The organism is Mesorhizobium sp. M2D.F.Ca.ET.226.01.1.1 (assembly GCF_004022705.2).
Classification (GTDB): domain Bacteria; phylum Pseudomonadota; class Alphaproteobacteria; order Rhizobiales; family Rhizobiaceae; genus Mesorhizobium.
In genome coordinates this window covers 55640-170982 of record NZ_RZOY02000008.1, presented here as the reverse complement: position 1 = coordinate 170982, position 115343 = coordinate 55640, and the positions used below count along the sequence as shown (strand labels likewise).

At 64.1% G+C, this 115343-nt stretch carries 100 protein-coding genes and 1 tRNA gene (2 of these 101 running past the window's edge); 52 read left to right on the top strand and 49 right to left on the bottom strand.

Going from position 1 to position 115343, the window contains the following annotated elements:
• Positions 1-509 carry the 5' portion of an elongation factor P gene (gene efp, locus EN869_RS19785; protein WP_127227403.1) on the bottom strand. 61 nt of this gene lie to the left of the window's left edge, so the window shows 509 of its 570 coding nt (coding positions 1-509); its start codon is at positions 507-509; the stop codon falls past the left edge of the window.
• 129 nt (positions 510-638) lie between these two features.
• On the opposite strand from efp, the gene epmA reads away from it, so the two are divergent.
• From epmA to lpxK, 7 genes are all read left to right on the top strand, one after another.
• On the top strand, positions 639-1682 hold the full coding sequence (epmA, locus tag EN869_RS19780; RefSeq protein WP_127227404.1) for an EF-P lysine aminoacylase EpmA: 1044 nt from the start codon (positions 639-641) through the stop codon (positions 1680-1682).
• Positions 1683-1872: 190 nt separating this feature from the next.
• Positions 1873-3216, top strand: coding sequence for a TldD/PmbA family protein (locus tag EN869_RS19775; protein WP_127227405.1), 1344 nt, complete (start codon positions 1873-1875; stop codon positions 3214-3216).
• Positions 3203-4012, top strand: coding sequence for a 3'(2'),5'-bisphosphate nucleotidase CysQ (locus EN869_RS19770; protein ID WP_127227406.1), 810 nt, complete (start codon positions 3203-3205; stop codon positions 4010-4012). The genes EN869_RS19775 and EN869_RS19770 overlap by 14 nt, the downstream gene beginning before the upstream one ends.
• Before the next feature lie 75 nt (positions 4013-4087).
• Positions 4088-4333, top strand: a complete 246-nt coding sequence (locus EN869_RS19765) for a DUF4170 domain-containing protein (RefSeq protein ID WP_127227407.1) — start codon at positions 4088-4090, stop codon at positions 4331-4333.
• 5 nt (positions 4334-4338) lie between these two features.
• On the top strand, positions 4339-5118 hold the full coding sequence (locus EN869_RS19760) for a lysophospholipid acyltransferase family protein (protein WP_127227408.1): 780 nt from the start codon (positions 4339-4341) through the stop codon (positions 5116-5118).
• Positions 5115-6431 carry a lipid IV(A) 3-deoxy-D-manno-octulosonic acid transferase gene (waaA, locus tag EN869_RS19755; RefSeq protein ID WP_127227409.1) on the top strand — a complete coding sequence of 439 codons (1317 nt, stop codon included), beginning with the start codon at positions 5115-5117 and terminating at the stop codon, positions 6429-6431. Before EN869_RS19760 ends, waaA begins: the two co-directional genes overlap by 4 nt.
• A gap of 138 nt (positions 6432-6569) precedes the next feature.
• The gene (lpxK, locus tag EN869_RS19750) at positions 6570-7598 is read left to right on the top strand and encodes a tetraacyldisaccharide 4'-kinase (protein WP_127227556.1); all 1029 of its coding nucleotides are present in this window, start codon (positions 6570-6572) and stop codon (positions 7596-7598) included.
• On the opposite strand, the gene EN869_RS19745 is transcribed toward lpxK, so the two are convergent.
• Positions 7577-8455, bottom strand: coding sequence for a glycosyltransferase family 92 protein (locus tag EN869_RS19745; protein WP_127227410.1), 879 nt, complete (start codon positions 8453-8455; stop codon positions 7577-7579). The genes lpxK and EN869_RS19745 overlap by 22 nt on opposite strands.
• A gap of 55 nt (positions 8456-8510) precedes the next feature.
• Positions 8511-8744 (bottom strand): DUF2093 domain-containing protein, encoded by a 234-nt coding sequence (locus EN869_RS19740; RefSeq protein WP_040986608.1) that lies wholly within the window; start codon positions 8742-8744, stop codon positions 8511-8513.
• Positions 8745-8857: 113 nt separating this feature from the next.
• Between EN869_RS19740 and EN869_RS19735 the strand changes: the two genes are divergently transcribed.
• The gene (locus EN869_RS19735; protein WP_127227411.1) at positions 8858-9454 is read left to right on the top strand and encodes a hypothetical protein; all 597 of its coding nucleotides are present in this window, start codon (positions 8858-8860) and stop codon (positions 9452-9454) included.
• A 39-nt stretch (positions 9455-9493) separates the two neighbouring features.
• Here the strand turns inward: EN869_RS19735 and EN869_RS19730 are convergent, their stop codons facing one another.
• On the bottom strand, positions 9494-10420 hold the full coding sequence (locus EN869_RS19730) for a LysR substrate-binding domain-containing protein (protein ID WP_127227412.1): 927 nt from the start codon (positions 10418-10420) through the stop codon (positions 9494-9496).
• A 90-nt stretch (positions 10421-10510) separates the two neighbouring features.
• Here EN869_RS19730 and EN869_RS19725 point away from each other — a divergent pair, with 90 nt between their 5' ends.
• Positions 10511-11404, top strand: a complete 894-nt coding sequence (locus EN869_RS19725; RefSeq protein ID WP_127227413.1) for an EamA family transporter — start codon at positions 10511-10513, stop codon at positions 11402-11404.
• Between the two features lie 196 nt (positions 11405-11600).
• Here the strand turns inward: EN869_RS19725 and mutL are convergent, their stop codons facing one another.
• Positions 11601-13475: a DNA mismatch repair endonuclease MutL gene (mutL, locus tag EN869_RS19720; RefSeq protein ID WP_127227414.1), complete on the bottom strand. Its 1875-nt coding sequence runs from the start codon at positions 13473-13475 to the stop codon at positions 11601-11603.
• Between the two features lie 45 nt (positions 13476-13520).
• Positions 13521-14423, bottom strand: a complete 903-nt coding sequence (locus tag EN869_RS19715; protein WP_127227415.1) for a LysR substrate-binding domain-containing protein — start codon at positions 14421-14423, stop codon at positions 13521-13523.
• A 90-nt stretch (positions 14424-14513) separates the two neighbouring features.
• Between EN869_RS19715 and EN869_RS19710 the strand changes: the two genes are divergently transcribed.
• The 5 genes from EN869_RS19710 (at position 14514) to EN869_RS19690 (ending at position 19832) form a co-directional block, all read left to right on the top strand.
• Positions 14514-16064, top strand: coding sequence for a trimethylamine methyltransferase family protein (locus EN869_RS19710; protein WP_127227416.1), 1551 nt, complete (start codon positions 14514-14516; stop codon positions 16062-16064).
• A 56-nt stretch (positions 16065-16120) separates the two neighbouring features.
• Positions 16121-17770: an ABC transporter substrate-binding protein gene (locus EN869_RS19705; protein WP_127227417.1), complete on the top strand. Its 1650-nt coding sequence runs from the start codon at positions 16121-16123 to the stop codon at positions 17768-17770.
• A gap of 93 nt (positions 17771-17863) precedes the next feature.
• Complete coding sequence (locus tag EN869_RS19700; RefSeq protein ID WP_127227418.1) at positions 17864-18337, top strand: DUF3828 domain-containing protein; 474 nt, start codon at positions 17864-17866, stop codon at positions 18335-18337.
• A gap of 4 nt (positions 18338-18341) precedes the next feature.
• On the top strand, positions 18342-18929 hold the full coding sequence (locus EN869_RS19695; protein WP_127227419.1) for a hypothetical protein: 588 nt from the start codon (positions 18342-18344) through the stop codon (positions 18927-18929).
• Positions 18930-18962: 33 nt separating this feature from the next.
• A complete protein-coding gene (locus EN869_RS19690) occupies positions 18963-19832 on the top strand; it encodes an alpha/beta fold hydrolase (protein WP_127227420.1) in 870 nt (289 codons plus the stop codon).
• 4 nt (positions 19833-19836) lie between these two features.
• Here the strand turns inward: EN869_RS19690 and queF are convergent, their stop codons facing one another.
• Together queF and EN869_RS19680 are read right to left on the bottom strand one after the other, a co-directional pair.
• Positions 19837-20298, bottom strand: a complete 462-nt coding sequence (gene queF, locus EN869_RS19685; RefSeq protein ID WP_127227421.1) for a preQ(1) synthase — start codon at positions 20296-20298, stop codon at positions 19837-19839.
• Positions 20295-20636, bottom strand: coding sequence for a hypothetical protein (locus tag EN869_RS19680; RefSeq protein WP_127850869.1), 342 nt, complete (start codon positions 20634-20636; stop codon positions 20295-20297). The genes queF and EN869_RS19680 overlap by 4 nt, the downstream gene beginning before the upstream one ends.
• On the opposite strand from EN869_RS19680, the gene EN869_RS19675 reads away from it, so the two are divergent.
• On the top strand, positions 20626-22671 hold the full coding sequence (locus EN869_RS19675; RefSeq protein ID WP_127227423.1) for an NADH:flavin oxidoreductase: 2046 nt from the start codon (positions 20626-20628) through the stop codon (positions 22669-22671). The genes EN869_RS19680 and EN869_RS19675 overlap by 11 nt on opposite strands.
• A 100-nt stretch (positions 22672-22771) precedes the next feature.
• Here the strand turns inward: EN869_RS19675 and EN869_RS19670 are convergent, their stop codons facing one another.
• Positions 22772-23179, bottom strand: coding sequence for a hypothetical protein (locus tag EN869_RS19670; protein WP_127227424.1), 408 nt, complete (start codon positions 23177-23179; stop codon positions 22772-22774).
• Between the two features lie 139 nt (positions 23180-23318).
• Between EN869_RS19670 and EN869_RS19665 the strand changes: the two genes are divergently transcribed.
• Complete coding sequence (locus EN869_RS19665; RefSeq protein ID WP_127227425.1) at positions 23319-23756, top strand: MarR family winged helix-turn-helix transcriptional regulator; 438 nt, start codon at positions 23319-23321, stop codon at positions 23754-23756.
• Here the strand turns inward: EN869_RS19665 and EN869_RS19660 are convergent.
• Together EN869_RS19660 and EN869_RS19655 are read right to left on the bottom strand one after the other, a co-directional pair.
• Entirely contained in the window at positions 23747-24481 is a 735-nt protein-coding gene (locus EN869_RS19660) for a polysaccharide deacetylase family protein (protein WP_127227426.1), read from the bottom strand. The two genes, EN869_RS19665 and EN869_RS19660, sit on opposite strands and share 10 nt — an antisense overlap.
• A 168-nt stretch (positions 24482-24649) precedes the next feature.
• Positions 24650-26719 carry an EAL domain-containing protein gene (locus EN869_RS19655; protein ID WP_127227427.1) on the bottom strand — a complete coding sequence of 690 codons (2070 nt, stop codon included), beginning with the start codon at positions 26717-26719 and terminating at the stop codon, positions 24650-24652.
• A gap of 299 nt (positions 26720-27018) precedes the next feature.
• Between EN869_RS19655 and EN869_RS19650 the strand changes: the two genes are divergently transcribed.
• The 3 genes from EN869_RS19650 to tdh are packed head-to-tail and all read left to right on the top strand — an operon-like array spanning position 27019 to position 29491.
• Positions 27019-28206, top strand: coding sequence for a glycine C-acetyltransferase (locus tag EN869_RS19650; RefSeq protein WP_127227428.1), 1188 nt, complete (start codon positions 27019-27021; stop codon positions 28204-28206).
• Positions 28203-28415, top strand: a complete 213-nt coding sequence (locus EN869_RS19645) for a hypothetical protein (protein WP_127227429.1) — start codon at positions 28203-28205, stop codon at positions 28413-28415. Before EN869_RS19650 ends, EN869_RS19645 begins: the two co-directional genes overlap by 4 nt.
• A 41-nt stretch (positions 28416-28456) precedes the next feature.
• Entirely contained in the window at positions 28457-29491 is a 1035-nt protein-coding gene (tdh, locus tag EN869_RS19640) for an L-threonine 3-dehydrogenase (protein WP_127227430.1), read from the top strand.
• An 80-nt stretch (positions 29492-29571) separates the two neighbouring features.
• On the opposite strand, the gene EN869_RS19635 is transcribed toward tdh, so the two are convergent.
• Positions 29572-30018 (bottom strand): MarR family transcriptional regulator, encoded by a 447-nt coding sequence (locus tag EN869_RS19635; protein WP_127227431.1) that lies wholly within the window; start codon positions 30016-30018, stop codon positions 29572-29574.
• A 130-nt stretch (positions 30019-30148) separates the two neighbouring features.
• Here EN869_RS19635 and hmgA point away from each other — a divergent pair, with 130 nt between their 5' ends.
• The 4 genes from hmgA to EN869_RS19615 are packed head-to-tail and all read left to right on the top strand — an operon-like array spanning position 30149 to position 33954.
• Positions 30149-31462, top strand: a complete 1314-nt coding sequence (hmgA, locus tag EN869_RS19630; RefSeq protein WP_127227432.1) for a homogentisate 1,2-dioxygenase — start codon at positions 30149-30151, stop codon at positions 31460-31462.
• A complete protein-coding gene (locus EN869_RS19625) occupies positions 31459-32358 on the top strand; it encodes an MBL fold metallo-hydrolase (protein WP_127227433.1) in 900 nt (299 codons plus the stop codon). Before hmgA ends, EN869_RS19625 begins: the two co-directional genes overlap by 4 nt.
• Positions 32355-33368, top strand: a complete 1014-nt coding sequence (locus EN869_RS19620; RefSeq protein ID WP_127227434.1) for a fumarylacetoacetate hydrolase family protein — start codon at positions 32355-32357, stop codon at positions 33366-33368. Before EN869_RS19625 ends, EN869_RS19620 begins: the two co-directional genes overlap by 4 nt.
• Before the next feature lie 22 nt (positions 33369-33390).
• Complete coding sequence (locus EN869_RS19615) at positions 33391-33954, top strand: DinB family protein (RefSeq protein WP_127227435.1); 564 nt, start codon at positions 33391-33393, stop codon at positions 33952-33954.
• Between the two features lie 60 nt (positions 33955-34014).
• Here the strand turns inward: EN869_RS19615 and EN869_RS19610 are convergent, their stop codons facing one another.
• Together EN869_RS19610 and hppD are read right to left on the bottom strand one after the other, a co-directional pair.
• A complete protein-coding gene (locus tag EN869_RS19610; RefSeq protein WP_127227436.1) occupies positions 34015-34116 on the bottom strand; it encodes a type II toxin-antitoxin system prevent-host-death family antitoxin in 102 nt (33 codons plus the stop codon).
• A gap of 63 nt (positions 34117-34179) precedes the next feature.
• On the bottom strand, positions 34180-35295 hold the full coding sequence (gene hppD / locus EN869_RS19605) for a 4-hydroxyphenylpyruvate dioxygenase (RefSeq protein WP_127227437.1): 1116 nt from the start codon (positions 35293-35295) through the stop codon (positions 34180-34182).
• A 137-nt stretch (positions 35296-35432) separates the two neighbouring features.
• Between hppD and EN869_RS19600 the strand changes: the two genes are divergently transcribed.
• Complete coding sequence (locus EN869_RS19600) at positions 35433-35900, top strand: Lrp/AsnC family transcriptional regulator (RefSeq protein ID WP_127227438.1); 468 nt, start codon at positions 35433-35435, stop codon at positions 35898-35900.
• Positions 35901-35920: 20 nt separating this feature from the next.
• Here the strand turns inward: EN869_RS19600 and EN869_RS19595 are convergent, their stop codons facing one another.
• From EN869_RS19595 to aztA, 4 genes are all read right to left on the bottom strand, one after another.
• Positions 35921-36259: a TIGR01244 family sulfur transferase gene (locus tag EN869_RS19595; RefSeq protein ID WP_127227439.1), complete on the bottom strand. Its 339-nt coding sequence runs from the start codon at positions 36257-36259 to the stop codon at positions 35921-35923.
• Between the two features lie 204 nt (positions 36260-36463).
• Positions 36464-37405, bottom strand: a complete 942-nt coding sequence (aztC, locus tag EN869_RS19590) for a zinc ABC transporter substrate-binding protein AztC (protein ID WP_127227440.1) — start codon at positions 37403-37405, stop codon at positions 36464-36466.
• A 25-nt stretch (positions 37406-37430) separates the two neighbouring features.
• Positions 37431-38306 (bottom strand): zinc ABC transporter permease AztB, encoded by an 876-nt coding sequence (gene aztB, locus EN869_RS19585; protein WP_127227557.1) that lies wholly within the window; start codon positions 38304-38306, stop codon positions 37431-37433.
• The gene (gene aztA, locus EN869_RS19580) at positions 38306-39130 is read right to left on the bottom strand and encodes a zinc ABC transporter ATP-binding protein AztA (RefSeq protein WP_127227441.1); all 825 of its coding nucleotides are present in this window, start codon (positions 39128-39130) and stop codon (positions 38306-38308) included. Before aztA ends, aztB begins: the two co-directional genes overlap by 1 nt.
• A gap of 225 nt (positions 39131-39355) precedes the next feature.
• Between aztA and EN869_RS19575 the strand changes: the two genes are divergently transcribed.
• Positions 39356-39700: a RidA family protein gene (locus EN869_RS19575; protein WP_127227442.1), complete on the top strand. Its 345-nt coding sequence runs from the start codon at positions 39356-39358 to the stop codon at positions 39698-39700.
• 207 nt (positions 39701-39907) lie between these two features.
• On the opposite strand, the gene hutC is transcribed toward EN869_RS19575, so the two are convergent.
• Entirely contained in the window at positions 39908-40654 is a 747-nt protein-coding gene (gene hutC, locus EN869_RS19570; RefSeq protein WP_127227443.1) for a histidine utilization repressor, read from the bottom strand.
• A gap of 13 nt (positions 40655-40667) precedes the next feature.
• The gene (locus tag EN869_RS19565; protein WP_127227444.1) at positions 40668-42023 is read right to left on the bottom strand and encodes a formimidoylglutamate deiminase; all 1356 of its coding nucleotides are present in this window, start codon (positions 42021-42023) and stop codon (positions 40668-40670) included.
• A 97-nt stretch (positions 42024-42120) separates the two neighbouring features.
• On the opposite strand from EN869_RS19565, the gene hutI reads away from it, so the two are divergent.
• From hutI to EN869_RS19525, 8 genes are all read left to right on the top strand, one after another.
• Entirely contained in the window at positions 42121-43350 is a 1230-nt protein-coding gene (gene hutI / locus EN869_RS19560; RefSeq protein WP_167507052.1) for an imidazolonepropionase, read from the top strand.
• Positions 43347-44888 carry a histidine ammonia-lyase gene (hutH, locus tag EN869_RS19555; protein ID WP_127227446.1) on the top strand — a complete coding sequence of 514 codons (1542 nt, stop codon included), beginning with the start codon at positions 43347-43349 and terminating at the stop codon, positions 44886-44888. Before hutI ends, hutH begins: the two co-directional genes overlap by 4 nt.
• Positions 44888-45706, top strand: a complete 819-nt coding sequence (gene hutG / locus EN869_RS19550) for an N-formylglutamate deformylase (RefSeq protein WP_127227447.1) — start codon at positions 44888-44890, stop codon at positions 45704-45706. The genes hutH and hutG overlap by 1 nt, the downstream gene beginning before the upstream one ends.
• A gap of 28 nt (positions 45707-45734) precedes the next feature.
• The gene (gene hutU / locus EN869_RS19545; RefSeq protein WP_127227558.1) at positions 45735-47405 is read left to right on the top strand and encodes a urocanate hydratase; all 1671 of its coding nucleotides are present in this window, start codon (positions 45735-45737) and stop codon (positions 47403-47405) included.
• Between the two features lie 115 nt (positions 47406-47520).
• Positions 47521-48108, top strand: a complete 588-nt coding sequence (locus tag EN869_RS19540; RefSeq protein WP_127227448.1) for a HutD family protein — start codon at positions 47521-47523, stop codon at positions 48106-48108.
• A 270-nt stretch (positions 48109-48378) separates the two neighbouring features.
• Complete coding sequence (locus EN869_RS19535) at positions 48379-56958, top strand: glucoamylase family protein (protein WP_127227449.1); 8580 nt, start codon at positions 48379-48381, stop codon at positions 56956-56958.
• A 375-nt stretch (positions 56959-57333) separates the two neighbouring features.
• Positions 57334-59103: a glucan ABC transporter ATP-binding protein/ permease gene (locus EN869_RS19530; RefSeq protein ID WP_127227450.1), complete on the top strand. Its 1770-nt coding sequence runs from the start codon at positions 57334-57336 to the stop codon at positions 59101-59103.
• 76 nt (positions 59104-59179) lie between these two features.
• Positions 59180-59983, top strand: coding sequence for a heme ABC transporter permease (locus tag EN869_RS19525; RefSeq protein WP_127227451.1), 804 nt, complete (start codon positions 59180-59182; stop codon positions 59981-59983).
• Between the two features lie 112 nt (positions 59984-60095).
• Here EN869_RS19525 and EN869_RS19520 read toward each other — a convergent pair whose 3' ends face one another.
• The gene (locus tag EN869_RS19520) at positions 60096-61154 is read right to left on the bottom strand and encodes a D-TA family PLP-dependent enzyme (RefSeq protein WP_127227452.1); all 1059 of its coding nucleotides are present in this window, start codon (positions 61152-61154) and stop codon (positions 60096-60098) included.
• A gap of 205 nt (positions 61155-61359) precedes the next feature.
• Between EN869_RS19520 and EN869_RS19515 the strand changes: the two genes are divergently transcribed.
• A complete protein-coding gene (locus tag EN869_RS19515; protein ID WP_127227453.1) occupies positions 61360-62046 on the top strand; it encodes a D-lyxose/D-mannose family sugar isomerase in 687 nt (228 codons plus the stop codon).
• A gap of 60 nt (positions 62047-62106) precedes the next feature.
• Here the strand turns inward: EN869_RS19515 and EN869_RS19510 are convergent, their stop codons facing one another.
• The 7 genes from EN869_RS19510 to EN869_RS19480 are packed head-to-tail and all read right to left on the bottom strand — an operon-like array spanning position 62107 to position 68625.
• A complete protein-coding gene (locus EN869_RS19510) occupies positions 62107-62640 on the bottom strand; it encodes a hypothetical protein (protein WP_127227454.1) in 534 nt (177 codons plus the stop codon).
• A gap of 31 nt (positions 62641-62671) precedes the next feature.
• On the bottom strand, positions 62672-63553 hold the full coding sequence (locus EN869_RS19505; RefSeq protein ID WP_127227455.1) for an RDD family protein: 882 nt from the start codon (positions 63551-63553) through the stop codon (positions 62672-62674).
• Entirely contained in the window at positions 63540-64556 is a 1017-nt protein-coding gene (locus EN869_RS19500) for a stage II sporulation protein M (protein ID WP_127227456.1), read from the bottom strand. The genes EN869_RS19505 and EN869_RS19500 overlap by 14 nt, the downstream gene beginning before the upstream one ends.
• On the bottom strand, positions 64553-65857 hold the full coding sequence (locus EN869_RS19495) for a DUF58 domain-containing protein (RefSeq protein WP_127227457.1): 1305 nt from the start codon (positions 65855-65857) through the stop codon (positions 64553-64555). The genes EN869_RS19500 and EN869_RS19495 overlap by 4 nt, the downstream gene beginning before the upstream one ends.
• On the bottom strand, positions 65854-66810 hold the full coding sequence (locus EN869_RS19490; RefSeq protein WP_127227458.1) for a MoxR family ATPase: 957 nt from the start codon (positions 66808-66810) through the stop codon (positions 65854-65856). Before EN869_RS19490 ends, EN869_RS19495 begins: the two co-directional genes overlap by 4 nt.
• A complete protein-coding gene (locus tag EN869_RS19485; RefSeq protein WP_127227459.1) occupies positions 66797-68011 on the bottom strand; it encodes a DUF4350 domain-containing protein in 1215 nt (404 codons plus the stop codon). Before EN869_RS19485 ends, EN869_RS19490 begins: the two co-directional genes overlap by 14 nt.
• Positions 68008-68625, bottom strand: a complete 618-nt coding sequence (locus EN869_RS19480) for a DUF4129 domain-containing protein (RefSeq protein WP_245489445.1) — start codon at positions 68623-68625, stop codon at positions 68008-68010. Before EN869_RS19480 ends, EN869_RS19485 begins: the two co-directional genes overlap by 4 nt.
• Before the next feature lie 128 nt (positions 68626-68753).
• On the opposite strand from EN869_RS19480, the gene EN869_RS19475 reads away from it, so the two are divergent.
• Both EN869_RS19475 and EN869_RS19470 read left to right on the top strand, forming a co-directional pair.
• Complete coding sequence (locus EN869_RS19475) at positions 68754-69569, top strand: hypothetical protein (RefSeq protein WP_245489446.1); 816 nt, start codon at positions 68754-68756, stop codon at positions 69567-69569.
• A 24-nt stretch (positions 69570-69593) separates the two neighbouring features.
• Complete coding sequence (locus tag EN869_RS19470; protein WP_127227460.1) at positions 69594-70355, top strand: glycerophosphoryl diester phosphodiesterase membrane domain-containing protein; 762 nt, start codon at positions 69594-69596, stop codon at positions 70353-70355.
• Between the two features lie 30 nt (positions 70356-70385).
• Here EN869_RS19470 and EN869_RS19465 read toward each other — a convergent pair whose 3' ends face one another.
• From EN869_RS19465 to EN869_RS19450, 4 genes are all read right to left on the bottom strand, one after another.
• Positions 70386-72065: a tetratricopeptide repeat protein gene (locus EN869_RS19465; RefSeq protein ID WP_127227461.1), complete on the bottom strand. Its 1680-nt coding sequence runs from the start codon at positions 72063-72065 to the stop codon at positions 70386-70388.
• An 84-nt stretch (positions 72066-72149) separates the two neighbouring features.
• Positions 72150-73274 carry an FAD-binding oxidoreductase gene (locus EN869_RS19460; RefSeq protein WP_127227462.1) on the bottom strand — a complete coding sequence of 375 codons (1125 nt, stop codon included), beginning with the start codon at positions 73272-73274 and terminating at the stop codon, positions 72150-72152.
• A 55-nt stretch (positions 73275-73329) separates the two neighbouring features.
• Complete coding sequence (locus EN869_RS35515) at positions 73330-74853, bottom strand: amino acid ABC transporter permease/ATP-binding protein (RefSeq protein ID WP_127227463.1); 1524 nt, start codon at positions 74851-74853, stop codon at positions 73330-73332.
• 100 nt (positions 74854-74953) lie between these two features.
• Positions 74954-75790 carry an ABC transporter substrate-binding protein gene (locus EN869_RS19450; RefSeq protein WP_127227464.1) on the bottom strand — a complete coding sequence of 279 codons (837 nt, stop codon included), beginning with the start codon at positions 75788-75790 and terminating at the stop codon, positions 74954-74956.
• Between the two features lie 203 nt (positions 75791-75993).
• Here EN869_RS19450 and EN869_RS19445 point away from each other — a divergent pair, with 203 nt between their 5' ends.
• Positions 75994-77052: a LacI family DNA-binding transcriptional regulator gene (locus EN869_RS19445; RefSeq protein ID WP_127227465.1), complete on the top strand. Its 1059-nt coding sequence runs from the start codon at positions 75994-75996 to the stop codon at positions 77050-77052.
• A 65-nt stretch (positions 77053-77117) separates the two neighbouring features.
• On the opposite strand, the gene EN869_RS19440 is transcribed toward EN869_RS19445, so the two are convergent.
• The 5 genes from EN869_RS19440 to EN869_RS19420 all read right to left on the bottom strand — a co-directional run bounded on the left by EN869_RS19440 (position 77118) and on the right by EN869_RS19420 (position 83348).
• The gene (locus EN869_RS19440; RefSeq protein WP_127227466.1) at positions 77118-78758 is read right to left on the bottom strand and encodes an ABC transporter substrate-binding protein; all 1641 of its coding nucleotides are present in this window, start codon (positions 78756-78758) and stop codon (positions 77118-77120) included.
• A 350-nt stretch (positions 78759-79108) separates the two neighbouring features.
• A complete protein-coding gene (locus EN869_RS19435; RefSeq protein ID WP_127227467.1) occupies positions 79109-80116 on the bottom strand; it encodes an alpha/beta hydrolase in 1008 nt (335 codons plus the stop codon).
• A 6-nt stretch (positions 80117-80122) separates the two neighbouring features.
• Complete coding sequence (locus tag EN869_RS19430) at positions 80123-80800, bottom strand: isochorismatase family protein (RefSeq protein WP_127227468.1); 678 nt, start codon at positions 80798-80800, stop codon at positions 80123-80125.
• A gap of 27 nt (positions 80801-80827) precedes the next feature.
• Positions 80828-82126: a Xaa-Pro peptidase family protein gene (locus tag EN869_RS19425; protein WP_127227469.1), complete on the bottom strand. Its 1299-nt coding sequence runs from the start codon at positions 82124-82126 to the stop codon at positions 80828-80830.
• Positions 82127-82451: 325 nt separating this feature from the next.
• Positions 82452-83348, bottom strand: coding sequence for a GlxA family transcriptional regulator (locus tag EN869_RS19420; protein WP_245489451.1), 897 nt, complete (start codon positions 83346-83348; stop codon positions 82452-82454).
• Between the two features lie 188 nt (positions 83349-83536).
• On the opposite strand from EN869_RS19420, the gene EN869_RS19415 reads away from it, so the two are divergent.
• Complete coding sequence (locus EN869_RS19415) at positions 83537-84046, top strand: GAF domain-containing protein (protein WP_127227470.1); 510 nt, start codon at positions 83537-83539, stop codon at positions 84044-84046.
• A 41-nt stretch (positions 84047-84087) separates the two neighbouring features.
• Here the strand turns inward: EN869_RS19415 and EN869_RS19410 are convergent, their stop codons facing one another.
• Positions 84088-85071 carry a YeiH family protein gene (locus EN869_RS19410; RefSeq protein WP_281015726.1) on the bottom strand — a complete coding sequence of 328 codons (984 nt, stop codon included), beginning with the start codon at positions 85069-85071 and terminating at the stop codon, positions 84088-84090.
• Between the two features lie 298 nt (positions 85072-85369).
• Here EN869_RS19410 and EN869_RS19405 point away from each other — a divergent pair, with 298 nt between their 5' ends.
• Positions 85370-86803 (top strand): aldehyde dehydrogenase family protein, encoded by a 1434-nt coding sequence (locus tag EN869_RS19405; RefSeq protein WP_127227471.1) that lies wholly within the window; start codon positions 85370-85372, stop codon positions 86801-86803.
• Between the two features lie 1019 nt (positions 86804-87822).
• On the opposite strand, the gene EN869_RS34460 is transcribed toward EN869_RS19405, so the two are convergent.
• Positions 87823-87999: a hypothetical protein gene (locus EN869_RS34460; RefSeq protein ID WP_167507051.1), complete on the bottom strand. Its 177-nt coding sequence runs from the start codon at positions 87997-87999 to the stop codon at positions 87823-87825.
• 298 nt (positions 88000-88297) lie between these two features.
• On the opposite strand from EN869_RS34460, the gene EN869_RS19390 reads away from it, so the two are divergent.
• Positions 88298-88492, top strand: coding sequence for a hypothetical protein (locus tag EN869_RS19390; protein ID WP_127227473.1), 195 nt, complete (start codon positions 88298-88300; stop codon positions 88490-88492).
• Positions 88493-88588: 96 nt separating this feature from the next.
• On the opposite strand, the gene EN869_RS19385 is transcribed toward EN869_RS19390, so the two are convergent.
• The 3 genes from EN869_RS19385 to EN869_RS19375 form a co-directional block, all read right to left on the bottom strand.
• Positions 88589-88822, bottom strand: coding sequence for a hypothetical protein (locus EN869_RS19385; RefSeq protein ID WP_127227474.1), 234 nt, complete (start codon positions 88820-88822; stop codon positions 88589-88591).
• Between the two features lie 246 nt (positions 88823-89068).
• A complete protein-coding gene (locus tag EN869_RS19380) occupies positions 89069-90094 on the bottom strand; it encodes a hypothetical protein (protein ID WP_127227475.1) in 1026 nt (341 codons plus the stop codon).
• 347 nt (positions 90095-90441) lie between these two features.
• Positions 90442-92088, bottom strand: coding sequence for a caspase domain-containing protein (locus tag EN869_RS19375; RefSeq protein WP_127227476.1), 1647 nt, complete (start codon positions 92086-92088; stop codon positions 90442-90444).
• 252 nt (positions 92089-92340) lie between these two features.
• On the opposite strand from EN869_RS19375, the gene EN869_RS19370 reads away from it, so the two are divergent.
• From EN869_RS19370 to EN869_RS19360, 3 genes are all read left to right on the top strand, one after another.
• Positions 92341-94263, top strand: a complete 1923-nt coding sequence (locus EN869_RS19370) for an adenylate/guanylate cyclase domain-containing protein (protein ID WP_167498630.1) — start codon at positions 92341-92343, stop codon at positions 94261-94263.
• 12 nt (positions 94264-94275) lie between these two features.
• The gene (locus tag EN869_RS19365; protein ID WP_127227478.1) at positions 94276-95061 is read left to right on the top strand and encodes a hypothetical protein; all 786 of its coding nucleotides are present in this window, start codon (positions 94276-94278) and stop codon (positions 95059-95061) included.
• 125 nt (positions 95062-95186) lie between these two features.
• On the top strand, positions 95187-95996 hold the full coding sequence (locus tag EN869_RS19360) for a hypothetical protein (RefSeq protein WP_127227479.1): 810 nt from the start codon (positions 95187-95189) through the stop codon (positions 95994-95996).
• Positions 95997-96130: 134 nt separating this feature from the next.
• On the opposite strand, the gene EN869_RS19355 is transcribed toward EN869_RS19360, so the two are convergent.
• The 3 genes from EN869_RS19355 to EN869_RS19345 all read right to left on the bottom strand — a co-directional run bounded on the left by EN869_RS19355 (position 96131) and on the right by EN869_RS19345 (position 97936).
• Positions 96131-96397 carry a hypothetical protein gene (locus EN869_RS19355; RefSeq protein ID WP_127227480.1) on the bottom strand — a complete coding sequence of 89 codons (267 nt, stop codon included), beginning with the start codon at positions 96395-96397 and terminating at the stop codon, positions 96131-96133.
• A 386-nt stretch (positions 96398-96783) separates the two neighbouring features.
• Positions 96784-96857 (bottom strand) — tRNA-Gln (locus EN869_RS19350).
• Between the two features lie 146 nt (positions 96858-97003).
• On the bottom strand, positions 97004-97936 hold the full coding sequence (locus tag EN869_RS19345) for a YbhN family protein (RefSeq protein WP_127227481.1): 933 nt from the start codon (positions 97934-97936) through the stop codon (positions 97004-97006).
• A 268-nt stretch (positions 97937-98204) separates the two neighbouring features.
• Here EN869_RS19345 and EN869_RS19340 point away from each other — a divergent pair, with 268 nt between their 5' ends.
• Both EN869_RS19340 and EN869_RS19335 read left to right on the top strand, forming a co-directional pair.
• A complete protein-coding gene (locus tag EN869_RS19340; RefSeq protein WP_127227482.1) occupies positions 98205-99560 on the top strand; it encodes a Ppx/GppA phosphatase family protein in 1356 nt (451 codons plus the stop codon).
• Between the two features lie 55 nt (positions 99561-99615).
• A complete protein-coding gene (locus EN869_RS19335) occupies positions 99616-100362 on the top strand; it encodes an RlmE family RNA methyltransferase (protein ID WP_127227483.1) in 747 nt (248 codons plus the stop codon).
• Positions 100363-100473: 111 nt separating this feature from the next.
• Here EN869_RS19335 and EN869_RS19325 read toward each other — a convergent pair whose 3' ends face one another.
• Positions 100474-101895, bottom strand: coding sequence for an MFS transporter (locus EN869_RS19325; RefSeq protein WP_127227484.1), 1422 nt, complete (start codon positions 101893-101895; stop codon positions 100474-100476).
• A gap of 295 nt (positions 101896-102190) precedes the next feature.
• Here EN869_RS19325 and guaB point away from each other — a divergent pair, with 295 nt between their 5' ends.
• The 3 genes from guaB to EN869_RS19310 are packed head-to-tail and all read left to right on the top strand — an operon-like array spanning position 102191 to position 104724.
• On the top strand, positions 102191-103693 hold the full coding sequence (gene guaB / locus EN869_RS19320; RefSeq protein WP_127227485.1) for an IMP dehydrogenase: 1503 nt from the start codon (positions 102191-102193) through the stop codon (positions 103691-103693).
• Positions 103644-104285 (top strand): hypothetical protein, encoded by a 642-nt coding sequence (locus tag EN869_RS19315; RefSeq protein WP_348630824.1) that lies wholly within the window; start codon positions 103644-103646, stop codon positions 104283-104285. The genes guaB and EN869_RS19315 overlap by 50 nt, the downstream gene beginning before the upstream one ends.
• A 19-nt stretch (positions 104286-104304) precedes the next feature.
• A complete protein-coding gene (locus EN869_RS19310) occupies positions 104305-104724 on the top strand; it encodes an MAPEG family protein (protein WP_127227486.1) in 420 nt (139 codons plus the stop codon).
• A gap of 36 nt (positions 104725-104760) precedes the next feature.
• On the opposite strand, the gene rnd is transcribed toward EN869_RS19310, so the two are convergent.
• A complete protein-coding gene (gene rnd, locus EN869_RS19305; RefSeq protein WP_127227487.1) occupies positions 104761-105912 on the bottom strand; it encodes a ribonuclease D in 1152 nt (383 codons plus the stop codon).
• A gap of 139 nt (positions 105913-106051) precedes the next feature.
• Complete coding sequence (locus EN869_RS19300) at positions 106052-107266, bottom strand: MFS transporter (protein WP_127227488.1); 1215 nt, start codon at positions 107264-107266, stop codon at positions 106052-106054.
• Positions 107267-107380: 114 nt separating this feature from the next.
• Between EN869_RS19300 and EN869_RS19295 the strand changes: the two genes are divergently transcribed.
• The gene (locus EN869_RS19295) at positions 107381-108139 is read left to right on the top strand and encodes a DeoR/GlpR family DNA-binding transcription regulator (protein ID WP_127227489.1); all 759 of its coding nucleotides are present in this window, start codon (positions 107381-107383) and stop codon (positions 108137-108139) included.
• Positions 108140-108251: 112 nt separating this feature from the next.
• Positions 108252-110048 carry an aspartate--tRNA ligase gene (gene aspS / locus EN869_RS19290; protein ID WP_127227490.1) on the top strand — a complete coding sequence of 599 codons (1797 nt, stop codon included), beginning with the start codon at positions 108252-108254 and terminating at the stop codon, positions 110046-110048.
• 96 nt (positions 110049-110144) lie between these two features.
• On the opposite strand, the gene EN869_RS19285 is transcribed toward aspS, so the two are convergent.
• Positions 110145-111335: a hypothetical protein gene (locus tag EN869_RS19285; RefSeq protein ID WP_127227491.1), complete on the bottom strand. Its 1191-nt coding sequence runs from the start codon at positions 111333-111335 to the stop codon at positions 110145-110147.
• 402 nt (positions 111336-111737) lie between these two features.
• Here EN869_RS19285 and parC point away from each other — a divergent pair, with 402 nt between their 5' ends.
• Positions 111738-113993, top strand: coding sequence for a DNA topoisomerase IV subunit A (gene parC / locus EN869_RS19280; RefSeq protein ID WP_127227492.1), 2256 nt, complete (start codon positions 111738-111740; stop codon positions 113991-113993).
• A 291-nt stretch (positions 113994-114284) separates the two neighbouring features.
• Positions 114285-115343, top strand: the 5' portion of a protein-coding gene (locus EN869_RS19275) for an AI-2E family transporter (RefSeq protein ID WP_127227493.1). Its footprint extends 138 nt past the window's final position; only the first 1059 of its 1197 coding nucleotides appear in the window; it begins with the start codon at positions 114285-114287; its stop codon lies off the right edge, out of view.

The window sequence follows — 115343 nt, the reverse complement described above, 5'->3', positions numbered from 1 at the left end:
GCGGAGATGTGCGGCGGCACGGCGGTGCGCACGCCGTTGGAGAGCACGGCCGGCTTGTAGGAGGAAGACGCCGTCTGGCCCTTGGTGACCGGCTCGGTCTCGACCACTTCGAAGGTGGCGCGCTGCGGCAGCGTCAGCGAGATCGGCACGCCGTTGAACTGGGCGAGCTGCACGGCCATGCCTTCCTGCAGATAGGGCGCGAAGTCGCCGACCACGCCTTCCGAAGCCACCACCTGGTCGTAGCTTTCCGGATTCATGAAGTGAAAGCCTTCGCCGTCGGAATAGAGGAAGGTGTGCTCGCGCTCCTCGACATAGGCACGCTCGACCATTTCGGTCGTGCGGTAGCGTTCCGACACCTTCACCCCGTCGCCGATGCGGCGCATGTCGAGCTGGGTCACCGGCGTGCCCTTGCCAGGGTGAATGTTTTCGGCAAAGAGGATGACATAGAGCTTGCCGTCCTTATCGACGACGTTGCCTTTGCGTAAGGAGCTGGCGATGACCTTGACCACGATATTCGATCCCGTTCGAGTTTTTCGGCCTGCGAACGTCGATTTCCGCGAAGCGGCGACGGCGGCCATCGCGTGCGCCCTAGCGCATCTTGCGCCGAACCGCCAGCCTTCCGCGCGATTTTCCTGCCCATGACCGCCGCTTCGCCCTGGTGGACGCCTGATATCCATGCCGACCGCCGGCCACGCCTGATGGCGCGCAATGCCATCGCCGCGGCGCTGCGCGGCTGGTTTTCGACACGCGATTTCGTCGAGGTGACGACCTCGGCGATGCAGGTTTCGCCGGGCAATGAGGCGCATCTCGCCGCCTTCGCCACCGAGGCGATCGGGCCCGACGCATCGCGCCGGCCGCTCTATCTCCACACCTCGCCGGAATTCGCCTGCAAGAAGCTGCTTGCCGCCGGCGAGGAGCGCATCTTCAGCCTTGGCCCGGTCTGGCGCAACCGCGAGCGCGGGCCGCTGCATCATCCCGAGTTCACCATGCTCGAATGGTATCGTGTCGGCGAGACCTACGAGACGCTTATGGCCGACTGCGCCGAATTCCTCGCGCTCGCGGCGGAAAAGGCCGGCGCCAAAAGCTTCCGGTTTCGCGGCCGCGAGGCCGATCCGTTCGCGGAGCCGGAGCGGCTCAGCGTGGCCGAAGCCTTTGCCCGCCATGCCGGCATCGACCTGCTCGCGACCGTTTCAGTCGACGGCAGCACCGACCGCGACGCGCTTCACGGAGCGCTGGTCCGGGCCGGCCTGCGCACCGCGCCCGACGACAATTGGGCCGACCTGTTCAGCCGTGTGATGGTCGAAAAGATCGAACCCGTGCTGGGGCAGGGGCGCGCTACCATCCTTTACGGTTATCCCATTTCGGAGGCGGCGCTCGCCCGCCCGAGCGCCGAGGACCCGCGCGTCGCCGAGCGCTTCGAGCTCTATTGCTGCGGCGTTGAGCTTGCCAACGCCTTCGGCGAGCTCACCGATGCGGCCGAACAGCGGCGCCGCTTTGCCGCCGAGATGGACGAGAAGGAGCGCGTCTATGGCGAGCGCTACCCGCTGGACGAGGATTTCCTCGCGGCCTTGGCCATCATGCCGCAGGCAAGCGGCTCGGCGTTGGGCTTCGACCGGCTGGTCATGCTGGCGACGGGCGCCGCAAGGATCGACGACGTCATCTGGGCGCCGGTGGCCGACTGACGTCCCCCAAGTGCCGCTGCGGCAAAGCATCCCGCGCGAAGCTCGGCGATTGCCTTGAGATTGCCGCAACCGCCATTGCACAAGCGTCAGTGGAACAATAGATGGTGCGAAGCATCCATGATGGTGCGTCAGCATCCACAGCCGGCCGGGTTCGCCCTGACGGACTGCTTGAACAAACAGGACCAACCGCATGACCGATAAGCTCGACGCAGCGAAATTGACTGATCGCGTCGCGGCCCTCGTCGAGGCCGCCAGGCGCGCCGGCGCCGACGCGGCCGACGCCGTGGCGGTGCGCGGCCGCTCCACCGGCGTGTCGGTGCGGCTGGGCAAGGTCGAAGGCACCGAATCCTCGGAAAGCGAGGACGTTTCGCTGCGCGTCTTCGTCGGCCAGCGCGTGGCGAGCGTCTCGGCCACCGCCGCTTCCGATCCAAACGCGCTTGCCGAGCGCGCCGTCGCCATGGCCAGGGTCTCGCCCGAAGATCCGTTCCAGGGCCTCGCCGATCCGGCGCTGCTTGCCCGCAATTTGCGCGATCTCGATCTCTTCGACCCGACCGAGGTTTCGGCCGACCAACTGAAAGAGGCCGCCCTTGCCGCCGAAGCGGCGGCATTGGCTGTCAAGGGCGTCACCAATTCCTCGGGCAGCAGCGCCGGCGCCGGCTTGGGCGGCCTGGTTCTTGCCACCTCGCACGGCTTTGTCGGCCAGTATGTCGCCTCGCGCTTCTCGCGCTCGACCAGCGTCATTGCCGGCGAGGGCACGGGAATGGAGCGCGACTATGAATTCTCCTCGCGCCAGCATTTCGCCGATCTCGACGCACCGGAAGACATCGGCCGCAAGGCCGGCGAACGCGCCGTGCGACGCCTCGGCGCCCGCAAGGCCGCGACCGGGCCGGTCGACGTCGTGTTCGATCCGCGCGTTGCCCGCGGCATTGCCGGCCATCTCGCCGGCGCCATCAACGGCGCGTCGGTCGCGCGCAAGACCAGCTTCCTGCGCGACATGATGGGCAAGCAAGTAGCGTCGGCCGCGATCACCGTCACTGACGAGCCTTTGCGGCGGCGCGGCCAGGCCTCGCGGCCCTTCGATGGCGAAGGCGTCGAGGGCGACAAGCTCCTGATGGTCGAGAAGGGCGTGCTCAATCACTGGTTCCTGTCGACCTCGGCCGCGCGGGAGCTCGGCCTTGTGACCAATGGGCGCGGCTCGCGCAGCGGCTCGTCCGTCTCGCCGTCCTCGACCAATCTTGCCATCGAGCCCGGCGAGCGTTCGCCGGAAGAGCTGATAGCGTCGCTGAAAAGCGGCTTCTATGTCACCGAAGTGTTCGGCCAGGGCGTCGACATGGTGACCGGCGAATACAGCCGCGGCGCCTCCGGCTACTGGATCGAGAACGGCGCGCTGGCCTATCCGGTGGCTGAGGTGACGATTGCTTCCAACCTGAAGACGATGTTCCTCAACATGGTGCCGGCGAGCGATCTCGACCGCAATTTCGGCACGGCCGCGCCGACGCTCCTGATCGAAGGAATGACCCTTGCCGGTGCTTGACCAACTGACATCGAGCGCGGCCGCGGAAGATCTCGCTCTGCTGCGCGAGGCGGCCCGCGAGGCCGGTCTCATCGCCATGCGCTATTTCGGCAACAACCCGCAGGTGTGGATGAAGGGCGGCACCTCGCCGGTGAGCGAGGCCGACCATGCGGCGGACGCCTATCTGCGCGAGACCTTGCTCAAAGCGCGCCCGGATTATGGCTGGCTGTCGGAAGAGACCGCCGACGATCATGCCCGGCTGTCGGCCCGCCGCACCTTCGTCGTCGACCCGATCGATGGCACGCGTGGCTTTCTCGATGGCCTGCATTCCTGGTGCGTCAGTGTCGCCGTCGTCGAGGACGGCCGCTCGCTCGCCGGCGTGCTCGAATGCCCGGCCAAGCACGAGACCTATTGGGCGCTGCCGGGCGAGGGCGCCTATCTCAATGACAGGCGCATCCATGTGCGCCCGCTCGGGCAGGACGTCGATATCGGCGGACCCAAGCCGCTGGTCGACTTGATGCCGGAAGTCTGGCACGACCGGCTGCGGCGCACGGCCTACATTCCGTCGCTCGCCTACCGGCTGGCGATGATTGCCGCCGGCAAGCTCGACGCGACCTTCGTCAAGCCGAGCGCGCATGACTGGGACATCGCCGCCGCCGATCTCATCCTCACCGAAGCTGGCGGGGCCTTGCTCGACCGCCACGGCAAGCCGCCGCGCTATGCCGGCGAGGTGATCAATCACGGCGCACTCGCCGCCGGCAGCGGCGACCTGCTCGGCGTGCTCACCGGCGTCATTGCCGGACTTGACCAAGGGTGAGGCGGTCGGCGGTTCCAAAACCGCCCGCTTTGGTCTAGACCTGTCACAATTCATGAATGCGCGAAAAGGATCGGCATGACCGTGGAAGACGGAAAGAAGCAGCTTTTGCACCTGGTGTTCGGCGGCGAGCTGAAAAAGCTGGGTGGAACCGAGTTCCGTGATCTCGACTCCCTCGACATTGTCGGCATCTATCCCGACTATCAATCCGCGCTTGGCGCCTGGAAGGCCAAGGCGCAGGCCAGTGTCGACAATGCCCATATGCGTTATTTCGTTGTGCATCTGCACCGTTTGCTCGATCCAGAATCGAAGGTCGGCGGTTGACGTCGATGGAGCATGAAGCGGTGAAAGGGGCGACCGGGCGGCGCTCCGCCCGAAGCGGCGGAACGCGCACGCTGTGGCGGCGCATCCGCGAGCCTTTGGCGCAGTCGAATTTCGTCAAGAATTTCATCGCCAGCCTGTTCGCCTGGTTCATACGCCTGATTCGCCTCACCAGCCCGCTTGTCGAAGGCTCGACCCAGGTTGCCGGCGGCGCCTACGCGCATCTCGAGCCCGGCATCATCGCGCTGTGGCACGGCCAGCATATTCTGACCCCCGCCTATTACCCCAAGGGCCGGCCGCTGGTCGCCATGGTTTCGCGCAGCGCCGACGCCGAGCTGCAGGCGCTGATGATCGAGAAATTCGGCATCGAGGCGGTGCGCGGCTCCGGCGGCCGCGACAGTTCGAGGCACCTCGACAAAGGCGGCGCCAAGGCCTTGATCGCGCTCAAGAAAGCCCTCGTCGCCGGCAAGAACGTCGCCATGATCGCCGACATTCCGCACGGCACGCCGCGCGATGCCGGCATGGGCATCGTGCTTCTGGCAAGGCTTTCGGGCCGGCCGATCCTGCCCTCGGCCATCGCCACCAGCCGCCGCAAGGTGCTGGAAAAGAGCTGGGACAAGACCACCGTCAATCTGCCTTTCGGCCGCTCCGCGGTGATCGTCGGCGCGCCGGTCTTCGTGCCGGCCGATGCCGACGATGACGAGATGGAGCGCAAGCGCCAGGAGGTCACAGCCTCCCTCAATGCCGCCATAGCCGAGGCCTATCGCCTTGTGGACGGCACCAAATGAGCGAGCGCTGGGCGCGTGCGGCGCTGACCGCCTATCGCTATGCGGGGGCGGTCGCCTATCCGCTCGTCGGTCCCTATGTCGCCTGGCGCGCCTCGCGCGGCAAGGAGGATCGCGCCCGCCGCCGCGAGCGTTACGGCGTCGCCGGCCGTCCCCGGCCGGAAGGGCCGGTGATCTGGATCCATGCCGCGAGCGTCGGCGAGACGATCGCGGTGGTGCCGCTGGTCGAGAGCATCCTCGGCTATGGCGTCAATGTCGTCCTGACCACCGGCACCGTGACCTCGGCCAAGGTGGCCGACGAGCGCCTCGGCAACCGCATCATCCACCAGTATGTGCCGCTCGACCTGAAACCGGCGGTGAGCCGCTTCCTCGATCACTGGCGGCCCGAACTGGCGATCATCGCCGAATCGGAAATCTGGCCGATGACCATCCTGGAGCTTGGCGCCCGCAACGTGCCGCAGGTTCTGGTCAATGGCAGGTTGTCCGATCGCTCCTTCATGTCCTGGAAGAAGCGCGCCAGCGTTGCCGAGGCGCTGTTCGAGAACCTCGCACATGTCATCGCACAGTCGGATGTCGACGGCGAGCGGTTCCGCGCGCTCGGCGCCCGGCCGGTCACCGTTTCCGGCAATCTCAAGGTCGACACCAATCCGCCGCCGGTCGACGAGCGGGCCTTGGCCACTCTGCAGCGCCAGATCGGCGCCCGCCCGACCTGGGCGGCGATCTCGACCCATGACGGCGAGGAGGTCGTGGCCGCCGAGGTCCATGCCAGCCTGCACAGGCGCCATCCGGGGCTCCTGACCATCATCGTGCCGCGCCATCCCGATCGCGCCGATGCGCTTGCCGCGCAGATTTCCGGCATGGGACTGACGGTCGCAAGGCGCAGCAAGGGCGACCGCATTTCGTCCGACACCGATATTCTGCTGGGCGATACGATCGGTGAGATGGGCCTTTACCTGAGGCTTACTGAGATCGCCTTCGTCGGCCGCTCGCTGACGTCGCAAGGTGGCCAGAACCCGCTCGAGCCTGCGATGCTCGAAACCGCGGTGCTTGCCGGCCGCAACGTGCAGAATTTCCGCGAGGCCTATCAGCGTCTGCTCGACAGCGGCGGCGCCAAGCTGGTGCGCGACCGCGACATGCTGGCCGGCGCCGTCAATTTCCTTTTGACCAACGAGGCGGCGCGCCACGAAATGATCGCGGCGGGCGCGGCCACGGTCGACGAGATGCGCGGCGCGCTTGCCCGCACACTAAAATCGCTGGAGCCCTATATCCAGCCGCTGGTTGTCAAGGCGCGTCTGAAAGGCGCGAACGGGCGCTAAAGCAAATTCCAGGAAAAGCGCTTAACGGTTTTCCGTCCGGAATTGCGTAAACAAAGGGATGAAGCGAATGACGCCAAAAATCGGAGCCGGTTTTTGGGAAAGCTCATGCGCGAAGCCAAGCCGCACGGGACAGTCGCGATGACCAGCGAAGCGCCGCCCTTCTGGTGGGAAAAGCCGGACTGGCGCGTCTTCGCGCTGTCGCCGGCCTCGGCGGTTTACGGCCTGGTCGCCGGCCGCCGCATGCGCCATGCTCCGCGGGAGAAGGTCGCGGCGCCCGTGCTTTGTGTCGGCAATCTTACCGTCGGCGGCAGCGGCAAGACGCCGGTCGCCGTTGCGCTCGCCAAAGAGGCCAGGCGCATGCAGCTCACGCCCGGCTTCCTGTCGCGCGGCCATGGCGGCTCGTTTGCCCAGCCGCATGTCGTCGATGCATCTCACGACGCCGCCAAGCATGTCGGTGACGAGCCGCTGCTTCTGGCCGAACATGCGCCGGTCGCGGTGACGCCGAACCGCGCCGCCGGCGCGAAGCTGCTCATTGAGCAACATGGCTGCGATTTCCTGATCATGGATGACGGTTTCCAGTCGGCGCGCGTCCATATCGACTACGCGCTGGTCGTGGTCGATGCCCGCTTCGGCGTCGGCAACGGCCGCGTCATCCCGGGCGGACCGCTGCGTGCCAAAATCGTCGATCAGCTGGTCTTCACCAGCGGCTTGCTGAAGATGGGCGAGGGGGCCGCAGCGGACGGCGTCGTGCGCCAGGCGGCGCGCGCTGGCCGGCCGATCTTCCTGGCGCATGTCGAGCCGGCTGATCCCTCGCGCTTTGCCGGCGGCCGCTTCCTTGCCTTCGCCGGCATCGGCCATCCGGAGAAATTCTTCGACACAGTGCGCGGTGCGGGCGGCGAGGTCGCGCTGTCGCGCGCCTTTCCGGACCATCATTTTTACGCTCAGGACGAGCTTGCCGATCTTCTGACGCTCGCCCGGCAGGAGGGGCTGCGCCTCGTCACCACGGCAAAGGACGCCGCGCGGCTGCGCCACGGCCAGACGCCCGCCGGCTTCCTCGATCACCTGGACGTGCTCGACATCGAGGCGGTGTTCGAGCTCGATCACGTGCCCGGGCGCATCATCGACGAGACGCTCGACGCCTGGCGTCAGCGCAAGATGCGAGGCTGAGCGGGGCGCCGCACTGCCTCGGCCCGCCGCACCGCCTCCAGGATCGTCTTGTCACGCTCGACATTGAGCTTGCTTTCGAAAGCGAAATACCAATCCCTGTCATTCTGGACGGCGAACGCCGCGTCGCCGCGCCGATATTTCCGGTCGAGGTCGGCCAGCGATCGTGACCAGTAATGATTGATCCTCAAGACATCGAATTGGGGAGCCATATCGGGCACGATGGTCCGTCGATGGGTATCCTTCCCTTCGCCTGACCAGAATTTGCAAAGATGAACACCCACCTTGTAGACCATGCGCGGGTTGACGATTGTCTTGGCGGTCGTGACGTCAGGTCCGGCTCGCATCGTGTAGGCTTCAATCACCGGCCCCTGTGGCCGCTCGACATGGCCGGAAGAGCCATAATACGCATGCCAGACGCAGACGCCGGGCAGGTCGCGGTAGGCCTCGAGCACTGAGGGAACGTCACGCCCGTCCGGTGCGAAGAGGAATTCGTCGATGTCGATCAGCGCGATCCACAGTGCTTCGTGCCAGCGCCTGCAGATACAGTCTTGATAGGCCGACAATTGCCCCTGCGGCCGCGGCCAGTCGATCAGCGTGACGAGCCCTTCCCGGATGAACGGCTCCAGCACCGTTTTGAAGTCGTCGGTCGAGAAGTTGTTGTAGAGATAGAAGTGCTCAAATCCGACATTGCGGTGGAAGGTGATCCATTCGGCCAGGAAAGGTGCTTCCTCACGAAAAATCGCGCAGGCCGCCAGTTTGAATCGGGGGCTCTTCGACACCGACCGATCGCGCAATCTCGCACGAAAGACGAGCGGCAGTCGGATGAGGGCCTTGATAGAATTCTTGAAAGTTTTCAACGCGGTATCCTGCGCAAATTAATGCTAGCCGCAACGGCGCCGCGGGCGCGCACGACTATCCCCGCTTGCGCAATTCCGGATGCATCTCGATCTCGCGGGCGAGCGAGACCGCCGCGTTCACATAGGGCTCCTGCCGGGCGACGCTCCAATATTTGAGCTCGTCGAGGGGGATGTTCTCGCCCGTCACCGCGCAACGCACGAAAGAGCCGGGACTGGTGACCTGGAAGTCGCCGTCGAGATAGCGGATCCGGGCTTCCCTGCCGCCCGGGCCTTCGAAACGGTTCATCATGAAAGGGTACTTGAGTTCATCGGGTTTCAATCGCCACAAATCGCAAGCAACGTCAAGCTTGACGCAATGCTCGTGCACTATGGCTGATCGCAAAATGGTTTTCGGAAGCCGGCATGGACATTACCTCGACCCGCTTGAACACGCTGATCGGCGAAGCGCTCACGCCGCAGCCGGTGCCGTTGCCCAAGGCCGATCCGGCGACGACGGCTTTGATCAAGACGCTTGTCCAGCCACCGGCGCCGCCGAGCGCGCAGGCGGCGCAGTTCGCGGCCCAGGCGCTGACCAGCCCCTTGCAGGTGCCGCCTGCACGGCCCTCGCAGCGTTCATCCTTCAACCCGGTCGAGGACGCCTACCGGGCGATGATGGAACCGGATAGCGACGCCGGGGATACCCCGGCAAGGACGCCGCAGGGTCGGCCGCTCGCCGGTGCCGAGAATGGTCCACGCGCCAATGCCACGGCTCAACCGCTCGCCACGGGCAGCGCGGCCGCGCCTGTCATGCCGCCGCCGTCGGTTGCGGCCGGAGCGCTCTCTTCGCCTGCGCTGGTCGCGGCCAACGCCAACGTGCCGCGACCCCGTGGCGCCGGCGGCCGCCCTGCCGGTCATGCGCCGCGCTCCGAGTCCGCGCCGGTGTCGCTGTGGACGATATCGGTCGTCACCGCCATCGTCTCGGCCGTGACCGCCACGATCATGGTTCTGCTGCTTCGCTGATCCAGCTTAAAGCTGTCTCCCGAAAGCGGGACCTCGCTTTTAGTCGTCGTCCTGCAGGAAGGCTTCGAGCTTTTCCGGGGCAAGCCCGGCCTGCTCGGCAATGCGTCTGGCAAGGTCAGCGGCCGCGGCACGCGGCCGGCCGACCGGGCGGTCCATCCAATAAGACACCGGATTGAGCACGACGCGCTCATCGACGGCAACGATACGGCCGGACCGGAGCTGGTCCGCGGTCAGCGGCGGCCGCGCCAGCGCGATGCCCAACCCATGCGCCGCCGCGTCCAGCACCAGATTATAATCCTCGAAGCGCCGGTCCTGCGGGCGCGGGCGGTAATCGACGTCTTGCGCGGCAAACCAGGCGCGCCAGGCCGAAGCGTCGGAATCGTTGATGAGCGGGAATTTCAGCAGCCGGGCAGGGTCGCCGCCTCCGATCTCCTTGGCGAGCTCCGGCGAGGCGATCGGGAAAATATGCTCCTCGAAAAGCTGCACCGAGACGCGGCCTGGAATGCGTCCGCGCCCGCAGCGCACCGACAGGTCGATGCCTTCGTCGGCAAGATCGGCCTGGCGGTTGTCGACATCGAGCACGATGCGCAGCCTGGTCGGATGGTTCTCCAACGCAGCCATGCGCGGCATCAGCCACAGCCCGCTGACCGAGGGGATCGAGGCCAGCCGCACCACGGCGGTGCCGCGCGGCTCGACCCAGCGGTCGGAGTTGAATGAGATCAGCGCGAAGGCCTCAGCGGTCCTCAAGTGCAGGCGGTTGCCCTCGATCGTCAGCGTCACGCCGCGGGCATTACGCTCGAACACTTTCAAGCCCAGCCAGCCTTCCAGCTTGGCGATCTGCCGGCTCACCGCGCCATGGGTGAGGTTGAGTTTTTCGGCCGCCGCGGAAAAACTTCCCGTGCGCGCCGCCGCGTCGAAGGCGCGCAGGGTTTCGAGCGGCAGTATCTGGTCAGAGCTGTGATCCATGCTCACAGCTGACTCTCGAATTGGTCGTTTGTCAATTGGCCTCCCATAGCGTTTTCTGCCTCCATGACACAGAAAGACGAGGCTACGACAATGAGCGCTTACACCGGCACGTTGAATGAGACACAGCGCGTGGACGGCACGGCGGCCATCGCGGTGGCGCTGACGGTGCTCGGCTGGGCCTCGGCCTTCCCGGCGATCCGCGCCGGCCTTGCCGCCTTCCAGCCGCTGGAGCTCGGCGCGCTGCGCTTTGCCATCGCGGCGGTCCCAGCCGCCATCTTCCTGGCGGTGAAGCGCCCGGCGCTGCCGAGGCTAGACGAGCTGTGGCGCTTCGCCTTTGGCGGCGCGATCTTCGTCGCGCTCTACACCGCCATGCTCAATTTCGGCGAACTGACCGTCTCGGCGGGCGCGGCCGGCTTCATCATCAATGTCAGCCCGATCTTCACGGCAATCATGGCCATGGCACTGCTTGGGGAGCGCTTTTCCAGCATCGCCTGGCTGGGCACCGTCATCTCGTTCACCGGCATCGGCATCATCGCCGTCGCCGACGGACACGGCCTGCATTTCAACACTGGCGCGCTGCTGGTGCTGGGCTCCGCTCTCTGTTCAGCCGTCAACACCATCGTGCAGAAGCCGCTTTTTGCCCGCCATCATCCGCTGACGATCTCCGCCTCCAACATGGTGCTCGGCGCGCTCTGCCTGTCGCCCTTCCTGCCCGAGGCATTTCGGCAGGCCGCCGTCGCCGACAATGCCGGCCTGGGCGCCGTCATCTATCTCGGCATCGTGCCCTCGTTGATCGCCTATGCCGCCTGGGCGACCGCTTTGTCGCGCTTGCCCGCCGCCCGCGCCTCGAACTTCCTCTACTTGGTCTCGCCGACCTCCGCGCTGATCGGCTTCTTCTGGCTGGGCGAAGTGCCGTCGCTGCTCGGCATCCTCGGCGGGGCCCTGGCGCTGGGCGGCGTGATCGTGGTGAATTTGAAGCGGTAGATCAGGGGCTGGGTAGTCCTTAACTCAAGAAAAGGGCCGCTTCGAGCGGCTCTTTTCTTGCCCCCTCATCCGGCCGCTTCGCGGCCACCTTCTCCCCGTCGGGGAGAAGAGGCTGGCGCGGTCGCCGAAAAACTGCTCTCACCATCGCGGAGAGGTCAGCCGAGCGAAGCGGAGGCTGGGTGAGGGGGCTTAGCGCTCACCTTCGTCCAAACAGCCGCTCGATATCGGCGAGCTTGAGCTCGATATAGGTCGGGCGGCCATGGTTGCAGGTGCCGGAGCCGGGCGTCGCCTCCATCTGGCGCAGCAGCGCGTTCATCTCCTCGGCCTTGAGCAGCCGGCCGGAGCGCACTGAGCCGTGGCAGGCCATGGTGGCGGCGATCTTGTCCAGCCGCTCCCTCAGCGTCTCGACCGTGTCGTTGTCGGCGATCTCGTCGGCGAGGTCGCGCACCAGCTGCTGAACATTGGTTTCGCCCAGCATCGACGGCGTCTCGCGCACCGCCACCGCGCCGGGGCCGAAGCGTTCGAGGCCGAGGCCGAATTTGGCGAGCGTGTCGGAATGCATGGCAAGCCGCTCGGCGTCCTCTTCGGGCAAGTCGACGATCTCGGGCAAAAGCAGCATCTGCGACGGGACGGCGCGCGAATGCAGCGCGTTCTTCAGCGCCTCATAGACCAGCCGCTCATGCGCGGCATGCTGGTCGACGATGACGAGCGAATCCCTGGTCTGGGCGACGATATAGTTCTCATGCACCTGCGCGCGCGCTGCGCCCAGCACCATGCCGAGCAGCGCTTCGGCCGGCTCGGCGATGCCCGGGCGGCCGTCGGCACTGGCCAAAGGCCCGGTGTCGAAGGCCGCCTGGTCGTTCTCCGCAAAGCCATTGCGCTGATGCTTCGCCTCGCCATAGCCCATGTCGAGCGGCCGCTGAGCTGAGCGCAACGGATCGAAGCCGCTGGAACCGGAAGCATGATAGGCGGCTTCGTAGCTGCGGTGTCCGGAGGTCGGGCCGGGATGCGAATAGGGCGCAGCGCTCTGCCGGAACGCCGCCATCATGCCGGCGGCGCCCGTGGTCGCCGCGCGGATGCCGGCGCCGGCCAGCGCTTCGCGGATGGCGCCGACAATGAGCCCGCGCACCAGGCCCGGATCGCGGAAGCGCACATCGGCCTTGGCCGGATGCACGTTGACGTCGACGGTCGAAGGATCGAGCGACAGGAAGAGCACCGTCACCGGATGCCGGTCGCGCGGCAGCACATCGGCGAAGGCGCCGCGGATCGCGCCGGCGATCAGCTTGTCGCGAACCGGCCGTCCGTTGACATAGGCATATTGCTGCAGCGCGTTGGCACGGGTGTAGGACGGGATCGAGACGTGGCCGGCCAGATGCACGCCCTCGCGCATGGCGTCGATGGCAATCGCATTGTCGGGGAAATCCTTGCCCATCACCTGCGCGACGCGGGCGAGCCGACCCTCTGGCGTGTCGCTGGTTGCCGGCAATTCCAGTGTCGAGCGGTCGGCGCCGGCAAGCGTGAAACGGACAGCGGGAAAGGCGATCGCGATCCGTCTCACCACGTCGCTGGTGGCCGAGCTTTCGGCCCGCTCGCCCTTCATGAATTTGAGCCTGGCCGGCGTGGCGAAGAAGAGGTCGCGCACCTCGACCGTGGTGCCGCGATTGGCCGCCGCGGGCTTCACCGGCGAGACGCGGCCACCGTCGATGCCGATCTCGGCCGCGCTGTCGCCGCTTGCCGTGCGCGAGCGGATCGACAGCCGCGCGACGGACCCGATCGAGGGCAACGCCTCGCCGCGAAAACCGAGCGAGCGGATGTCGTGGATGTCGTCGGACAGCTTCGAGGTGCAATGCCGCGCGATCGCCAGCGCCAGTTCCCGCTCGGGAATGCCCGAACCGTCGTCGGTGACGCGAATGAGGTTGAGCCCGCCGCCGGCGGTGACGATCTCGACGCGCGACGCACCGGCATCGAGCGCATTCTCGACCAGCTCCTTCACCACGCTCGCCGGACGCTCGATAACCTCGCCGGCGGCGATCTGGTTGATCATCGTTTCGGAAAGCTGGCGGATGGGCATGCGGCGATTATAGGCGGATTCGAACGGCGTGGGGGAGGGGCAAGTTCACGCCTGCGCCACCAGCCAATCCCTGACCCTTCGCGCATTGTCGCTGAGCTCGCGGTTCTTCGGCCAGATGACGTGGAAGCCGATACCGGTCCGCATGACATGATCGGTGACCGGCACCAGCAGCCCTGAGGCCACCAGGCGCTCGACCAGATGCCGCCAGCCGAGCGAGATGCCCTGTCCCTCCATCACCGCCTGGATTACCAGCGCATAATCGTTGATGCGCAAGCCGCGCTCGGCATTGCGCAGGCTGGTGCCGGCCGATGCGAACCATTCGTCCCAGGTCGGCGCCTCACGATAGGGCTCCTCGAGATGGATCAGCCGGTGCGTGGCCAGTTCCTCGACCGTCCTCGGCTTGCCGATTTTGGCGAGATAGCTGGGGCCGGCGACCGGGAAGATTTCTTCGTCGGACAGTGACAGCGAGTGATAGTCCGGCCAGTCGCGCGGCACGCCGCCGCGCACGCCGAGTGGGATGCCCTCGGCGATGATGTCGAGGTCGCGGTCGGCGGTCTGGATGCGCAGGTCGACGCCTGGCAGTTCGTCGCGGAATTGCTGCAGGCGCGGCATCATCCAGAACGAGCCGAAGGCGGTCGAGGCCGCAAGCGTCACATGCCCGCCGGTCGCCTGCAGGCGAAGGTCCTCCGCCGACTTGCGGATATGCGACAGGCCGAGCGAGACGTCGGCATGGAAACGCTCGCCCGCCTCCGTCAAAACCACCTGGCGATGGCGCCGCTGGAAGAGCTTGGCGCCGAGCTGCTCCTCCAGGCCGCGCACCGCATAGGAGACGGCCGCCTGGGTCATGCCGAGCTCGCGTCCGGCGGCGGTGAAGCTCGACAGCCGCCCCGCGGCTTCGAAGACGATCAGGCTGCCGGCGGAGGGCAGGAGGTGGCGCAGGCTTCGCATAAGGTGAGCTTATACAAGAGATCAGGATTTTCCAGCATCACATCCATATTTCGTCTCGCTAACTTGGTTGGGCGGGAAGAAGGAGACCCCATGAACGCACCGGCCGTTGAATTGACCGAACAGACCCACCGCCGCGGCGGCGGCCGGCTTGGCCGCAAGGCGCTGAGAAGCGCGCCGATAGCGTCCTTCCCGACCCTCGTGCGCAAGATCCCCGCCTATGAGATCGTGCCCGACGAGGCGGTGGAACTCATCCACGAGGAATCGCTCAAGATCCTCGAGGAGGTGGGTTGCGAATTCCGCGACGACGGGGCGATCGAGCTCTGGAAGGCCGCCGGCGCCGATGTCAGGCAAACGCGCGTCCGCATCGACCGGGCGCTCTTGATGGAACTGGTCTCGAAGGTTCCGCCGGAGTTCACGCTTCATGCGCGCAATCCCGAGCGCACCGTGCGCGTCGGTGGCAAGAACTCGATCTTCGTGCCGATGTATGGCGCGCCCTATATTCGCGACCTCGACAACCAGCGCCGCTACGGCACGCTCGCAGACCTCAACAATTTCCACAAGATGGCCTATATGGCGCCGGCGCTGCATTCCTCGAGCTCGGTCATCTGCGAGCCGATGGAGATCGCGGTGCCGAAGCGGCATCTGCACATCATCCATTCGGCGCTGAAGCATTCCGACAAGCCGTTCATGGGCATTGTCACGTCCAAGGAACGCGCCGAGGACACGATGGCGATGGCTGCAATCGTCTTCGGCGAGGACTTCGTGCGCGACAATCCCGTGCTGGTGGCGATCACCAACTGCAATTCGCCGCTGGTGTGGGACGCCACCATGATCGACGCCATGCGGGTCTATGCCAGTCACAACCAGCCGCTGATCCTGGCGCCCTTCGCGCTTTGCGGCGCCTCGACCTCGGCTTCCGCGGTCGGCGCGGTGGCGCAGGTCAATGCCGAGGCGCTGGCCGGCGTGGCGCTGACCCAGCTCATCCGTCCCGGCTCGCCGCAGCTCTACGGTCAGTTCATGGTCACCGTCGACATGAAGACCGGCGCGCCGATGGGAGGCACGCCGGAAGCCGCGCAGATGATGTATCTGATGGGCGCGCTGGCCAGGAAGTACAAGCTGCCCTGGCGCACCTCCGGCTTCCATGTCGGCTCCAAGCTCAACGACGCCCAGGCCGGCTATGAGGCGAACATGCTTATGCATGCCGCGATCCTTTCCGGCGCCAATTACATCTGGCATTCCGCCGGCTGGCTGGAAGCGGGGCTGACCTGTGGCTATTCGAAATTCGCCACCGACTGCGAGCAGCTCGTCGGCTGGTATAAATATGCCGGCGGCGTGCCCTTCGACGATTTCAAGGAGGCGATGGCGGCGATCCGGGAGGTCGGTCCGCAAGGGCATTTCCTCGGCACACAGCACACGCTCGAGCATTTCGAGAGCGCCTTCTTCATGCCCAATATCATGGACTTCAATTCCTTCGAGCAATGGAGCGCCGAAGGCGCGAAGGACCATGACACGCGTGGCCGCGAAAAGGCGCGCAGCATGCTGGCCGACTACCAGGAGCCGAAGCTCGATGAGAGCATCGCCGAGGGTCTCGCCGATTTGATCTCGCGGCGTGAGGAAAAGCTGCCTGACAGCGTTAGTTGATAGAGGCAGCCTGAACCAAATACGGGCGAAGACTCGATAAAAATGGGAGAACGACAATGACAATTTTCAGAAGCAACGGCGACCGGGTCCCGGCCGCGATCGAAGCGATGGCCGAGGAGGCGCGCGCCGGCCGTGTCGACCGGCGCGAATTCCTGGCGCTGGCCAGCGCTTTCGGCGCATCGACGGCTTTCGCCTATGGCATGCTGGGCCTCGCCGCGCCGACCAAGGCGCTGGCCGACGAGCCGAAGAAGGGCGGCACGCTGCATGTCGCCATGTCGGTCAAGGCGCAGAAGGATCCGCGCACCTATGACTGGACGGAGATGGCGAACGTCACCCGCTGTTGGCTGGAGCCGCTGGTGCGCTACACCCACCAGTTCACCTTCGAGCCGGTCCTGCTCGAAAGCTGGGACGTCAATGACGACGCTACCGAATACACGCTGCATCTGCGCAAGGGCGTCACCTGGAACAATGGCGATGCCTTCAACGCCGATGACGTGGTCGCCAATTTGAACCGCTGGTGCGAGAAGGGGGCTTCCGGCAATTCCATGGCCGCCCGCGTCGGCGCGCTGATCGATGCCAAGACCGGCAAGCCGAAAGATGGCGCGATCACCAAGGTCGACGATCACACGGTCAAGCTGAAGCTCAACGAAGCCGATATCGCCATCATCCCTGGCCTCACCGATTATCCGGCGCTGGTCGTGCACCGCGACTTCGACAAGGACGGCGCCGATCCGATCAAGAAGCCGATCGGCACCGGAGCGTTCGAGCTCGTGTCCTACGCGGTTGGATCGAAGGCGGTCGTCAAGCGCCGCGAGAACGGCAAATGGTGGGGCGGTGAGGCGCTCCTCGACAGCGTGGAGTTCATCGACTACGGCACCGACTTCAACGCCACGCTCAATGCCTTCGATTCCGGCGAGATCGACCTCGATTTCGAAACGCCGGCCGACTACATCGACCCGTTGGACAAGATGAATCTGGTAAAATCGGAGGTTGCGACGGCGACGACTCTCGTTGCCCGCACCAACATCACCCACAAGCCCTATGACGACAAGCGGGTGCGCAACGCGCTGCAGATGGCGGTCGACAACAATCAGGTCATGCAGCTCGGTTACAATGGGCGCGGCACGGTCGGTGAGAACCACCATGTCGCCCCGATCCATCCTGAATACTACCCGCTGCCCAAGAAGGAGCGCGACGCCGCCGGGGCCAAGAAGCTGATGGCCGAGGCAGGCCAGGCCGACTTCGAGCATGAGTTGATCACCGTCGAGGACGAATGGCAGAAGAACACCGGCGACGCCATCGCCGGCCAGTTGCGCGATGCCGGCATCAAGGTGAAGCGCACCGTGCTGCCGGGCTCGACCTTCTGGAATGATTGGACGAAATATCCTTATTCGATGACGATCTGGTACATGCGCCCGCTCGGCGTGCAGGTGCTGGCGCTGGGTTACCGCTCGGGCGAGGCCTGGAACGAGACGGCCTATTCCAATCCGGATTTCGACGCCAAGCTCAAGGAGGCGCTGTCGCAGATCGATGTCGCCAAGCGCAAGGAGGTGATGAAGGACGTCGAGACGATCCTGCAGGACTCCGGCGTCATTATCCAGCCGTTCTGGCAGAAGCTCTACTGCCACATGAACAAGAAGGTGAAGAACTATTCCATGCACCAGACCTACGAAATGGACTTCCAGAACGTCTGGCTGGATGCCTGAGCGCGGCTGGACTTCATGAGCCGCAAAAAAGGCGATATGCAGGATGCGTGGTGGCAAGCGTGCCGCCACGCCGCCGAACCCCGGAGATCCTGCATGAAGCCGATAGTGCTTGCCGCTGTCTTCTCGATTGCCTTGCCCGGCGCCGTGCTCGCCGGGCCGGCCTCCAACGCCGTGAAATTCTTCTACGTGCCTTCGGTGAAGTTCGAGGGAGACGCCAAATACCGCGACCGTTTCACCGAGCCGGTCACCAAGCTGTTCGAAGCCAACGACAAGGCCCAGAAGGAGAAGCCTGACGAAGTGTCCTGCCTCGACTTCGATCCCGGCCTCGATGCGCAGGATTTCGATCAGAAGACCCTGTCGAAGACGCTGAAGCTCACCGAGACCGTCAAGGGCGACACCGCCGAGGTGACGGCAAACTTCAATCTTTTCCCGGAAGGCGATGACTCCAAACGCGAAATGGTGTGGTCGCTGAAGAAAGTGGACGGCAAGTGGAAGATCGCCGACATCGCCTCCAAGACCAGCAGCTGGACGCTCAGCGCGCTGGAATGTGGCTCCTCGACGGAGTGACGCCGTGCTTCGCCGTCTCGTCCTCGCGCTGTCGGGCTTGTCGATGCTGTCCGGGGGACTGAACGGCGGCGCTTGCGCGCAGGGGTTGTTCGGCGCGCCGCCGCCAAAAGCCTCGTCCGGCGACAAGTCGCCGCCTGCGGTCGACACCCCGCCGCCGGCAGTCACGGAACCGCAGCCGGCGGAACCGGCGCCCGTCGCGCCTGTTTTGCCGGGATCGCCGACGGCGGTGGTGAAGCCGTTCTACGATCATCTCGGGCTGGAACTCGATCCGTCTCAGCGCAAGAACTTCGTCGATCCGGCCAAAACCGTGCTCGACAAGAGCGACGCGCTGCGCGCTTCGGGGCAGGGTGAATGCCTCGATCCCAACATGGCGCTCGACAATGCCGACTATGACAAGCTCGCCATCGACCGGAGTCTGCGCACCATCGAGGCCGTCAATGGCGAGGAGGCCAAGGTGGTCGTCGCCTTCGCCGTCGAGGGTCACCAGCACCGGCTGGAATGGAAGCTGAAGAAGGTCGGTGGCGGCTGGAAGATATCCGACCTTCTGTCGGTGACCGGCGAATGGGCGCTCAGCCAGTACCAGTGCGAGTGAGCTGCCGATGAAGGCGCTTCTGGGTCATTGCCAATGAAGTTTCGCGCTTTGCTCGCCCTGGCGCTGGCCGCGATGTGCATCGTTGGGGGCATCGGCACTTGGCGCGCCGGCACGATGCTGATTGCCCGGGAGCCTCGTCAGACCTTGACGGCGCCCGGCGATTTGCCCGTCGAGCGGATCGCACTCGATCAGCCCGGCACGCCCGAGCTTGTCGGCTGGGTGGCCGAGCACAAGGGTAGCTGCGGCGCGATCGTCCTGCTGCATGGGCGCGGCGCTAACCGGCTGGCGAATGTGCAAAGGGCGAAAATGCTGTTCGACGCCGGCTATTCCGTGCTCCTCTTCGACATGTCGGGTCATGGCGAGAGCGGCGGCACCGTCCAGGGCTTTGGCTACAGCGAAGGGCAGGATGCCGCCCGGATCCTAACCTATGCAAGGCAGCGTTTTCCCGGCCAGAAAATCGGCGCGCTCGGTTCGTCGCTGGGTGCCGCGTCGTTTATCTTTGCGACGCCGCAAGCACTGGCCGACGCCTATGTGCTCGAGCAGCTCTACGCGACCTTGCGCGAGACGACGGCCTGGCGCATGCCGTTCCATGCCTTGCGCAGCTTGCAGGCCGATATCCTGCTGGCACAGATGTCCGTGCGCCTCGGCTTCGGCGCCGACGACGTCAGGCCTGTCGACCGTATCGGCAAGATCGGCAAACCGCTGATCCTGCTGGCTGGCGGTGCCGATCCCTTCATCGATCGCGGGCAGGTAGCGGCCTTGCATGACGCCGCGCCCGCATCGCAGCTCGTCTGGTTCGAAGGCGCTGGCCATGTCGACCTGCTGCGCTACGATACGCCGCGTTATCGCGATGCGGTTCTGCCGTTCCTGTCAACGAATCTCTGCCAGGTCGGCCATGTCTGAGCGCTCAGCCTCTTCCGCGATAGGGCGCAACGCCCGTATCGGGCAGCCATACGTCCTTGGGCGGCGCGCCGGTCTGCCAGAAGACGTCGATCGGGATGCCGCCGCGCGGGAACCAGTAGCCGCCGACGCGCAGCCAGAGCGGCTTGGTCACCTCGACGATGCGGCGGCCGATCATCACCGTGCACTCCTCATGGAAGGCGCCATGGTTGCGGAACGAGGTCATGAACAGCTTCAGCGACTTCGATTCCACCAGCGTCTGGTCGGGTGCGTAGTCGATGACGATATGGGCGAAGTCGGGCTGGCCGGTGACGGGACAGAGCGAGGTGAATTCCGGGCAGGTGAAGCGCACGATCGCCGGCGGCCCGTCGCCGCGCTGGAATGGCACGGCCTCCAGGACCGCCTGTTCGGGGCTCTGTGGCGTCTCGACGTGCTTGCCGAGTTGGGTGAGGTTTTTGGCGTCGGTCATGGGCGGCTCCTTGCTGCCACCCAAAAAGTCCGAGCGGCAGGCAAAACAAAAGCGAAATTGCGCCGCAATCTTTCAGACGCGGCGGGTTCGGGCCGCTCAATAGCATCGGACCGAAAAGTGCGCAGCGGTTTTCGGACGAATCCGATGCGAGAAATGGAAGCAGCATCGGACCGAAAAGTGCGCAGCGGTTTTCGGACGAATCCGATGCGAGAAATGGAAGCAGCATCGGACCGAAAAGTGCGCAGCGGTTTTCGGACGAATCCGATGCGTGAAATGGAAGCGGGAGCGGCACGACGCTCCCGTGCAATTTGAAACGACAGGAAGACGATGACCAGCAACGACCCGCTTCTGCAACCCTACCAGCTCAAGCATCTGACGCTGAAGAACCGGGTGATGTCGACCAGCCATGAGCCGGCCTATTCCGAGGACGGCATGCCGAAGGAGCGCTACCGGCTCTACCATGCCGAAAAGGCCAAGGGCGGCATGGCGCTCACCATGACGGCGGGTTCGGCGATCGTCTCGCGCGACAGCCCGGCCGCCTTCGGCAACCTCCATGTCTATGACGACAGGATCGTGCCGTGGCTCGCCGAGCTGGCGGATGCCTGCCACGAGCATGACTGCAAGGTGATGATCCAGATCACCCATCTTGGCCGCCGCACCGGCTGGAGCAAGGCCGACTGGCTGCCCGTGCTTTCGGCTTCGCCGGTGCGCGAGCCGGCGCACCGCGCCTTCCCGAAGACCATCGAGGACTGGGACATCGAGCGCATTGTCGCCGACTATGCTTCCGCCGCCCAGCGCTGCCAGGCGGCCGGCCTCGACGGCATCGAGTTCGAATCCTACGGGCATCTGATGGATGGCTTCTGGTCGCCCTTGACCAACCACCGCGACGACGAGTTCGGCGGCTCGCTCGACAACCGGCTGCGCTTCACCAACATGGTGCTGGATGCGGTGCGCGCCGCGGTCGGTGAAAAATTCATCGTCGGCGCCCGCATGGTGGCCGACGAGGATTTCGAAAACGGCTTGTCGAAGGAGGAAGGCATCGAGATCGCCAGGCGTCTGGCCAACTCCGGCAAGGTTGATTTTCTCAACATCATCCGCGGCACGATCGAAACCGATGCCTCGCTGACCAAGGTCATCCCGGTGACCGGCATGCGGTCCTCACCGCATCTCGATTTCGCCGGCGAGGTGAGGGCGGCGACGAAATTCCCAACCTTCCACGCGGCGCGCATCTCCGATGTCGCCACGGCGCGCCATGCGATTGCCACCGGCAAGCTCGACATGGTCGGCATGACGCGCGCCCATATCGCCGATCCGCACATCATCCGAAAAGTGATGGAAGGCCGCGAGCACGAGATCAGGCCTTGCGTCGGCGCCACCTATTGCCTCGACCGCATCTATGAAGGCGGCGAGGCGCTGTGCGTCCACAATGCGGCGACCGGTCGTGAGGCCACGATCCCGCACATCATCGTAAAGAGCGAGGGGCCGAGGAAGAAAGTCGTGGTGGTTGGCGCCGGCGCGGGCGGCCTTGAAGCCGCGCGCGTCGCGGCGGAGCGCGGTCATCAAGTCACGGTGCTGGAAGCCTCCAGCCAGGCTGGTGGCCAAGTGCGGCTGGCAACCCAGAACCCGCGCCGCAAGGAACTGATCGGCATTATCGACTGGCGCCTCGCCGAGCTTGAGCGCCTTGGCGTCGAGATCCGCTATGACACTTGGGCCGAGAAGGATGACGTGCTGGCATTGTCCCCGGACGTGGTGATCGTCGCGACCGGTGGCGTGCCGCAGAACCCGCCACTGACGGCGGGCGACAATCTCGTCACCTCGAGTTGGGACATCATGGCCGGCAGCGTCAAGCCGGCCGACAACGTGCTTCTCTACGACGACAATGGCGGCCATCAGGGCATGGGGGCTGCCGAACTCATCGCCAACAGCGGCTCGAAGCTGGAGCTGGTCTCGCCGGAGCGCTTCTTCGCGCCGGAGATGGGCGGCATGAACCACGTGCCCTATATGCGCGCATTCCACGAAAAGGGCGTCACCGTCACCATCAACACGAGGCTGCGTTCGGTGCGGCGCGAAGGCAACCAGCTCATCGCCGAACTCGCCTCGGACTTCGCCGACGGCTGGCGCGGCGAACGGCGCGTCGACCAGGTGGTGGTCGAGCATGGCACGGCACCCCTCGACGACCTTTATCTGTCGCTGAAGCCTTTGTCGAAAAATGGCGGCGCGGTCGACTATGAGCGGCTGGTGAATGGCGGTGACATTTTCCCGTCGCGCAACGCGGAAGGCGGGTTCGTCGTATTCCGCATCGGCGACGCGGTCGCCTCGCGCAACATCCACGCCGCCATCTATGACGGTATCCGGTTCGGGATCAGAATCTGATCGTCGTCAAGTGGCGCGCAACGGGCCTTTGCAAGGAGAGCCACCTGCCGCTTTGGTCCGTTGCGCGCCGCGCCCGGTCGGTTTCGCCGGCCGTGCGATCCTAAAACATCTTGGCGGTTGCCATGCAAAACACGGTGATGACCAAGAGCCCGCCGGCGATGCGTTCGCCCCTGGTCATTTTTGCCCTCAGCTGGCTCTGCGTCGGTTGATCCGCACCGGCCAACTGCCGGCTGGCCGAGGCCACAAGGGCTCCCTGCACCCCGGCGGCGATCACCGCCGTCAAAATGCCGAGCGCCAGCACCTTCTCCATTGAGCCGAACGCGCCCTCGTGGAAGAAATACCAGAGAAGCAAACCGGTCAGGAACGCCAAGCCGGAGGCGCCAAGTTGTGGCCGGATGAAGCGTTCCGCCTTGATCTCCGGATCCCGGGCGACCGCAATGGTCGTGCCGGCCCAGAAGACGCCGGCCATCACGTGCAGGCCGATGACGACGATATAGACGTATTGCATGACCGCATTCCTCTCTGCCGCCCGCCGCGCGTCGCTGCCGTGCGACGTCATCAATAAGACAAAGTTAGATATCTAACGATTAGATGTCAATTCATGAAGCCGAGTTTCACCTTCCCATTGCTTGCTCTACTGTCACGTCATGACACCGTTTGACCGCCCGCCCGTCGGTATGAACCTCGCCCGCACCTCGAAAGTGGTGGCGCAGGCCTTCGACGCCGCGTTGGTTGAGGCCGGCGGAACGCTGCCGGTCTGGCTGACCCTGTTGTCGGTCAAGTCGAAGGAACTTGCCAACCAGCGCGAGCTTGCCGGTATGATCGGGATCCAGGGCGCGACGCTGACGCATCACCTCAACGCCATGGAAGCGCAAGGGTTGCTGACGCGCCGCCGCGATCCGGAAAACCGCAGGGTCCATCAGGTGGCGCTGACCGAAGCCGGCGAAGCGCTGTTCGAAAAGCTCCGCCTTGCTGCCGTCGACTTCGACAAGCGGCTGCGCGCCGGTATTCCCGATGACAGGCTGGCCGAATTCGCCGAGACGCTTGCGATGCTGAGACGGAATGCCGAACAGCTTCAGTCGTAACCCGGTATGGCGCCGAAGGAGTAGTGGCGCAGCCTGAGCGCAGCGATCAAAGCGGTGAGATTCGCCTTGCCGTCAAAAGCATCCTGGAACATCTCGTCATGCATGAGCAGGATCAGCTTGTTCGGCCTGGCGAAATGGCCATAGCCGAACAGATGGTCGATCTCGCTGACCAGATGGTCGACGCTCTGCACCGGCTTGCCGCTGTCCTCATGCACCCATTCGTGGTCCCAGCCGTAAAGCCAGAAGCCCGATGCCGCGACAAATTCGTAATCCGGATCCTCACGCCCAGCCTCAGCCAGTCCGAGCGAGTTGTCATCCTTCGAGTAGTTGGGCAGCCGGAACACGTCGCGCCCCGGCAGCCGCGCATGCACGGCCGGCTTGAGGCCGAGCACCACATTGGCTTTCAGCATATCGGCGACCACGCCTTCGGTGTCGCCGTAAAAATGCCGGTAGTGGTTATAGGCGTGGCTGTAGCTGTGGTTACCGATCGTCACCAGCGGTATCGATTTCGCCCGCTGCAACAGCGCCCGGTTGGTGGCGTTGGCCTCCGCATGCATGCCGACCATGAACAGCGTCGCCGGCACCTGCTCGGCCTGCAGCACGTCGAGAATGTTGCTGGTACCGTTCAGCGGACCGTCGTCGAAGGTGAGATAAATGGTGCGGTCGGCGGCCATAGCCGGCGATGCGATCAATAGCAGCAGCGACAGGACGAAACGAAGCGGCATCCGCGAGAACCGGTTGCGATCAACAGGCGGCCATGCCGATACCGATGTGTCAAGCTTGTCGACGATTGTGCTAGGCCAAGCTGCCCTGCAGCACCTTAAAGTACGTGAGCACCGGAAGCGCAGGAAGCCGCTATTTGCAGACCGGCCTCACCTGAATGTCGACGCATCTCAAGCGAGGCTGCCCTGCAGCACTTTGAGCTTCGCCTTCTTCGGGCTGCGCGACGTCAGCCATTCGCGCGCCTTGTCCTGCGGCATCGGGAAGGCGATCGAATAGCCCTGCACCTGGTCGCAACCGATCGCCATCAGCGAGTCGAGCTCGGCCTCGGTTTCGGCGCCCTCGGCGACGATCGAGATGCCGAGCCCGCGGGCAAGCTCGGTGATGGCGCGCACGATCTTGGTGTTGTCGCCGTTCTCGTTGATGTTCTGGACGAAGCGGCGGTCGATCTTCAGCCGGTCGATCTCGTTGGGATTGACGTGGCTCAGTGAAGCGTAGCCGGTGCCGAAATCGTCAAGCTCGAGATGCACGCCGGCGGCGCGGATGTGGCGGAGCTTGGCGGCGATGCCGGTCTTCTCGTCGTCGAGGATGACGGATTCGACGATTTCCAGCGACAGCTTCTGCGGCGCCAGCCCGGCGCGTTCGAGCGTTCCGAACAGGAAGGCGTCGAAATCGGGCTCGCGCAGCTCGGTGCCCGAGACATTGACGGCGATGCGCCCGAAATCGATGCCGGCGCGGTCCCATTCGGCGGCCTCATCGATCGCCTTGGTGATGACGATGCGGCCGATATCCGGCATGAAGCCGCATTTCTCGGCGACCGGAATGAACTCGCCGGGCGAGATCATGCCGCGCGTCTCGTGCTTCCAGCGAACCAGAGCCTCTATGCCGCTGATCGTGCCGCTGGTTAGCGACACCTGCGGCTGGAAATAGACCTCGAAGCTCTTGTTGGCGATCGCCGTGCGGATGTCCTGCTCGAGCTGCTTGCGATGGTCGAGTTCGCGGCGCAGTTCCTCCGAGAAGAAGGAGAAGTTGCCGCCGCCGAGTTTCTTGGCGGAATAGAGCGCGAGGTCGGCATGGACGAGCAGGTCCTGCGCGTTGTCGGCGTCCACCGGATAGACCGCGATGCCGGCGCTGGCGCCGGGCATGATGGTCGTGCCCTGGAACGTGATCGGCTCGTTGATCTCGCCAAGGATGCGCTCGGCCAGCGCGTGGATGTCCTCGGTGGTGCCGGCGCCGTTGAGGATCATGACGAACTCGTCGCCGCCAAGCCGCGCGCAGAGATCCGATGCCCGGCAGGAATCGCGCATGCGCTGCGCAGTCACCACCAGCACATAGTCGCCGGCGGCATGGCCCAGTGTGTCGTTGATCTGCTTGAAGCGGTCGAGATCGAACTGGATCACCGCCAGGCGCTCGCGGCGGCGGTGCGCCCCCTTGATCAGCGTGTCGAAATGGTCGGTGAGGAAGGTGCGGTTGTGCAGGCCCGTCAGACCGTCATGCACGGCGATGAAGGCCATCGAGTTGCGCGCATCGACCAGCTCGCGCGTCTTGCGCAAAATGGCGTTGGACATCGGCCGGAAGATGAACAGCGCCACCAGCACGATGACACCGAGGGTGGCGAAGAACAGCGTGCGGTGCAGGTCGAGGATGCTTCTGGATTTTTGGTCGGCGAAGGCGCTGATGCGCTGGGCGAGTGCGGCATAGCCGGACATGGTCGCGTTGGCGACAGAGGCGTCGAGGCCGACGCGCTCAGCGCCGCCCTTGTAGCCGTCGCTCTGCATGCCGAGCTGCGACTCGAAGGACGATACCAGCCTGTCGCCGTTGGCGACCAGGCCGACCGAGAAATAATCGAGGTGGAAAGGCTTGCTGAACAGCACGTATTCGATCGACTTCGGATCGTTGCGCGCGGGCGACAGCGGATCGGCGCCGGTCTCCTTGAGCAGCCGGTCGTAGCTGGTCTCGAACTCGCCCGTCGCCTGCTTGAGCGCTGTCACCAGCGCCGGCTGTTTGTCGCGCGAGGCAGCGCTGGTGGCGCTCGCCAGGAAGACGATGCGCTGCGACAGCGCCTTCTGTGTCGAGACGATGTCGAGCAGCGTATCGTTGTGCTGCTGCTGCGCCATCAACTGCTGCAGAAGCACGAACGACGCCACCACCATGGCGGCAATGATCGCGAGCGCCAGCCAGTAGCCGGTCTTGATAAGCAGGATCAGCTTGCGCGATACGCTATGCACTGGCTGCTGCGACATAACTTGAGTGACCCCTCCGGTCGACCGATCCTGCCAAGCTTCGTGGCGGGAAAACGCTTGCCTTGAAAGGGTTAACAGGTCGGCAAGGGCGGCCGGCGGCGCCCCTGGCGACGCGACAAAGCTCGCAAGATGGTTATCACGTCCTTTCCCGCGGACCCTTATTTTGCGCCGATCGCCGCCGCGCCGTCGCAAAGCATCGCGGCCCGGCTTTCGCGACGCCACCGAAGCGGTCGCTTTTGCGATGGATTTTTTGGAGCCATAGCGCGACAGTCCGGCCTCGAACCGAACAGGGCCGGACCATGAGCAAAGCATTCCTTTCCCATATCGACAACGAGCTGCAGGGCCTGAAATCGGCCGGCCTCTATAAATCCGAGCGGGTCATTTCCTCGATGCAGTCCGCCGAGATCGAGGTGGGCGGTGAAAAGGTGCTGAATTTCTGCGCCAACAACTATCTCGGCCTCGCCGACAGTCCGGATCTGCGCGACGCGGCAAAGCACGCGCTTGACCGCTACGGCTATGGCATGGCCTCGGTGCGCTTCATTTGCGGCACGCAGGAAGAGCACAAGGAGCTGGAGGCGACGATCTCGTCCTTCCTTGGCATGGATGACACGATCCTCTACTCGTCCTGCTTCGACGCCAATGGCGGCCTGTTCGAGACGCTGCTCGGCGAGGAGGACGCCATCATCTCCGACGCCTTGAACCACGCCTCGATCATCGACGGGGTGCGGCTCTCCAAGGCGAAGCGTTTCCGCTACGCCAACAACGACATGGCCGATCTCGAAGCACGGCTCAAGGAGGCGAAGGACTGCCGCTTCCGGCTGATCGCCACCGACGGCGTGTTCTCGATGGATGGCATCATCGCCAACCTCAAGGGCGTCTGCGATCTCGCCGAGAGATATGACGCCATGGTCATGGTCGACGACAGCCACGCCGTCGGTTTCGTCGGTAAGCATGGTCGCGGTTCGGCCGAGCATTGCGGTGTCGAGGGCAGGGTGGACATCATCACCGGCACGCTCGGCAAGGCGCTGGGCGGGGCCTCCGGCGGCTACACGTCGGGCAAGAGAGAGGTCGTCGACTGGTTGCGCCAGCGCTCGCGCCCCTATCTCTTCTCCAACACGCTGATGCCGGCCATCGCCGGCGCCTCGATCAAGGTGTTCGACCTGATCCGCAATGGCGACGCTCTGCGCCAGCGCCTATATGCCAATGCGGACCGGTTCAGGTCCAGGATGGGTAAGCTCGGCTTTACGCTTGCCGGCGCCGATCATCCCATCATTCCGGTGATGCTGGGCGACGCCGCGTTGGCGCAGGAGATGGCGGCGCGCATGCTGAAGCGCGGCATCTATGTCATCGGCTTCTCCTTCCCGGTGGTGCCGAAGGGCCAGGCGCGCATCCGCACGCAGATGTCTGCCGCTCATTCCGATGCCGACATCGATCGCGCCGTCGAGGCGTTCGGAGAGGTTGGCAAGGAACTGGGCGTGGTGAAATGACCGACAAGCCCGGCATATCGTGTTGGTTCTGCGATGAACGCATCGAGACAAGTGATCGACAGGCTGTCGAGATTTCGGTCCGCAACCTTTGGTCCGATGAGGACGATGCTCCCATGCAGTATCTCTACCTGCATTCAATTTGCGCTGTTGAGAGGCTGCAGGGAAAAGGCATGAAGTTTCAGTTGGATGTGTTTACCGCTCCGAACTGATCGCGACGTTTGTTTTAATTTAGCTGAATTGAGGATTCTCGATGTCCAACATGATGAAGGCGCTGGTGAAGGCCAAGGCCGAGCCGGGCATCTGGATGGAAAAGGTGCCGGTGCCGGAGATCGGCCCCAACGACGTGCTGATCAAGGTCAGGAAGACCGCGATCTGCGGCACCGACGTCCACATCTACAATTGGGACCAGTGGGCGCAGAAGACCGTGCCGGTGCCGATGGTGACGGGCCATGAATTCGTCGGCACGGTCGCCGATTTCGGCGCCGCGGTCACCGAATACAAGGTCGGCCAGCGCGTCTCGGGCGAGGGTCACATCGTCTGCGGTCATTGCCGCAACTGCCGCGCCGGGCGAGGGCATCTATGCCGCAACACACTGGGCGTCGGCGTCAACCGCCCCGGCGCCTTCGGTGAATACATGGTCATCCCGCAGCACAATGTCGTGCCGATCCCGGACGACGTGCCGGACGAGATCGCTGCCATCTTCGATCCGCTGGGCAATGCCGTGCATACGGCACTGTCCTTCGATCTGGTCGGCGAGGATGTGCTCGTCACCGGCGCAGGCCCGATCGGCATCATGGGCGCGCTGGTCGCGCAATGCGTCGGCGCGCGAAAAGTCGTCATCACCGACATCAATCCGGTTCGGCTGGACCTGGCGCGCAAGCTTGGCGTGCAGCATGTCGTCGATGCCTCGAAGGAGAAGTTGCGCGACGTGATGCCCTCGATCGGCATGACCGAAGGTTTCGACGTCGGCCTGGAAATGTCGGGCGCAGCGCCCGCCTTCCGCGACATGATCGACACCATGAACAATGGCGGCAAGATCGCCATCCTCGGCATCGCGCCTACAGGCTTCGAGATCGACTGGAACAAGGTCATCTTCAAGATGCTGCATCTGAAGGGCATCTACGGCCGCGAGATGTTCGAGACCTGGTACAAGATGATCGCCCTCGTGCAGGGGCCACTGGATGTCTCGGGGCTGATCACGCATCGCATCGGGATCGATGATTTCCAAATTGGGTTCGATGCAATGCGGAGCGGCAGTTCGGGTAAGGTCGTGATGGATTGGTGAGGGACTTCTAAGGAAACGTCGAATTCCTTCGACCCCCTCTCTGTCCTGCCGGACAGAGAGGGGGGCCTCGCGCCAGCCTGTCAGCTCATTTCTCCCAACGCCTCCTCCAGCGCCGCCACACCCCTCACAATCGCCGCCCGTTCTTCCGCACTCAACCTCGCCAGCAACTCGCTTTCAAACGCCTTCGCCAGCGGCACCATTTCCCGATAAGCCGCCAGTCCCGCCTTGGTCAGCGCCAGGTGCTCCACCCGCCGATCACTCTCGTCCGGCGTGCGCGTCAGCCAGCGCCGCCGCTCCAGTTCGGCCACCGCCCGCGACACCTTGGTCTTGTGCATGGCTGACTGCTCTCTGAGTTCCGTCGCCGTCATCGTGCCGCGCTCGCCAAGCCCGGAAAGCGTGCGCCATTCCGGCCGCGTCAGGCCGTGGCGCTCCTTGTAGATCTTTGAGAATTCGCGGCTGACGGTATCCGCCAATCGATAGAGCCGATAGGGCAGGAAGCTTTCCAGCTCGAGGATATCCGGTTCCATGAGCGCTCCCGGGATGCGCGGTTTCCGTTGATAGTTACATTTTCGATGGTTACAAATGCAACCAGTTTGGTCAACATCGCCGGCAAGCCTCGCCTAGCAAGGCCGACAAACAGGGATCAGGGAGGATCGGATGGGCTTTTCCTACATGCCGGGCTTCGGCAACGACTTTGAGACCGAGACGCTGCCCGGTTCGCTGCCGCAGGGCCGCAACTCGCCGCAGAGGCCGGCCTACGGCCTCTATGCCGAGCAGCTTTCGGGCTCGCCCTTCACCGCGCCGCGCGGCACCAATGAGCGTTCCTGGCTTTACCGCATCCGCCCGAGCGTAAAGCACACCGGCCGCTTCAAAGGCGCGAGCCATCCTCTGTGGAAGACGGGCCCCAACATCGGCGATCATGAGCTGGCGCTCGGCCAATACCGCTGGAACCCGACGCCCATGCCTTCCGAGCCGACGGACTTCATCGCCGGCATGCGCACGTTCACCACGGCCGGCGATGCTGTCGGGCAATCCGGCATGGCCGCGCATGTCTATGTCGCCAACCGCTCGATGGTGGACGACCATTTCTTCAACGCCGATGGCGAATTGCTGGTCGTGCCGCAGGTCGGCGCGCTGCGCTTCGTCACCGAGATGGGCGTCATCGAGCTTCGCCCCGGCGAGATCGCGGTGTTGCCGCGCGGCCTCGTCTTCAAGGTCGAGCTCGCCGACAAGGAGGCGCGCGGCTATGTCTGTGAGAATTACGGCGCCAAATTCACCATGCCCGATCGCGGGCCGATCGGCGCCAATTGCCTGGCCAATCCGCGCGATTTCAAGACGCCCTGCGCCTGGTTCGAGGAGAAGGAGACGCCCTGCCGGTTGATCGTCAAATGGTGCGGCTCCTTCCACGTCACCGAGCTTGGCCATTCGCCGCTCGACGTCGTCGCCTGGCACGGCAACTACGCACCCTATAAATATGATCTGGCAACGTTTTCGCCGGTCGGCGCCATCCTGTTCGACCACCCCGATCCGTCGATCTTCACGGTGCTGACGGCGCCGAGCGGCGAGGAGGGCACGGCCAATGTCGACTTCGTCATCTTCCCGCCGCGCTGGCTGGTGGCGGAAAACACGTTCCGGCCGCCCTGGTACCATCGCAACATCATGAGCGAGTTCATGGGCCTGATCCACGGCCAGTACGACGCCAAGGAAGAAGGCTTTGTTCCCGGCGGCATCAGCCTGCACAACCAGATGCTGGCGCATGGACCGGACGCTTCCGGATTCGAGAAGGCGACACGGGCCGAGCTGAAGGCGGTCAAGCTCGACAACACCATGGCCTTCATGTTCGAGACGCGCTTCCCGCAGATGCTGACACGCTACGCCGCCGAGCTCGGCACCTTGCAAGAGAACTACATCGATTGCTGGGCCGACCTGAAGAAGCGTTTTAACGGCACGCCGGAAGGCGACTGGTCTTGAGCACCGAAGTAGCGGACCGACTGGTCCTGCTTGGCTCCAAGGGCGGTCCGGCGTTGCGCCCGGGCGGTCCATGGCCGAGTTCGTCGTTCCTGGAACTCGGCGGACGAACCATCGTCGTCGATTGTGGGCTGGGCGCCACCCGCGGCCTGGTCGATGCCGGCATCAGCCTCAAGGCGCTCGACCTGATCTTCATCACGCATCTTCATTCGGACCACGTCCTGGAACTCGGACCGCTGATCCACACCGCCTGGACCGCGGGCCTGGCCACACCGGTGACCGTCTTCGGTCCCCCTGGCACCAGCCACTATTGGCAGCGCTTCTGCCAGGCGATGGATTTCGACATCGAGATTCGAATCGCCGACGAGGGCCGGCCGGATATCCGAGCCCTAGTCTTGGTCGAGGAATTCGGCGAAGGATCGGTTCTGGAGGAGCACGGCCTGGTGGTAACGGCGCTGCGCGTCGACCATCCGCCGGTGACCGACTGTTTCGCGCTGCGATTCGAGCATGGCGGCAGAAGCGTCGTGTTCTCCGCCGACACGGCGTTCTTTCCGCCGCTGGCCGGCTTCGCCAGTGGCGCCGACATCCTTGTCCATGAAGCGATGCTGGAAGAGGGTGTGGAGAGGCTGGTCGCCAGGACCGGCAACGGCGCGCGGCTGAAAGAGCATCTGCTTGCCAGCCACAGCTTTGCCGAGGAGGCAGGCCGCATCGCCAGCGACGCCGGGGTGAGGAGATTGGTGCTCAACCACCTCATTCCCGCCGACGATCCCGATATCGACGAGGGCGACTGGGTCGCCGCTGTCAGGAAATCGTGGGCCGGTGACTTGACGATTGCCCGCGACGGCCTTGTTGTTGGGCTAAGCAGTAAAAAGGCTGCTGGAGGAGAGGAAACCGCATGAAGCTTGCCACACTGAAGAACGGGACGCGCGACGGGAAGCTGGTCGTGGTCTCGCGCGATCTGACGCGGTTCACCGACGCTTCCTTCCTGGTGCCGACATTGCAGGCCGCGCTCGACGACTGGCGCAGGATCGCGCCGCATCTCGCGGCCATGGCAGAGTCGCTCGAGACGAACGCCGTGCCCTCGGCGCGTTTCCACGAACATGACGCGCATTCGCCGCTGCCGCGCGCCTATCAATGGGCGGACGGCTCGGCCTATGTGAATCATGTCGAGCTGGTGCGGAAGGCGCGCGGCGTCGAGATGCCGGCAAGCTTCTGGACCGATCCACTGATCTACCAGGGCGGCTCGGACTCCTTCATTGCGCCGCGCGATCCGATCCGCATGGCCGACGAAGCCTTCGGCATCGACATGGAGGCTGAAGTAGCGGTCATCGTCGACGACGTGACGATGGGCGCCAGCCTGGAAGAAGCAAGGGGCGCGATCCGTCTCGTCATGCTGGTCAACGACGTGACGCTGCGCGCCATAACCGGGCCGGAACTGGCCAAAGGCTTCGGCTTCTTCCAGTCGAAACCGTCTTCGGCTTTCTCGCCGGTCGCGGTCACGCCCGACGAATTGGGCGACGCGTGGGACGGCGGCAAGGTAAACCTCGCGCTGCTCGCCGATCTCAACGGCAAGCCCTTCGGCCGCGCCAATGCCGGCATCGACATGACCTTCGATTTCCCGGCGCTGATCGTGCATGCCGCAAAAACCCGGCCGCTTGCCGCCGGCACCATCATCGGCTCCGGCACCGTCTCCAACAAGCTGAATGGCGGGCCGGGCAAGCCGGTCTCGGCCGGCGGCGCCGGCTATTCCTGCATCGCCGAGCTGCGCATGATCGAGACCATCGAGAGCGGCGAGCCGAAGACGCCCTTCCTGCGCTTCGGCGACACGGTGCGCATCGAGATGAAGGACAAGGCGGGCCATTCGATCTTCGGCGCCATCGAGCAGAAGGTCGAGAGATACGAGGGGTGACGGAAAAGGGAGTTCAGGCCCGGTGACCCTGCTGGAACATCTACGCCGCATGGCCCGCAACAATTTATGGTCAAACGACCGGCTTTACCGCGCTGTGCTCGCGCTGAAGCCGGGCGAGTTCGAGGCCGGGCGTGTCAGCTTCTTTCCGTCGATCAGGGAGACGCTCAACCACATCCTCGCGGTCGACCTTCTCTATCTCGATTTCCTGACCGACGGCGGCCTCGGCGCTTCGGCCTATGACGACTTCATACCGTTCGACGGCGCGGCAAGCCTGGCAGCGGCACAGGCCGATTTCGACCGCAAGCTGGTCGCCTTCTGCGACGGCCTGTCGGAAGCCGATCTCGACCGCCGCGTCATCACCGACCGACGCCAGGACGGCATGATCCCCGAACGCATCGGCGACATCCTCGCCCACGTCTTCCTGCACGACATCCACCATCGCGGCCAGGTGCATGCGATGCTCTCCGGCACCTCTGTCGCGCCGCCGCAATTGGATGAGTTTCTGCTCGACTACGACATCAAGCTGAGAAAGGACGAGGTCGAGCGGCTTGGACTCCAGCCGCGAGCACTCGACCCATCCAGCTAGGTTGAGACCGCACCGTCGCGTGGCGACAGGTCTTCTTCGCCGGAGGAGGTAAAAGACGCGCTACAGCCTCCCGCGCCGGGTGATCACAATCTCCTCGCCGGCGTTGGCGCGCCTGACGAGCTCCGACAGTTTGGCCCTGGCTTCGGTTATAGAGACGTTCACGGCTCGACCCGTAGGACCGGAGCTTAGATCAATGCCGTTCGAGCCGCAAACGAGCCTTCCGCTCTACGCCGCCTTGCCGTCCAGCTTGATCACGCCGCGCTTGATCTGGTCCTGCTCGATCGACTCGAACAGCGCGCGGAAATTGCCTTCGCCAAAGCCTTCGTCGCCCTTGCGCTGGATGAACTCGAAGAAGATCGGCCCAATGACGGTTTTCGAAAAAATCTGCAGCAGGATCTTGGTCATGCCGCCATCGACCACGCCTTCTCCGTCGATCAGGATACCGTGCTTCTTCATGCGCTCGATCGGCTCGTCATGGCCGTGCACGCGCTCGTGCGACATCTCGTAATAGGTGTCGGGCGGGCCAGGCATGAACTTCAGCCCGTTGGCGGCAAGCTTGTCGGTGGCCTCGTAGATGGCGTCCGTGCCGACGGCGATGTGCTGGATGCCCTCGCCATTGTACTTCTTCAAATACTCGGCGATCTGGCTGGTCTCATCCTTGGACTCGTTCAGCGGAATGCGGATCTTGCCGCAGGGCGAGGTGATGGCGCGGCTGACAAGGCCGGTGATCTTGCCGTCGATGTCGAAGAAATGGATCTGCTTGAAGCCGAACAGGTCGCGATAGAAATCCCACCATTTGTCCATGTTGCCGCGATAGACATTGTGGGTGAGGTGGTCGAGATAGTAGAAGCCGACGCCTTCGGGCTTGGGGTCGCGCTCGCCCAGCCACTCGAACTCGGCGTCATAGGCCGAGCCTTTCTCGCCGTAGGCCTCGATGAAATAAAGCAGCGAGCCGCCGATGCCGACGATGGCCGGCACGTCGAGCGCCTTGTCGGCGCCTTCATAGGGCGTGGCGCCATTCGACACGGCATGGTGGAAAGCATGCTTGGCATCGACCACGCGCCAGGCCATCGAGGCGGCGCAGGGGCCGTGCTTGTCGACGAACTTCATCGCATGCGAACCGGGCTCGGCATTGACGACATAGATGATGTCCCCCTGCCGCCAGACGGTGATGTCCTTGGTCCGGTGCTTGGCCACCGCGGTATAGCCCATGCGGGTGAACAGCTCGGCGAGCTTGGCGGGCTCCGGATGCGCGAATTCGACGAATTCGAAACCGTCGGTGCCGGCCGGGTTTTGCTTGCTGATTTTCGCGGGTGGCGCGTCGTGCGGGAAGGGGCCCATGGCAGTCCTCCGGAAGCTGTTTTGGCCGGGCTTGGCCATCTTCATCATGATAGCGCGGAGCCGCCGCACGGTGCTTGCATTCGGCTACCTGAAATGCGCATCATGTGCGCAAATTGTGCATCACAGGAGGAAAATCCATGGAAGATGCGCGCATTGATCAATTTGACCGCAAGATAATGGCGCTTTTGCAGGACGATGCGCGCTACACCAACAACGATCTTGCGGAACGCGTGAACCTGTCGGCCTCGCAATGCTCGCGCCGGCGCCTGCGCCTGGAAGAGGACGGCTATATCAAGGGTTACCGCGCCGTGCTCGACCGCGATCGTCTCGGCTTTTCGCTCGTCAACGTGATCTCGGTGACCTTGGCGACCCACAATCGCGACAATGCCCGCCGCTTCGGCGAACTGGTCGCCCGCCTCCCCGAGGTGCAGGAGGCGCACGCGCTGACCGGCGAGATGGACTATATCCTGAAGGTGGTGACGCCGGACCTCAAGTCACTGTCGGAGTTCGTCAACGGCGTGCTGCTGCCACACGAATCCGTTCAGCATGTGAAGACGGCAATCGTGCTGGAGACGCTCAAGGAAACCGGCGCGCTGCCGATTTAAGCCACTTTCGCGGCAAATCTTCACCCGCGCTGCTGCTGGATCAGCCCATAAAGGTTGGTGCAGCGCGCGCCGGAGCGGCAGTAAGCGAATACCGGCCCCTCAAGCTCGTCGAGCGCGGCGGCCTGATCCTCGACATTGTCCATCGTGATCTGGCCGCTGATGACCGGGATGTAGCGGAAGGCGAGCCCGGCGGCTTCGGCTGCTGCCTGGACGCTCTCGGCCGAAGGCTGGCCCGGCTGCTCATTGTCCGGCCGATTGCAGATCACGCTTCTGAAGCCGGCATCCTTGATGGCGGCGATATCCTCGGGCTGGATCTGGCCGGAGACCGAATAGTCGTCGCTGATCTGGCGGTATTCCATGGTGTCGTCCTCGCGATCTCTTTGGCGGCAGTCTTGCCACTCCGGGAGAGGGGCGGCAATCCGCATCGAAGGAATTCTCTGCCAAATAGACATCGCGCGCAGGAAATTCCAACCGTCGCTCTCCCTTCTCCCCGTTCACGGGGAGAAGGTGCCCGAAGGGCGGATGAGGGGCAGCTCCGGCGTCGGATGCTTTTGCTGGGCCGCTCAGCTTCCCAGGATCGCGCCTTTGATCTGGGTGATGTTGTTGTGCATCATGTCGATATAGGTCGAGGCCGGGCCGTCCGACCCCGACAGCGCGTCGGAATAGAGCGTGCCGCCGACCTTGATGCCGGTCTCGCCGGCGATCTGCTCGATCAGCCGCGGATTGGTGATGTTTTCCACGAAGATCGCCGCCGCCTTGTCCTGCTTGACCTGCTCGACCAGCTTGGCAACGTCGGCCGCGGACGGCTCGGAATCGGTCGAGATGCCTTGCGGGGCGAGGAAGGTCAGGCCGTATTCATGCTCGAAATAGCCGAAGGCGTCATGTGAGGTGATGACGACGCGCTTGGCCTCGGGGATCGACTGAATCGCCGCCTTCACTTCGCCTTCCAGCGCTTCGAGCTTGGTGGTGTAGGCGGCGGCATTGGCCTTGTAGCTGTCGCAGCCTTCGCTGTCGGACGCGCAGAACGCCTCGGCGATGTTCTTCACATAGATCTTGGCGTTGGCGATCGACTGGAAGGCATGCGGATCGGTGACGGTCTTGCCGCCGGTTGTATCCGCGCCTTCGGCGGCGTCGGCATCGGCGAATTCCGGCTTGAAGTCGATCGGCGTCACCCCCTTGGTCAGCGTCACGATCGAAGCCTTGGTGGCGCTGGCATCGACCAGGCGCTGGAGAAAGCCTTCGAAATGCAGGCCGTTGACCAGCACGACATCGGCTTTGGCCATCGCCACCGCGTCGGCCGGGCTCGGCTCATAAACATGCGCGTCGCCGTCCGGCCCGACGATGGTTGTCATGTTCACCCGGTCGCCGCCGACATTTTTCGCGAAGTCGGCAATGACCGTGAAACTCGCCACCACTTTCAGCGGCGCTGCAAAGGCCGATGAGGTTGCGAAGGCGCTTAACGTTATAACGCTCAACGCCAGGGCGGCACGGAAGGATTTCAGCATTGGAGGCTCCTTGCTTGGGGATGGGTCAGGCGGTGCGGTGGCGGTGATGCACGATGCGGGCGCGCAGCACGCCGCGCGTGCCGAACAGGATCGAGCAGAAATAGACGACGCCGGCCGAAAGGATGATCGCCGGGCCAGAGGGCAGCGAGGCGTGGTATGACAAGAGCAGTCCGGCGATGCAGGAGGCAAAGCCGATCAGCACCGCCAGCACGCACATCGGTTCCACCCGCACCGTCCAGAAGCGGGCGGCTGCTGCCGGCAGCATCATCAGCCCGACCGAGAGCAGCGTGCCCAGGGCCTGGAAGCCGCCGACGAGGTTGAGCACGACTAGGCCTAAGAAGATGAAATGCACCGGGCTGCCCATGCGGCTCACCGAGCGCAGGAACAGCGGATCGAGGCATTCGGCGACCAGCGCGCGCCAGAAAATGGCGAGGCAGGCAAGCGTCACCGCCACGATGCCGCCGATCAGGATCAGCGCCTCATTGTTGAGCGCCAGCACGGTACCGAAGAGCACATGCATGAGGTCGACGCTGGAGCCGCGGATCGACACCATCAGCACGCCGACGGCAAGCGAGATGAGATAGAAGGCCGCCATCGAGGCGTCCTCGCGCTGGATAGTGAAGCGCGAGACGGCACCCGCGCCAAGCGCGACGATGATGCCGGCGATCAGCCCGCCGACCGTCATCGGCAGGATCTCGAGCCCATAGAGGAGGAAGCCGGCGGCAGCACCCGGCAGGATGGCATGTGCCATGGCGTCGCCCGACAGGCTCATGCGGCGCAGCATCAGGAACACGCCGACCGGGCAGGCGCCGAGCGACAGCATCAGCGAGCCGAACAAAGCCCGCTGCATGAAGGCGAATTCGGCAAAGGGCGCGATGAGCAGGCTGTAGATGAATTCCATCACGCCGCCCTCGGTCCCGAGCCGTGCTGATGGTCGTGGTGGTGATCGTGCGCATGGCCGTGGTGGTCGTGCGCGTGATCGTGGTCGTGGGCATCTGGCTCGCACCACGGCGCGTTTTCTTCCCATGCCTCATGGAAACGCCTTGCCTTGAGCAGGTTTTCCGGCCGCAGCGTCTCCTTTGTGTCGCCCCAGGCGACGGGCTGGCGGGCTAGCAGCAGCGTTTCCGGAAAATTCTGCCGCACGAGATCAAGGTCGTGCACCACGACCATGATCGTGCGCTCCTCGCCGTGCCAGCGCTTTATCAGCGCAATCAGGTCGCCGACCGTCTTGGCGTCGACCGCGTTGAACGGCTCGTCGAGCAGGATCAGGTCGGCGTCCTGCAGCAGCACGCGGGCAAACAGCGTGCGCTGCAACTGGCCGCCGGACAGCGTATCGATCGGCCGCTTCTCGAAGCCGCCGAGCCCGACCGCCAGCAGCGCCTTGCTGACGGATTCGCGGTCCTCCTTGGTATAGCGGCCGAGCATGCCTCGCTTCGGCCACAGCCCGAGCGATACCAGGTCGACGACGCGCGCCGGAAAGGAGCGGTCGAGCTCCGACTGCTGCGGCAGATAGGCGGTTCGCACGCCGGGCATCCGAAGCACCGCGCCTTCCATCGGCTTCAGCACGCCCACGATGCCCTTCATCAGCGTCGATTTGCCCGAGCCATTGGCGCCCACGACGGCCGTCAGCGAGCCCTTGCGCACAATGCCGTTGAGATGATGGATCGCCGGATGGCTGCCATAGCCGAGCGTCAGGTCGCGAAAGGTCAGGCAAGCATTGGTCATCAGACGGAGTCCGCGAAATCGAATGCGTCGTCGATATGTGATGTTATTACATTAGTCAACATGGCGGCCGGGTGGAATTGTGGCGCGGCTGGTCAACTCGACGTGTACGCGCCGGCGGGTAGAGACCACACAATTGGCTCAATTGGTTTCGCGCCCGTCGGCCTTGCCCCAAGTCGTCCCGGACTCTAAAGAGCAGCGACTCCAGGAAACGAAGGAACCTCTCGAATGAGCATTCGTCGCATCGATGTCGGCCCGCGCATGAGCCAGATCGTTATCCACGGCAACACCGTCTATCTGGCCGGCCAGGTCGGCGAGCCCGGCGGCAACGTCGCCTCGCAGACCCGCGACATCCTGAAGACCATCGACGAATTGCTGGCCAAGGCCGGCACCGACAAGACCAAGATCGTCCAGGCGATCATCTGGCTGGCCGACATGGGCACCTTCGCCGAGATGAACTCGGAGTGGGACAAGTGGGTGCCGCAGGGCTACACGCCTGCCCGCGCCACTGGCGAAGCCAAGCTCGCCGGCCCGGAATATCTGGTCGAGATCATTGTGACGGCGGCGCTATAGCGCCGACTTCCCCTTCCCCCCTTGTGGGGGAAGGTGGCCGAGCGAAGCTCGGTCGGATGAGGGGTGTTGGAAGGATCGCTGCTTTGAAGAAATGGGCGCTTGAAGCACCCTGTTCTTCAGCGCCTCGTTTCTCCCAACACCCCTCATCCGTCCCGGCGCTGCGCGCCGATCCACCTTCTCCCGCAAGGGGAGAAGGGGACGCTGGCGTCACCCCTGCGACGGCGTGAACCTTGCCACCAGCGTGTGGCTCTCCGCCGGATAGATGAACCGCACATGCGTCACCGGATGCTCCGCGCTCCAGGTGCGGCGCTCGACCACCAGGCAGGGCGCGCTCGCGTCGATGTCGAGGGCATCCGCAATCGTCTCGTCCGCCGCCATGGCGCGGATGCGGTGCTCCGCTTCGCTCCACGGCACGCGGCCGATCAGCCATGGGCCAGGCGCGATGTCGAGAAATTCCTCCTCATCGGCCTCGGCCACGGCTGAGAGGTTGATCAGACGCTGTTCAAGCGCGAACGGCCGTTCGCCGGCAAAATGCAGCCCTTCCAGCGCGAGCACCGGACCAGATGCGTTGAGCCCGAGAAGCGTCCGGTCCTCGGCGCTGCTGCGCCGCTTCAGGCGCTCCAGCCGCTCATAGCGATAGGGCAGGCCGAGCGCCTCGACCTCGATCCTGATGTCATGCAGCTCCAGCACCGCCGCCTGCGATTGCGGCTGGCGCACGAAACTGCCGGAGCGGCGTCGGCGCTCTATCAGCCCGGCCTTGGCGAGCTGCGACAGCGCCTTGTTCACCGTCATGCGCGAGCAATTATACTGAGCCGTCAGCTCGTGCTCGAAGGGAATGCGATGCCCCGGCGCCCATGCGCCGGACAGGATCCTGTCGCGAATGTCGGACAGGATACGCTGATGCAGCGATATGCTCTCGCCGCCCTCGATATCGTCTGTCTCGACCAAGCTCATCGAACGGTCCTGCTCAACCTTGCGAGAGGGCGGTCATGACTTCGCGGAACCGCTTGGCAACCGCCTCGCGCTTCGCATGCCTGCCGCCGCTGACCTGCTTCTTGCCGTGCACCCAGACGCAATCGACCTTACTGCCATTGGCAAAGATCCAGGCGTCGAGGAGTGCGTCTCCCGCCTTGCCGGCAAGCGAAGGGTGGCCGGCATCGAGCGAGACGAAGTCGGCCGGCCCGCCGGCGGCAATTCGCGACGGGCCGGCGCCAAGCGCCTGGCCGCCGCCGTCGCGCGAGGCGTCGAACAGCGCGCGCCCCGTCGAGCCGCCGGCCCGCGCCATCACGTTGCGGGCGCGGTGGGCGAGGCGCTGCGAATATTCGAGCTGCCGCAGCTCGTCCGGCAGGCCGATCAGCACATTGGAATCGGAGCCGACGCCGAAACGCCCACCATGCTCGACGAACAGCGGCGCGGCAAACGTGCCGTCGCCGAGATTGGCCTCGGTGATCGGGCAGAGTCCGGCGATGGCGCCGCTCCTCGCCATCGCAACGGTTTCCGGCTCGGTCATATGCGTGGCGTGGATCAGGCACCAGCGATCGTCCACCTTGGCGTTGGCGAGCAGGAATTCGACCGGACGCTTACCCGACCAGGCAACGCAATCCTCAACCTCCTTCACCTGTTCGGCGACATGGATATGGATCGGCCCGTTCGGCGCCATCGCCGCGACGGCATTGAGCTCGTCCGGTGTCGCGGCGCGCAGACTGTGCGGCGCGACACCGACGACGGCCTGCTCCAGCGGACGAACGGCCTCGCGGCCTTTCTCAAGCAGGCGCCCGAAGCGATCGACATCATTGATGAATCGCCGCTGGCCTTCATTCGGCGCGGCGCCGCCGAAGGACGAATGGGCGTAAAAAACCGGCAGCAGCGTCAGGCCGATGCCGGTGTCGGCCGCGGCAGCCGCGATCCGCTCCGCCATCTCGGCGATGTTATCGTAAGGCTGCCCGTCGCGGTCGTGATGCAGATAGTGGAACTCGCCGACGCGCGAAAAGCCGGCCTCCAGCATCTCGACATAAAGCTGCGCCGCCACCGCCTCGACCTGGTCCGGCGTCATCGACAGGGCGAAGCGGTACATCACCTCGCGCCAGCTCCAGAAACTGTCAGCCGAAGGGCCGCGCAATTCGGCCAAACCCGCCATGCCGCGCTGGAAGGCGTGGCTGTGCAGGTTGGGCATGCCGGGCAGGACGATCGCATGGCGCTCATCGCCGGCCTGCGCGGCGGCGCCCGCCTCGACCTTCGAGATGCTGCCGCCGTCCAAGGCGATCCTCACATTGCCTTGCCAGCCGCCGGGCAGCAGCGCCTGTTCCGCATAGATCGCCGTCACGTTCCTCTCCGAATCTGAATGCCTAGATGACATTACCACTTGCGTCTCGTTCCAATATGTATATACATAATCGCCGTCCAAGCAAACGGAAAAGATGATGGGTGGAGCAAACGGGAAGAGCGGCCTTCGTGTCTGGCGCAACGCGCGCCTGGCGACCATGGCCGAGGGTGCTGCCGGGCTCGGCATCGTCGAGAAAGGCGCGATCGCGGCGCGCGACGGGCTCATTATATATGCCGGCCTCGAGGCCGGCATGCCGGCCGCTGCCGGGCAGGGCGCCGAGACCATCGATTGCGAGCGCCGCTGGATCACGCCCGGCCTGATCGACTGCCATACCCACCTTGTCTATGCGGGAAACCGCGCCAACGAATTTGAGATGCGTCTGGCCGGCGCCACCTACGAGGAAGTAGCCCGCGCCGGCGGCGGCATCGTCTCCTCGGTCAAGTCGCTGCGCGCCGCGAGCGAGGACCAGCTTATCGCTGAGACGCTGCCGCGCCTCGACGCGCTGATGGCCGAAGGCGTCACCACCGTCGAGGTGAAGTCGGGCTACGGCCTCGATGCAGACAACGAGAAAAAATCGCTGCGCGCCGCCCGCCGCCTGGCTGACGAGCGCCCGGTCACGATCCGCACCACTTGTCTCGCCGCCCACGCCCTGCCGCCGGAAGCCAAGGGCGACAAGGACGCCTTCATCGATCTCGTCGCCGGCGCAATCCTGCCGGAAGTCGCGGCTGAAAAGCTTGCCGACGCCGTCGACGGTTTCTGCGAGGGCATCGCCTTCTCGCCGGAGCAGATGGCTCGCGTCTTCGACAAGGCGAAGGCGCTCGGCCTGCCCGTGAAACTCCATGCCGACCAGCTTTCCAACCTGCATGGCGCGGCCCTCGCCGCACGCTATGGCGCGCTGTCGGCCGACCATCTCGAATACACGGATGAGGAGGGCGCCGGGGCGATGGCCAAGGCCGGCACCGTGGCGACCATCCTGCCCGGCGCCTACTATTTCATCCGCGAGACCAAGAAGCCGCCGGTCGATCTCTTCCGCCGCCATGGCGTGAAAATGGCGGTCGCCACCGACTCCAACCCCGGCACCTCGCCGCTCACCTCGCTGCTGCTCACCATGAACATGGCCGCGACGCTGTTCGGCATGACTGTCGACGAATGTCTCGCAGGCGTCACCCGCGAGGCCGCGCGAGCGCTTGGCCTGCTCGGCCAGACTGGCACGCTGGAAGCCGGCAAGTCGGCCGACCTCGCCATCTGGGACATCGAGCGCCCTGCCGAACTCGTTTACCGCATGGGCTTCAACCCGCTCCATGCCCGCATCTGGAGAGGACAATGACGGAACTTACCCTGACGCCCGGCAACGCCGCGCTGGCCGACTGGCGCGCCATCTATCGCGGCGCCGTGCCGAAGCTCGCCGATGCCTGCCGGCCGAAGATCAAGGACAGCGCCGAGGCGGTCGCCCGTATCGTCGCCAAGGGCGAGCCGGTCTATGGCATCAACACCGGCTTCGGCAAGCTCGCCAGCGTCCGCATCCCGGCCAACGATCTCGAGACGCTCCAGCGCAACATCGTGCTGTCGCATGCCGCCGGCGTGGGCGAGCCGATGCCGGTCGCGGTGGTGCGGCTGATGATGGCGCTGAAGCTCGCCAGCCTTGCCCAGGGCGCCTCCGGCGTGCGGCCGGAGACGATCGATTTGCTTCAGGGGATGCTTGCCAACGACGTTATCCCCGTCGTGCCGGCGCAAGGCTCGGTTGGCGCTTCCGGCGACCTCGCGCCGCTCTCGCACATGACGGCCGTCATGATCGGCGTCGGCGAATGTTTCACCCCGCACGGCCGCTTCCCGGCCAAGGTCGCCTTTGTGTCGCATGGGCTCGAGCCGGTGACGCTCGGCGCCAAGGAAGGGCTGGCGCTGCTCAACGGCACGCAGTTCTCGACGGCGTTTGCACTGGCCGGCCTGTTCGAAGCCGAGACGCTCTACCAGTCGGCGCTGGTCGCCGGCGCGCTGTCGACCGACGCCGCCAAGGGCTCCGACGCGCCCTTCGATCCGCGCATCCATTTGCTCCGTAAGCACCGCGGCCAGATCGAAACGGCCGATGCGCTGCGCAACCTGATGGCCGGCAGCGCCATCCGTGAATCGCACCGCGTCGGCGACGAGCGCGTGCAGGATCCGTATTGCCTGCGCTGCCAGCCGCAGGTGATGGGCGCAGCCCTCGACGTGCTGCGCAAGGCCGCCGACACGCTTGAGACCGAAGCCAATGGCGTCACCGACAATCCGCTGATTTTTGCCGAGGACGACACCGCGCTTTCCGGCGGCAATTTCCACGCTGAGCCGGTCGCCTTCGCCGCCGACATGATCGCGCTCGCCGTCTGCGAGATCGGCTCGCTGTCGGAGCGGCGCATCGCCATGCTGGTTGACCCGGCGCTGTCCGGCATGCCGGCCTTCCTGACGCCGAAGCCGGGTCTCAATTCCGGTTTCATGATCCCGCAGGTGACGGCGGCCGCGCTGGTTTCGGAAAACAAGCAGAAGGCTTACCCGGCGAGCGTCGATTCGATCCCGACCTCCGCCAACCAGGAAGATCATGTCTCGATGGCCGCGCACGGCGCGCGCCGGCTGCTCGGCATGATCGAGAACGCAACCGCCGTTATCGGCATCGAACTCTTGGCGGCCGCGCAAGGCTGCGATTTCCACGCGCCGCTGGCCTCGAGCGATGCGCTGGAAGCGGTGCGCAAGCTGGTCCGGGCCGAAGTGCCGCATCTCGACAATGACCGGCATTTCCATCCCGACATGGAAAAGGCGATCGCCTTGGTCCGCAGCGGCGCCACGGTGAAGGCGGCGAGCGCGGTCGCGCTGCCTTCGATCGCGGGAGCGGCATGATGGCAACGCCATCCTGGCTCAGCGTCACCCAAGGCAGAGCGCCGCTGCTGGTCTCGATCCCGCACACCGGCATCGACCTCGCCGGCCTTGACGGCCGCCTGGTCTCGACCTGGCTGGGGCGCCGCGACTGCGACTGGTGGATCGACAAGCTCTATGACTTCGCCGCTGATCTCGGCGCGACTGTCGTGCACACCGCCATCTCGCGGACCGTCATCGACGTCAACCGCGATCCGTCGGGCGTCTCGCTCTATCCCGGGCAGGCGACGACGACGCTTTGCCCGACCGACACCTTCGACGGCGACCCGCTCTACCGCATGGGCGAGGAGCCGACGCCGGCCGAGATCGACCAGCGCCGCGAGAAATATTTCGTGCCCTATCACGCTGCCTTGCAGGCCGAGATCGATCGGCTGCGCGGCATGCACGAAAACATCGTGCTCTATGACTGCCATTCGATCCGCTCGGTGCTGCCGCGGCTGTTCGAGGGCACGCTGCCAGTGTTCAACCTCGGCACCAATGACGGCAAGAGCACCGATCCGCTGCTGCAGCAGAAGGTTGCCGCCATTCTCGCTGCGACGGGCGAGACCTGGGTGGTCAACGGCCGCTTCAAGGGCGGCTTTATCACTCGCAGCTTCGGCCAGCCGCAAAACGGCGTGCATGCGCTGCAGATGGAACTCTCCAACCGAGGCTATATGCGCGAGCCATCGGGGAAGGGTTCGCCGGAAAACTGGCCTGTGCCTTACGACGCGACCTACGCCGCGCCGATCCGCGCCACGCTGAAAACCATCCTCGAAACCGCCATTGAATGGGCCGGGCGCTGACGCGCCGCCTAGCTAGAAAGGGACAATGATGAACGATCCCCGCCACAACATCCGCGAAGTGCGTGCACCGCGCGGCGACAAGCTCAACGCCCGCTATTGGACGACCGAAGCCCCGCTGCGCATGCTGATGAACAATCTCGACCCCGAGGTCGCCGAGAACCCCAACGAACTGGTCGTCTATGGCGGCATCGGCCGGGCGGCGCGCACCTGGAACGATTTCGACCGCATCGTCGCTTCGCTGAAGACGCTCGGCGAGGACGAGACGCTGCTAGTGCAGTCGGGCAAGCCGGTCGGCGTTTTCAAGACCCATTCCAATGCGCCGCGCGTGCTCATCGCCAACTCCAACATCGTGCCGCACTGGGCGACCTGGGAGAAGTTCAACGAGCTCGATAAGAAGGGCCTGATGATGTACGGCCAGATGACGGCCGGCTCGTGGATCTATATCGGCACGCAAGGCATCGTGCAGGGCACCTACGAAACCTTCGTCGAGGCCGGCCGTCAGCATTACAACGGCGACCTCAAGGGCAAGTGGATCCTGACCGGCGGTCTCGGCGGCATGGGCGGCGCCCAGCCTCTGGCGGCCGTCATGGCCGGCGCCTCTTGCCTCGCCATCGAATGCAACCCGGACTCGATCGATTTCCGCCTGCGCACCCGCTATCTCGACGAGAAGGCCGAGACGCTCGACGAAGCGATGGAAATGATCGATCGCTGGACCAAGGCCGGCGAGGCGAAGTCCGTCGGCCTGCACGGCAACGCCGCCGAGATCGTGCCGGAAATGTTCAGGCGCGGCATCCGGCCCGACATCCTCACCGACCAGACATCGGCGCATGACCCGATCAACGGCTACCTGCCCAAGGGCTGGACGATGGCTGAATGGCGCGAGAAGCGGACGTCGGACCCGAAGGCCGTCGAGAAGGCTGCTCGCGCCTCGATGCGCGAGCATGTCGAGGCGATGGTGGCGTTCTGGAATGCCGGCGTGCCGACGCTCGACTATGGCAACAACATCCGCCAGGTCGCCAAGGACGAAGGCTTTGAAAACGCCTTTGCCTTCCCGGGCTTCGTGCCGGCCTATATCCGGCCGCTGTTCTGCCGCGGCATCGGTCCGTTCCGCTGGGCAGCACTTTCGGGCGATCCGGAAGATATCTACAAGACCGACGCCAAGGTGCGCGAGCTGACCCCCGGCAACACGCATCTGCACAATTGGCTCGACATGGCGCGCGAGCGCATCTCGTTCCAGGGCCTGCCGGCGCGCATCTGCTGGGTCGGCCTCGGCGACCGTCATCGCCTCGGCCTTGCCTTCAACGAGATGGTGGCCAAAGGCGAGCTGAAGGCGCCGGTCGTCATCGGCCGCGATCACCTTGATTCTGGCTCGGTCGCCTCGCCGAACCGCGAGACCGAAGCCATGAAGGACGGCTCCGACGCCGTTTCCGACTGGCCGCTGCTCAACGCGCTGCTCAATACCGCGTCCGGCGCCACCTGGGTGTCGCTGCACCATGGCGGCGGCGTCGGCATGGGCTTCTCGCAGCATTCGGGCATGGTGATCGTCGCCGACGGTACGCCCGACGCCGCCAAGCGCCTGGAGCGCGTGTTGTGGAACGACCCGGCGACCGGCGTCATGCGCCATGCCGATGCCGGCTACGACATCGCCATCCAATGCGCGAAAGAGCACCAGCTCAACCTGCCGGGCATCCTGGGCTAGAGCATGATGCCGAAAAGTGTGAAACGGTTTTCGGACAACATCATGCCCCATACCAAGAAGACAGAGCCGGATGATTTCAGGTCGAATCGACTTGAAATCGTCCGGCTCTAAGCCGATGCGCATCCTTCGTGCCGCCGGCTACCGCGTCATGCCGTGGAAGAATGGCGGCGGCACGACCACCGAAATCGCCGTCTTGCCGGACGGCGCCGGGCTCGACGATTTCGACTGGCGTGTCTCGATGGCCCGCGTCGAAACCAGTGGGCCGTTCTCCAGCTTTGCTGGCATCGACCGAACGCTGTCGGTGCTAGAAGGCGAGGGGATTGTGCTCGACATCGCCGGCCAGCCACCGGCGCGGCTGACCAAGGCTTCGGCGCCGCTCGCCTTTCCAGGCGACGTGCCGACCGGTGCCACGCTGATCGGCGGTCCGATCACCGATCTCAACGTGATGACCCGTCGCGACCGCATGACGCATAAGGTCGAGCGCCGGCCGCTGTCCGGCGAGATTCGCATTGTGCCAGGTGCCGCCACGACACTCGTTCTTGTCGTCGACGCCGGCGTCACGCTCTTCACGGGCGATACCTTGGATCTCGAGCCGCTCGACACGCTGATCCTCGACCACGACAGCCCGGAATTGCGGCTTCAGTCCAAGGGGCAGGGCCTGCTTTTCGTGGTCGAGCTCCATCGACTCGCCGCCAACCATTAACGGCTGTCGTCAAACATGATCGCGGCCCGGGGGAATTATCGCCCCGCCCCTTGCATGTATCACGAAAAAGCCTGATTCCTTGCCCTGATCCAACCGGGGGCGAAGAGCGAGGGGCGTTCGCCCACGAGCTGTCGAAAGGGCACGCCCCTGTTACGGTGCGCAACAAAAACTTTCGGCCAAACCGTCATGCAACCAATTGCAATTGTACCGGTTTTAGGGGCATTGCCGTGGCGGTGACGCCGCATTGCGCCCCGCCTTACGGAATTTTCAATGAACATTCAGACGAATCCGAACAAGATCGAACATGCAAGCGCCGGTTTCCCGGCGGTGACGGACGCGCCGATACGCTCCAACTTCCTGCCTGAGGACCGCCTGCGCGCCATGGGCGTCGCGCTCGCCAAGGGCGAGGTCAAGGAACTGTTCGGCCTCGCCCCGTTCGAGTTCCAGGCCCGCATCCGCGACAGCGCCAAGAAGATCCTCGAAGTCTACCGCTCGACCAACGCCGCCCAGGCCAAGGGCGAGACCATCACGCCGGCCGCGCAATGGCTGCTCGACAACAATTACCTGGTCGAGGAAACCATTTTCCAGGTCAAGCGCGACCTGCCGCGCCGTTTCTACCGGCAACTGCCGACGCTCACGCTCAGCAACGGCACCGTTTTGCCGCGCGCCTTCGTCGTGGCCTGGAGCTATGTCGAGCATTCCGACAGCTCCGTCTCGGCCAACATGTTCAAGGCGATCGTCGAGGGCTTCCAGTCCGTCGAGCCGATGAAGATCGGCGAGCTCTGGGCGCTGCCCTCGCTGCTGCGCTTCGTTCTCATTGAAAACCTGCGCCGTATCGCCGTGCGCGTCGAGCGCACAAGGCAGATGCGCCATATCGCCAACGAGGTAGCCGATCGCGTGCTGGCGACCGACGACAATGCCGACCGCACCAGGATCCTGTCGAATTACGCCGCGCATGCGCAGGACACCACCTTCGCCACCCAGCTTCTCTATCGGCTGCGCGATGGCTCGCAGAATGCCGGCCGGGCGCTGGAGTGGCTGGAAGGCGAGCTCGAAAAGACCGGCTCGGACGCCGAGGAGATCATCATCTCCGAGCATCAGACGCTGTCCAGCGGCAACGTCACCACCGGCAACATCATCCGCGGCCTGCGCCTCATCAACGACGTCGACTGGACGGTCTGGTTCGAAGGCGTCAGCCGCATCGACACGCTGCTGCGTGAAAAGACCGACTTCGCCGCGCTCGACTTCTTCTCGCGCGACCAGTACCGCACCGCGATCGAGCAGCTGGCGCGCCGCTCCGAACTGTCCGAATACCGGGTGGCCGAGAAGGCGATCGAGCTTGCCGGCCACACGCCGGGCGTCACCGATGCCTCCGGCGTGCCGGAAACCGCCGATCCCGCCGTGCATACCGATGTCGGCTTCTTCCTGGTCGGTCCGCGCCGGCAGGAACTGGAAGAGGCGATCGGCTACAGGCCGCCTTTCTATGTGACCTTCAAGCGCGGCTTTGCCAGCGCCGGCTGGCTGGGCATCGTCGTGCCGGTCTTCCTGCTGACGGCGCTGCTTCTGGTGCTCTCTGGCAGGGCGCTCGCCAATCTCGGCCTGTCGGTGGAATCGATCACGCTCATGCTGGCGCTGTTCGCGGTGCCGGCCAGCGAGGGCGCTCTGGCCTTCTTCAACACCGTCGTTGCGATGTTCCTGAAGCCCACCAGGCTGGTTGGCTATGATTACAACAAGCACGGCATCCCGGCCGAGGCGCGCACGCTGGTTGTGGTGCCGTCGCTGATCGGCTCGCGCGACGATGTCGAGGAAAACATCCGCAACATCGAGGTGCACCACCTCGCCAACACGGCGGAGGAGATCCATTTCGCGCTGTTGTCCGACTGGCCGGATTCCAAGACCGAGATCGACGCCGCCGACATCGAGATCCTGCAATATGCCCGCGACGAGATCGCCAGGCTCAACGCCCGCTATCCGTCGGAAGGCTCGCCGCGCTTCTATCTCCTGCACCGCCGCCGGCTCTACAACCAGGCGCAGGGCTGCTGGATGGGCTGGGAGCGCAAGCGCGGCAAGCTGCACGAGCTGAACCTTCTGCTGCGTGGCGACAGCGACACCACCTTCCTGCCGCTCGACGTGCCGCTGCCGGAAAAGGTCGTCTATGTGATGACGCTCGACGCCGACACGCGCACCACGCGCGACGCGGTTTCGAGCCTCGTCGGCAAGCTCGCCCATCCGCTGAACCGTCCGCATTTCGATCCGGTCAAGCGCGTCGTCAGCGCCGGCTACACGATCCTGCAGCCGCGCATCACCGCGTCGCTGACCAGCGGCGACGACGCCTCCTTCTTCCAGCGCGTCTTCTCGGCCAACCGCGGCCTAGATCCCTATGTGTTTGCTGTCTCCGACGTCTATCAGGACGTCTTCGGCGACGGCTCCTTCACCGGCAAGGGCCTCTACCATGTCGACGCCTTCGAGGCGGCGCTGAAGGACCGCATCGACGAGAACACCATCCTCAGCCACGATCTGCTCGAGGGCGCCCTGTCGCGCGCGGCATTGGTCACCGACGTCGAGCTGGTCGAGGATTATCCGACCCGTTACTCGGTCGACGCCTCGCGCCATCACCGCTGGGCGCGCGGCGACTGGCAGCTGCTCGGCTACATCTTTGATCCGCGCTCAGGCGTGCCGGCGCTGTCGCGCTGGAAGATGGTCGACAATCTGCGCCGCTCGCTGACCCCGATCTTCTGGGTCTTGGCCTGCGTTGCCGGCTGGACGCTGCTGCCTTTCACTCAGGCCGCGCAGTGGCAGGCGCTGATGATCCTGAGCCTGTTCATGGCGCCGACCTTCGACATCGTGAACGGCATCCTGCCGAAGAGCGGCGACCAGACGCCGCGCGGCCATTTCTCCGCCTTGGCCCGCGACACCGTGTTCGGCACCGCGCTGGTAGCGCTGAAAGTGCTCTTGATGGCGCATCTCGCCTGGATGATGGGCGACGCCATCATCCGCACCATCTACCGCTTGTTCGTCAGCCGGCAGAACCTGCTCGAATGGCGCACTGCCTCGCAGGCCGCCAAGGGCGGCAACGATCTCGGCGCCTATTACGGCATGATGTACGGCGCGGTGATCATCGGCGTGGTCGGCCTTGCCATACCGGTGCTCGCCGATTCCACCGGCGCCTTCGTCGCCTTCTTCTTCGCCATCTTCTGGATCGCCTCGCCCGCCGTCGCCTGCTGGATCAGCCGCTCGGCCGAAACCGAGGATAGGCTGCGCATTTCGAGCGCCGACATCCACGCGCTGCGCACCTTCGCGCGCCGCACCTGGCATTATTTCGAGACCTTCGTCACGCCCGAGCAGCATCATTTGCCGCCGGACAATTTCCAGGAAAGCCCGGCGCCGGTGGTGGCGCCGCGCACCTCGCCGACCAATATCGGCGTCTATCTCTTGTCGGTGGTCTCGGCGCGCGATTTCGGCTGGATCAGCCTGTCGGATGCCATCACCCGCATCGACGCCACGATGACGACCATCGAAAACATGCCGCGCGATCGCGGCCATCTCTACAATTGGTACGACACCACGACGCTGAAGCCGCTCTATCCACTCTATATCTCGGCGGTCGACAGCGGCAACCTCGCCGGCCATCTGGTCGCCGTGGCGGCGTCCTGCGCCGAATGGGCGGAAGCGCCCTCCGTGCATCTGCAGGGCGATTTCGAAGGCATCATCGATACCGTCACCATTCTCGACGAAAGCCTGGACGAGCTACCGGACGACCGCCGGCAGCTGCGGCCGCTGCGCCAGCGCCTGGCCGACCGTCTCGACGGCATGCGCCGCGCGGTTACGACCATCAAGGCGCAGCCCGAGATGGCCTCGATCCGCACCATCAACCTTGCCGTGCTCGCCGGCGAGATCCGCAAGCTCGCCACCGCCATCCACACCGAGGCGGCCTCGCCGAAGAGCGATGTCATCGCTGACTGGGCGGAGCGGCTGGAAGCGACCTGCGAGGCGCATGTGCACGATTCGCACAATGACGAGGGCGCGGTCGCCGCGCTGCGCGCCAAGCTGCTCGCCTTGCGCGAACGCTGCCGCCGCTACGCCTTCGAGATGGATTTCTCCTTCCTGATGCGCCAGGAGCGCAAGCTTCTGTCGATCGGCTACCGCGTCGAGGATCGCCAGCTCGACGAGAGCTGCTACGATCTGCTCGCCTCCGAGGCGCGGCTCACCAGCCTGTTCGCCATCGCCAAGGGCGACCTGCCGACCGAGCATTGGTTCCGCCTCGGGCGGCCGATCGTCGAGATCGGCTTCCAGGGCGCGCTGATGTCCTGGTCGGGCTCGATGTTCGAGTATCTGATGCCGCCGCTGGTGATGAAGGAGCCGCAGGGCTCGATCCTCAACCAGACCAGCAAACTCATCATCAAACGCCAGATCCAGTACGCGCGTTCCAAGAACGTGCCCTGGGGCATTTCGGAAGCGGCCTACAACGCCCGCGACCGCGAGCTCACCTATCAGTACACCAATTTCGGCGTGCCCGGCCTCGGCCTGAAGCGCGGCCTTGGCCAGAACACCGTGATCGCGCCCTATGCGACGATTCTCGCGGCGCAGTTCAGCCCGCGTGAAGCGGTGCAAAACCTGCGGCGGTTGCGCTCGATCGGCGCGCTTGGCCGCCACGGCTTCTACGACGCGGTCGATTTCACGCCGCAGCGCGTGCCCGAAGGCACCGATCACGCCGTGGTGCATAACTACATGGCGCACCATTCCGGCATGTCGATCGCGGCGGTAGCCGACGCCATTTTCGAGGGCCGGCTGCGCGAGCGTTTCCACAGCGACCCGGTGATCGAGTCGGCCGAGCTCCTGTTGCAGGAGAAGGCGCCGCGCGACATCCCGACCGCGACCGTCAGGACCGAAGCTGACGAACGCGCCAAGGACGAGACCGAGGCCGAGAGCCCCGACAGCCGCGTCGTGCTCGATCCGATCAAAGCGCTGCGCGCCACCAACGTCATGTCCAACGGCCGTTATTCGGTCATGGTCACCGCTACGGGCTCCGGCTACAGCCGCTTCGGCGAGCTTGCCGTCACCCGCTGGCAGCCGGACCCTAGCGAGGACCGTCTCGGCTCCTACATCTTCCTGCGTGACACCGCGACGGGCGACTGGTGGTCCGCCACCGCCGAGCCGAAGCGCGCCGAGGGCGAACGCGTCCAGACGCTGTTTGGCGACGACAAGGCGAGCTTCACCAAGTCGGTCGGCTCGCTGCGTTCGGAAGTCGAATGCATCGTCATTTCCGAAGGCAACGGCGAAGGCCGCCGCATCACGCTCTATAATGACGGCGCCACCGACCGGCACATCGAGGTGACCTCCTTCGCCGAGCTGGTGCTCGGTAACGAGGCATCGGACAACGCGCATCCTGCGTTTTCCAAGATGTTCGTCGAGACCGAGATCGCGTCGAACAACAGCGCGATCTTCGCCACGCGGCGCAAGCGCGACAAGAACGAGCCCGACCTCACCATGGTGCATTTCGTCACCGACCCGTCGGGTCCGTCGCGCGATGCCGAGGCCGAGACCGATCGCCGCGCCTTCATCGGCCGTGGCCGCACCATTGCCGATGCCGTCGCCTTCGACCCCGGCGTCAGGCTGTCCGGCAGCCAGGGCTTCACGCTCGATCCGGTGGCCGCCCTGCGCCGCCAGGTGCGCGTGCCGGCCAACAAGAAGATCTCGCTGACCTTCTGGACCGCCGTCGGCGCCAATCGCGCCGAGCTCGACGAGGCAATCGCCCGGCTCGACCATCAGGAGAGCTTCGCCCGCCAGGCGATGCTTGCCTGGACGCGCAGCCAGGTGCAGACGCGCCATCTCGGCCTCAGTCTGACCGACGCCGCCAATGTGCAGAAGCTGGCGCGCTATCTGATCTATCCCGATCCGTTCCTGCGCCTGCCGGCGGAATCCATCGCCTCCGGCCTCGGCCGCCAGTCGAGCCTGTGGCCGACCAGCATCTCCGGCGATTTCCCGATCTTCCTCGTGCGCATCGGCGACGTCGCCGATCTCGAGATTGTCGCCCAGGCGCTGCGCTTCCAGGAATATATGCGTGCCCGCGGCATGATGATCGACTTCGTCGTCGTCAACGAGCAGGCCTCGTCCTATGTGCAGGACCTGCAGCGCGCGGTGGAGACACTGTGCGAGAACAGCCGCCTGCGCGGCCGTGAGCTCGGACCCCGCCAGCACATCTTCGCGGTGCGCCGCGACCTGATGGACGAGCCGACCTACAAGACCCTGCTGTCGGTGGCGCGCGTCGTCCTGCATACCCGCAACGGCACGATCTTCGATCAGCTCGAACGCGCCGAGACGGCGGCCCTTCAGGCCCGCGACGCCTTGCTGCAGGCGGAAGGCGGAAGCCCGCGCGAGCCCGCTCCGCCGCTGCCCTTGCCGGTGCCGGCAAGCCGGGATGGACGCGATATCGCCGCCGACGGCAGCGGCCTCAGCCTCTGGAACGGCTTCGGCGGTTTCGACGGCGACGGCCGCCACTATGTGACGCGGCTGACCGGCCGGCGTTCGACGCCGCAGCCCTGGATCAACGTCATCTCCAACGCCTCCTTCGGCTTCCACGTGTCGGCTGAAGGCGCCGGCTTCACCTGGAGCCGCAACAGCCGCGACTACCAGCTGACGCCATGGTCGAACGACCCGGTGTCGAACCGGCCGGGCGAGGGCTTCTATATTTACGACCAGTTGAGCGGCAAAGCGTTCTCGCCCATGGCCGCGACGGTTCGCGATCCGTCGATGACCTATGAGACCTGGCACGGCCAGGGTTTCTCGACCTTCCGCTCCAAACGCGGTTCGCTGTCGATGGACCTGACGCAGGTGGTCGACCCGACCGATCCGGTGAAGATCAGCCGGCTGCGCATCCAGAATTCTGGCCCGGCGCCGGCCCGGCTGCGCATCTACGCCTATGCCGAATGGGTGCTGGGCGGCCATCGCTCGCGCACCGCCGCGACTATTGTGCCCTCGCGCGATGCGGCTACAGGGGCCATGCTGGCGCAGAACCCCTACGGCCTCGACTTCGGCGAGCGGGTGGCCTTCCTGGCGGCCGCCCATCCGGTCCAATCGGTGACGGCTGACCGCTCCGAGTTCATCGGCAGGCACGGCACGACCGAGTATCCGCAGGCTGTGCTTGGCGGGCTTGCGCTCTCCGGTCGCATCGAGGCGGGCGACGATCCGTGCGCGGTCGTCGCCAGCGACATCGACATTCCGGCCGGCGGCGACGTGACGCTGTTCTGGCTGCTCGGCGATGCGGCCACGCCCGCCGAGGCGAGCGCACTGGTGCAGACCCATCGCGGCAAGGATTTCGACCAGCGCCTGGCCGACAACGAAAAGGCCTGGCGCGGCTTCCTCGACACAATCCAGGTCGAGACGCCGGACGAGGCGATGAACGCCATGGTCAACCACTGGCTGCCTTACCAGAGCCTGGCCTGCCGTATCCGCGCGCGCTCGGCTTTCTACCAGGCAAGCGGTGCCTTCGGCTTCCGCGACCAGTTGCAGGACACGCTATCCCTGCTGGCGCATGACCCGAAGCTGGCGCGTGACCAGATCCTCAATGCCGCGCGCCGGCAGTTCCCGGAAGGCGACGTGCAGCATTGGTGGCTGCCGCGCACCGATGCCGGTGTTCGCACCATGATCTCGGACGACGTTGTCTGGCTGGCGCATGCGACGGCCCGCTACATCGAGGTGACCGGCGATGCCGCGATACTCAAGGAGCAGCTGCCCTTCATCGACGGGCAGCAGCTCGGCGAGGGCGAGCATGACGCCTTCTTCACACCCGAGATCACCAAGAACACCGCTTCGCTCTACGATCATTGCGCGCGGGCGCTCGATCTCGCGATCAAGCGCAGCAGCCCCGCCGGCCTGCCGCTCATCCTCGGCGGCGACTGGAACGACGGCATGAACCGCGTCGGCGAGGGCGGCAAGGGCGAGAGCGTGTGGCTGGGCTGGTTCCTCTTGAAGACGCTCACCGACTTCGCGCCGGTCGCCAAGGGGCAGGGCGACGCCAAGCGGGCGCAGGCGTGGATGAAGCACGCGGACGCGCTGAAGCGGGCGCTCGAAAGCACCGCCTGGGACGGCCAGTGGTACCGGCGCGGCAGCTTCGACGACGGCACGCCGCTCGGCTCTCACAATTCGGTCGAGTGCAAGATCGACTCCATCGCCCAGTCCTGGAGCGTGCTGTCGGGCGAGGGCGATCCGGCGCGCTCGACGACGGCCATGGAACAGGCGACCAATATGCTGGTCGATGACGAGCTCAAGATCGTCAAGCTGTTCACGCCGCCCTTCTCGAAGAGCGATAAGGACCCCGGCTACATCAAGAGCTATCCGCCGGGCGTGCGCGAGAATGGCGGCCAGTATACCCATGCCGCCACCTGGTTCGTGATCGCGTTGGCCGAAATGGGCCGCACCGACGAGGCGTATCGCTGCTTCTCGATGCTGAACCCGGTCAACCACGCTTCGGACGAGGCCGCTGCCGAACACTATCGCGTCGAGCCCTATGTCGTGGCCGCCGACATCTATTCCGGCGAAGGCAAGGGCGGCCGCGGCGGCTGGACCTGGTATACGGGCTCGGCCGGCTGGCTTTACCGCGCCGCCGTGGAAGGCATCCTCGGCATCGAGCGGCGCGGCAAGGAGATCACGTTTAGGCCGAAGCTGCCCGGGCACTGGGACGGCTACGCCGCGACGCTCAAGATGTTCGGCGGCGAAATCAAGGTTCGCGTCATCCGCGACAAAAAGACCAAGTCGATCTCGCTAGAAGTCGATGGTTCGAAGAAAAAATCGGCTTCTTTCGAGCCGAAAGCCGGGGACAAGACCGAAGTCGTCGTCAGGATACCCGCATAAAATCAAAGACTTAGCTTATTGACCGTGCATCCCTCGGGGTGCGCGGCCAATTGCTGTTTTTTACTTGGCGCGGCTGCCGCGCCCCGTCGCGTGCCTTCCTTTAGGGCAGGCTAAGCAAGCGGCCGGTGATTAAAAATGTGGCAGCGCGGGGCAAGTGCCATTATTTTGCCGCAAGGCTGACATTTCACCTTTTATCTCAAACCGTTAGGTGATCACGTCAGATTTCGTACCGTCGTCATCTTTTGTTCGCTAAATGGGAACGGAAGGGATAGACGACGCATTGTTTCGCGACACATTAACCGGTACGTGTCAAAAAATGGTGCGGTGCACAAAAGCGGCATCGAGCACGGACAAGAGTTTGGCGGAGTAGCTGAAGTGTCACTTCTGCAGATCTACTTTAGAGCGCTGGGTTATCTGGCGGCCGACAAGAAGCGCGTCGCGCTGATTTGCGGTGCCAACGTCGCGCTCGCGGCGATCGCGATCCTCGAGCCGATCCTCTTGGGTCGGGTCATCGGTGCCATTTCCGAAAAAGGCGCGGTGTTCTCGACGCTCGCCGTCTGGGCCGCTCTGGGTGCCTTCAACGTCGTCGCCTTCGTGCTGGTGGCGCGCGGCGCCGACCGCTTCGCCCATGCCCGCCGCTCCGAAGTGCTGTGCCAGTCCTTCGAGCGCGTGATTACCATGCCGCTCGCCTGGCACCATCAGCGCGGCACGTCCAATTCGCTGCACACGCTGCTGCGTGCCGTCGAGACCCTGTTCAGCCTCTGGCTCGAATTCATGCGCGTGCATCTGTCGACCGCCATCGCGCTGGTGCTGCTGGTGCCGACCGCGCTTGCCATGGACATCCGCATGTCGGTCGTGCTGCTCGGCCTCGGCGTTCTTTACGTCGGCATCGGCCGTATCGTCATGCGCCACACCAAGTCGGGGCAGACCGCCGTCGAACGCCATTACCACACTGTCTTTGCCCATGTGTCCGACTCGGTCAGCAATGTCGCCGTGCTGCAGAGCTACAACCGTATCGGCCATGAGACCGCGACGTTGAAGCGTTACGTCAAGGAGCTGCTCGACGCGCAGAACCCTGTGCTCGACTGGTGGGCGATCGCCAATGCGCTGAACCGCCTGTCGTCGACCATCTCGATGATGATCGTGCTGTCGATCGGCGCCTATCTCGTCACGCGCGGCCAGCTCCGCGTCGGCGATGTCGTCGCCTTCACCGGCTTTGCCGGAATGCTGATCGCCCGTCTCGACCAGATGTCGGCCTTCACGACGCAGATTTCGGAGGCGCGCGCCAAGCTCGAGGACTTCTATCGTCTCGAGGACTCCGCCGCCGAGACCATCGAGCCCGATGGCCTGCGCGAGCTCACCAACGTCACCGGCCATGTGCGCTTCGAGGACGTGAGCTTCGAGTTCGCCAATTCCGGCCACGGCATCGAGGACGTTTCGTTCGAGGTCCAGGCTGGCCAGACCGTTGCCATCGTCGGCCCGACCGGCGCCGGCAAGACGACGCTCATCAATCTCTTGCAGCGCGTCTTCACGCCGTCCAGCGGCCGCATCCTGATCGACGGCATCGACACCCGCACTGTGACCCGCAAGTCGCTGCGCCACTCGATCGCCACTGTCTTCCAAGACGCCGGCCTGCTCAACCGCTCGATCGAGGACAACATCCGAGTCGGCCGCGCCGATGCGAGCAACGACGAAGTGCACGCCGCCGCCAATGCCGCCGCCGCGCAGGACTTTATCCTGTCGAAGAGCTGCGGCTACGACACCGTCGTGGGCGAGCGCGGCGGCCAGCTGTCGGGCGGCGAACGCCAGCGCATCGCCATCGCCCGCGCCGTGCTGAAGGATGCGCCGATCCTGGTGCTCGACGAGGCGACCAGCGCGCTCGACGTCGAGACCGAGGACCGCGTCAAGGAAGCGATCGACGAGCTGCGCCGCAACCGCACGACCTTCATCATCGCCCACCGTCTGACCACGGTCCGGGATGCCGACCTGGTCGTCTTCATGGACAAGGGCAGGGTGGTCGAGTTCGGCGGCTTCGCCGAGCTGTCGCTGCGCAACGGCCGCTTCGCCAGCCTGCTGCGCGCCGGCGGCCTGCTCAACGACGAAGAGGTCCGCCGCCTCAGCCGTACGGTCACGGAAGCGGCGTAAAGGCTGCGCTTTTCCCTTCTCCCGCGGGGGAGAAGGGGAATTGCCCCCAACCCACTGCCGGTCTATTTAGGTCGGCATGAGCGACACCACCTCACGCTTGAGCGCCTGGACCGATCTCGCCAACCCAACGCGCTTCGTCGGGCTGGCCGACAAGGTCATTCCGTGGCTGGCGGGGATAGCCGCCATCCTGCTTGGTGTTGGCCTTTATATGAGCTTCACAGCGCCGGAGGATTTCCAGCAGGGCATTACGGTGCGCATCATGTATATCCACGTGCCTTTCGCCTGGCTCGCGATGATGTGCTACACAATCATGGCGCTCTCGGCGCTGGGCACGCTGGTCTGGCGCCACCCACTGGCAGATGTCGCGCTGAAATCGGCGGCGCCGATCGGCGCCACCTTCACCGCTCTCGCGCTGATCACGGGCTCGATCTGGGGCAAGCCGATGTGGGGCACCTGGTGGGTGTGGGATGCGCGGCTGACCTCGGTCTTCGTGCTCTTTCTGATGTATCTCGGCATCATCGCGCTGACCCGCGCGCTGGACGACGCCGGCCGCGCCGCCTGGGCCGCCGCCATCATCACGCTGGTCGGCTTCATCAACATTCCGATCATCAAGTTTTCGGTCGACTGGTGGAACACGCTGCACCAGCCGGCCTCGGTCTTCCGCCTCGGCGGCCCGACCATCGACCCCTCGATGCTGTGGCCGCTCGCCGTGATGGCGCTCGGCTTCACGGTTTTGTTCTTCGCACTGCATCTGATGGCGATGCGCACGGAGATTTTCAGGCGCCGGGTGACGGCGATGCGCCGGGTTGCGGCGCGGCAAGCGGAGCGGGCTTCTCCTTCTCCCCTTGTGGGAGAAGGTGGCCGCGAAGCGGCCGGATGAGGGGCGCTCCAGGAAACACCAACGTCTCACTCCGCTGGAACACCCCTCATCCGTCTCGGCGCTGACGCGCCGATCCACCTTCTCCCACAAGGGGAGAAGGGAAGGGTGCTCCTCATCCCATCTTCCCCCTTGCTGCCACCGGCAGCGTTTCCAGCACCTTGTCGCCGTCGATCAGATGCACCTGATCGAACAAATTCGTAACCACGCAGCAATGGTCGGGCACGACGCGCACACGCTCGCCGATGCGTAGCTTGGCACCGTCGGCAAGCGTGACCGTGCCATGTTCCTCGCTCAAACCCGTGACGCGGGCACCTGGCATGCCGAGCAGCTCGCCGAACTCCGGCAGTCCGAGCGTATCTGAGGAAAGCGCTTTGCTGCCGCTGTCCAAGATGGCGCGGGTCGCCGTCGGGTGGCTGACCACGGTGGCGAGCACCGTCAGCGCGCAATCGTCGAGCGTACCGACGCCTTTGGCGACCTGGTAGCGGTCGAGATAGATATAGGTTCCGGGGCGATATTCGGTGACGACGCTGTCCTCGCCCGAGCGCCACATGTCCGGTGTGCCGCCGCTGGAGATGCGCACGCATTCAAGGCCAGCCGCGGCAAGCGCGCTGCGCGCGGCCTTCAGCCAGGCATTCGCCTCAGCGGCGCGACCCGCCGCCGGATAAGTCATCAGCCCGCCGAAGCTGAGGCCCCTCGCCTGGTCGATCACCTTTGCAAGGGCCAGCGCTTCGTCGGGGCTCTGCACACCGCAGCGCCCCATGCCGGTATCGCACTCGACCAGCACGGACAGCGGGTGGCCGGCATCGGTGAAGGTGGCGGCCAGCCCTTCCAGCGTCTCATGGCTGTCCGCCGTCACCGACAGGGTGACGCGCCCGTGCAGCGCCTTCAGCCGCTCCAGCTTGGCGCGCCCAAGAATGTTGTAGGGCAGAAAAATATCGGTCAGCCCGGCATCGGCCATCACCTCGGCCTCGCCGATCTTCTGGCAGGTGATGCCGACGGCGCCCGCCGCCACCTGCTTCTTCGCCCAGTAGGGCAGCTTGTGCGTCTTGATGTGTGGACGGAGCTTCAGCCCGTGCGCGCCGGCGTGCGCCTGCGCGCGTCTGATGTTGGCATCGGCGCGCGCCGCGTCGATCAGGATCGCCGGCGTGTCGAGGTCGTCTATGCTTGGCATGAAATCACCGTTCAAGGCATGTCTTCCGAACGGCGAACCCGCTCCGGGACAAAGACATTCGCGTTAAATCAAATCAGTTGGGTTTATGGCCCCGAACGCAACCGATGTCACGGGGCCAGAGGCGTGAGTTTGCGTCGACAGCGGACCGGCATTGGGCTATTCGGATGGGCAGATTTCAGCAGGCAGCGGCCGGAAGGAAGAACCCATGAAGCGCTCCAAGATCAACGACATCATCCGCGAAGCCGACGCCTTCATCCGCTCCTTCGGCTACATCATGCCGCCCTTCGCCTATTGGTCGCCGGATGAGATGAAGGCGCGCAAGGCGGATTCGTCGGCCATCTTCACCTCGCGCCTCGGCTGGGACATCACCGATTACGGCCAGGAGAAGTTCGACGAGCTCGGCCTGTTCCTGTTCACCGTACGCAACGGCCGCTACGAGGACATGAAGCTCGGCATGGGCATGCTCTATGCCGAGAAGATCATGATCTCGCGAAAGGACCAGCTCTCGCCGATGCATCGCCACAACATCAAGGCCGAGGACATCATCAACCGCGGCGGCGGCAAGCTGGTGCTGGAACTCTTCATGCATGACCGCGACGGCGGCATCGACCCCAAGGCCGAAGTGTCGGTGCCGGTCGACGGCACCATCACCAGATTGCCGGCCGGCGGCCTGCTGAAGCTCGATCCCGGCCAGAGCGTCACGCTGCTGCCAGGCGTCTGGCACGCCTTCTGGGCCGAGGGCAAGGACGTGCTGATCGGCGAGGTCTCGACCGTCAATGACGACCTCACCGACAACGTCTTCCGCGAGCCGATCGGCCGCTTCTCCAACATCGACGAGGACGTCGCGCCCGTTCACCTTTTGGTGTCGGACTATGAGAAGTGGGTGGGGTAGGCGAGGGGGCACCGGCCGAAGCCGGCGTGGCCGGTCGGCCTATCCTGGAGTTGCGCCCTCTCAAATTATTCCAAATTGGATCCTGACAGCGGAAAGCCAATGAGGGTCGGAGTCCAAGATGGCCTTCGATACATATACGCTTTTGGCACTCCCGATTAATTCCTTCCGGCAGAGTGACTTGATGGATCGTACCGCCGTTTTGTAGATCTCAATGAGTTTCTTGGGCGGTTGTATGTGGGTTCCATCTTTCTTAACGAAAAAAGAGGTGTAGCCAATCGCGAAGTAGAAATACGGGTCATCCTGTCTTGAATTTATCTTGATGTGCCCTTCTCCATGCAATTCCTTAAATTGATACCAATTGGTATCACCATTTTTGTAAATTACGATCTCCGGCTCGTCGGTTGCGAAGGATGGATGTTTTAACGCCATAGCCGCGCCTTGCCTGCCGATCACTTCAGCAACGGAATCGGCATTCAGGTAGCGAATCTTAGTTCCATCAAAAACATCATAGGCAATTCTTGAGCCTGAATTGATAAGGGTGCGGAGAGTTATTTCGTATTGCTCCTTCGTAATTACGAATTCAGACGAAGCCATATTGGGAGACCTTCAATAGCTCGCGCCCCGGCTAACGCGCGTACTTATCCGCCTTGCGGTTTCCGAGCAGCAGCTTGCGCTCCAGATGCGCGCGGAGCTCGCCGTAATAGGCGGTGAGGAAAGCCTTTGAATCGATCGGCTCGACCCTGGCGCCGATCTTGCGGGCGATGGTCTCCGCCACTGCCTTCAGCGCGGAATAATCGTCGCGGCGCAGCACCTCCTCCAGCTTCTGCAGTTCGGCGATGCCATAGGCGTCGAGCTGCGCCGGGCTGAACTGGAAGCGGGCCGCGACCGGGTCCCTGCGCCGCGAAAGGTCCTCGAGCAGCGCCACTTTCGGCGCCTCGACCACCCAGGTGCCGGCGAGCAGGTCGCCGATCCTCAGTCGGTCGCGGTTGAACAGCGGGAACAGCGAGAACAGCAGCGCCCAGACAAGGCCGAAGATGGTCGTCAGCGTGTCGGCGACATCGGCGCTGGCGCGCGCGGCGAGGATCGACAGCGGCAGGAACACTTCGATCTCGCGCATCAGGTTGCGCGCGATGACCTGGTCGAGGGTGAGGCCGGCGCCGCTGCGCGAAGCGACCCTGACGCCGACCATGCGCTTGCCGGGCGTGGCGGCGCGACGCCCGGCCTCGAAGGCGATGAAATAGACGTTGCGCAGGAAGAAGATGAAGATGATCCAGACGATGAACAGCGGCTCCGCGTCCTTCAAACCGAGGCCGCCGAGGCCGAACAGCGCCACGAGGCTGACCACGACCGCAGCCACGATGATGATCACCACGTCGAGCAGGAACCCCGAAGCACGTGTTCCGGCATCCGCCAGCTTGACCCTGAGGTCGACGCCCTCCGGCGTGACCAGCGGACGGAACATCGCGGCCGGGTTCCTGGTCTTGACCTTGGCCCTAGCGGTCGCCATGCCGCACCATACGGAACAGGTAGAAATACGAGATCCAGAAAGCCAGCATGCCGCCGCCGATCGAATAGCGGACGATGTCGCTGGTGATGGTCTGCCGGCCGATGCCTTCGAGCAGGCCGGCAAAAAGCAGCATCACCGTGACGCCGATCATGGCGGTCGCCGCCACGCGTCCGGCCCGTGCGGCGGCGGCCATGCGGGTCAGTTCGCCGGGAAAGGCGATGCTAGTGCCGATACGCATGCCGGCCGCGCCCGCGATGGCGATGGCGAACAGCTCCGTCGTGCCGTGGATCGAAAGCCAGCCGCCGAGCTCGAAGCCGAGGCCCTTGGCGGCATAGATCTGGAAGATGGCGCCGAGCATGCAGCCATTCATCAGGATGATCAGCACGCTCGGCACGGCGAAAGCGAAGCCCAGCGCGAAGGCCAGTATCGAGACCTGGGTGTTATGGGTGAAGAGATAGGCGGCAAAGCCCGAGAGAAAGTGGTCGCCGCCGCCGTAGAGCACGCTGTGCAACATCTCGGCCGAGGAGTCCGGGTTACGCCCGCCGGCCAGGCTCGGCGCGATGATGGCGTCGTACCAACGCTTGTCGGAGGCGACCAGCCAATAGCCGGCAATCGCGCCGATCACCGTGAGGCAGACCGATGTCCACACTTCGCGCCAAAGGTCGCGGATCGCCGCCGGCCAGTCGTGCAGGAAGAAGTCGCCGATGCGCGTCCGCAAGGAGCGCCGCGCGCCGTAGAGGTAGAAATAGCCGCGCAGGCAGAGCGCCTCGAGATAGGCGATCAGCGCGCTATCGAGCGAGGTCGCGCGGGCCACCGAAAGCGAGGACAGCGCCGAACGATAGAGCAGGGGGAGCGACAACAATTCGTCTTCCGACAGGGCGCGCGGCGCGCGCTTCTCGACGCGCGCCAGCAGCGCCTCGAAGGCTTTCCAGTCGGCCTCGCGCTCCTGGCGGAAGCTGGCCAGCGACTGCCGCACCGCATCGGTGCCGACGGACAGCGTCATAAGAGGTTCTCCTCCTTGAGCTGGATATAGCGCTCGATCAGCGCCGGGCCGAGCCGCTGGTGGTCGGCCTCGATGACATGCGCGCCCAGCAGCCTGAGCCTGCCGATCACCACTTGCCGCTGCCGTAAAAGGTCGCCGGCGGTGACCGAGCGCGCGACATCCTCGGGCTTCGCCGGCGGCATGTCAGCCAGCGTTTCGAGCTCCACGTCCCGCATCAGCATGAACAGCACCAGATGCCGCTCGGTCAGCCGGCCGACGGTGCGCAGCATCAGTTCGGCGCTGATCGGATCGACGAAATCGGTGAAGATGATGACCAGCGAGCGCCGGTCGAGCTTGGCCGAGAGCGTGGTGAGCGCCAGGGTGAAGTTGGTCTCCTCGGTCGAATAGTCGATCTCGGCGGCGCGCTTCTGGATCATGCTGAAGCTCGGCGAACCGCGCACCGCGCCGCTGGAAACACGCGGCCGGGCGTCGAAGGAAAACAGGCTGACGAGGTCGCCGCCCTTGAGCGCGATGAAGGCCGACAGAAGTGCGGCCGTCACCGCCCGGTCGACCTTCGGCACGCCGTCGACCGGCTCGCACATCAGGCGGCCGCTATCGATGGCCAGAACGATGCTGTTGTTCTCCTCGATCCGGAACTCGCGCGCCAGAAGCTTGCCGTGGCGGGCGCTGCGCTTCCAGTCGATCATGCGCCGGCCCATGCCGGGCTGGTAGTCCTTCAGCGCTTCGAACTCCCGGCCCTGGCCGGCGCGCTTCTGCGCATGGCCGTCGGCGAGCGCCGAGCGCTGCAAGAGCGTAATCGCCTCGTCGCGCGCGCTGTTGACATTGGGCAGCACCGCGACCTTGCGATCGACCGGCAGTATGACCTGGTTCCACACCAGTCCGAACGGGCCCTGCCAGCGCAACCAGAGCCGGTCGAAACTGGCGATGCCACGGCGGATCGCCTCGAATTCGAGGTCGAGCGTGCCGCCATTGGCCGGCAGCGCGCCGCCGGTGCCGGCGACTGGCTGCACCCGCTGGTCATGCCCGACACGCGCCTGCAGGCGCCGCAGCCTGGCGCCGAGACCGGCCGCGATGTGCAGCGTGAAGCGCCCGCCGACGCCGACCTGCGGCGGCGACGTCAGCGTCGCGTTGAGCGAGGCGCGGCCTCGTCCGGCTGCCGCGTCCACCGCCAGGAAGGCAAGCAGCAGGCAGATCCACAACAGGCCGAGATACCAGACAGAGGGCAGCGCGAGCGCGATCAGGAAGGCGGGGATCGCCCCCGCCGCCGCCGCCCAGACCGCTCGGCCGCTCGGATAGATCAACGTGGCGCTTCCGTATGGTCGACGAGGTCGGAGACGATCTGCTCGACCAGGCGCCCGTCGATCTGCGCCGCCGGCGAAAGCACGACGCGGTGGCGCAGCGCCGGAACGGCCAATGCCTTGACGTCGTCCGGAATGACATAGTTGCGGCCGTCGAGCGCCGCCCTGGCGCGCGCGGCCCGCGCCAGCATGGCGCCCGCGCGCGGACTTGCGCCCACTTCCAGGTCAGGGCTTTCGCGGGTGCCGCGCACCAGCGCCGCGATATAGCCGACGACGTCGTCGACCAGCGTGACGTCGCCGACCGTGGCGACGGCGGCTTCGAGCGATTTGCGGTCGGTCTGCGCCTTGATGCCGTATTGCTCGATATCGTGCGCGGCGGAGCCGCCGCCGTGATGGACGATGATGGCGCGCTCTTCCTTGGGGTCCGGATAGCTCACCCGGTGCTTGAACAGGAAGCGGTCGAGCTGGGCTTCGGGCAGCGGATAGACGCCCTGATGCTCGATCGGGTTCTGCGTCGCCACCACCATGAAATTCCTGCCCAGAGAATGCGTGGTGCCGTCGAAGGTGACGGCGTGCTCCTGCATGGCTTCGAGGAGTGCTGCCTGCGTCTTCGGCGGCGTGCGGTTGATTTCGTCGGCGAGCAAAAGGTCGCAGAAGATCGGACCGCGCGTCAGCGTGAACTGCCCGGTCTGGAAATTGTAGATGTTGGCGCCGACGATATCGCCTGGCATCAGGTCGGGCGTGAACTGGATGCGGCCATAGGTGACGCCGAGCGCCTGCGCGAAGCAGCGCGCCGTCATGGTCTTGGCCGTGCCCGGCGGGCCTTCGAGCAGGATGTGGCCGCCGGCGAACAAGGCCGTCAGCATCAGGTCGACCGTGTCGCGCTGGCCGGTGATTGCTTTTGCCACTTCTTCCCTGATCGCATTCGCCAGGACCTTCACTTCATCGACGTTCACCGAGCCTCCTTGCCGTCCAGTCATGCAGCTGTTCGGCTGCCTCATGCATTGCGGCCAAATTGTTGGATTCGTTCGCGGCCTTGAAGCGTTGGCTGAAGCCGTGCGCTTCGCTCTTGTCGCGGGAGTCGAGCCAGCGGTCGAGCGCTTCGCCCTGGAGCCCATGTGGCGCGCCGAGCAGAGCGCCGGCGCGCTGCCGCACCAGCGCTGCATAGCGGTCTCCAAGCCCCTGCAGCCGCCCGGCGCGCCTCAACAGCGTCGCCGTGGTGTCGACCAGCGCCCGTTTGCCGAAGGCGATGGCGCGGCCTTCCGCGCGCGGCGGCCCGAAGCGGCCGAGCCCGTGCAGGAAGGCAAGCGCGGCCGCCACCAGCACCGAAAGCGTCAAAGCCAGGAAGGGCGGTTCGATCAAAAGCTTGGCGAGATCGTATTTCTGGCCGACGCCGTGCAGCGTCAGGTCGAACATGACCGCGCCCTTGGCGGGCTCCAGCATGGCGATCATATCGAGCGCGGCGGCCGCCTTCTGCTCGTCACCCAACGCGGCATTGTTGATGAAATCCGGATCGGTGAGGATGTAGAAAGGTTCGTCATCGAGCTCGGTGAGGATGGCCTTGCCGTCGCCCGCGGCGATCAGCGGGTGATCGTCCGCCACCCATTGCAGTTCGTCCGGCACGGCGATCTTGCGGCCTTGGACATCGATCTTGTCGACCGTCGGTTTGCCTTCGCCGAGCTTCGCCTTGGCGATACGGCCGAGCCAGTCGTTGACGACCGCATCGGGAAGTCGTTCGACCTTGGTCTCCCAGCCGTCATGGCCCAGCAGGGGAAGGGTCTGCCATTTCGGCATGACGAAGAGCGTGTCTTTGCCGGTGCGCAGCTTGATGATGTGATCGAGCGCGGCCGGGTCACTGCCCGCCGCGATGGTGACGATGAGCAGGAAGGTCGAAGCCAGCGGCGACTTCAGGTCCTTCTCGCCGCGCTCCATCGGCGGCGGCTGTCCATTGGTGAGCTTCAACCATTCGACAAGCCCGGCGTAGCCTGTGCCGCCCTTCGAAAACGGCGTGGCGCCGCCTTCGGGCTGGCGGAAATCGGGCGCGTAGGTGGAAAGCAGGAAGAAGCCTGCCGCCGCCAGCAGGCTGGCGAAAATGCCCCAGAACAGCGTCTTGCGGCTGAACGGTTCCTGCGCTGCTTCCGTCGTTGCCGCGCTCATGCCCAGGCATCCCGGAAGGCGAAACGCTCATAGGCGCCGCGTGCCTGTTGCCAGCCTTCGGCGCCGACGGGTCGGCGGGCGAACAGCGCGGCTTCGACGATGCGCGCGATCTCGCTGAAGGCGGCGCGGGGCCGGGTGGGGATCGAACCCGCCGCCGCGATGTCGCGCGCGGTGAGCGACGGGCGCAGGAAGTCCGGCAACCGGGTGGCAATGTCGGCGACGCTGCGGCGCAAGAGAAGATGCACCGCCTCGTCAAACTCGCCGCGCGCGGCGAGCGCATCGGCCTCGGAGAGCAGGATCTGCGCGGCACCCGCGTCCGGTCGCCACTCCTCCTTCGCCGCCTCGGCTTCCTGGCGTTTGCGCCACCAGGGCAGCCGCCAGGCGACACCCTTTGCTTCAAGCACGAGAAGCAGCGCGATGATAGCGACGCCAGTAATCACTGCGCCCCAGAACAGATAGATCATGTAGGGGCCGAGCTTGGCCAGGCCGTCCAGCAACGGCTTCAGCCATTCCGGCGGCTCGGGTCGCACGAAGCTGGGCAACGCAAACTGGATCGAATCGTCCGTCAGCAGCTGCTTGTGCAGCTGCGCCAGCCGTCCGGCGTCTTCCGTCACTGCGGCCGTCACCCGCTCGTCCCCCTGCAACCTGCGGTTCGGGGCTGACACTGGCAATACGCCATGACAATTGCAAGCGCACTGGACGCAGCCCTTCAATCTTGGCAAATTTACTTTGAAGTCGCCGATTGGACACGGCGGTGACTCAGGGGGAAATTACCATGACCACTGCTACATTGGGACGACCCGGCAGATTCGAGATCGGCAGGGTATTCAACACCACCTTCGGCGTGCTCACGCGCAATATCGGACTTTGCATAGGACTTGCGGCCCTGTTCTCCGGGCTGCCGGCGCTGTTGATCCGGCTGTGGCAGCAACCGCAACTCGACGCGATACTGCACCACGATCCGGCCGCGATGCCGGATCCCAGCGCGATGTTTCGCAACTCCTCCGTCAGCGTCATAGCCGGTTTGATCGGATTTGTTTTCGCGCTGCTGCTGCAGGCCGCGCTGATGCGCGCCACGATCGAGGATCTGAACGGCAAGCGGCCGTCCTTCGGCGACTGCGTGCAAACCGCAATTCGCTTCCTCCTTCCGACGCTGGCAGTCGGCCTGCTGGTCGGCCTGGGCGCGGGCATCGGACTGATGCTGCTTGTTGTACCCGGCATCATTCTGTGGCTGGGTTGGTCGATGTCGGTTCCCGTTCTCATCCAGGAGCGGCGCGGCGTGTTCGGCTCGATGTCACGCAGCCGCGCCCTGACCAAGGGCAGCCGCTGGTCGCTGTTCGGCCTGTTCCTCATTCTGATCATCATAGCCATGATCATCCAGTGGGGGATGCTGCTGGTCCTCGTTCTATTCGGCGGGATCCTTGCCGAAGTGGGGTCCGCGCTGGTGCAGGCCGTGGTGTCGATGGTGCTGTCGGTCGCGACGGCTGCGAGCTACGTCGAACTGCGTCAGGCGAAGGAAGGTGCCAGCATCGACGAACTGGCGGAAATCTTCTCCTAAGAAACGTCATCGGAGAAGACCACCATGGCGTCTACTGCTCTCGGTGTGCCCGATCGGTTCCGTATAGGGCGGGTGTTCAACGACAGTTTCGCGGTGATCGGCCGTAATCCGGCCTTGTGTCTCGGCATCGGCGTTGCGTTTCACGCCCTGCCGAGATTCGTCGCATTGCTTTGGTATGTGAACAGTGGCGCGGCCCGGCTACCGGCCAAGGCATTTGTTTCCCAAAATGCAACCATCGTCGTGCTGGGTGTGCCGGTCTATCTCTTTATTACGGCCGTTCTCCAGACGTCTGTCATCCGCGCAGCAATCGTAGACCTACGTGGCAGCAAGCCTGTTTTCGCGGATTGCTTCGGCGTCGCGCTCGCGCTCCTGTTCCCGATACTCGGCGCTTCGTTGCTGGTGACGCTTGGCATCTTGATAGGCCTGCTGCTGCTGCTCGTGCCCGGCATCCTGCTTTTGCTTCGCTGGGCGGTTACGATGCCGGTCATGATTCAGGAAAGACGGGGCATCCTCGACAGCATGGCGCGCAGCCGCGACCTGACCAAAGGAAGTCGATGGGCGCTGCTATGGCTATGGCTGATCCTTATAGTGACGGGTACATTGATTGGCTTGGTGATTACCCGCGTCGTCCTCCCTTTGAACATCACGTTCGGCCTGTTGGTGGACTCCGCTGTGAGGGCGGTCATCATGGTGCTAACATCCGTGGCTGCCGCTGTTAGTTATGTCGAACTGCTTCGGATCAAGGAAGGGACCAGCGTCGACGAATTGGCGAAGATATTCTCGTAGAGAATGGCACGCTCCGTTGAAGGCGCGGCCTCAATGACAGCAGCAATTATCCACGCTCGTCCGGCACAGGCATGACGAGGTGATCGCCACATCCGCCTTGGCAAGCGCCGCCGCCAGTTTCGCCTGCAACCCCGGCAATTCGTCTCTCTCGCCACGTCGCTTCAGGCATTCGACCAGCCCGTGCAGCGCCCAGACATTGTCCGGATGCTGGGCGCAACGCTGAACCGCGCCGCTCAGGCCGAGATCGTCGCGATAGACCTGCTCGGCCTCCGCCGCATGGCCCTGGTCGAGCAGGAGCGCCGCCAGCGCGTGACGCGGCGGATGCATCCAGGCCCATGGCTCGGTGTAGGAGAGGTTGTCGTCGACCTCGACCGCGCGCCGCAGATGCCCGTAGGCCTCCTCATGACGCCCCTGGTGATAGGCGAACTCACCGTCGAGCAGCGCCGCGCCTACCGCGAGCGAGGCTTTTGTCGGGTTGCTGAGGAAACGGCGCTCCGCCGGAATGCCGTCGATTTGCCGGCTGAACAGATCGCGTTCGCGCTCGGCGGAAGCGAAGTCGCGCAGCGTCGCATGCGCCACGCCCTTGGCGTAATGCTGCATCGCGGTGGTCACCACATAAAGGTCGGGCTCGCTATTCATCGGCTCGTCGATGATCTCGCGCCAGCGTCCGAAGCGCACCTGAACATGCGATTTCATCGCGTGATAGCCCTCGACCGTCTGCGTCAGCTTCGGCCGCTCGGGGATGCTGACGACATCGCGCGTCGCCAGGCTGCGCACCTTGTCGGCCGCCCAGAGCGCCGGACGGTACTGGCCAAGCAACATGCAGGCGAACATCATCAGATGCAGGTCGTGGCAGCAGCCGAGCAGGTAATAGGTCGGTTCGCCGGCATAGGCGAGGTAGAGGTCGTTGGCGCGCACCGCCTTCTCGCTGGCGATCTTGGCCTTCTCATATTCGCCGCACAGCACGTGGATATGCCCCGGCATGTGGTTCATATGGCCGGCATCCGGGCACATCGTGCCCAGCCGCTCCGCCGAGCGTGTGCCGCGCTCCGGCTGGGTCGACATTTCGAGCAGATGGGTATGAAGGTGAAGGATCGCCGGATGCGGGGTCGTGCCGGTCTCGTCCGACATCCGGATCGAACGCTCGCAGATCTCCAGCGCTTCGAGCACGTCCGAATTCGGCGCCGGCGCGCCGGTCTTGAGGTTCCACAGCCGCCGCACCGTGCGCATCATCAGCGCCTCGACGGTCAACGCCATCACATCATGGTCGTCGGGAGAGTCGCGAAAAACCTCGCGCATCGCGGCGGCATAGGGGTCGTCCCATCGTTCGAACTCGGCCGGGCTTACGGCGTGCGGTTGCTGGAAGCGGGCGGCAAGAGCTTCGATCAGCCGCTGCTCGACGACGCTTGCCTTAGCCGCACTGGCTCGCGCCAGCTGCACATGTTCGAAGCAGCGCTTGGCGGCGCGGTTGGCCTCATCCTTGCCATGCTCCTTCCAGGTCAGATTGTAAAAAGGGCCAGCGGCATAGGCGATGCCCCAATGCACGAAGGCGCAAGCTGGATCGGTCTCCAGCGCCTTCTCGAAGCATTTTATGCCTTCCTCGTGGTTGAAGCCGTAGCACCAGTTCAGCCCGATATCGAACCAGCGCTGCGTTTCGGCTGAGGAGGTGGAGATGGGACGGCGATAGGTGCCGAGGTCGAAGTGATCCATGCCCGATTGTTTCTCGCATTCGAGCCGTCGAAAACCGGCCACGCGCAATCTGTGCCGAAAGACGCGGGCCTGGCAAACGGCTTCTCAACCGTCGAACCGCGCGGGACGAAACGGCTCAAGCAACGGACTGGGCTCGCCGGTGACGATCTCGCCCGCCAGCAATTCGCCCGCGATGAGACCGAGCGTGGCGCCGCTGTGGCTGAAGACGACGTTGTAGCCCGGGATGCCGGCCAGCTGGCCGATAACCGGTTCGCCATCGGCCGGTATCGGCTTCGGTCCCATGTGATAGCTTTCCAGCGGCAGTTTCGGATTGCCTTCCAGCACCTTGGAGGCCTCCTCGAGCAGGCCCGCGATCGTCGATGGCTTGGCCTCGTAGCTGCCGTCGTCGCGCACGATGACTTCTTCCTCGGACCAGGCCGAGTCGAGCGCGAAACCACCGTTGGGGGTCGGCCGGATGGCGACACGCGGCGTGTTGAGCACGGCGCGCAGCGGATGGCGGACTGGCTTGCTGAAGAGGAGCAGCGCGCGCGTCGTGCCGTCACCAATGCGCCGGCCTGCCTTTGCCGCCATGGCCGGCACCGCCGGGCCGGTCGCGACCACGACGGCGTCGGCATCGATAGCCAGGCCGGAGGAGGTCCTCACGCCGGTCGCCCGGCCACTGGCGAGAACAACATCGGCAGCGCCTGCATCGGTGATAATCCGCCCGCCGCGTCCGCCGAACTCCCGCAGCAGCAGGCCTATAAGCGACGGCAGGTCGACCCAGCCTTCGCCGGCATTGAAAATGGCGCCTTGGCGAGAAACGGCCTTTGCGTCGATGCCTGGCGTGACGGCGGCGATCTCGGCGGGCGCGAGCAGCCGCGTCTCGTAACCGATCGCCTGTTCGTGCTGAAAGATTTCCTCGATCTGGTTGGCGGCGTTGTCGGCGTCCCAGGTGAGCCCGCCGTCAAGCCGCAGCCAGGCGCGGCAATCCTGTCCGGCCGCGAACCTCCGGTAGCGGTCGAGGCCCGCGATGCGCAGTGCATGGTAGGCGGCCGAGCGTTTTCGCGCGGAGTTGAGCCAGGCGAGTGAGCGCGACGACGCGCCGTTGGCGACCGGCCCGTCGCTGACGATCGTCACTTGGGCGCCGAGTCGGGCGAGATGAACGGCGGTTGAGACGCCGAAGATGCCGGCGCCGATGACGGCGACCTTGAGGGCGGATTTTTCAGTCATGACTGCAGCTTTCGATGATCGGGCTTTGGCTTGGGAGAGGGCGCGGCGGCATCGCTCACAGCACCTCGGCGAGAAATTGCCGGAGTCGCGGGCTTTTCGGCCGGTCGAATATCTCCGCCGGCGGGCCGACCTCGACGATGCGGCCCTCGTCCATGAACGCGACCTGGTCGGCCACCTTGCGCGCGAACCCCATCTCATGGGTGACGACGATCATCGTCATGCCGCGCCGGCCGAGATCGGCCATCAGGTTGAGCACGCCTTTGACCAGTTCGGGGTCGAGCGCGCTGGTCACCTCGTCGAAGAGGATGACCTCGGGGTCCATGGCCAGCGCGCGGGCGATCGCCACGCGCTGCTGCTGGCCGCCGGAGAGGCGGCTCGGCCGGTAGTCCGCGCGGGCGGCAAGACCCACTTCCGCCAGGCGCGCTTCGGCCGTCCGCCTGGCCTGGCTTGCCGGCATGCCCTTGATCCTTGTCAGCGCCAGCATGACGTTCTCGATCGCAGTGTGGTTCGGGAACAGGTTGAAGTGCTGGAAGACCATGCCGACGCGCCGGCGCAGCTTTTCCGGCTTCATAGCCAAGATGCTCTCGCCGTCGAGCAGGACGTCGCCGGCCTTCGGTTCCACCAGCCGGTTGAGGCAGCGCAGCAGCGTCGACTTTCCCGAACCCGACGGCCCGATGACACAGGTGACCGTTCCCGGCTCGATCTTGAGCCGGATTTGCTTCAGCACCTGCAACTCGCCATAGGCCATGTCGAGATCGCGCACTTCGAGGCTGCCGGCCTTGATCGCCGGCAGCGGCGCGCCGGACGAGGCTTCGCCGGCCGTGTCCTTCAACTCGCCGACCTCGACGAGGCCGCTAACCACGCCACCCGGCTTCTGCTTGCCGAGCCGTAGGCGGTTGTCGATGGTGTTGACCACATGGGTCAGCGGCACCGTGATGATCAGATAGAACATGCCGGCCAGAAGCAGCGGCGACAGATTGCCGGTGACCACGGCCTGGTCCTGGCCGATGCGGAAAATCTCGCGTTCGGAAGCGAGCAAGCCGAGGAAATAGACGAGGCTGGAATCCTTGACGTTGCCGATGAACTGGTTGACCAGGGCCGGCAGCACGCGGCGCACGCCTTGCGGAATGACGATCAGCCGCATGCCCTGGCCGTAGCTCATAGAGAGCGCACGGCAGGCTTCCATCTGGCCGCTTTCGACGCTCTGGATGCCGGAGCGAAAGATCTCGCCGATATAGGCGCCGGCGATCAGGCTGAGCGCAAGGATGCCGAGCGGGTAAGGGGAGGGGCCGAACAGCTCGCGGCCGATGCGCGCAAAGCCCTGGCCGATCAAGAGGATGGTGAGGATGGCGGGGAGTCCGCGAAAAATGTCGGTGTAGACGCGTGCCGGAATGCGCAGCCAGGTGGAGCGAGAGATGCCCATGACGGCAAGCACCATGCCGATGAAGATGCCGAGCACCGTTGAGGTCGCGGCGAGGATCAATGTATTCTTCAACCCAACGGCAAGCAGCGACGGCAGCACCTCGGCCATCGCATTCCAATCGAAAAAGCTGCGCTGAAGGTTCGCTAACCAGTCCATCCGCCAACCTGCCTTGCTCGGCGACGGAACTCTCCGTCGCGCGATCGCTCATGGCCTGCCTGAAAGGCCGCCGGCATTCGCGCCGGCGGCAATGCGCAGGTCAGTTCTTCTTGGGGAGATATTGCTCCGGCATCGGCGATCCGGGGAACCACTTCTGGTAGAGGTCGCGCCAGGTGCCGTCCTGCATGGCTTCGTGGATGCCCTTGTTCAGCGCCTCGCGAAAAGCGTCGTTGCCCTTGCGGATAACGAAGCCGGCCGGCGCGTCAAAAGACGGGATGTTGATGGCGATCTTAAGCGCCGGATAGCGCTCGCCATATTGCTTGGCCGCCTCATAGTCGAGGAAGTGTCCGTCGATCGTGCCGTTGTTGAGCGCGGCGATGGCCGAGTTGTTGTCCGGAAACTTGACCAGGTCGGTACCCGTAAAGTTCTTGGCGGCATAGATCTCCTGCAGCGTGCCCTGCACGACGCCGAGACGCTTGCCGGCAAGGCCTTCGGCGCTGGTGATCTTGGGGTCGGATGTCAGCACCGACAGGTATCCGGCGAGGTAGCCGTCAGAGAAATCGACGGTCTGCTTGCGCTTCTCCGTCGTGCCGATGGCCGCGACCGCGACATCGAAACGCTGGTTGGCGACCGAAGGCATCAGCGCCGAGAACTCCTGGCCGGTGAAGGTCACCTGGTCCGGCTTGAAGCCCATGCGGCCGACGACGTTGAGGAAGAATTCGAGATCGAAGCCGGTGAACTTGCCGTCGGCGGTGGTGAAGGCATAGGGCTTGGCGTCGCCCATCGTGCCGACGCTGATCGTCTTGGGGTCGATGAGATTGTAGGGATTATCCGCTGCCCAGGCCTTGGGGAGCGAAAGCGCTGCCAGCGCGATGGCGAAGAAGACCGAGCCGATGCGCTGCCGGCAGCTCACTGTGAAAAGACCTCTTATGCTCATTGGTTGTTCTCCACTCCGAAGATCGGTTCAAGCCGGGCTTTCGAGACGGCCCGGCGGTCAATTCGACAGGGTTTTCGATGCGGCGCCTCTCAGGCGCTCTTTTCTTGTGAGACCGGTCTCAAATGTGAATGAGACCGGTCTCTTGACATTTGTAGGCACAGCGACGACCATCCGTCAACGAATTTGAAAGCGATTTCCAAGAAATGAAGCGCCCACCCAAGGCTCCTTCCGTCACCGTTAGCGACGTCGCCCGCGAAGCCAAGGTTTCGAAGGCGACGGCGGCGCGCGTGCTGGGCGGTTACGGCACCGTGAGCGAGACGGTCCGCGCGGCCGTGCTGGAAGCCGCCAGGGCGCTCGACTACCGGCCGAACGAGCTCGCGCGCAGCATGACGACCGGGCGTTCCGGCAGCATCGGCGTGGTCGTCGGCGATATCGAGAACCCGTTCTTCTCGCTTGCCGTGCGCGGCATCAGCGACGTGGCGCGCTTGTCGGGCATCAACGTCATCCTCGCCAATTCAGGCGAAGACGTCGAGGCGGAGAAGAATGCTATCCGCGTCCTCCTGGCAAAGCAGGTCGACGGCTTGATCGTGACGCCGGCCCAATCCGGCGAGATCGCACATCTCAAGGAGATCGCTTGCCCGCTGGCGCTGCTCGACCGCGCCCTGCCGGAGCTTGCCGTCGACACTGTCACGGTCGACGACCGCAATGCCGCGCTGCGGGCCACGCGCCTGCTCACGCAAGCAGGGCACAGACGGATCGCCTATGTCACCGCCGCCGTCCTGTCGGGGGAGTTTCGCGGCGCCGCCTCAAAGATCAATACTTCCACCGTGCGTGAGCGCATCCTCGGCTTCCTCGATGCCTGCCGCGAAGCGGGCATAGCGAGGGCGGATCGCAACATCCATTTCGGCAGCGGACGATCGGAGCAAGCGAATGCCGCGATGCAGCGCCTGCTCGGCAGCGAGGACCGGCCGACCGCGATCCTGGCGTCGGACAGCGTCGTGGCGCTGGATCTGTTCAAGGCGATCCGTGAATGCGGCCTTAGCATCCCGCGCGACATATCGCTGATCACCTTCCACAATGCCGACTGGACGAGCGTCACCACGCCGCCGATCACGGTCATCGACCAGCCGGTCTATGCGCTGGGCAAATCGGTGGCAGAGTTGTTGATACGCCGCCTGAAAGGCGACGACCGGCCGCCCGAAAGGATCGTGCTCCCCACGACGATCATCGAGCGGATGTCGGTCGGCCCTTCAGAGGCTTGAGCCCTGAAAAGCAACGGCCGGCGCCGCTTTTAACGCCGCGCCGGCCGCGTGCCGTCCCGGGAGGATCAGGACTCCAACCACACTTTCTCGAAATGCTGCTCTAGCGACTGGTGCTGTTCGCAGCCCTGCACGCCCTTGCGATAGGTGCGGTAGACCGAGCGCCAATAGGGCTGGATGATGATGCCGGAGTCGCGCAAATTCTGCTCGATCTTGGCCATGATCTCCTTGCGCTGGGCGGCGTCAGGCGTTGCCAGCGCCTTGTCGAGAAGCTCGTCGAACTCCTTGTTCGCATAGGCGCTTTCGTTCCAGGCCGCGCCCGATTTGTAGGCGAGCGCAAGCACCTGCACGCCGAGCGGACGGCCGAGCCATTCGGTGCAAGAATAGGGGAACTTGCTCCAGTCGTTCCAGAAGGTCGCGGCCGGCAGCACGGTGCGCTTGATCTTGAGACCCGCCTCGCGGATTTGCGCCGCGATGGCGTCGGCGGTGCTCTTTTGCCATTCGATGTCGACCGAGATCAGCTCATATTCATGATCGGCCTTGCCGGCTTCCGCGATCAGCTTCTTGGCCTGTTCGATATCGCGCACCGTAGGGCCGATATCGGCGAATTCCGGATGCATGGGGCCGACATGATGGTTGTCGGCGGGTTTTCCGCGGCCGTCGAGGCCGAGCTTCAGCACCGCCACATTGTCGACGGCAAGCTGGGCGGCGCGGCGCACCTTGACGTCGTCATAGGGCGCGTTGGAGACATTGAAGCGCGCCACGATGGTCGAGCCGGTGGCGATTTCCGAATTCTGCAGGCCCATCTTGTCGGTCTGCGAGACGGCATCCGACGCGGTCTCGTGATCGGTGTCGATCTCGCCGGATTCGAAGGCCGACAGCGTGGCGTTGGGGTCGGAGCCGTAGTCGACCCATTTGATGCCGTCGAGATAGAACTCGCCCTTCCACCAGGGCTTGTCCTTGCGCCTCACCTCCGCGCCGATCTCGGCGTCCCAACTCACCAGTTCGCAAGGGCCGGTGGTGATGGCCAAAGCCTTCTTCGGGTCGCCGTCGCCCTCATAGGAGCGGTGCATGATCAGCGCCGGATAGTCGGCTATGCCGGCGATCAGCGAGATGTCGGGCTTGGGCAGGTTGAGCTTGACGGTGTAGTCGTCGACCTTCTGGATGCCGCCATCGACCGGCTTCTTGGTGTCGGCATTGACCAGCGCGCCCATGCGCGCGGCGACCGAATTGCCGGCGACGGAGGCGTCGCACCAGCGGTTGAGGTTGTGGATAACGTCGTCGGCGTTGAAAGTGTCGCCATTCGACCAGGTGATGCCTTTGCGCACGTGCAGCGTGATCGTCTTGGCGTCGTCGCTGGTTTCCCAGCTTTCCAGCAGCCAAGGCTCAAAGGAGAAGTCGGTGTTCCAGCGCACCAGATATTCGTTGCATTGGCGCGCGACATTCGACATCTCAACGCCGTCGAAGGTGCGCGGATCCTTGAAGCCTTTGACGTTCATCGCGACGCGCAGCACGCCGCCCTTTTTCGGCTCGGCGGCGCGGGCAGGCGAGGGGACAATGCCACCCAGCGCCATCGCGCCGGCGGCGCTGACGCCAAAGCCGGCCATCAGCGCGAGGTATTCGCGCCGGCTGATCGCACCCGTCTTGAAATCGTCTGCGGTCGGCTTGGCCCGCGGGTGCAGTTTCCTGTCGGTGAGCATGAATTTCATCGTCGTTCCCTCTGTCGTTGGGCGCCCCGGGATCGTCAGGCGCGGGGGGCGGATGCGACCGCCGGGGCGCCATTGCCTGCTGAGGGGATGATAGGTCTGCTTTCGGCAGCGAAATGTTTGGTTTTCCGCAGTTCTTGTGCGCTGTTCCGCAGGGTATACACCCAATCTCCCCCTTGGGGGAGATGCCCGGCAGGGCAAAGGGGGGCGCTGTCCCGCCAGCGTCTCAACTGATTGGAACTATATTGCAGATGGTTTGGAAGGCTAGGAAGCCGAAGGGTCGCGATCCTTCACGCCCCCTCTGGCCTGCTTGTTTCGTCGCTCGGAAAGCCAAGCAATTGGCTTCCTGTCCGCTACGCGGACCGCTCCTCAACCCCCACAAGGGAGGAGATCAGCGCTTCATCGCTGGCGCCCAGCCTAGCAATGTCGCTGACAATCCGCGCAAACGCTTCCGCCGCGCGCGGCACAGTCGGGCGGGCGCGCAGGAAGGAGTGCACCAGCCGTGGTTCTTCGCGCCATGTTGCCCACCCGCCGGCGTCAAGGATGCGGTCGCGATAGGCCTCGCCGTCCGACGACAGCGGGTCGCACTCGGCGGTGACGATCACTGTCGGCGGCAGGCCGGAGAAGTCGCGGTCCCTGAGTGGCGAAAACGTTGGATCGTTCGCCGACTGCCCGGGCGCGGAGCGGATGCGACGGTAGAATTCGATGTCGCTGACGGTGAGCAGCGGCGCTTCGGCATGCTCGACATAGGAGCGTCCGGTCTCGTCGCCGCCCAGCCCCGGATAGATCAACATCTGGCCAACGGCATGCCGCGCATGCAGCCGCGTCGCCTGCGCCACCGCCGCGGCCAGGTTGCCGCCGGCGCTTTCGCCACAAAGCACGATCGGCACCGCGCTTGTCGCGGCGACCCATTCGAACACGGCCAGCGCATCGTCGAAGGAGGCCGGATGGAGGTGCTCCGGCGCCAGCCGGTAGTCGGCCGCCACAACCTCGAAACCGGTGCCGGTGCAGATCTCGGCGCAGATGTCGTCATGGCTGTCGAGGTTGCCGAGCACAAAGCCGCCGCCGTGATAGTAGATGACGACCGCCGCTGCCGCCTTGTTCGCCATGCGGTAGCGGCGGACCGCGATCGCATGCGCCGCCGTGGCGACGACGCCATCGCTGGCTGTCACACCATCCGGGCGACCTTGGTGAAAGGCCCCGCACATCCGGTCATAGACCGCGCGCTGCTCTGCGATCGGTGCTGCCACGGTTTCGGGCGGGTACCAACTGTTGACCTTGTCGATATAGTTCCAGAGTTCCGGGTCGAGCCGGTCGGCATATATGCCGCGGCTCGCAGGGTCAGTTGGGTTGCCGGCCACTGCCCGTCAGAGCTCCATGTAAAGCCGCGCCGCGTTCTCGAAGGTGAAGCGCAGCGGCACCGAGCCCTCGACCTGCCAGACCTTCACCGTGTCGCCGGCCAGCAGCCGGCAGGCATCGAGCGTGTTGGTGACGGCGCCGCCATAGAGCCGGTTGGCGAGGTTGAGGATGCCGGTCTGGTGCATGGCCGCGCTCGCGCTGCCGCAGGCGTCCTTGACCAGCAGCACGCGAAAGCCGCGCGCCACCGCGTCCTTCACCGTGGCGTCGATGCAGGCCTCGGTCCAGACGCCGGCGATCACGAGCCATTCGATGCCGGCTGCCTTGAGCTTGTCAGCGAAATCGTTCTTGCCGAAGGCGCTGGCCTCCTGCTTGACCAGCATGGCTTCGCCGTTCTGGGGCGCCACTTCATGGCAGATCGCCGTCAGCGGATCGTCCTTGTCGGAGAAGGCCGATTTGCCACTGTGGTCCACAGGGTGGAACGGCCGTGCCTCGGCGAGATTGACGATATAGGCCCAGTGGTAAAGCGGCACGAAATTGCGCCGCGCCGCCTCCTGCAGGCGCTGCACGTTGGCAAGGATGTCGGCAAAGCCTTCGACCAGATAGCGTTTGTCCTTGCGATGCTCCTCCTGGAGATCGATGAACACCGCGGCCACCGTGCCGCGCCGGATGGAAATGGGCGTTTTCATGCGGAATGTGCTGTCGGTGCGTGGGCGCTACTTGTCAAGAAATTCGTCTTCATAAGGAAACCGCGAGAGCAGTTCGGTGCCGGTCTCGGTGATCAGAATCTCGTCCTCCAGCTTGACGCCCTCGCGGCCGCCCTTCTCGCCGATATAACTCTCCACACTCACCACCATGCCGGGCACGATGATGCCGTCGCGGCCATAGGTCTCGTAGTCCATCGCATGCGCGATGAACGGCGTCTCGCCATGCATGCCGACGCCATGCATGACCGACGTGTAGCGCTGGTCGACGAAGCGGTCGGGAATCTTCCACGCCTTCTCGGCAATCTCGCGGAAGGCCATGCCGGGCTTCACGATTGAGATATTGTGCTGCACCTGGTCGTGCGCCATGCGGTAGAGCGACTTCTGGTAGGGCGTCGGCTTGCCCGGCCCGCAGCGAAAAGTGCGCGAGAAGTCCGAATAATAGCCGTAGCAGCCGATCGTGTCGGTATCGAGCGCCAGCAACTCTCCCGGCCGGATCTTGCGGCCGCTCGCCTCATTGAACCACGGATTGGTGCGCTGTCCCGATGTCAGCAGGCGCGTCTCGATGAACTCGCCGCCCTGGCGGATGACCTCGCCATACATGATGGCGAACAGCTCGTTCTCGGAAACGCCGGGCTTGATCGCCTCGCGCACCGCAGCCACCGCGGCCTCGGCGCCGGCCATCGAGGCCATCAGGCATTTCACCTCCTCCGGCGTCTTTACCGCGCGCACGGCCAAAATCTCGCCCTGGCAATCCTTCACCTCGCAGCCGCGTTTTTCCAGGGCCAGCGCCTGCAGGTGGCTGCAGCGGTCGAGCCCAAGCTTCATCGAGCCGCCGCCATGCTTCTCGAGCAACTCGGCTATCTCGTCGGCGAACGGCCCGGCGGTCTCGTCGTCGCGACCGGAGACGGATGACCAGACCAGCTTGGACGGCCGCGCCTCGTCGATCGTGTCGAGCACCATCGAGACATGGTAGCTCTGCGGATACTCGAACAGCACGATCGGCCCGTCGGTCGGGATGAAGAAATACCGCGTCGAGTTGCGCAGGAAATAGCCGAACATGTTGCGCGAGCCGGTGGCGTAGCGCTGGTTGTAAGGGTCAAACAGCACGACGCCGCCATAACCTGCCTCGCGCATCCAAGAGCGCAGCTTGGTAAGGCGCCCCTTACGCAGCGCATCCGCATCGATGAAGGACGGCTCGGTGTCGGACAGCCACATGCCGCCAGCCGGATCGGCCGCGGCCGGATGGCGCACGCGGTCCTTGAAATCCACATCCTCGGTGCTGTCGGGGTCGAATACGACGATGCTCATGGGGGCCTCCTGATGGGGAGAACATAGCGGGGCAGGGGTTTGAGCTTGTGCGGAATTCCGCAAATGTCGTGCCGCATGCCGCACGACGAACGGGTAGCGCCGTGATCCTTCGCGCCGCCCCTCTGTCCTGCCGGACATCTCACCCACACAAGCCGGACATCCCCCGAGGGGGAGATCAGCCGTCGCGGTCGCTTTCGCCAATCTCCAACGCTGAACGGGAGAGCCGGCGGCGAAGCTGCCAATCTCCCCCCTCGTGGGGGAGATGTCCGGCAGGACAGAGGGGGGGCGCTGTCCCGCCGACGTCTCATCGCGCAGCGCGCGTCCCCTAATGCCTTCGCATCGCCTTCGGCGCGTGCCCATGCTCTTCTCGAAACGCCCGCGCAAAACTCGACATCGAGGCAAAGCCGCAGGCCAGCGCCACGTCGCGCACCATCAGCGTCGAATGCGCCAGGAGGTCGGCGGCACGTTTCAGCCTGAGCCGCCGGTAATAGCCGTTGGGTGAGATATCGAGTTCCGCGCGGAAATTGCGCTCGAGCTTGTCGGACGACACGCCGAGCCGCCTCGCCAACTCGGCCATGCCAAGCCGCTCCTCGACCGCGTCCTCCATGATGGCGATGGCCGATAGCACCAATTCGTTTTGAACGCCGGTGCGCAATCTGAGCGGCATCAGCTTGCGGTCGACGCTTGACCGCAAGGGGCTGTGCACGAACCATTCCGCCACACCCGCCGCGATCTCGGCGCCATAGTCGCGCGTGATGATCTCCAGCATCATGTCGAGGCTGCCGACGCCGCCGGCCGAGGTGAACCGCTTGCGGTCGATGACGAAGAGATCGCGCCGAAGCTCGATATCGGGAAAAGCCTCGGTGAAGGCGGCTTGGCTGGTCCAGTGCAAGGTGCAGGCATGGCCGTCGAGCAGACCGGCGCGGGCCAGGAAGAACGCGGCATCCGCCACCGCGCCGATATGTGCGCCGCCGCGCAGGCTTTTGCGGATCCAGTTCATCGCCTCGTCGGCGACAACATGGTCGGCATCGCCGCCGGAGCACACCACGATGCGATCGACCTTCGGCGCGTCGGCGGCGCAGAAGCCCGGCTGGATGACGACGCCGTTGGAGGCCTCGACCGTGCCTCGATTGGCACCGACGATCACCCAGCGATAGCATTCACGCCCGGCAAGCACATTGGCGGCGCGCAGCGGTTCGATGACGGACGAAAACGCCATCATCGGAAAACCGGGAAACACCAGCACGGCGAACGTGAGGGGCGCCTCGGCTGTCTCCAGTTGGGCTCGGTCGCGTTTTCGGCTGGCTGGGGCGGCACTCACAATTGTGTATTTCCCGGGCGATGCATTGGTGGCACAGAGAAGAAACTCTAGCGGGCGCGTCGACGCCCTTGCAACGGAGAGGCGACACTATGTTTTCGGCAACCGCCATCGACACGACCAATAAGCCCGCCTTCTACAAGGAGTTGGCCGCGCAACTGAAAGCGTTGCTGGAAGGCGAGGGCGATTCTATCGCCAATGCCGCCAACACCGCGGCGCTGATCTACCAGATGGTGCCTGACCTCAACTGGGCCGGCTTCTATTTTCTCGCCTCCGACGACGAGCTGGTGCTCGGGCCGTTCCAGGGCAAGCCAGCCTGCGTTCGCATCGCTGTAGGCAAGGGCGTCTGCGGCAAGGCAATCGAGCTCGACATGTCGATGCTGATCAAGGACGTGCATGAATTTCCCGGCCACATCGCCTGCGATACCGCCTCGCGTTCGGAGCTGGTGGTGCTCTTGCGCGACGCCGAAGGCGCCTTCGGCGTGCTCGACCTCGACAGCCCGCTGCCCGGCCGCTTCGACAAGGAGGACCAAGCCGGCATCGAAAAACTCGCCGCGATCTATGTCGCGGCGTGCGAGTTCGAGGACGGTGACGAGGACTAGGTCCTGCTGAGATTGAGGCGGGGGCCGCCTCAGCAGCAGTCTCAGGCGAACTTCACCAGCATCAGGCTGAACCCCGCGATGAAGATGAAGGCCGAGAAGGCCAGCATCAGTGGCCGCAGGCCGCGCGAGCGCAGCTCCGAAATATCGGCCTGGAGGCCCATGGCGGCGAGGCCCATGGTCAGCATGATCTGTGCTGCGAGGGCGATCGCTGAATGGGCTTGCGCCGGGACCGCGACCAGGCTGTTCAGGGCCACGACCGCGACGAAGGCGGCGACGAACCAGGGCATCGGCGGCTTTGCGCCGGAAGCATCGGCGCCGCCGCGGCGCGCCATCAGGCCGAGCGCGACCACCATCGGCGCCAGCATGGCGACGCGGGTCAGCTTGGCGACCGTGGCGGTCTCGCCGGAGAGCGTGCCGTTCTGGAAGCCGGCGCCGATTACCTGCGCCACCTCATGGATCGAGGCTCCCGCCCACAGTCCGAACCCGTGCTGGTCGAGCCCGAGAACCGGCGCGAGCAGCGGGAAGCCGAGCATCGCGATTGTGCCGAACAGCGTGATCGCGGCAACGGCATAGGTGACGTCCTCGTCGCGCGCGTCGGTGACGATGTTGGTGGCGACGATCGCCGACGCGCCGCAGATCGAGGAGCCGGCGGCAATCAGCTGCGCCAGCTTGGCGTCGACGCCGATCAGCCGGCCGAGCGTGACGGTGAACAGGAAGGTGGCGCCGAGCGTCGCCGCGACGATGCCGACGCCGCCAAGGCCGATGCCCGCCACCTGCCCGAGCGTGAGCTGGAAGCCCAGCAGCACGATGGCAAAGCGCAGCAGGCGCTTTTGCGAGAAAGCGATGCCTGCCTTGGCGTGCGCGGGAAGGCCGAGCACATTCGAATAGACCATGCCGGCGACGACCGCGAGAATCATCGGGCTGAACAGGGTCAGGCCCGAGAGATTGCGCATCGAATAAGCGACGGTGGTGATCATCGCCACCAGCACGATCCCAGGCACCACGCCGGACCAGACCGGCGCCAGGGCCGGGCTCTTGCCGGCCGGATTAAGGCGGTTTGGAAGATCGTTCGCGGTGGCGGGCAGGAAAGACAATTGAATTCTCCAGGCGAGTTCGTCGCCGAAATGCCATTCCGAAACCAATCTTTCCAACGAATTATTCGAGTTATAATGATCGATTTTCGCGAATGATCATCGCCGGCCGGCTGGCTCAATCGCCCGCGCTTGCCTTTCACAGGGCGCTTGCGGCATCGTTATCTCTGGCGGTATACGACGATCCAACCCACGACAATCGGGCAACCACGGCTGGCCGAGGAGGAAAACCATGTCCCACAATCTGCAGTTCTACATCGACGGCGCCTGGGTCGATCCGGTGGTGCCGAACAATTTCGACGTCATCGACCCCTCCAACGAAGACGCCTTCGCGCAGATTTCGCTGGGTTCCAAGGCCGACGTCGACAAGGCCGTGGCGGCCGCCAAGCGCGCCTTCGCCACGTTCGGCTTCACCTCGGTCGAGGAGCGGCTCGATATCCTCAACCGCGTCATCGAAATCTACAAGAAGCGCAGCAGGGACCTGGCGCTCGCCGTCTCGCGCGAAATGGGCGCGCCGCGCCAGATGGCGCTGGACAGCCAGGTCGGCGTCGGCCTGGCGCATCTGGAAAAGATGGCGGAAGTGCTGAAGAGCTTCCAGTTCCGTCAGGTCAAAGGCTCATCGCTCATCGTCAAGGAGCCGATCGGCGTCGTCGGCCTGATCACACCGTGGAACTGGCCGCTGAACCAGATCACCTGCAAGGTCGGCCCAGCCCTTGCCGCCGGCTGCACCATGGTGCTGAAGCCGTCCGAGATCGCGCCGCTCGACGCCATCATCTTCGCCGAGATCATCGACGAGGCCGGCGTGCCGAAGGGGGTCTTCAATCTGGTCAACGGCGACGGCCCGACTGTCGGCCAGGCTCTGGCCAGCCATCCGGATGTCGATATGATGTCGTTTACGGGTTCGACACGCGCCGGCATCCTGGTCGCGAAGGCGGCAGCCGACACGGTCAAGCGCGTGCATCAGGAGCTCGGCGGCAAGTCGGCCAACATCCTGTTCCCCGATGTCGATCTGGAGCGGGCCGTCACCAAGGGCGTCGCCGGCTGCTTCTCCAACAGCGGCCAGTCCTGCAACGCGCCGACCCGAATGTTCGTGCCGCGCGATCGTCACGATGAGGCGGCAAGCTACGCCAAGAGGGCAGCCGAAAAATTCACCGTCGGCCCGGCCGACGCGCCCGGTTCCAAGCTCGGCCCGGTGGTCAGCCAACTCCAGTTCGACAAGATCCAGGGGCTGATCCAAAGCGGTATCGACGAGGGCGCCTCGCTGGTGACCGGCGGCACCGGCCGTCCGGCCGAGCTCAATCGTGGCTACTATGTCCGCCCGACGGTGTTTGCCAATGTCACGCATGACATGCGCATCGCCACCGAGGAGATTTTCGGACCGGTGCTGTCGATCATGCCCTATGACACGGTCGAGCAGGCGGTCGAGCAGGCCAACGATACCGTCTTCGGCCTTGCCTCCTACATCCAGGCCAAGGACATCGAGAAGGCGCGCCAGGTTGCCGCCCGCATGCGCTCCGGCAATGTCTACATCAACTACCCGACCTGGGATGCGGGCCTGCCCTTCGGCGGCTACAAGCAGTCCGGCAATGGCCGCGAATACGCCGAATACGGTCTGGAGGATTTCCTCGAGATCAAGGGCATCGCGGGGTATGAGGCGGCTGAATAGGGTTCACCGTTCAGCCGGCAACCGTTGGCGCTGAGATAAAGAGGGCGCGGTTTTCAACCGCGCTCCTTTTTTTGAAAATCAAGTCGACCAGGAACGGCCGCCGTGTTCGAGGACCGACCCGAGCGGGCACATCGCTTGGTCAGGATGGAATGAGCGCGTCTAGAGCAATTCCCGGAAAGGTGTGAGCGGTTTTCCGTTAGGAATTGCGTCGAAACAAAGAGATAGAGCGGTTCGCCGTTTCCGTGAAACGGTGAAACGCTCTATTGGGCTTGGCTGATGCGATCAGGGCTGGTCGACTGCTTGTGTTTCTCGAACAAACGGAGCTTTGCCGGATATCCAAGCCGCAGCGCAGTTTGGCAGCCCCCGCATTTGAATGTGGCTACGGATTTGAACCAGGAGCCCTTCCGGACAATCGGATGCTGGCATTTCGGACATTCAAACCTGAGATCTGTGTCATTCAAGCTTTGAGGGATCGACATTGGCCACACGCCTCTATTGCACCACCGATAGCACGCTAAAGTAGCGATGTTTCTGTTTTGCGACCGCCAAGCAACCGCATTGTAGCGGGACTGTTTCCTGGCATCGGATGTCCGACCAAGACGAGGTTTCCGGTCAACGTCGCGGCGGCCTGATCAAGCGTTTGTTCGCAAAGCTAATTTTCCGAGAAACGCATCAGAAAGGATGCTTGGTAAGGGATAATTCAACCCAGCCGGGTATGGTGAGGGTGGCGGCTCCAGCTGGGTGCGGGGTTGCGTTGGGCTGGAGCCGCCTGCACGGTCTTCGTGTGGCAGTAGACCGCGCTGTCTCAGAATAGGACAGCGCGGTCTATGATTAGTTAACGCTAATAAAATGGGTCGGAGCCACGCGCTGCAATTCCCCTGATGCCGCTCTTGAAACCATGCGGCGTAGCCGCATTCCGTGGAGATGACATCACCGACTCGTCCGCTGCGCCACCGCGAAACGCAAAAAGGCCTCGCGGGCGATGCCTGCGAGGCGTTTTTTGAGCGCGACTTTGCCGATTAGCGGCGATCGCCGCGGCTTTCGTGATGGCCGTTGTTGGCGGCGCCCAGGCACATGCCATAGTAATCGTCGTGATTGCTGCAGGAATTGACAGTCACCTGCTGAGCATAGGCCGAGCCGGCCAAGCCGGAGATAGCAACAACTGCGAAAACTGCATTGCGAAGGATCTTGGTCATCTCGATTGTTCCTTTGGTTAAATTCCGGTCGTGCCGGTCGATGACGGTTTTCCTGCAGTTGGGTTTCGGGTTGATGGCGCTTGAGCGCGAATTTGTTTCGGAATGGAAACTGTCATTCCGGCAACAGGTCAAGCCGGTCGGAACTCCGCAGCCAAAGATGAGTTCGTTTGCATGCAAATGTTACCGGCCTCACGTTTCCGTGCAATGCGACGGAAACAATGATCGATCATTTAGACCGCCATCATGAAGGCGGCGGGATTGTCTCCGCCATGGCCTTGGCGAACCAGGGATAAGGTCTATGTCGATACTGAAGACGTTGAATCGCATGGGTATGGCCTTGAAATACGCGCAGGACGGCCGCCGCACAGCGCGGATGCTGAACGGGCTGCCGTCCGGCACGCGTATGGATATTGGTTTCCCTGTGATGCCGATAACCAGGCATCTGTCGTCAACATCTGGGACGAGCCGAGATAACCATCGCCAGGAAGCTTGATCGTCGAAGTGCCCCGGTGGCAATCATCACCTTGCGAGCTTCGGTAACCGCGCTTCTCGCTTCCAAGCTCGTCCACGGGCGTGTCGACGTCCGCGCTTACCCGCGGCCCGCCTCGATGATGCCGACCATCGCCCGGGTAAATTCAACCATACTGTTTGCGGTGATGGCTGCGTTGTCGGGGGATTGCCCGATATGCTCGGCCGCTCCGCAACATGATCGGCGGATGCTGTCGTAGTATGGATCTCTCTCATCGTCCGGCAGTTCCGCCAAATTCAGGGCACGGCGGTGAATCATGCGCAATAGTTGCGCCAATGCTGTTTCGACACTCATGCGTTTGCTCCGCATCGGTCGAGCGTCTCGGCACATTTGAGCGCCGGATCGTCGATCGGGACATTCCCGATTCGAGCAGGCTGCGCCGCAGCCGTTAATATATGGTTGATTGCTAATATAACTGGCAGATCAGCGGGAGTCAGCCAAGGCAGTCGGTGAGGGGCGTTGAGTTCTCCACAATCAGCGCCAAACCGTTGAACTCGATCTGCCGTAGCCGGGCTGACCTGGCGGGTTGTCGAAGAAGTCTCAGAGATACCCGTTTTGATTCTGATCTGGGGCCGGTATCGCATCTTCCGCGTACTTTCCCGCGGCCATCGCAGGCGGCAGAATGGGGTTCGTGCTGTGCCAGGTGGGAGTCCACCGGTCAGGCAAATTTCCCCACATGTTGAGTTGTCCCAGAGCATCGTACAGCCCGAGATACTGATAATAGCTCACCCCATCGACATTCGACGCGATCGGACAGCCAAGTGTCACAACGCGAAGTGCATGGGTCCGCTCCGGAGCGAACGAGCGGATCGCGTCCCCGATCTGCAGTGCTCCCTTGCTGTGTCCGACCAACAGCTTGAATGGCGCCTCCCGATAGGTGAGGAGCGCGTGCAACACATCCGACGAACCTGAGCCTCGACGAAAGACGGGCGCGCCGTGCACGGTCTTGGCGTCGGGCGTCGAGGCCGATAGTCGGCGGCCAATGCTGGCGGTTTGCGGCGCGACATTCGCCAGGCCGTTTTGGATCAGGCTCTTGGCATGCAAATAGTCGTAGAGGCCGAAACCAAACCAACCACCAAGCGCCTGAAGAATGACGTCCGCCATGCCGTATCCCGGCACGATGGCGAGGACGGACTTTTCGAGCGCAAGCGAGATGTCCCACGCGAGCGCCGCACTTCCAAGCGCCGAACTCCCGACTCCTGTGATCGTCGCAATCTCAACGTCACGCGTTTCCTGGTAGGGCGAGGCGAGGAACAACTCTACGTTCGTGTATTTGTGCACGTAAGGCGCTGTCGTCGCATCTATGAGCAGGAGCGAACCCTCCGGGTTGGTGAGGGCGTCGAACTGGACTATGCGAGAGGGCGCCTTTTCACCACGAGCGCTCATGGGAGCGTCCTTTTCTGTGAGCTGGGCGGTCAGGGTCGGCACATCATAGAAAATGGCGTCGAGCGCCGTATTGAACAAACGGCAGGCCCGGATGGCAGGCTCAATGACCTGAGGCGGCGGCTCAAACAAATTGAGAAAGGTCTGCTCCGACTGGGTCGGCAGGTTGTCGCCGATCGGCATAATCAAGCCCTCGTCACAATCTCCATCGAACCTTACCACCGTCTTTGTTGCGGTGCAGCATAATTGCGGTTCGGTTGCGCGAAATCAGACGACGAGGGGCCATCGTCAGATGGCTACTGGGGGGTGCGTGCAAGCTCGCCGGGATATCTGCGGTCTTCTATCGTCATTTGCGCGATCTGAAAATGCCAAGGTACGAACATCGCGAAGTAACATCCATCGCGTTGCGCGGCCCTGTCGTCGGGGCAAGCCTCGGGGGCCGTCTTGTCCAAAGGGCATCCAGTTTGGCTGGGGTTCCTGGAAGCATTCGCTTTTCAACGTGGGTGCGGACGACGGCCGGCTCCGCATTTCTACATTCTCTCCATGAAAATCTTGCCTGAACACCCGCTGCCAGCTCCAGTCCCTCTAAATTTGCCGGTTCCATTGTCACCTTTGATGATGCCAGTCAGGGTGTTTCCGCCTGTTCTTCCTTTATGAACAAAGGTCAGTTTCATATTGACGGCGCCGCTGCCAGAAATGCTTCCTGTAAATCCGGCGTCAGACGATACTTTGCCGTCACTTATGACGACCAATGATGAGAGTTCTCGCCAATCTCCGCAGTCCGTTGTAGCCCGTCTGACTAATTTCCATGTTCCATTGAAAGCGCTCAGCCCACTGGTCTGAGGCACACAACGATCGCCCTGCACCCTCATTCCGTCCTCACAAGCAAGCGGGCAGATACGAGTTCCGACCGCCCTAAGTCTTTCCAGAAGTCCCGCTGTCGGTTCCAACGATGCAAGCTTGACACCTTGCCGATCCGCATAGTTCTGAAGCGCTTTGCGGCTGCTGGCTCCCCATTTTCCGTCAGCCTGGCCTTCAAGGCATCCTATGCGAGAGAGTTCCGTTTGAGTGGAGCGCGCAAGGCCGGGGTCCGGGGTAGGTGCCGATGACTGCGCCGAGGGATCGGGGCGTTCAAGGCTTGCGACTTCCGTTCCCTTGTAATCGTCGGTCGCCTTAGTGGCGCGCTCCGCCTCCGGCAGCTGCGCCACCTGCCGTTCCGTTTCGGTGCGCTTGTCGATCGCGCTGATCTTCAAGCTCGCAAGGGGGGCAAAGGCGCCGTCCGGAAATTGCTGCAAATATGCCTCGAAGAAGCTCTTGTCGGTGGAGTCCTTGATGGTCGCCCAATATGCAAGTTCGACTGCGTTGTCCGGCGAGGTGGACTTTGAAGCGGGGACAGATGCCACCTTCGATTCCGTCGCGAGAGGCTTCAACACAACCTCGCCGGTGAGAGAAGAGTTCTCCCACGGCACTTGCTTGCCCTCCGTCGCAGCCAGCACATCGCGACGCACATCGATAAGCTCATGCGTAATATCCTGCCCCGGCGTCCCGAGGTGAGCGACCAGTGCGGCCGTGAATGGAGAATTCCGCCCTGCTCCGTCCATGGCGACATTACCTGGTTGCGTTGCGAATGCTATGAGGGTGCCGACTCCGCTGCCAAGCCTGGCCAGCCCCCGACTGACGGAACCGGAGCGCGTCCCCATCGACCGGGAAAGCTTCTCCGCGAACGGATTGTCCCGGCAGGCATCGAGAAATATGAGGTTGACCTTAGCGGTGCGCTCCATCGCTGAAAGTACGAGGTCCATCGGAAGGGCCTCGAAGTCGAGGTCATTGTAGCCTGACAATTCGGCATCGACCGGCACCATGTAGTTGTTGCCATTCACCTGCAGCCCGTGCCCGGCATAGAAGAACAGCGCCATATCGGCACCGTCGAGCTTTTCCAGGAACTCGCGCACCGTGCGACGCATTTCCGCGAGGTCGAGGTCCTGGCCGCTGACAACCTCGAAGCCAAGGCTTTGAAGCTTGGCATTCATGTCGGACGAATCGTTCTTTGGATTGGCGAGTTGGACGGCATGCTGGTAGGCCGAATTGCCAATTACCAACGCTACGCGTTTTTCGGCGGCTGCCTGTCCCGAAATGGCAACGAACAATAAAACCAAAAGAATGAAAGCGCTGCGCATGGCAGAAACGGCTCCCCAAGGAACTGTAGCAGAGGCTAATGCAACCGAAAAGAGCTATAGCCGAGGCTGCGTCCGGGTGGCCTGCAGCTCCGAAATGATTGTTGGCAAACACCGATTCGGTGCTGCGTCATGCATCCCCATGCAAGGGGCGCAATTTGCTTGATGCACCTGAGCGGATATGCTGGCAGCGAGTAGCGCTTCCAGAGGCTTGGGGTCCAATTCGGCGTGCGAACAGTTGGCCGGATCGTCAGCGTGCAGCGAGGCGGCATCGCCGCATCGCTGGCCTATCTGGTTCTGCTGGGCGTCTCGACTGCTCTCGTGTCACCGCCGCTGGAGAATATCCTGCGCGACATGATGATGGTCTCGATCTCGCCATTCACCCAGGCTCCGCGCAATATTGTTGTGGTCTCGATAACGGAACAGACCCTGGCGAATTTTCGATACCGCTCACCTCCGGACCGTGGCTTCTTGGCGGACATCGTGGCCCGGATCGAGTCGGCCCACCCTCTTGTCATCGGTATCGACCTTTTGTTCGACCAGGCAACAGAGCCGCAAAAGGATACCCGGCTCGAAACTGTTATCGAAGCCGCCAGCGTGCCCGTGGTGATCGCCTCGGCGTCGCGCGCTGATGGCCTCACCCAGAGGCAGTCCGACTATCTCAACGCGTTCGCTCCGTCGGCAAAACGGGGCCTTGCGGCATTGTTGCATGACAATCTCGACGGCGTGGTCCGTGGAGCTTTTCCCGGTCGAGAGGTTGAGGGGGGATGGACGCCAAGTTTTGCTGCGGCAATCGCAGCAGCAACCGGCGTTAGCAGCGGCCGCAGGCCGGAGGAAATGGTCTACTACCGAACGGCCAACAGCTTGCCCTTCAATTTCTCAACCTATCCGGCACAGGCCGTTCCGCTGGCACCGCTCAGTTGGTTCGAGGGGAAATATGTTCTTATCGGCGTGGACCTACAGCAAATAGACCGTCATCCGACACCGTTCGCGTTGTTGAGCGGCGCGGAAATCGGTGATCTCCCTGGCGTCGCAATCCACGCCCACTCGTTGGCCCGACTCTTGTCCGGGAACAGAATAACGATTCCTTGGCCCGCGATGGGCTACGCGCCGATGCTTCTTGTCGGGCTGTTCTGCTTGTGGATCGTTTCGCGGCCGATCCCGGTGGTCTTCAAACCTCTCGCGGTCGCCGGTGCGGTGCTGCTGGTGTGGATCGGTGAGGCGTGGGCCTTCGCGAGGTTCGCAATACTCGTGCCGATGGTCGCCCCTGCATTGCTGGTGCTCGGTCTGTCGGCATTCGTTGGCTTCCTGGCTTGGCGACGGGACGCGAACGCTCGCCACTTCATACAGAACGCGTTCTCGAAATATGTCAGTCCGGCCGTCGTTGCAGCGATCGTCAAGGAACCCAACGCTCTCCATCTCGGTGGCGAGAGGCGAGACGTCACCTGTGTATTCACGGACGTCGAGGGATTTACGTCTCTCAGCGAGAAACTCGCGCCAGAGGTCCTCGCAGAGGTTTTGAACGAATATCTGCACGGGCTCTGCGAGTTGTTCATTGAGCATGGTGCAACCATCGACAAGGTTATCGGCGATGCAGTGGTCGGCTTCTTCGGGGCCCCGGTAGCGCAAAATGACCAGGCGGAGCGGGCGGTTTCCCTGGCGCTGGCCGTGCAGGACCTGGCGCAGCGGCTGCGAGAAAGATTGGCGGGACGAGGCCATTCATTCGGCGCCACCCGCATAGGTATTCATGGCGGGCCGGCAATCGTCGGCAACTTCGGGGGAAATCGGTTCTTCAACTACACAGCTATTGGAGACACGGTAAACACTGCCGCCAGATTGGAGGGCGCAAACAAGTACATCGGCACGAAAAATTGCATAAGCGCGGAAGTCGCAAAACAAACAGCGCGGTTCTTACTGCGCCCTGTAGGAGTTCTGCACCTCAAGGGCAAGAACCAAGGCATCGAGGCTTTCGAGGCAATGAGCCGTACGTCGGAAAATATTATACTTTGCGAGGAATATGCAAAGGCGTACGCCTTGCTTGCCACCGGCGATGAGCTCGCGACGGCGGCGTTCGAGCTGTTGGTCACAAACTATCCGCAGGACGCCCTGATCGCTTTTCATCATGGCCGCCTTGCAAGCGGACGCTTCCGGGCAGACATTCATCTTGCCGGCAAATAGGGCCATCATGACATGAGCCTCATGCGTCCGATCGTCCAAATCGCCTCTCTGGTCCTTGCCGCGGCCGTTCTTGTCACGGCGCAACGCGCGGTGGCCGGCAGCCAGTATGTGGTCCTGTCAACTGAGCCGGTGGTGGATGAACTGCCGCCAGGCAAGATCTTTATGCCAGGCGACGTCATCAACGTGCCAGCTGGTGCGGTCGTCACCTTGCTCGGCGAGGACGGCAGCGTGAATCCCATTTCAGGTCCCGCAGCCTTGGTGGTCACTGAGGATGCCCTGACATCCGGCAGTCCGCAGCGGGCCAGCGACGGTCAGTCAGGGCCTTCAAGCCTGGCCCTGATAGCGAGCCTTTTGACGAACGAGCGCCGGAGGACCGAGTCAATCGGGAGCGCACGCACCACCGCCGACCAGTCCAAACCGACTGGACTTGACGATCCCTGGGCGATTTCCATCGAAGAATCCGCTCCCGGCTGCATCCGCAACGGCGAAGTGGTTCTGGCACGTCGCGGAATCGGTGAAAGCGCGGTGTTCTCGGTTCGCCTTGGCAGTGGACAGTCGTTGAACGGCTTGGTCTGGAGCGCCGGCAAGCCCACTTACTCTCTTTCGGACCCCATTCCCGCCGACGTAAAATCTCTTGTCGTCGAGACCAACAAGACATCGGCTTTGATCGAAATAAAAGCGCTTCCGGAAAACGCCGTTCTCGAAAATCCGCTGGAAGTTCTTGGATGGATGGTGAGCAGCGGTTGCAAACGCCAAGCGTTGGCCTTTGTGCGTCAGCTTGTCACGAGACAGCATTAGCTTATCAGCCAGGAGCCGAGTCGCGTGGCAAGTCATACGAGGAGTTCAACAGCGACGGCAGGCGCTTGATTGCCTGGTCGGCACCTCGCTGATAGCCTCCCCTGTCAGTATTCGGGGAGGGGAGCATGAAACTGTGCATTCTCCTGTTTGTGACGTTGGCGGCTGCGCTCTTCGCAAGCTCCGCGCTGGCCGACCGGTTTCCTGCCGGCTTTAAGAACCACGGGCTGAACGGGCCATTGAGACCGGTGACGAAGGGCGGCGTCACCACTTTCCAGATATTCGACCGGAAATGCAGCAGCGTGGACTACGGTGACGGCCGTGGCGAGAACGACTGCCACAACGGCAACATACGCTCCACACTGATAGGCCCGGACGGGAAAACGGGCGAGAGCATGGAGTATCGGTTCGACCTGTGGGTCGATCCATCGTTCAACTACCGCGGTTTCTTCAACGGCCAGGCGATAGCCTTCCTGCCGGACGGTTTGGACAGCCGACTTCGCATTGCCAGTTGGGAGGGAACGTTCATCCACAACTTTCTTTATATGCTGAAGGCAGACGCAACCAAAGGTGTCACCTTCCTCGGCAACGTGTGCCAGGCGCCGGCCCGCTTCGGTTCGTGGGTGGCCTTTTCCATGAAGATCCGATGGGCGGCCGATAGGACGGGCTGGATACGGGTCACCTGCGACGACAAGATGATCTATTCGGCCGACAACGTCCCGACCAATCAGGCGCCGCATTGCTACATCACCAACCAGTGCGAGCCCGATGTCGCCAAGAATCCGAAACGGTTTGGCTTTTGTCTCGGTCCGGTGATGGCGGGCTTCGGGCCCGAATGGGAGAAATACGGTCTCGCGTCACAGTTCACTGCGATCCAGCCTGAAGGGATCACCGTCAAGATGCGCAACATCGTTGTAAAGAAAGGAGCCAAGCCCTAAACAGGTTTCGGCTGGCGGGCGCCTGTGTCGCGCCTCTCTACTAGCCGTTCCCCTCGATTTCCAACAGCAGACTATCGGCAACTCCAGGCGACATCACTGCGACGTGAAAAAGGCCCGGTGGCCGAAAGCTGCCATCAATAGCCAATTGGGATCCACGGATCGGTGTCGTACCCTAGGTGATGGTCCAGGAAATTTGCGGCCTGATTTGACGGACGCGCAACAACCACCGTGCCTGTCGACTTGCAATCCAGTTTCGGTGCCGGCTTGCTGCTACCAGCCTTCATATGAGCTGTAGAACACGAGGTTGCAGCCGGAGCGGTCGCCACCTTTTTCTTCTCTTTCGCAACAGCTGCTCCGGTGGCGGCCAGTACCATTGCTACGCCAAACACAACGAGTTTCATTGAAACGCCCTCAACCCTGCACAATCCGAAATGATTGCGCCTTCATTAACGTTACGTCAACTACATGTTGTCCGCAACGACGGCGCATATTGCCGGTAAAAAAGCCCGCCACCGCGAGGCAGCGGGCCGTCTTGACAATTGTCCACTCGGTTCAGCGGGGGCACCACGATGAAGGCAAGTTCGTGGTTCACCTGAACCCGATAGGGACGCCATGAAGATGCTCCATCTTGTCGGCAATGATGTGGGCCAACACCTCTGCCTCCAGCATGGTCTTTTCCCGGCTTTGGCGGCGGCCGAAAAGGCTCTCTTGGGAGCTTGACGCGACACAAACGCAATATAGTCGCTGTTAGGGTCGATACAGCAAACGCTAAGTGCTTGATTTTGTTTGGCTGGGGAACCTGGATTCGAACCAGGACTAACGGAGTCAGAGTCCGTGGGTCTACCGTTAACCTATTCCCCAGCAGGCGCGTCTGGTATCGCGCTAGCCAAGCGGCTCATGTGCCGCGAGCGCTGCCTTGTAGCCGCCATCGGAAAATAGTCAAGCCCGCAACTGAGATCAATCGCAGCCTTTTTTCCGAGGTCCTTCCGCAGGGCGCTTGGAAGCCTTCAGCCTTCGCCCTTGCTATATTGCGAATGCTCGAAAAACAGCACCAGGGCCAGCCCGATCACAAGCGGGATGATGAGATAGAACAGGCGGAACACCAGAAGCGCGGCCAGCACGCCCACCGGGTCCATGTCCGAAAGACCGGTGAGGAAGACAACCTCGAACACGCCGAGCGCGCCCGGCGCATGCGACAGGAGCCCGATCGAGAACGACACCATGAACACGCCGAGCACCACGAAATAGCCGGGATTGCCGGCCTGGGGCAGGGCAAAATAGATGATCGCGGCGGCCGCAAGGAGCTCTACCGGTCCGATCAGCAATTGCCGCGCGACGATCGGGAGCGCCGGATAGTGCAGCTGGAAGGAGCCGATCTTCAGCGGTCTGAGCCCCAGCCAGCTGCCGAAGGCATAGGCGCCGACGAGGATGAGCATGGCGAGTCCGGCAGCGAAGGCGGCACCGTGATGCGGCGCGCCGGTGAAACGATCGATGACCTGAGGCTCCAGCAAGAGCACCAGGCCGCCGAGAAAAAGGCTGGACAGGATGAAGGTGAACCAGCAGATCGCCACCAGCACGCCGACCTCCTGGCCGGTCAGCCCCCGCGTGGCATAGGCGCGGTAGCGGATCACAGCGCCGGAAAACACCGAACCGCCGATATTGTGCGACACCGCATAGGTGGTGAACGAGCACAGCGTGACGAACAGCCACGAAACCTTTTTGCCGATATGCAGCAGCGCGATGTGGTCGTAGCCGGCAAGCGATGCGTAGGCGACCATCGAGCTCAGCGCGGCGAGCACCCAGCCGCGCGGCGGGATGGCGGCGATGCCGGTCCAGACATCGTTGAGTGAAATGCCGCGCAGTTCGTGAATGAGCAGCCACAGCGAGAAGGCCACCGCCGCGATGCCTATGACCGGCCAGAAATAGCGCCTCCAATTCATGGCGTCGTCATCATGCGTTGCAGCTCATTCGTCCGGATTGGCACTACGTCGCCCGCGTATAGTCATTTCAGACATGCCTGATCGAAGCCGGCTATTCAACTGGCAAGACATTGCCCCAACGTGACTTCGGCAAATGTGACGTCAGCAAAATTCGGGCCACGTGCTCTTGGTGATTGCAGGGCGCGCTGCTACTCTGTCGTCAACTTGAAACAAATCGAGGTGCCTGCTGCGTCCGTTCCCGGTTCGCGCGGCGCCGGAAGGAACTGAAGTGGAAGACCACGACACCGGCGCGGGCGCGTCGGCAGTGGGCATGTCCGGGGCATCGCCGACGCAATCGGCGGGCCCGCCCGCGGGGCGATTCAGCCGCCATGCGGGCGCGCATGCCAGACATGCCGATCAGCGACATACCGGCCAGGGAAAGGCCGATCATCAAGGCGAGCAGCCGAAGGGCAAGACGCGCAAGCGCCGCAAGCGCAGGCGCGGCCGCAAGGTGTTTGCGCGCGACGAGAACGGCGCCGCGCCGCCATCCGCGCCGGTTGCCATCTCCGCAAGCCAAGCCCAGGGCACGCCAGCGCGGAGTGAGCCAAGCCCGCCGATCCAGGCGCCGCCACGCCCGCCGCACCAGGAACTGCCGGTGTTCGCCGCGCTCGACCTTGGCACCAACAATTGCCGGCTGCTCGTCGCGGTGCCCGCCCGGCACGGCCAATTCCGCGTCATCGACGCTTTTTCGCGCATCGTCAGGCTGGGCGAAGGGCTGACGGCCAGCGGCCGGCTCGGCCAGGCCGCGATGGATCGTGCCGTCGAGGCGCTGAAGGTCTGTGGCGAGAAGTTGCGCAATCGCAAGATCAGGAAAGCCAGGCTGATCGCCACCGAAGCCTGCCGCTCGGCCGCGAACGGCCTCGAATTCCTGGATCGGGTCGAGCGCGAGGCCGGACTGAAACTGGAGATCATCGACCGCCAGACCGAGGCGCGCCTCGCGGTCTCCGGCTGCGGTTCGCTGGTCGAGCGCGACACGCAAGGCGTGGTGCTTTTCGACATTGGCGGCGGCTCGTCAGAGATCGCGCTGATTGACCTCACCGGGCGGCGCTCGCCGCGGCTCGCCAACCACATCGTTTCGTGGACCTCGCTTCCCGTCGGCGTGGTGTCGTTGGCAGAGCGCTTTGGCGGCCGCACGGTGACGCGCGAGACCTTCGCCGCGATGGTGGACGACGTGGCTGCGCGCCTGAAGGTCTTCGACGGCCGCGACCGGCTCGCGCATGTGCTGGCCAGCCCCAACTTTCACCTGCTCGGCACCTCCGGCACTGTGACCACGCTTGCCGGCGTGCATCTCGATCTCGAGCGCTACGACCGCCGCCGCGTCGACGGGCTGTGGATGGACCGCAACAGCGTCGACCGCATGATCGAGCGGCTGATCGGCTGGGATTTCCAGCAGCGCTGCGCCAATCCCTGCATCGGCGCCGACCGCGCCGACCTGGTGCTCGCCGGCTGCGCCATCCTGGAAGCGATCCGCGGCGTTTGGCCGTCCGAGCGGCTGCGTGTCGCCGACCGCGGCCTGCGCGAGGGGATCCTGAGCGAACTGATGGCCGACGACGGTGTCTGGCGCGATGGCGGGCGCCGCGCATGATCCCAAAAAGTGGAAGCCGGTTTTTGGAAAAGATCATGCGCGAGGATGAGCGGTCATGACGAAGAAACCGGAAAAGCCGGGCTCAGCCAGCCTGCGCGTGCTCAAGACCCGCATCAAGAAGAAGAGCGGGCTGAAGGAATCGTCGCGCCGCTGGCTCGAGCGTCATATGAACGACCCCTATGTGCAGCGCTCGAAGGCCGACGGCTACCGCTCCCGCGCGGCCTACAAGCTGATCGAGATCGACGACAAGCATCATCTGCTGAAGCCAGGAATGAAGGTCATCGACCTCGGTGCCGCCCCCGGCGGCTGGTGCCAGGTCGCGGCCGCGCGCACGAAGTCGAGTGCCGACAGCCCGCACGTCGTCGGCATCGACTATCTCGAAATGGACGCGGTCCCGGGCGCCGCCATCCTGCAGATGGATTTCCTCGATCCCGACGCGCCGCAAAAGCTTGCCGAAGCGCTTGGCGGTCAGCCCGACGTGGTGCTGTCCGACATGGCCGCGCCGACCACGGGCCACCGCCGCACGGATCATCTGCGCACCATGCATCTGTGCGAAGTCGCGGCCGATTTCGCGCTGCACGTGCTCAAGCCTGGCGGGCATTTCCTCGCTAAGACATTCCAGGGCGGTGCCGAGAACGAGCTCTTGTCGCTCCTGAAGCAGAATTTTCGGTCCGTCCATCATGTGAAGCCGCCGGCGTCGCGCGATGAGTCGGTGGAGCTTTACCTGCTGGCGAAGGAGTTTAAAGGCCGAGCTCCCCCTTCTCCCCTTGTGGGAGAAGGTGTCGCCGAAGGCGACGGATGAGGGGTGCTCCAGGGAAAGCCGACGTCTCACTCCGCTGGAACACCCCTCATCCGTCTCGGCGCTGCGCGCCGATCCACCTTCTCCCCCAAAGGGAGAAGGAGAAGCGGCGCCCTACTTCCCTGCCGTCCCCACCGTTTCCAGGGTCTTCGGCGTGGTTAGCCGGCCATGCCCCGACACCGCGTTGCCGGCTTCCGGCGCCAGCCGCATGAAGGTAATCGACGCCGCGGCGGACACCGCCGCCACGATGAAGAAAGCGATATGGAAGTCGCTGAGCGTCAGCGGCCCGCCATGGATCGACGTCGACACTTCCAGGATGCCGCCGGCCAGCGCCACGCCGAGCGCGATCGACAATTGCTGGAAGACCGCGGTGATCGGCGTCGCCTTGCTGGTGTCGGCGGGCGTGATCTCGGCATAGGAGAGCGCGTTGACGCCGGTGAAGAACATCGAGCGGATGAAGCCGCCGACCAGAAGGATCGCCAGCATCAGCGCATAGGGTGTCTGCGGCGTGAACAAACCGTAGATGGCGATCGAGGCGGCCGCCACAAGCGAGCCCCAGATCAGCACCCGCCGGAAGCCGGCAATGCGGAAGAGCAGCGCGGTCACGAACTTCATGCCGATGGCGCCGATCGCGGAGACGAAGGTGATCATGCCGGACTGGAAGGGCGTCAGTCCGAAACCGATCTGGAACATCAAGGGCAACAGGAATGGCACCGCGCCGATGCCGATGCGAAACAGCGAGCCGCCGAGCACGGAGGATCGGAACACCTGGTTGCGGAACAGCTCCAGCGCCAGCAGCGGATTCTCGGCACGCCGGGCGTGGATCAGGTAGAGCACGCCCGACACCAAGCCGACGGCCACCGTGATGAAGCCGACGATCGGCGGCAGCGCCGGCAGGCTGACCACGGAAAGGCCGAAGACGACGCCGGAAGCGGCCAGCCCCGAAAGCACGAAGCCGGGGAAATCGAGCGGCGGCGTCTCGGCCGGCGCGGTCTCCGGCAGATAGCGCGTGGCGAGCCACATGCCGATGAGGCCGATCGGCACGTTGATGAGGAAGATCCAGTGCCAGGTGAAATAGGTGGTGATGAAGCCGCCGATCGGCGGGCCGACGAGGGGGCCGACCAGCGCCGGCACCGTCAGCCAGGACATCGCCGCCACCAGCTCGCTCTTCGGCGTGGCGCGCACCAGCACCAGGCGTCCGACCGGCGTCATCATCGCGCCGCCCATGCCTTGGATAAAGCGCGACACCACGAAAGCCGGCAGCGAATTGGCGAAGGCGCAGGCGACCGAGCCGGCAATGAAGACGCCGATCGCGGCGCGGAACACGTTCTTGGCGCCGAACCGGTCCGCCATCCAGCCGCTGATCGGAATGAAGATCGCCAGCGACACCAGATAGGCCGTCAGCGCCAGTTTTAGCGCGATCGGGCTGGTGTGGATGTCGACGGCGATCGCCGGCAGCGATGTGGCGATCACGGTCGAATCCATGTTTTCCATGAAAAGAGCGACCGCCAGGATGAGCGGGATAATGCGGTTCAAGGGAACGCCCTGACTTGTCTTCACCAATCTGGAGCCAGGCTGGGGGCGAGCCGGCACGCCCGGCGGTTATCACGCATTGGCCCGGGTGTCGCATTAAATTGCTGTCACTTTTGCGCGAACACAGCCTTTGGTGGCTGGAAAGTAGCCAGGCGCAACACGTTGCGATTGGCGCAACGATCTCCTTTTCAACCGCGACAGGACGTGTTACCAGCCAGCGCCAATCCTGAAAGGGAAGATCAGAGTCGGCGCTGGCCATCTTGGCCCAGCGCCTTTTCCGCATTCAAAAGGACTGGCCATGGGAAAAATCATCGAAACGTCCACCGGCGCGCTGGCGCTGACCTTCGACGACGTGCTCTTGCAGCCCGGTCATTCCGAGGTCATGCCGGGTGAGACCGACATCCGCACCCGCATTGCCGGCGACATCGATCTCAACGTGCCGATCCTGTCGGCCGCCATGGACACCGTCACCGAGGCGCGGCTGGCGATCGCCATGGCGCAGGCCGGCGGCATCGGCGTCATCCACCGCAACCTGACCCCGGCCGAGCAGGCCGAGCAGGTCCGGCAGGTCAAGAAATTCGAATCCGGCATGGTGGTGAACCCGGTCACCATCGGCCCGGACGCCACGCTCGCCGACGCTCTGGCGCTGATGCGTTCCAATGGCATTTCCGGCATTCCGGTGGTCGAAAATGGCAGCACCGGCGGCCACACGGTCGGCCGCTTGGTCGGCATCCTCACCAACCGCGACGTCCGCTTTGCCTCCGATCCGGCGCAGAAGGTCTACGAGCTGATGACCCGTGAGAACCTGATCACGGTCAAGGAGAATGTCGACCAGGACGAGGCCAAGCGCCTGCTGCACAAGCATCGCATCGAGAAGCTGGTGGTGGTCGACAGGAACGGCAATTGCGTCGGCCTGATCACCGTCAAGGACATCGAGAAGTCGCAGCTCAATCCGCATGCCACCAAGGATGCCCAGGGCCGGCTGCGCGCCGCCGCGGCCACCAGCGTCGGCGATGACGGCTTCGAGCGTGCCGAGCGCCTGATCGACGCCGGCGTCGACCTTTTGGTCATCGACACCGCGCACGGCCATTCGCAGCGCGTGCTGGACGCGGTGGCGCGGGCAAAGAAGCTGTCGAATTCGGTGCGCATCCTCGCCGGCAATGTGGCCACCGCCGACGGCACGAAGGCGCTGATCGACGCCGGCGCCGACGCGGTCAAGGTCGGTATTGGCCCGGGTTCGATCTGCACCACCAGAATCGTCGCCGGTGTTGGCGTTCCGCAACTGTCGGCGATCATGTCGGCGGTCGAGACGGCCAGCAAGGCTGGCGTGAGCGTGATTGCCGATGGCGGCATCAAATATTCGGGCGATCTGGCCAAGGCACTGGCCGCGGGCGCAAGTGCCGCCATGATCGGCTCGCTGCTTGCAGGCACCGACGAGAGCCCGGGCGAGGTCTATCTGCACCAGGGCCGCTCCTTCAAGGCTTACCGCGGCATGGGCTCGGTCGGCGCCATGGCGCGCGGCTCGGCTGATCGCTACTTCCAGGCCGAGGTCCGCGACACTCTGAAACTGGTTCCCGAAGGCATTGAAGGGCAGGTTCCCTACAAAGGACCTGTGGCTGGCGTGCTGCACCAGCTTGCGGGCGGCCTGAAAGCGGCTATGGGTTATGTGGGTGGACGTGACCTTGCAGACTTCCGCGAGCGCGCCACCTTTGTGCGCATATCCAACGCCGGACTTCGTGAAAGCCACGCCCATGACGTCACGATCACCCGCGAAAGCCCAAATTACCCGGGCGGAATTTGATCGGGAGGCCGATCAGTCCGACCGCCAGGGCGGACTGTGGCGTGATTTGAGTGCGGCGGTGCTGCGGCTGTCGCGTCACGCGGCGGCACTCTCTATCGCCTCGATTGCACTTTTTCTTGTCATGACGGCGCTGGAGTTTTTCTATTTCCAGCGCCTGAGTGGCGGCCTTTTCTCGCTCGACATGCGTATCGCCGGCTTCTCGCCGGATGAAGGCATGGCGTGGCTGACCGCGCTTGGCCGGCGCGGCGGCGAGATCATCATCGTCTGGCACTATTTGACCTTCGATCTGTTGTTTCCGGCGCTGCTGTCGCTGACGCTGGTCAGCCTGATCCTTGCCTTCGGCCGGCGGCTCAGCACGTTCCGCGCCATGCCGACGCAGGCGCAGGCCTTGTTCGCGCTTGTCCTGGTGCTGCCCTATACGGTCGCCGATTATGCGCAGAACCTCGCCGTCGCGCGGCTGTTGTCCGATTTTCAGTCGGCCAATCCCGATTCTCTGGCGTTCGCCTCTTTGCTGACCGTCACCAAATTCGCCTTGCTGGCGATTCCATTCTTCGTCATCGCGGTCTTCGCGCTAGCCGGGCAGCGGCGCTGACGGGAGGAGGAGCGCACATATGCACCAGACCGCCATCTTCTGGCCGATGCTGGCGCATGTGCTCCTGGTCTACATCGTCTACCTGGTGATGCTGAAGCGGCGCTATGGTGCCCTGAAGTCGGGCGAAGCCAGGATCAGCCAGTACAAGCTCCGCTCGACCGAGCCGGCCTCGAGCGTCACCGTTGCCAACAATCTGATCAACCAGTTCGAGCTGCCGGTTCTCTTTTACGCGCTATGCCTGGCGCTGTTCGTCACCAACGGCGTGAACTACCTGACGCTGACGCTGATGTGGCTGTTCATAGTCACGCGCTATATTCACGCCTGGGTGCATCTCGACGGAAACTATGTACCGCACCGCACCGGCGTCTTCTTCCTCGGCGCAGGCGTACTTTTACTCGCCTGGATCTGGTTCGCGCTCCACCTGCTCGGGGTGGTCTGACCCCCTTCTCCCACAAGAAGGGGAGAAGGAGAGGCGCTACAGATCGAACACCGCGATCCGGCGCTTGTCGAATTTGATGCCGATCTCGCCGCGCACCAGCCGCAGCGCCTGTTCGCCGAAGACGGCGCGCCGCCAGCCCTGCAGCGCCGGCACGTCGGCTTCGTCGCCCTCGGCCGCTATGCGATCGATATCGTCGCTGGAGGCAAGCACCTTGGTGGCGACGCCTTCCTTCTCGGCGACGATCCTGAGCAGCACCTTGAGCAGTTCCGCGGCCGCGCTTGATCCCTCCGGCGGCTGCACGCTTTTCGGCAGTTTCGGCATTGCGTCCTTGGGCAAGGCCAGCGCCGCATTGACCGCGCCGAGCAGTGCGGTTGCCGTCGCGGAGCGCTCCCAGCCCTTCGGCGTGGTGCGCAGCTTGCCGAGCGCGGCCGCGTCGCGCGGCGCCTGTTGCGCGATCTCGTAGATAGCATCGTCCTTGAGCACGCGGCCGCGCGGCACGTCGCGCTCGCGCGCCTCACGCTCGCGCCAGGCGGCAACGGCCTGCACGATCGCCAACTCCTGCGGCTTGCGCAGACGCATCTTCAGCCGTTTCCAGGCATCCTCGGGATGCGGATCGTAGGTCTCGCGCGAGGTGAGGACATCCATCTCCTCGTTCAGCCAATGCGCGCGGTCCTCGCGCTTCAGCTCGGCGCTGAGATGCTGGTAGACCTTGATCAAATGGGTGACGTCGGCAAGCGCGTATTCGAGCTGCTTGTCCGAGAGCGGCCGGTGCCGCCAGTCGGTGAAGCGCGAGGATTTGTCCAGCCGCGCCCCGGTGACCTTCTGGACGAGCTGGTCATAGGAAACGCTGTCGCCGAAGCCGCAGACCATCGCCGCCACCTGCGTGTCGAACACCGGATGCGGCACCAGATTGCCGAGATGGACGATGATTTCGATGTCCTGGCGCGCCGCGTGGAAGACTTTCAGCACCGCTTCGTTGGCCATTAGCCGGAAAAACGGTTTCAGGTCGATGCCGGGCGACAAAGGATCGATAAGCGCCTCAATCCCAGGCGCGGCCATCTGGATCAGGCAGAGGATCGGCCAGAAGGTCGTCTCGCGGATGAATTCGGTATCGACGGTAACGAATTCCGACTTTTCGAACGCCGCGACAACGCTCTCGAGTTCTTCTTGTGTGGTGATGACGTGCATCAAATCGCTTTTGGCACAGTATGAGGCCTCTTTCAATTTCAGCCGCGCGCGCTTTCGTCAAGCCGCCGCAGTGTAAGCGGTGGCCCGATTGCCGGATTCTCCCGTGCGAAATCGCGCGACGTGCGCAAGGAAGAGCCGTTCATGCCTCATAGGCCCGCGCCGGCACCCTTTCTCCAGTCGAACCGGATCCAGACCTGTCCGGCAAAGCCCGCCGGCCGAGTGCGCCCGCGGCCGCCAGGCTGAGCACGATGAACGGTATGCCGATGCCATAGGCCGAGCGGATGCCCCAATGATCGGAGACGAAGCCGAGCAGCGGCGGTCCGAGCAGGAAGGCAACGAAGGAGATCTGCGACAGCGCGGCGACGTTGATCGCGGCGGAGCGATCCGTCATCTGGGCCGCCGCTGAAATCGCCAGCGGGAAAATGGCGCTGCAGCCGATGCCCATGAGCGCGAAGCCCAGCATCGAGACGAAGGGCAGCGGCGAGAAGAAGACGATGACCACGCCGGCAGCCATCGCTGCCAACAGCACGCGCGCCACGCCGCTCGGCGAATGGCGGTCGACGAAGCTGTCGGCGAAGAAGCGGGTCGCAGCCTGCGAGAAGGCGAACAGCGCTACGGTGAAGCCGGCGGTCAACGGGCCGGACTCGAACACCGTGCGCATATAGATCGCCGACCAGTCCATGCTGGCGCCTTCCATCAGCATCGCCGACAGCGTTACCGCGACGAGGATAAGGATCGGCAGCGTCGGTCGGGCAAACATCGGCGCCTTGTCGCCGGCTACGGCGAAGCGGGCGGGCGCCGGCTCGAAGCCGCCGAGGAACAGCGCCATGGCAACCGCCACCATCGGCGCCACCAGCGCCAGATGCAATTGCGGCGACAGGCCGAGATGCGCCAGCGCGCCGCCGAACAGCCCGGCGCCGAAGAAGCCGATGCTCCAGAACGAATGCGCGCGGTTCATGATGCGGCGCTGAAGCAGGAACTCGGTCCTGTCGGCCTCGACATTCAGGATGATTTCGATGCTGCCGATCATCAGTCCGACCGGGAGCAGCATCAGGAACAAAGCGGCGGGGCCTGGCGCATGCACCGCGCCGGCATAGGCGATCGCCAGCAGCGGCACCAGCCAGAGCAGCGCGCGGCGAAAGCCGACGCGCTCCAGGATCGGCGCCGCCAGCGTCAGCGCGATCAGCGTGCCGATCGGCGTGCCGATCAGGGCGAGCCCGAGCGTGCCGTCCTCGATCCGCATGGCATGCTTGATGTCGGGCAGGCGCGGGAAAATGTTGCCCATCGCGAAGGAATAGATCGCAAAGCCGGCATAGACGCGGTGCTGCGGAGCGAGTTTCAGGCCACGGGTCATCACGGACATCCAGCAAGGAGATTTTGGCGGGGCCGCCTCTCGGGCCGGCAGCGGACTTTTCTTGCAAGAACGGGCAAAAAATGCAATAACATGCACAAATAAATAGGATCGTGCATGTTCACCGAAGAACGCCATCAACTCATTCGCGATCAGCTTGGGGCGCACGGAAAGGTGCTGGCCGGCGAGCTCGCCAGCCGTTTCGGCGTCTCGGAGGACACGGTACGGCGCGATCTCAGGGAACTTGCCAAGGCGGGACAGTTGCGCCGCGTCTATGGCGGCGCGGTCGCCTCGGCGCCCTTTGCCGCCGCCACGCTCAGCCAGCGTAGCCGTCATGCGGTCGAGGAGAAGACGCGCCTGGCGAAAGCGGCGGCGGGGCTGCTCGTGGCGGGGCAGTCGCTGTTCATCGATGGCGGCACGACCAATGAAGCGCTCGCCAGGGCGATCCCGCGCGACATCCAACTGACCGTTGCCACCAATTCGCTCGGCGTCGCCTCGGCGCTCACCGACCTTCCGCTGGTCGAGCTGATCGTGCTCGGCGGCCGCTATGTGCCCGACCTCGGCACCTGCGTCGGCGCCGACACGCTCGCCGCCGTGGCGCAGCTCGGCGCCGATCTGTTCTTCCTGGGGTCCTGCGGGCTGGACGTTTCGCGCGGCATCACCGCCTTCGATTCGGCCGAAGCCGAAGTGAAACGCGCAATGGCGAAAAACAGCGCCGGCATCGTCATCGCCGTCACCAATGATAAGCTTGCGACTGCTGCGCCGTATCGTGTCGCCGGCGCCGATGCGATCCGCCATCTCGTGGTGGAAAAGACAGCACCCGCCGCCACGCTCGCCGATTTCCAAAGCCAGGGCGCGCAAATCCATTTTGCCTGAACGGCGGAAGCGGCGCCTGTGTGAGCGGTTGCCTTGACAAAGCCGGCCTCTCATGCGCTTTTCGCGCCAATTTTCAGGCCGGGCTGAGCCCCGCAATTTCCGGACTTTACCAATGACCACGCATCGTTATCGCAGCCACACCTGTGCCCAGTTGAGAAAGAGCGACGTCGGCAATTCCGTCCGCCTGTCGGGCTGGGTGCATCGCGTGCGCGACCATGGCGGGCTGCTCTTCATCGATTTGCGCGACCACTACGGCCTGACCCAGATCGTCGCCGATCCGGATTCGCCGGCCTTCAAGGTGGCCGAGATCGTGCGCGGCGAATGGGTGATCCGCGTCGACGGCGAGGTCAAGGCGCGCCTGCCGGAGACCGTCAACGCGAACCTGCCGACCGGCGAGATCGAGATTTTCGCGCGCGAGATCGAGGTGCTGTCGGCCGCCAAGGAACTTCCGCTGCCGGTGTTCGGCGAGCCGGAATACCCGGAAGACATCCGTTTGAAATATCGCTTCCTCGACCTGCGCCGCGAGACGCTGCACAAAAATATTGTGGCGCGGACGAAAATCATCGCCGAGATGCGCAAGCGCATGGGCGAGGTCGGCTTCACCGAATTTTCGACGCCGATCCTGACGGCGTCGTCGCCGGAAGGCGCGCGCGACTTCCTGGTGCCGTCGCGCATCCATCCCGGCACCTTCTACGCGCTGCCGCAGGCGCCGCAGCAGTACAAGCAGCTGATCATGGTTTCGGGCTTCGACCGCTATTTCCAGATCGCGCCCTGCTTCCGCGACGAGGATCCGCGCGCCGACCGCCTGCCCGGCGAATTCTATCAGCTCGACCTGGAGATGAGCTTCGTCGAGCAGGACGACGTGCTCTCCACCATGGAGCCGGTGCTGCGCGGCGTCTTTGAGACGTTCGCCAACGGCAAGCCTGTGACGCAGAAGTTCCAGCGCATCCCCTATGACGTGGCCATGCGCAAATATGGCTCCGACAAGCCGGACCTGCGCAACCCGATCGAGATGCAGGCAGTGTCGGATCACTTCCGCGATTCGGGCTTCAAGGTGTTCGCTAACATCCTGGCCAATGATGCGAAGGCCGAGGTCTGGGCGATTCCCGCCAAGACCGGCGGCAGCCGCGCCTTCTGCGACCGCATGAACTCCTGGGCGCAGAGCGAGGGCCAGCCCGGGCTGGGCTATATCTTCTGGCGCAAGGAAGGTGAGAAACTCGAAGGCGCCGGCCCGATCGCGAAGAACATCGGCGAGGAGCGCACCGAGGCGATCCGCCAGCAGCTCGGCCTTGCCGATGGCGATGCCGCGTTCTTCGTCGCCGGCGACCCGAAGAAGTTCGTCACTTTCGCGGGCGCCGCGCGCACCCGCGCCGGCGAGGAGCTGAATCTCGTCGACCGCGAGCGCTTCGAGCTCTGCTGGATCGTCGACTTCCCGTTCTTCGAATGGAACGAGGACGAGAAGAAGATCGACTTCGCCCACAATCCGTTCTCCATGCCGCAAGGCGGCATCGATGCGCTAAACGGCGAGGAGCCGCTCGGCATCAAGGCGTTCCAGTACGATATGGTCTGCAACGGCTTCGAGATCGCGTCCGGCGGCATCCGCAACCATCTGCCCGAGACCATGGTCAAGGCTTTCGAGATGGTCGGCCTCGACCGCGCGACCGTGGAAGAGCGCTTTGGCGGTCTCTATCGCGCCTTCCAGTATGGCGCCCCGCCGCATGGCGGCATGGCGGCCGGCATCGACCGCATCGTCATGCTGCTGGTCGGCGCCAAGAACCTGCGCGAGGTCACCATGTTCCCGATGAACCAGCAGGCCTACGACCTGTTGATGAACGCGCCTTCGGAAGCGACCCCGCAGCAGCTGCGGGAGCTGTCGCTGCGCGTAGCGGTGACGAAGAAGGAAGGCTAGGACTCCGAGCCAAGCCTTTCTTTCTTCTCAATAAATCGGCCCAACAAAAAAGCCCGGCATCGCTGCCGGGCTTTCGTTTGGAGCTGACGTGTTCGATCAGTCCTGGTTCGCCTTGACCTTGACGCCGAGCGTCTTGGGCAGGTCGAGCGGGTTGGACATGGCGCCGGCCATGATCAGCGCGAACGGCACCGACGACGGCGGCTCGGCCGAGATTTCCAGGCTCTTCGGATCGTCGAGGAAGGTGTTGACGGCCGACGAGACCTCCGCCGTCAGCTCGGGATTGTTGAGCTGCGCCATCCCGAACGGCACGATCGCCTTGGCCTGGTTGGCAACGTCCTTGCCCGACATGCCCTGCTGCTTGCCGACATAGTCCAGCACCTTTCCGGTCAGCGAATCGTCCTGGTAGCGGATCGAGGCGCCGTTGAAGGAGAGCTGCTGCAGCAGGCCGAGCATGGCCATGCCCTGGGCGGAATTGTCGGCGCCTTCCGGCTGCGAGGCGAGCTTCTTCTGCATCTCCTGCATCGACTTGATGAAGTCGACCGTGTAGCCGCCGAGGTTGAAGGTCATGCCGAGCGTGCCGGCATTTTCGACCGAGATGTCGTATTTCGACAGCTCCATCTTGCCGTCGCTGGGCTGCCAGCTGCCGGCCATGTCGATATTGCCCGAGATGTTCTGGTAGCCGAGCGCCTCGATGGCTTCCTTCGACTTGGGATCGTCGACCAGCGACAGGTCGGCAGTGAATTTTTCGGTGTTGGCGGTGAAGTTCATCGCCTTGCCGTCAGCCGGCGGGGTGATCTCGACGGCAAGCCCGTCCATCGAGAAGGCGGTCTTCTCGCCCTTCTTGACGGTCATGTTCGAAAGCTCGGCCGACTTGTACATCATTAGCGAACCGAGCGGATCCGTGTTGCCCTCGGCCGGAACCTTCATGTCATGGATGATGAAGGGGCTGAGAATGAGCGTCACGTCGTCCTGGGTGCGCGAGAAGGCCGAGGTTGAGACAGTCGCAATGTCGAAGCCGCCATCGGCCTCGCTGACGCCCTCCAATTTCACGTCGCCGATCGGCAGCGCTTCCTTCTCGGCAGCAGGTTTGATGGATACGGCCTGCAACGTGACGTTCGAATCGTCGCCGGAGACGCCGGTCCAGGAAATGTCGACGCCCTGGGCGGCGAGCATGGACTTGACGCGCTCGGCCACGGCCGGATCGGCGGCGAAGGCGGCGTTGAGCGGCAGGGTCAGCAGAAAGGTCGAAAATGCCAGTTTCTTGAGCATTGAGCGTTTGATTGTCATTGGCGAGTTCCCTGTCCTGAAGGTGTTTTGAATTCCTGCTCCCTCACCATTCCGTGACGAACGGGACGGGAGAAAGGCATTGTCCCGCTCCATTTGTCGAAAATGGCGATGAAAAGCAAACGCCGGGAGGCAGCCATTTCTCGATGCGGTGAATATGTCATGAAGACCGCGACCCTCCGCCAGCGCGTTGCATGCCAGATAGAACCCGCATGTAACAGATTGATGTTGGCCGGCGTCATGCTGCCGACGCGGCTTGTTGCAGATCGCCGGCAAAGTGCCGCCGCGGCCCTGCCGCTTCCGTGAAATCCTTCACACCGCCGGTCAGGCATTCGCGGCCGCGACGAATGCGCCGATGCTCACGCGGCGCTTGCCGCGAATCGCCCGCTCGGCTAGTCCAAATCCATGGGAAAAAGGCTTTTGCCGCCCGATGACAATGGCGGCGGCGACAAAATCGAACCGGTCGATCTGAAGGAAGCGCTCGAGCGGCGCTATCTGGCTTACGCGCTGTCGACGATCATGCACCGGGCGCTGCCGGATGTGCGCGACGGACTGAAGCCGGTCCATCGCCGCATCATGCATGCCATGCGGCTGCTCAGGCTTAACCCCGATCAGGGCTTCGCCAAATGCGCCCGCATCGTCGGCGACGTGATGGGCAAGTTCCATCCGCATGGCGACCAGTCGATCTATGATGCGCTGGTGCGGCTCGCGCAGGAATTCTCGATGCGCTACCCGCTGGTCGACGGGCAGGGCAATTTCGGCAATATCGACGGCGATAACGCCGCCGCCATGCGCTACACCGAAGCGCGCATGACCGAGGTGGCGACCGAGCTGCTTGCCGGCATCACCGAGGACGCTGTCGATTTCCGGCCGACCTACAATGAGGAGGACGAGGAGCCGTCCGTCCTCCCCGGCGCCTTCCCCAACCTGCTCGCCAACGGCTCCTCCGGCATTGCCGTCGGCATGGCCACCTCGATCCCGCCGCACAACGCCGCCGAGCTTTGCGACGCAGCACTGCATCTGATCGAGCATCCGGACGCGCCGGTGGCCAAGCTGATGGATTTCGTCCAGGGACCGGATTTCCCGACCGGCGGCATCATCGTCGACAGCCGCGCCTCGATCCTCGAAGCCTACGAGACGGGCCGCGGCGGTTTTCGCGTGCGCTCGAAATGGGGGCAGGAGGACCAGGGCAGGGGTACCTGGAGCATCGTCGTCACCGAGATCCCTTACGGCGTGCAGAAGGCGAGGCTGATCGAGAAGATCGCCGAGCTCCTGATGGCGCGCAAGCTGCCGCTGCTCGAAGACATCCGCGACGAGAGCGCCGAGGATATCCGCATCGTCCTGGTGCCGAAGAGCCGCACCGTCGATCCCGGCATCCTGATGGAATCGCTGTTCAAGCTGACGGAGCTCGAGAGCCGCTTCCCGCTCAACATGAACGTGCTGTCGCGCGGCAAGGTGCCGAACGTGCTCTCGCTCAAGGGCGTGTTGAAGGAGTGGCTCGATCACCGCCGTGAGGTCTTGATCCGCCGCTCGAAATACCGGCTCGGCGAGATCGAGAAGCGGCTGGAAATCCTTGCCGGCTATCTGATCGCCTATCTCAATATCGACGAGGTCATCCGGATCATCCGCGAGGAGGATGAGCCCAAGCAGGTGATGATGGCCCGCTGGTCGCTCACCGACAACCAGGCCGAAGCCGTCCTCAACATGCGCCTGCGCGCCTTGCGCAAGCTTGAAGAGATCGAGATCCGCAAGGAATTCGATGGCCTGACCGCCGAGAAGAAGCAGATCGAGGCCCTGCTGGCGTCGGACGCCAAGCAATGGTCGACGATCAAGTGGGAGGTCACCCAGGTCCGTGACAAGTTCGGGCCTGAGACCGAGCTTGGCAAGCGCCGCACCCAGTTCGCCGACGCGCCCGAGCATGATCTGACCGACATCGCGCATGCCATGATCGAGCGTGAGCCGGTCACCGTCGTCGTGTCTGAAAAGGGCTGGCTGCGCGCCATGAAGGGCCATCTGACCGATTATTCGCAGCTTGCCTTCAAGGAAGGCGACAGCCTGAAGCTCGCCTTCCATGCGCAGACCACCGACAAGATCCTGGTCTTCACCACCGGCGGCAAGTTCTACACCATCGGCGCCGACCGGCTGCCGGGCGGGCGCGGCCATGGCGAACCGATCCGCATCATCGTCGACATGGAGAACGACCAGGACATCGTCACCGCCTTTGTCCATGACCCCAAGCGCAAGCTGCTGCTCGTCTCTTACGATGCCAATGGCTTCATTGTTTCGGAGGAAGAGGTCGTCGCCAACACCCGCAAGGGCAAGCAGGTGATGAACGTCAAGGCGCCTGACGAAGCCAAGCGCTGCATTCCGGTGTCGGGCGACCATCTCGCCATCGTCGGTGAGAACCGCAAGCTGCTGGTGTTTCCGCTCGCCGAAATCCCGGAGATGGCGCGGGGCAAGGGCGTGCGCCTGCAGAAATACAAAGACGGCGGCGTGCTGGACCTGAAGACCTTCACGCTGGAAACCGGCCTGTCCTGGCAGGATTCGGCCGATCGCACCTTCACCAAATCGCGCGAGGAACTGGCCGAGTGGATCGGCGCCCGCGCCGCCGCCGGCCGCATGGTGCCAAAGGGTTTCCCGCGGACGGGGAAATTTGGGTAGCGCCGCCTTTCCCTTCTCCCCTTGTGGGAGAAGGTGGACGAGGAAGCTCGGCCGGATGAGGGGTGTTGGAAGGATCGCGACCTCTCGGGCGTAAGCGCTTAAATTCCTTGGATGTTTTGGCGTCTCACTCCGCTGGAACACCCCTCATCCGTCTCGGCGCTGCGCGCCGATCCACCTTCTCCCACAAGGGGAGAAGGGGAAGCGCAATCATTTGGACTATCGTCACGATTGCTGCACTATCTTGGTGCATAGGTATTCCTTGAATTCATCGGGCAGGGGAGAAACGCAGGATTGAAGCGGGCCGAGATCCAGAAGCCGGGGCAGCGCCTGTTCGGCCTGTCGACGCCGCTGAGGTCGGCCGTCATTCCGCCGCTGTCGGCGGCGCGCTGGCTCCTGGTGCTGATCGTCGCCGCCGGCGTCTACTTCTTCCACGGCTTCCTGTTTCCGGTGCTGGCCGCGCTGGTCATCGCCTTTGCCAGCTGGCCACTCTATCGCCGGCTGCTTGTCGCCGTCGGCGGCAATCGCACCGTCGGTGCGACCCTTGCCATCCTCTTCATACTCGCCTTCCTGGTGGTGCCGATCGCGCTTGCCGGCACCTATGCCATCAACGAGCTGCGCGAATGGGTGACCTGGGCGATCGAGACCAACCGGCACGGCTCGGTGACACCGGGTTGGATCGCCACCATGCCGGTCGTCGGTCAGTGGCTGAACGACCAGTGGACGGCCTATCTCGGCCATCCCGGCGGCATCGGCGAATTGATCCAGCTGATCAGCGGCTCCAACATCGGCACCATCTATCGCGGCGCCCTGGCCGCCGGCGGCAGCGCCTTCGGCCTGTTGCTGACGCTTCTGTTCATGATGATCGCGCTGTTCTTCGCCTATCGCGACGGCGAGGCTTTCGCGGGCCAGGTCGATCGTCTCGGCGAACGCATCCTGCCGACGCGCTGGGAGCGGATCTCGCGTGTCGTGCCGGCGACCATCTCCTCGACGGTCACCGGCATGACCATCATCGCCATCGGCGAGGGGCTTGTGCTGGGCATCGCCTACTGGCTGGCCGGCGTACCGTCGCCGGTGACGCTCGGCGCGCTCACCGGCATCATGGCGCTGATCCCCGGCGGCGCGCCGCTCTCCTTCACCCTGGTCTCGATCTACCTCGCCGCCAGCGGCAAGCTGTTCGCCGGCGCCGCGCTGTTCATATGGGGCGCGGTCGAGCTCTTCATCGTAGACAAGACATTGCGGCCCAAGCTGGTCGGCGGGCCGATCAAGCTGCCTTTCCTGCCGACCTTTTTCGGCCTGATCGGCGGCGTCAAGACGATGGGCTTCCTCGGCCTGTTCATCGGCCCGGTATTG

Excerpts from the sequence above, each read along its gene's own strand:
- EN869_RS19500 (WP_127227456.1), bottom strand. The coding sequence starts at position 64,556 with ATGACGCTGTCCGTCGGCACCGATGCGGTGCGGCAGTCGCTGGCCAGC.
- hmgA (WP_127227432.1), top strand. The coding sequence starts at position 30,149 with ATGGGCTTTTCCTACATGCCGGGCTTCGGCAACGACTTTGAGACCGAG.
- EN869_RS19575 (WP_127227442.1), top strand. The coding sequence starts at position 39,356 with ATGAGCATTCGTCGCATCGATGTCGGCCCGCGCATGAGCCAGATCGTT.
- mutL (WP_127227414.1), bottom strand. The coding sequence starts at position 13,475 with ATGCCCATCCGCCAGCTTTCCGAAACGATGATCAACCAGATCGCCGCC.
- EN869_RS19295 (WP_127227489.1), top strand. The coding sequence starts at position 107,381 with ATGTTCACCGAAGAACGCCATCAACTCATTCGCGATCAGCTTGGGGCG.
- tdh (WP_127227430.1), top strand. The coding sequence starts at position 28,457 with ATGTCCAACATGATGAAGGCGCTGGTGAAGGCCAAGGCCGAGCCGGGC.
- EN869_RS19450 (WP_127227464.1), bottom strand. The coding sequence starts at position 75,790 with ATGAGCATAAGAGGTCTTTTCACAGTGAGCTGCCGGCAGCGCATCGGC.
- EN869_RS19375 (WP_127227476.1), bottom strand. The coding sequence starts at position 92,088 with ATGCGCAGCGCTTTCATTCTTTTGGTTTTATTGTTCGTTGCCATTTCG.
- EN869_RS19430 (WP_127227468.1), bottom strand. The coding sequence starts at position 80,800 with ATGAAAACGCCCATTTCCATCCGGCGCGGCACGGTGGCCGCGGTGTTC.
- EN869_RS19650 (WP_127227428.1), top strand. The coding sequence starts at position 27,019 with ATGAGCAAAGCATTCCTTTCCCATATCGACAACGAGCTGCAGGGCCTG.
- EN869_RS19465 (WP_127227461.1), bottom strand. The coding sequence starts at position 72,065 with ATGGATCACTTCGACCTCGGCACCTATCGCCGTCCCATCTCCACCTCC.
- EN869_RS19420 (WP_245489451.1), bottom strand. The coding sequence starts at position 83,348 with ATGATGGCGTTTTCGTCCGTCATCGAACCGCTGCGCGCCGCCAATGTG.
- EN869_RS19380 (WP_127227475.1), bottom strand. The coding sequence starts at position 90,094 with ATGCCGATCGGCGACAACCTGCCGACCCAGTCGGAGCAGACCTTTCTC.
- EN869_RS19520 (WP_127227452.1), bottom strand. The coding sequence starts at position 61,154 with ATGCCAAGCATAGACGACCTCGACACGCCGGCGATCCTGATCGACGCG.
- EN869_RS19310 (WP_127227486.1), top strand. The coding sequence starts at position 104,305 with ATGCACCAGACCGCCATCTTCTGGCCGATGCTGGCGCATGTGCTCCTG.
- EN869_RS19600 (WP_127227438.1), top strand. The coding sequence starts at position 35,433 with ATGGAAGATGCGCGCATTGATCAATTTGACCGCAAGATAATGGCGCTT.
- EN869_RS19440 (WP_127227466.1), bottom strand. The coding sequence starts at position 78,758 with ATGAAATTCATGCTCACCGACAGGAAACTGCACCCGCGGGCCAAGCCG.
- EN869_RS19635 (WP_127227431.1), bottom strand. The coding sequence starts at position 30,018 with ATGGAACCGGATATCCTCGAGCTGGAAAGCTTCCTGCCCTATCGGCTC.
- hutH (WP_127227446.1), top strand. The coding sequence starts at position 43,347 with ATGACGGAACTTACCCTGACGCCCGGCAACGCCGCGCTGGCCGACTGG.
- EN869_RS19620 (WP_127227434.1), top strand. The coding sequence starts at position 32,355 with ATGAAGCTTGCCACACTGAAGAACGGGACGCGCGACGGGAAGCTGGTC.
- EN869_RS19765 (WP_127227407.1), top strand. The coding sequence starts at position 4,088 with ATGACCGTGGAAGACGGAAAGAAGCAGCTTTTGCACCTGGTGTTCGGC.
- EN869_RS34460 (WP_167507051.1), bottom strand. The coding sequence starts at position 87,999 with ATGACCAAGATCCTTCGCAATGCAGTTTTCGCAGTTGTTGCTATCTCC.
- EN869_RS19735 (WP_127227411.1), top strand. The coding sequence starts at position 8,858 with ATGGACATTACCTCGACCCGCTTGAACACGCTGATCGGCGAAGCGCTC.
- EN869_RS19535 (WP_127227449.1), top strand. The coding sequence starts at position 48,379 with ATGAACATTCAGACGAATCCGAACAAGATCGAACATGCAAGCGCCGGT.
- EN869_RS19445 (WP_127227465.1), top strand. The coding sequence starts at position 75,994 with ATGAAGCGCCCACCCAAGGCTCCTTCCGTCACCGTTAGCGACGTCGCC.
- EN869_RS19655 (WP_127227427.1), bottom strand. The coding sequence starts at position 26,719 with ATGTCGCAGCAGCCAGTGCATAGCGTATCGCGCAAGCTGATCCTGCTT.
- queF (WP_127227421.1), bottom strand. The coding sequence starts at position 20,298 with ATGACCGACGCCAAAAACCTCACCCAACTCGGCAAGCACGTCGAGACG.
- EN869_RS19355 (WP_127227480.1), bottom strand. The coding sequence starts at position 96,397 with ATGAAACTCGTTGTGTTTGGCGTAGCAATGGTACTGGCCGCCACCGGA.
- aztC (WP_127227440.1), bottom strand. The coding sequence starts at position 37,405 with ATGCTGAAATCCTTCCGTGCCGCCCTGGCGTTGAGCGTTATAACGTTA.
- EN869_RS35515 (WP_127227463.1), bottom strand. The coding sequence starts at position 74,853 with ATGGACTGGTTAGCGAACCTTCAGCGCAGCTTTTTCGATTGGAATGCG.
- rnd (WP_127227487.1), bottom strand. The coding sequence starts at position 105,912 with ATGCACGTCATCACCACACAAGAAGAACTCGAGAGCGTTGTCGCGGCG.
- hutI (WP_167507052.1), top strand. The coding sequence starts at position 42,121 with ATGGGTGGAGCAAACGGGAAGAGCGGCCTTCGTGTCTGGCGCAACGCG.
- EN869_RS19595 (WP_127227439.1), bottom strand. The coding sequence starts at position 36,259 with ATGGAATACCGCCAGATCAGCGACGACTATTCGGTCTCCGGCCAGATC.
- hppD (WP_127227437.1), bottom strand. The coding sequence starts at position 35,295 with ATGGGCCCCTTCCCGCACGACGCGCCACCCGCGAAAATCAGCAAGCAA.
- EN869_RS19510 (WP_127227454.1), bottom strand. The coding sequence starts at position 62,640 with ATGGCTTCGTCTGAATTCGTAATTACGAAGGAGCAATACGAAATAACT.
- EN869_RS19285 (WP_127227491.1), bottom strand. The coding sequence starts at position 111,335 with ATGACAATCAAACGCTCAATGCTCAAGAAACTGGCATTTTCGACCTTT.
- EN869_RS19740 (WP_040986608.1), bottom strand. The coding sequence starts at position 8,744 with ATGATGAACCGTTTCGAAGGCCCGGGCGGCAGGGAAGCCCGGATCCGC.
- EN869_RS19300 (WP_127227488.1), bottom strand. The coding sequence starts at position 107,266 with ATGACCCGTGGCCTGAAACTCGCTCCGCAGCACCGCGTCTATGCCGGC.
- EN869_RS19660 (WP_127227426.1), bottom strand. The coding sequence starts at position 24,481 with ATGCCGCTTCGTTTCGTCCTGTCGCTGCTGCTATTGATCGCATCGCCG.
- EN869_RS19425 (WP_127227469.1), bottom strand. The coding sequence starts at position 82,126 with ATGAGCATCGTCGTATTCGACCCCGACAGCACCGAGGATGTGGATTTC.
- EN869_RS19390 (WP_127227473.1), top strand. The coding sequence starts at position 88,298 with ATGTCGATACTGAAGACGTTGAATCGCATGGGTATGGCCTTGAAATAC.
- EN869_RS19670 (WP_127227424.1), bottom strand. The coding sequence starts at position 23,179 with ATGCAATACGTCTATATCGTCGTCATCGGCCTGCACGTGATGGCCGGC.
- EN869_RS19705 (WP_127227417.1), top strand. The coding sequence starts at position 16,121 with ATGACAATTTTCAGAAGCAACGGCGACCGGGTCCCGGCCGCGATCGAA.
- EN869_RS19405 (WP_127227471.1), top strand. The coding sequence starts at position 85,370 with ATGTCCCACAATCTGCAGTTCTACATCGACGGCGCCTGGGTCGATCCG.
- EN869_RS19645 (WP_127227429.1), top strand. The coding sequence starts at position 28,203 with ATGACCGACAAGCCCGGCATATCGTGTTGGTTCTGCGATGAACGCATC.
- aztB (WP_127227557.1), bottom strand. The coding sequence starts at position 38,306 with ATGGAATTCATCTACAGCCTGCTCATCGCGCCCTTTGCCGAATTCGCC.
- EN869_RS19525 (WP_127227451.1), top strand. The coding sequence starts at position 59,180 with ATGAGCGACACCACCTCACGCTTGAGCGCCTGGACCGATCTCGCCAAC.
- EN869_RS19675 (WP_127227423.1), top strand. The coding sequence starts at position 20,626 with ATGACCAGCAACGACCCGCTTCTGCAACCCTACCAGCTCAAGCATCTG.
- EN869_RS19415 (WP_127227470.1), top strand. The coding sequence starts at position 83,537 with ATGTTTTCGGCAACCGCCATCGACACGACCAATAAGCCCGCCTTCTAC.
- EN869_RS19460 (WP_127227462.1), bottom strand. The coding sequence starts at position 73,274 with ATGACTGAAAAATCCGCCCTCAAGGTCGCCGTCATCGGCGCCGGCATC.
- guaB (WP_127227485.1), top strand. The coding sequence starts at position 102,191 with ATGGGAAAAATCATCGAAACGTCCACCGGCGCGCTGGCGCTGACCTTC.
- waaA (WP_127227409.1), top strand. The coding sequence starts at position 5,115 with ATGAGCGAGCGCTGGGCGCGTGCGGCGCTGACCGCCTATCGCTATGCG.
- EN869_RS19315 (WP_348630824.1), top strand. The coding sequence starts at position 103,644 with ATGACGTCACGATCACCCGCGAAAGCCCAAATTACCCGGGCGGAATTT.
- hutG (WP_127227447.1), top strand. The coding sequence starts at position 44,888 with ATGGCAACGCCATCCTGGCTCAGCGTCACCCAAGGCAGAGCGCCGCTG.
- EN869_RS19470 (WP_127227460.1), top strand. The coding sequence starts at position 69,594 with ATGGCGTCTACTGCTCTCGGTGTGCCCGATCGGTTCCGTATAGGGCGG.
- EN869_RS19515 (WP_127227453.1), top strand. The coding sequence starts at position 61,360 with ATGAAGCGCTCCAAGATCAACGACATCATCCGCGAAGCCGACGCCTTC.
- EN869_RS19730 (WP_127227412.1), bottom strand. The coding sequence starts at position 10,420 with ATGGATCACAGCTCTGACCAGATACTGCCGCTCGAAACCCTGCGCGCC.
- EN869_RS19540 (WP_127227448.1), top strand. The coding sequence starts at position 47,521 with ATGCGCATCCTTCGTGCCGCCGGCTACCGCGTCATGCCGTGGAAGAAT.
- EN869_RS19365 (WP_127227478.1), top strand. The coding sequence starts at position 94,276 with ATGAGCCTCATGCGTCCGATCGTCCAAATCGCCTCTCTGGTCCTTGCC.
- EN869_RS19505 (WP_127227455.1), bottom strand. The coding sequence starts at position 63,553 with ATGGCGACCGCTAGGGCCAAGGTCAAGACCAGGAACCCGGCCGCGATG.
- EN869_RS19690 (WP_127227420.1), top strand. The coding sequence starts at position 18,963 with ATGAAGTTTCGCGCTTTGCTCGCCCTGGCGCTGGCCGCGATGTGCATC.
- hutC (WP_127227443.1), bottom strand. The coding sequence starts at position 40,654 with ATGAGCTTGGTCGAGACAGACGATATCGAGGGCGGCGAGAGCATATCG.
- EN869_RS19760 (WP_127227408.1), top strand. The coding sequence starts at position 4,339 with ATGGAGCATGAAGCGGTGAAAGGGGCGACCGGGCGGCGCTCCGCCCGA.
- EN869_RS19700 (WP_127227418.1), top strand. The coding sequence starts at position 17,864 with ATGAAGCCGATAGTGCTTGCCGCTGTCTTCTCGATTGCCTTGCCCGGC.
- EN869_RS19715 (WP_127227415.1), bottom strand. The coding sequence starts at position 14,423 with ATGCGAAGCCTGCGCCACCTCCTGCCCTCCGCCGGCAGCCTGATCGTC.
- EN869_RS19725 (WP_127227413.1), top strand. The coding sequence starts at position 10,511 with ATGAGCGCTTACACCGGCACGTTGAATGAGACACAGCGCGTGGACGGC.
- EN869_RS19345 (WP_127227481.1), bottom strand. The coding sequence starts at position 97,936 with ATGAATTGGAGGCGCTATTTCTGGCCGGTCATAGGCATCGCGGCGGTG.
- EN869_RS19360 (WP_127227479.1), top strand. The coding sequence starts at position 95,187 with ATGAAACTGTGCATTCTCCTGTTTGTGACGTTGGCGGCTGCGCTCTTC.
- EN869_RS19710 (WP_127227416.1), top strand. The coding sequence starts at position 14,514 with ATGAACGCACCGGCCGTTGAATTGACCGAACAGACCCACCGCCGCGGC.
- EN869_RS19775 (WP_127227405.1), top strand. The coding sequence starts at position 1,873 with ATGACCGATAAGCTCGACGCAGCGAAATTGACTGATCGCGTCGCGGCC.
- parC (WP_127227492.1), top strand. The coding sequence starts at position 111,738 with ATGGGAAAAAGGCTTTTGCCGCCCGATGACAATGGCGGCGGCGACAAA.
- EN869_RS19385 (WP_127227474.1), bottom strand. The coding sequence starts at position 88,822 with ATGAGTGTCGAAACAGCATTGGCGCAACTATTGCGCATGATTCACCGC.
- EN869_RS19335 (WP_127227483.1), top strand. The coding sequence starts at position 99,616 with ATGACGAAGAAACCGGAAAAGCCGGGCTCAGCCAGCCTGCGCGTGCTC.
- aspS (WP_127227490.1), top strand. The coding sequence starts at position 108,252 with ATGACCACGCATCGTTATCGCAGCCACACCTGTGCCCAGTTGAGAAAG.
- EN869_RS19485 (WP_127227459.1), bottom strand. The coding sequence starts at position 68,011 with ATGAGCGCGGCAACGACGGAAGCAGCGCAGGAACCGTTCAGCCGCAAG.
- EN869_RS19665 (WP_127227425.1), top strand. The coding sequence starts at position 23,319 with ATGACACCGTTTGACCGCCCGCCCGTCGGTATGAACCTCGCCCGCACC.
- epmA (WP_127227404.1), top strand. The coding sequence starts at position 639 with ATGACCGCCGCTTCGCCCTGGTGGACGCCTGATATCCATGCCGACCGC.
- lpxK (WP_127227556.1), top strand. The coding sequence starts at position 6,570 with ATGACCAGCGAAGCGCCGCCCTTCTGGTGGGAAAAGCCGGACTGGCGC.
- aztA (WP_127227441.1), bottom strand. The coding sequence starts at position 39,130 with ATGACCAATGCTTGCCTGACCTTTCGCGACCTGACGCTCGGCTATGGC.
- hutU (WP_127227558.1), top strand. The coding sequence starts at position 45,735 with ATGAACGATCCCCGCCACAACATCCGCGAAGTGCGTGCACCGCGCGGC.